Annotated in this window: 94 protein-coding genes and 1 pseudogene (2 of these 95 running past the window's edge); 57 read left to right on the top strand and 38 right to left on the bottom strand. The window is 70.1% G+C overall.

The features are described 5' to 3' along the window. From WME79_RS36630 to WME79_RS36615, 4 genes are all read right to left on the bottom strand, one after another. Positions 1 to 1631: the 5' portion of an RICIN domain-containing protein gene (locus WME79_RS36630; protein WP_437524662.1), read on the bottom strand. 151 nt of this gene lie to the left of the window's left edge; only the first 1631 of its 1782 coding nucleotides appear in the window; it begins with the start codon at positions 1629 to 1631; its stop codon lies beyond the left edge, outside the window. A gap of 665 nt (positions 1632 to 2296) precedes the next feature. Continuing rightward, positions 2297 to 3442, bottom strand: a complete 1146-nt coding sequence (locus WME79_RS36625; protein ID WP_437524660.1) for a metallophosphoesterase — start codon at positions 3440 to 3442, stop codon at positions 2297 to 2299. A gap of 231 nt (positions 3443 to 3673) precedes the next feature. Next, the gene (locus WME79_RS36620; protein ID WP_437524657.1) at positions 3674 to 4987 is read right to left on the bottom strand and encodes an FYVE zinc finger domain-containing protein; all 1314 of its coding nucleotides are present in this window, start codon (positions 4985 to 4987) and stop codon (positions 3674 to 3676) included. Positions 4988 to 5636: 649 nt separating this feature from the next. Next, complete coding sequence (locus WME79_RS36615; protein WP_437524655.1) at positions 5637 to 6464, bottom strand: hypothetical protein; 828 nt, start codon at positions 6462 to 6464, stop codon at positions 5637 to 5639. A gap of 639 nt (positions 6465 to 7103) precedes the next feature. Between WME79_RS36615 and WME79_RS36610 the strand changes: the two genes are divergently transcribed. The 5 genes from WME79_RS36610 (at position 7104) to WME79_RS36590 (ending at position 12511) form a co-directional block, all read left to right on the top strand. Next, positions 7104 to 8333 carry an efflux RND transporter periplasmic adaptor subunit gene (locus WME79_RS36610; protein WP_437524652.1) on the top strand — a complete coding sequence of 410 codons (1230 nt, stop codon included), beginning with the start codon at positions 7104 to 7106 and terminating at the stop codon, positions 8331 to 8333. Continuing rightward, a complete protein-coding gene (locus WME79_RS36605) occupies positions 8330 to 9028 on the top strand; it encodes an ABC transporter ATP-binding protein (protein ID WP_061620404.1) in 699 nt (232 codons plus the stop codon). Before WME79_RS36610 ends, WME79_RS36605 begins: the two co-directional genes overlap by 4 nt. Beyond that, the gene (locus WME79_RS36600) at positions 9025 to 10191 is read left to right on the top strand and encodes an ABC transporter permease (protein ID WP_437524648.1); all 1167 of its coding nucleotides are present in this window, start codon (positions 9025 to 9027) and stop codon (positions 10189 to 10191) included. The genes WME79_RS36605 and WME79_RS36600 overlap by 4 nt, the downstream gene beginning before the upstream one ends. A 50-nt stretch (positions 10192 to 10241) precedes the next feature. Then, positions 10242 to 11408, top strand: a complete 1167-nt coding sequence (locus WME79_RS36595; RefSeq protein ID WP_437524645.1) for an ABC transporter permease — start codon at positions 10242 to 10244, stop codon at positions 11406 to 11408. Positions 11409 to 11623: 215 nt separating this feature from the next. Beyond that, entirely contained in the window at positions 11624 to 12511 is an 888-nt protein-coding gene (locus WME79_RS36590; protein ID WP_437524642.1) for a putative glycoside hydrolase, read from the top strand. Between the two features lie 21 nt (positions 12512 to 12532). Here WME79_RS36590 and WME79_RS36585 read toward each other — a convergent pair whose 3' ends face one another. The 3 genes from WME79_RS36585 to WME79_RS36575 form a co-directional block, all read right to left on the bottom strand. Next, the gene (locus tag WME79_RS36585) at positions 12533 to 14341 is read right to left on the bottom strand and encodes an FAD-dependent monooxygenase (RefSeq protein WP_437524639.1); all 1809 of its coding nucleotides are present in this window, start codon (positions 14339 to 14341) and stop codon (positions 12533 to 12535) included. Further along, on the bottom strand, positions 14338 to 14790 hold the full coding sequence (locus tag WME79_RS36580; RefSeq protein ID WP_437524638.1) for a hypothetical protein: 453 nt from the start codon (positions 14788 to 14790) through the stop codon (positions 14338 to 14340). Before WME79_RS36580 ends, WME79_RS36585 begins: the two co-directional genes overlap by 4 nt. A 172-nt stretch (positions 14791 to 14962) precedes the next feature. Beyond that, on the bottom strand, positions 14963 to 16339 hold the full coding sequence (locus tag WME79_RS36575; RefSeq protein ID WP_437524635.1) for an endo-1,4-beta-xylanase: 1377 nt from the start codon (positions 16337 to 16339) through the stop codon (positions 14963 to 14965). Positions 16340 to 16817: 478 nt separating this feature from the next. On the opposite strand from WME79_RS36575, the gene WME79_RS36570 reads away from it, so the two are divergent. Next, complete coding sequence (locus tag WME79_RS36570) at positions 16818 to 17483, top strand: hypothetical protein (protein ID WP_437524633.1); 666 nt, start codon at positions 16818 to 16820, stop codon at positions 17481 to 17483. Positions 17484 to 17488: 5 nt separating this feature from the next. On the opposite strand, the gene WME79_RS36565 is transcribed toward WME79_RS36570, so the two are convergent. Together WME79_RS36565 and WME79_RS36560 are read right to left on the bottom strand one after the other, a co-directional pair. Continuing rightward, positions 17489 to 18757, bottom strand: a complete 1269-nt coding sequence (locus WME79_RS36565; protein ID WP_437524630.1) for a winged helix DNA-binding domain-containing protein — start codon at positions 18755 to 18757, stop codon at positions 17489 to 17491. Positions 18758 to 18899: 142 nt separating this feature from the next. Beyond that, positions 18900 to 20537 (bottom strand): hypothetical protein, encoded by a 1638-nt coding sequence (locus WME79_RS36560; RefSeq protein WP_437524627.1) that lies wholly within the window; start codon positions 20535 to 20537, stop codon positions 18900 to 18902. A gap of 293 nt (positions 20538 to 20830) precedes the next feature. On the opposite strand from WME79_RS36560, the gene WME79_RS36555 reads away from it, so the two are divergent. After that, a complete protein-coding gene (locus tag WME79_RS36555; protein WP_437524624.1) occupies positions 20831 to 21778 on the top strand; it encodes a glycosyltransferase family 2 protein in 948 nt (315 codons plus the stop codon). Between the two features lie 181 nt (positions 21779 to 21959). Here WME79_RS36555 and WME79_RS36550 read toward each other — a convergent pair whose 3' ends face one another. Then, the gene (locus tag WME79_RS36550; protein WP_437524621.1) at positions 21960 to 22898 is read right to left on the bottom strand and encodes a UDP-glucuronic acid decarboxylase family protein; all 939 of its coding nucleotides are present in this window, start codon (positions 22896 to 22898) and stop codon (positions 21960 to 21962) included. Positions 22899 to 23028: 130 nt separating this feature from the next. Between WME79_RS36550 and WME79_RS36545 the strand changes: the two genes are divergently transcribed. Then, the gene (locus WME79_RS36545; protein ID WP_437524618.1) at positions 23029 to 23322 is read left to right on the top strand and encodes a hypothetical protein; all 294 of its coding nucleotides are present in this window, start codon (positions 23029 to 23031) and stop codon (positions 23320 to 23322) included. 75 nt (positions 23323 to 23397) lie between these two features. Continuing rightward, positions 23398 to 24285, top strand: coding sequence for a sugar transferase (locus WME79_RS36540; protein ID WP_437524615.1), 888 nt, complete (start codon positions 23398 to 23400; stop codon positions 24283 to 24285). Positions 24286 to 24337: 52 nt separating this feature from the next. Here the strand turns inward: WME79_RS36540 and WME79_RS36535 are convergent, their stop codons facing one another. Beyond that, entirely contained in the window at positions 24338 to 25603 is a 1266-nt protein-coding gene (locus WME79_RS36535) for an oligosaccharide flippase family protein (protein ID WP_437524612.1), read from the bottom strand. Between the two features lie 152 nt (positions 25604 to 25755). Here WME79_RS36535 and WME79_RS36530 point away from each other — a divergent pair, with 152 nt between their 5' ends. The 6 genes from WME79_RS36530 to WME79_RS36505 are packed head-to-tail and all read left to right on the top strand — an operon-like array spanning position 25756 to position 31439. After that, positions 25756 to 27171, top strand: a complete 1416-nt coding sequence (locus WME79_RS36530; RefSeq protein WP_437524609.1) for a radical SAM protein — start codon at positions 25756 to 25758, stop codon at positions 27169 to 27171. Next, positions 27168 to 27947, top strand: a complete 780-nt coding sequence (locus tag WME79_RS36525; protein ID WP_437524607.1) for a WecB/TagA/CpsF family glycosyltransferase — start codon at positions 27168 to 27170, stop codon at positions 27945 to 27947. The genes WME79_RS36530 and WME79_RS36525 overlap by 4 nt, the downstream gene beginning before the upstream one ends. Continuing rightward, the gene (locus tag WME79_RS36520) at positions 27944 to 29110 is read left to right on the top strand and encodes a DegT/DnrJ/EryC1/StrS family aminotransferase (RefSeq protein ID WP_437524604.1); all 1167 of its coding nucleotides are present in this window, start codon (positions 27944 to 27946) and stop codon (positions 29108 to 29110) included. The genes WME79_RS36525 and WME79_RS36520 overlap by 4 nt, the downstream gene beginning before the upstream one ends. Positions 29111 to 29134: 24 nt before the next feature. Further along, on the top strand, positions 29135 to 29761 hold the full coding sequence (locus tag WME79_RS36515) for a YdcF family protein (RefSeq protein ID WP_437524601.1): 627 nt from the start codon (positions 29135 to 29137) through the stop codon (positions 29759 to 29761). Between the two features lie 2 nt (positions 29762 to 29763). After that, positions 29764 to 30174 (top strand): hypothetical protein, encoded by a 411-nt coding sequence (locus WME79_RS36510; protein ID WP_437524598.1) that lies wholly within the window; start codon positions 29764 to 29766, stop codon positions 30172 to 30174. After that, complete coding sequence (locus WME79_RS36505) at positions 30171 to 31439, top strand: MFS transporter (RefSeq protein WP_437524595.1); 1269 nt, start codon at positions 30171 to 30173, stop codon at positions 31437 to 31439. Before WME79_RS36510 ends, WME79_RS36505 begins: the two co-directional genes overlap by 4 nt. Before the next feature lie 15 nt (positions 31440 to 31454). On the opposite strand, the gene WME79_RS36500 is transcribed toward WME79_RS36505, so the two are convergent. Further along, a complete protein-coding gene (locus WME79_RS36500; protein WP_437524592.1) occupies positions 31455 to 32336 on the bottom strand; it encodes an NAD-dependent epimerase/dehydratase family protein in 882 nt (293 codons plus the stop codon). A 92-nt stretch (positions 32337 to 32428) separates the two neighbouring features. Between WME79_RS36500 and WME79_RS36495 the strand changes: the two genes are divergently transcribed. From WME79_RS36495 to WME79_RS36485, 3 genes are all read left to right on the top strand, one after another. Then, positions 32429 to 33364 (top strand): AraC family transcriptional regulator, encoded by a 936-nt coding sequence (locus tag WME79_RS36495; protein ID WP_437524590.1) that lies wholly within the window; start codon positions 32429 to 32431, stop codon positions 33362 to 33364. Between the two features lie 212 nt (positions 33365 to 33576). Beyond that, positions 33577 to 34260, top strand: coding sequence for a hypothetical protein (locus WME79_RS36490; RefSeq protein ID WP_437524587.1), 684 nt, complete (start codon positions 33577 to 33579; stop codon positions 34258 to 34260). Then, on the top strand, positions 34257 to 34991 hold the full coding sequence (locus WME79_RS36485) for a ferritin-like domain-containing protein (protein WP_437524584.1): 735 nt from the start codon (positions 34257 to 34259) through the stop codon (positions 34989 to 34991). Before WME79_RS36490 ends, WME79_RS36485 begins: the two co-directional genes overlap by 4 nt. A 54-nt stretch (positions 34992 to 35045) precedes the next feature. Here WME79_RS36485 and WME79_RS36480 read toward each other — a convergent pair whose 3' ends face one another. Then, a complete protein-coding gene (locus tag WME79_RS36480; protein WP_437524581.1) occupies positions 35046 to 35642 on the bottom strand; it encodes a hypothetical protein in 597 nt (198 codons plus the stop codon). Positions 35643 to 35857: 215 nt separating this feature from the next. On the opposite strand from WME79_RS36480, the gene WME79_RS36475 reads away from it, so the two are divergent. The 4 genes from WME79_RS36475 to WME79_RS36460 are packed head-to-tail and all read left to right on the top strand — an operon-like array spanning position 35858 to position 39822. Beyond that, complete coding sequence (locus WME79_RS36475; RefSeq protein WP_437524579.1) at positions 35858 to 36511, top strand: peptidoglycan-binding protein; 654 nt, start codon at positions 35858 to 35860, stop codon at positions 36509 to 36511. A 13-nt stretch (positions 36512 to 36524) separates the two neighbouring features. Continuing rightward, a complete protein-coding gene (locus WME79_RS36470; protein ID WP_437524577.1) occupies positions 36525 to 38576 on the top strand; it encodes a hypothetical protein in 2052 nt (683 codons plus the stop codon). After that, complete coding sequence (locus tag WME79_RS36465) at positions 38567 to 39391, top strand: hypothetical protein (protein ID WP_437524574.1); 825 nt, start codon at positions 38567 to 38569, stop codon at positions 39389 to 39391. Before WME79_RS36470 ends, WME79_RS36465 begins: the two co-directional genes overlap by 10 nt. 8 nt (positions 39392 to 39399) lie before the next feature. After that, on the top strand, positions 39400 to 39822 hold the full coding sequence (locus WME79_RS36460; RefSeq protein WP_437524571.1) for a hypothetical protein: 423 nt from the start codon (positions 39400 to 39402) through the stop codon (positions 39820 to 39822). Positions 39823 to 39884: 62 nt separating this feature from the next. Here the strand turns inward: WME79_RS36460 and WME79_RS36455 are convergent, their stop codons facing one another. Then, positions 39885 to 40547, bottom strand: a complete 663-nt coding sequence (locus WME79_RS36455) for a TetR/AcrR family transcriptional regulator (RefSeq protein WP_437524568.1) — start codon at positions 40545 to 40547, stop codon at positions 39885 to 39887. Between the two features lie 100 nt (positions 40548 to 40647). Between WME79_RS36455 and WME79_RS36450 the strand changes: the two genes are divergently transcribed. The 4 genes from WME79_RS36450 to WME79_RS36435 all read left to right on the top strand — a co-directional run bounded on the left by WME79_RS36450 (position 40648) and on the right by WME79_RS36435 (position 47033). Continuing rightward, positions 40648 to 42000 (top strand): alpha/beta hydrolase family protein, encoded by a 1353-nt coding sequence (locus tag WME79_RS36450; RefSeq protein WP_437524565.1) that lies wholly within the window; start codon positions 40648 to 40650, stop codon positions 41998 to 42000. Next, complete coding sequence (locus WME79_RS36445; protein WP_437524562.1) at positions 41997 to 43043, top strand: DUF6268 family outer membrane beta-barrel protein; 1047 nt, start codon at positions 41997 to 41999, stop codon at positions 43041 to 43043. Before WME79_RS36450 ends, WME79_RS36445 begins: the two co-directional genes overlap by 4 nt. A 108-nt stretch (positions 43044 to 43151) precedes the next feature. Continuing rightward, positions 43152 to 45980, top strand: coding sequence for a serine/threonine-protein kinase (locus WME79_RS36440; protein ID WP_437524559.1), 2829 nt, complete (start codon positions 43152 to 43154; stop codon positions 45978 to 45980). A gap of 258 nt (positions 45981 to 46238) precedes the next feature. Continuing rightward, positions 46239 to 47033, top strand: a complete 795-nt coding sequence (locus WME79_RS36435) for a phytanoyl-CoA dioxygenase (protein WP_437524556.1) — start codon at positions 46239 to 46241, stop codon at positions 47031 to 47033. A gap of 45 nt (positions 47034 to 47078) precedes the next feature. Here WME79_RS36435 and WME79_RS36430 read toward each other — a convergent pair whose 3' ends face one another. Further along, positions 47079 to 48719 carry a DUF4832 domain-containing protein gene (locus WME79_RS36430; RefSeq protein WP_437524553.1) on the bottom strand — a complete coding sequence of 547 codons (1641 nt, stop codon included), beginning with the start codon at positions 48717 to 48719 and terminating at the stop codon, positions 47079 to 47081. A 263-nt stretch (positions 48720 to 48982) separates the two neighbouring features. Continuing rightward, positions 48983 to 50644, bottom strand: a complete 1662-nt coding sequence (locus WME79_RS36425; protein WP_437524550.1) for a sigma 54-interacting transcriptional regulator — start codon at positions 50642 to 50644, stop codon at positions 48983 to 48985. A gap of 334 nt (positions 50645 to 50978) precedes the next feature. Here WME79_RS36425 and WME79_RS36420 point away from each other — a divergent pair, with 334 nt between their 5' ends. Next, on the top strand, positions 50979 to 52274 hold the full coding sequence (locus WME79_RS36420; protein WP_437524547.1) for a serine hydrolase domain-containing protein: 1296 nt from the start codon (positions 50979 to 50981) through the stop codon (positions 52272 to 52274). A 28-nt stretch (positions 52275 to 52302) separates the two neighbouring features. Here WME79_RS36420 and WME79_RS36415 read toward each other — a convergent pair whose 3' ends face one another. Together WME79_RS36415 and WME79_RS36410 are read right to left on the bottom strand one after the other, a co-directional pair. Continuing rightward, positions 52303 to 53295: a hypothetical protein gene (locus tag WME79_RS36415; RefSeq protein WP_437524544.1), complete on the bottom strand. Its 993-nt coding sequence runs from the start codon at positions 53293 to 53295 to the stop codon at positions 52303 to 52305. Positions 53296 to 53406: 111 nt separating this feature from the next. Then, the gene (locus WME79_RS36410; RefSeq protein WP_437524542.1) at positions 53407 to 54141 is read right to left on the bottom strand and encodes an iron-containing redox enzyme family protein; all 735 of its coding nucleotides are present in this window, start codon (positions 54139 to 54141) and stop codon (positions 53407 to 53409) included. A 186-nt stretch (positions 54142 to 54327) separates the two neighbouring features. On the opposite strand from WME79_RS36410, the gene WME79_RS36405 reads away from it, so the two are divergent. The 3 genes from WME79_RS36405 (at position 54328) to WME79_RS36395 (ending at position 57045) form a co-directional block, all read left to right on the top strand. Then, entirely contained in the window at positions 54328 to 55071 is a 744-nt protein-coding gene (locus tag WME79_RS36405) for a DUF1287 domain-containing protein (protein ID WP_437524539.1), read from the top strand. 382 nt (positions 55072 to 55453) lie between these two features. Next, positions 55454 to 56041, top strand: coding sequence for a dihydrofolate reductase family protein (locus WME79_RS36400; protein ID WP_437524536.1), 588 nt, complete (start codon positions 55454 to 55456; stop codon positions 56039 to 56041). After that, the gene (locus WME79_RS36395) at positions 56038 to 57045 is read left to right on the top strand and encodes an RNA polymerase sigma factor (protein ID WP_437524533.1); all 1008 of its coding nucleotides are present in this window, start codon (positions 56038 to 56040) and stop codon (positions 57043 to 57045) included. Before WME79_RS36400 ends, WME79_RS36395 begins: the two co-directional genes overlap by 4 nt. A 66-nt stretch (positions 57046 to 57111) precedes the next feature. Here the strand turns inward: WME79_RS36395 and WME79_RS36390 are convergent, their stop codons facing one another. Continuing rightward, on the bottom strand, positions 57112 to 57819 hold the full coding sequence (locus tag WME79_RS36390; RefSeq protein ID WP_437524530.1) for an aspartate/glutamate racemase family protein: 708 nt from the start codon (positions 57817 to 57819) through the stop codon (positions 57112 to 57114). 265 nt (positions 57820 to 58084) lie between these two features. On the opposite strand from WME79_RS36390, the gene WME79_RS36385 reads away from it, so the two are divergent. From WME79_RS36385 to WME79_RS36355, 7 genes are all read left to right on the top strand, one after another. Beyond that, the gene (locus WME79_RS36385) at positions 58085 to 59359 is read left to right on the top strand and encodes a hypothetical protein (RefSeq protein WP_437524528.1); all 1275 of its coding nucleotides are present in this window, start codon (positions 58085 to 58087) and stop codon (positions 59357 to 59359) included. Positions 59360 to 59493: 134 nt separating this feature from the next. Continuing rightward, the gene (locus tag WME79_RS36380; protein ID WP_437524525.1) at positions 59494 to 60036 is read left to right on the top strand and encodes a hypothetical protein; all 543 of its coding nucleotides are present in this window, start codon (positions 59494 to 59496) and stop codon (positions 60034 to 60036) included. A gap of 49 nt (positions 60037 to 60085) precedes the next feature. Next, a complete protein-coding gene (locus WME79_RS36375) occupies positions 60086 to 61096 on the top strand; it encodes a cupin-like domain-containing protein (protein WP_437524522.1) in 1011 nt (336 codons plus the stop codon). A 21-nt stretch (positions 61097 to 61117) separates the two neighbouring features. Then, on the top strand, positions 61118 to 62104 hold the full coding sequence (locus tag WME79_RS36370) for a patatin-like phospholipase family protein (RefSeq protein ID WP_437524519.1): 987 nt from the start codon (positions 61118 to 61120) through the stop codon (positions 62102 to 62104). Between the two features lie 187 nt (positions 62105 to 62291). Continuing rightward, complete coding sequence (locus WME79_RS36365; RefSeq protein WP_437524516.1) at positions 62292 to 64391, top strand: ATP-binding protein; 2100 nt, start codon at positions 62292 to 62294, stop codon at positions 64389 to 64391. Between the two features lie 747 nt (positions 64392 to 65138). Then, entirely contained in the window at positions 65139 to 65672 is a 534-nt protein-coding gene (locus WME79_RS36360) for a hypothetical protein (protein ID WP_437524513.1), read from the top strand. 1068 nt (positions 65673 to 66740) lie between these two features. After that, the gene (locus WME79_RS36355; protein ID WP_437524511.1) at positions 66741 to 67226 is read left to right on the top strand and encodes a hypothetical protein; all 486 of its coding nucleotides are present in this window, start codon (positions 66741 to 66743) and stop codon (positions 67224 to 67226) included. A 148-nt stretch (positions 67227 to 67374) separates the two neighbouring features. Here WME79_RS36355 and WME79_RS36350 read toward each other — a convergent pair whose 3' ends face one another. The 5 genes from WME79_RS36350 to WME79_RS36330 form a co-directional block, all read right to left on the bottom strand. After that, complete coding sequence (locus tag WME79_RS36350) at positions 67375 to 68913, bottom strand: hypothetical protein (protein ID WP_437524508.1); 1539 nt, start codon at positions 68911 to 68913, stop codon at positions 67375 to 67377. Between the two features lie 40 nt (positions 68914 to 68953). Next, positions 68954 to 70378: a hypothetical protein gene (locus WME79_RS36345; protein ID WP_437524505.1), complete on the bottom strand. Its 1425-nt coding sequence runs from the start codon at positions 70376 to 70378 to the stop codon at positions 68954 to 68956. Between the two features lie 204 nt (positions 70379 to 70582). Beyond that, a complete protein-coding gene (locus WME79_RS36340) occupies positions 70583 to 71575 on the bottom strand; it encodes a PEGA domain-containing protein (RefSeq protein ID WP_437524502.1) in 993 nt (330 codons plus the stop codon). Positions 71576 to 72151: 576 nt separating this feature from the next. Continuing rightward, a complete protein-coding gene (locus WME79_RS36335; protein WP_437524500.1) occupies positions 72152 to 73372 on the bottom strand; it encodes a cytochrome P450 in 1221 nt (406 codons plus the stop codon). 211 nt (positions 73373 to 73583) lie between these two features. Continuing rightward, positions 73584 to 74549, bottom strand: a complete 966-nt coding sequence (locus tag WME79_RS36330) for an NADP-dependent oxidoreductase (protein WP_437524498.1) — start codon at positions 74547 to 74549, stop codon at positions 73584 to 73586. Positions 74550 to 74584: 35 nt separating this feature from the next. Between WME79_RS36330 and WME79_RS36325 the strand changes: the two are divergent. After that, positions 74585 to 74686: pseudogene (locus tag WME79_RS36325) on the top strand (pirin family protein); the annotation flags it as partial. A 92-nt stretch (positions 74687 to 74778) separates the two neighbouring features. Here the strand turns inward: WME79_RS36325 and WME79_RS36320 are convergent. The 3 genes from WME79_RS36320 to WME79_RS36310 form a co-directional block, all read right to left on the bottom strand. Continuing rightward, complete coding sequence (locus WME79_RS36320) at positions 74779 to 74970, bottom strand: hypothetical protein (protein ID WP_437524496.1); 192 nt, start codon at positions 74968 to 74970, stop codon at positions 74779 to 74781. Positions 74971 to 75104: 134 nt separating this feature from the next. Beyond that, on the bottom strand, positions 75105 to 75689 hold the full coding sequence (locus WME79_RS36315) for an IS630 family transposase (RefSeq protein ID WP_437521138.1): 585 nt from the start codon (positions 75687 to 75689) through the stop codon (positions 75105 to 75107). After that, positions 75686 to 76072 carry a helix-turn-helix domain-containing protein gene (locus WME79_RS36310; protein WP_437521135.1) on the bottom strand — a complete coding sequence of 129 codons (387 nt, stop codon included), beginning with the start codon at positions 76070 to 76072 and terminating at the stop codon, positions 75686 to 75688. The genes WME79_RS36315 and WME79_RS36310 overlap by 4 nt, the downstream gene beginning before the upstream one ends. 605 nt (positions 76073 to 76677) lie before the next feature. Between WME79_RS36310 and WME79_RS36305 the strand changes: the two genes are divergently transcribed. From WME79_RS36305 to WME79_RS36280, 6 genes are all read left to right on the top strand, one after another. Continuing rightward, positions 76678 to 76986, top strand: coding sequence for a DUF6968 family protein (locus tag WME79_RS36305; RefSeq protein WP_437524494.1), 309 nt, complete (start codon positions 76678 to 76680; stop codon positions 76984 to 76986). A 431-nt stretch (positions 76987 to 77417) separates the two neighbouring features. After that, positions 77418 to 78326 carry a pirin family protein gene (locus WME79_RS36300; RefSeq protein WP_437524491.1) on the top strand — a complete coding sequence of 303 codons (909 nt, stop codon included), beginning with the start codon at positions 77418 to 77420 and terminating at the stop codon, positions 78324 to 78326. 96 nt (positions 78327 to 78422) lie between these two features. Next, positions 78423 to 78818, top strand: a complete 396-nt coding sequence (locus WME79_RS36295) for a GFA family protein (protein ID WP_437524488.1) — start codon at positions 78423 to 78425, stop codon at positions 78816 to 78818. Positions 78819 to 78922: 104 nt separating this feature from the next. Beyond that, entirely contained in the window at positions 78923 to 79297 is a 375-nt protein-coding gene (locus WME79_RS36290; protein WP_437524485.1) for a BlaI/MecI/CopY family transcriptional regulator, read from the top strand. Next, a complete protein-coding gene (locus WME79_RS36285) occupies positions 79294 to 80724 on the top strand; it encodes a M56 family metallopeptidase (RefSeq protein ID WP_437524482.1) in 1431 nt (476 codons plus the stop codon). The genes WME79_RS36290 and WME79_RS36285 overlap by 4 nt, the downstream gene beginning before the upstream one ends. Before the next feature lie 194 nt (positions 80725 to 80918). Next, complete coding sequence (locus WME79_RS36280) at positions 80919 to 81974, top strand: hypothetical protein (RefSeq protein WP_437524479.1); 1056 nt, start codon at positions 80919 to 80921, stop codon at positions 81972 to 81974. Positions 81975 to 82040: 66 nt separating this feature from the next. On the opposite strand, the gene WME79_RS36275 is transcribed toward WME79_RS36280, so the two are convergent. The 3 genes from WME79_RS36275 to WME79_RS36265 form a co-directional block, all read right to left on the bottom strand. Next, positions 82041 to 82571 carry a hypothetical protein gene (locus WME79_RS36275; protein WP_437524477.1) on the bottom strand — a complete coding sequence of 177 codons (531 nt, stop codon included), beginning with the start codon at positions 82569 to 82571 and terminating at the stop codon, positions 82041 to 82043. Positions 82572 to 82994: 423 nt separating this feature from the next. Beyond that, on the bottom strand, positions 82995 to 83678 hold the full coding sequence (locus tag WME79_RS36270; RefSeq protein ID WP_437524474.1) for a hypothetical protein: 684 nt from the start codon (positions 83676 to 83678) through the stop codon (positions 82995 to 82997). Positions 83679 to 83786: 108 nt separating this feature from the next. Further along, positions 83787 to 84383, bottom strand: coding sequence for a hypothetical protein (locus tag WME79_RS36265; RefSeq protein ID WP_437524471.1), 597 nt, complete (start codon positions 84381 to 84383; stop codon positions 83787 to 83789). Positions 84384 to 84964: 581 nt separating this feature from the next. Between WME79_RS36265 and WME79_RS36260 the strand changes: the two genes are divergently transcribed. From WME79_RS36260 to WME79_RS36240, 5 genes are all read left to right on the top strand, one after another. Beyond that, complete coding sequence (locus WME79_RS36260; RefSeq protein WP_437524469.1) at positions 84965 to 85660, top strand: hypothetical protein; 696 nt, start codon at positions 84965 to 84967, stop codon at positions 85658 to 85660. A gap of 19 nt (positions 85661 to 85679) precedes the next feature. Further along, on the top strand, positions 85680 to 86189 hold the full coding sequence (locus WME79_RS36255; protein ID WP_437524467.1) for an RNA polymerase sigma factor: 510 nt from the start codon (positions 85680 to 85682) through the stop codon (positions 86187 to 86189). Continuing rightward, on the top strand, positions 86186 to 86953 hold the full coding sequence (locus WME79_RS36250) for a DUF4384 domain-containing protein (RefSeq protein WP_437524464.1): 768 nt from the start codon (positions 86186 to 86188) through the stop codon (positions 86951 to 86953). The genes WME79_RS36255 and WME79_RS36250 overlap by 4 nt, the downstream gene beginning before the upstream one ends. Continuing rightward, complete coding sequence (locus WME79_RS36245; RefSeq protein WP_437524461.1) at positions 86950 to 88539, top strand: caspase family protein; 1590 nt, start codon at positions 86950 to 86952, stop codon at positions 88537 to 88539. Before WME79_RS36250 ends, WME79_RS36245 begins: the two co-directional genes overlap by 4 nt. Positions 88540 to 88982: 443 nt before the next feature. After that, entirely contained in the window at positions 88983 to 90563 is a 1581-nt protein-coding gene (locus tag WME79_RS36240) for a leucine-rich repeat domain-containing protein (RefSeq protein ID WP_437524458.1), read from the top strand. Positions 90564 to 90721: 158 nt separating this feature from the next. On the opposite strand, the gene WME79_RS36235 is transcribed toward WME79_RS36240, so the two are convergent. Together WME79_RS36235 and WME79_RS36230 are read right to left on the bottom strand one after the other, a co-directional pair. Next, positions 90722 to 91828 carry a methyltransferase gene (locus tag WME79_RS36235; protein WP_437524455.1) on the bottom strand — a complete coding sequence of 369 codons (1107 nt, stop codon included), beginning with the start codon at positions 91826 to 91828 and terminating at the stop codon, positions 90722 to 90724. 235 nt (positions 91829 to 92063) lie between these two features. Next, positions 92064 to 93215, bottom strand: coding sequence for an SBBP repeat-containing protein (locus WME79_RS36230; RefSeq protein WP_437524452.1), 1152 nt, complete (start codon positions 93213 to 93215; stop codon positions 92064 to 92066). 1294 nt (positions 93216 to 94509) lie between these two features. Here WME79_RS36230 and WME79_RS36225 point away from each other — a divergent pair. The 4 genes from WME79_RS36225 (at position 94510) to WME79_RS36210 (ending at position 98978) form a co-directional block, all read left to right on the top strand. Continuing rightward, a complete protein-coding gene (locus tag WME79_RS36225; RefSeq protein WP_437524449.1) occupies positions 94510 to 95043 on the top strand; it encodes a CPCC family cysteine-rich protein in 534 nt (177 codons plus the stop codon). A 457-nt stretch (positions 95044 to 95500) separates the two neighbouring features. Continuing rightward, a complete protein-coding gene (locus WME79_RS36220) occupies positions 95501 to 97204 on the top strand; it encodes a leucine-rich repeat domain-containing protein (RefSeq protein ID WP_437524447.1) in 1704 nt (567 codons plus the stop codon). 147 nt (positions 97205 to 97351) lie between these two features. Next, complete coding sequence (locus WME79_RS36215) at positions 97352 to 98092, top strand: YbhB/YbcL family Raf kinase inhibitor-like protein (RefSeq protein WP_437524445.1); 741 nt, start codon at positions 97352 to 97354, stop codon at positions 98090 to 98092. A gap of 208 nt (positions 98093 to 98300) precedes the next feature. After that, entirely contained in the window at positions 98301 to 98978 is a 678-nt protein-coding gene (locus WME79_RS36210) for a DNA alkylation repair protein (RefSeq protein WP_437524442.1), read from the top strand. A 734-nt stretch (positions 98979 to 99712) separates the two neighbouring features. Here the strand turns inward: WME79_RS36210 and WME79_RS36205 are convergent. Continuing rightward, complete coding sequence (locus tag WME79_RS36205) at positions 99713 to 99988, bottom strand: hypothetical protein (RefSeq protein ID WP_437524439.1); 276 nt, start codon at positions 99986 to 99988, stop codon at positions 99713 to 99715. A 24-nt stretch (positions 99989 to 100012) separates the two neighbouring features. After that, positions 100013 to 100249, bottom strand: a complete 237-nt coding sequence (locus WME79_RS36200; RefSeq protein WP_437524437.1) for a hypothetical protein — start codon at positions 100247 to 100249, stop codon at positions 100013 to 100015. 555 nt (positions 100250 to 100804) lie between these two features. On the opposite strand from WME79_RS36200, the gene WME79_RS36195 reads away from it, so the two are divergent. Continuing rightward, entirely contained in the window at positions 100805 to 101737 is a 933-nt protein-coding gene (locus WME79_RS36195; protein ID WP_437524434.1) for a HEAT repeat domain-containing protein, read from the top strand. Here the strand turns inward: WME79_RS36195 and WME79_RS36190 are convergent. Both WME79_RS36190 and WME79_RS36185 read right to left on the bottom strand, forming a co-directional pair. Further along, positions 101700 to 102680, bottom strand: a complete 981-nt coding sequence (locus WME79_RS36190; protein WP_437524431.1) for a cellulose binding domain-containing protein — start codon at positions 102678 to 102680, stop codon at positions 101700 to 101702. The genes WME79_RS36195 and WME79_RS36190 overlap by 38 nt on opposite strands. 602 nt (positions 102681 to 103282) lie before the next feature. Then, positions 103283 to 104011, bottom strand: coding sequence for an enoyl-CoA hydratase/isomerase family protein (locus WME79_RS36185; RefSeq protein ID WP_437524428.1), 729 nt, complete (start codon positions 104009 to 104011; stop codon positions 103283 to 103285). Between the two features lie 347 nt (positions 104012 to 104358). On the opposite strand from WME79_RS36185, the gene WME79_RS36180 reads away from it, so the two are divergent. Both WME79_RS36180 and WME79_RS36175 read left to right on the top strand, forming a co-directional pair. After that, entirely contained in the window at positions 104359 to 106404 is a 2046-nt protein-coding gene (locus WME79_RS36180; protein ID WP_437524425.1) for a leucine-rich repeat domain-containing protein, read from the top strand. 150 nt (positions 106405 to 106554) lie between these two features. After that, on the top strand, positions 106555 to 107646 hold the full coding sequence (locus tag WME79_RS36175; RefSeq protein ID WP_437524423.1) for a hypothetical protein: 1092 nt from the start codon (positions 106555 to 106557) through the stop codon (positions 107644 to 107646). Between the two features lie 69 nt (positions 107647 to 107715). On the opposite strand, the gene WME79_RS36170 is transcribed toward WME79_RS36175, so the two are convergent. Both WME79_RS36170 and WME79_RS36165 read right to left on the bottom strand, forming a co-directional pair. After that, positions 107716 to 108087, bottom strand: coding sequence for a hypothetical protein (locus WME79_RS36170; protein WP_437524420.1), 372 nt, complete (start codon positions 108085 to 108087; stop codon positions 107716 to 107718). A 123-nt stretch (positions 108088 to 108210) separates the two neighbouring features. Then, positions 108211 to 108339: a hypothetical protein gene (locus tag WME79_RS36165; protein ID WP_437524418.1), complete on the bottom strand. Its 129-nt coding sequence runs from the start codon at positions 108337 to 108339 to the stop codon at positions 108211 to 108213. Positions 108340 to 109055: 716 nt separating this feature from the next. Between WME79_RS36165 and WME79_RS36160 the strand changes: the two genes are divergently transcribed. Further along, positions 109056 to 115343, top strand: the 5' portion of a protein-coding gene (locus WME79_RS36160; RefSeq protein ID WP_437524415.1) for a hypothetical protein. It continues 5847 nt past the right edge of the window; only the first 6288 of its 12135 coding nucleotides appear in the window; the start codon lies at positions 109056 to 109058; the stop codon falls past the right edge of the window.

Raw genomic sequence — 115343 nt, 5'->3', positions numbered from 1 at the left:
TCCCACTTCTGGCTGCTCTTGCTGCTGTTGCAGTCCGCCTGCGTGATGTTCGCCCCGTTGTTCCGGCTGGACCCCTGCACGTCGGCGCACTTTCCGCTGTTCACGTTCTTCACGGTCGCCGTGGTGCCGCTGATGATCTCGACTTGCCACTGCTGGTCGCTCGCCCCGGTGCACGGCCGCTGGACGACGGTGGCGCCGTTGTCCAGGCTTGCCGCGTTGACGCTCATGCACTTGCCGGAATGGAGGGCCGCCAGGCTCTGGCCGGCAGTGCCGCCGGTGCCGCCCCCGGTGCCGCCGCCCGTGCCGCCGCCGGTGCCGCCCCCGGGGTCGGTCGTGCCGCTGCCCAGGCCGGAGATCTGGAGCTGCGCGCCCGTGGCCGACACGGAGACGAGCTTCAGCGTCGCGTTCGTCCCGAAGAGCTGATGAGAAGCGCCGACGGCGAGCGGCGCGTCCCTGAAGTTCCCGCCAGGGATCATGTCGAGCAGGTGCGCCCGGCCGCTCTCTCGCGACTGCGTGAAGAACGCATGGATGAGCAGGCCCTTCGTGGAGAGGTTGCGCGAGTCGACGACGTTCGTCGCCGCCGGCTGGCGGAACTCGATCTGGTACATGATGTCGTTCGGGCCCTTGACGCGGAGGAGCTGGGTCCCGGCGCTCGCTTCGGTCATCGGGGCCAGTGTATACGTTCCGTCGGCGGTGACCGTCTGGGCCTGCGACGACGGGATCCACCCGAGGTTCACCTTGTAGTTGGCGTTGAAGTGCTGCTTCCCGCCGTTGCCCATCGGGTCGAACGGATCACCGTACTCGTCGAAGGTGCAGTCGTTGCTCATCGTCACCGTCGCCCCGGCGTCGCGGCACGTCCGCGAGGAGGCGTGCCACAGGCCGAAGTTGTGGCCGAGCTCGTGCACGACGACCTCGGGCCAGAGGCCGGCGATCCAGGTGGCGTTGCCGGGCTGCGCGCCCATGCCGGCGTACCCGCAATCCATCTTCCCCATGATCATGTAGTGCTGGTACGCGTTCAGATCGAAGCCGGCGTTCTTCGCCGCGGTCTTGGCCTCGTTCTGCCATCGGTTGTAGTCGTCGCACTTGCCGAAGGTGATGTTGAACGGGCCGGCGAGGTCGTACTCGAGCTGCATCTTGCCAAACGACGAGCCCGCCAGGTGGGTCGCCGCTCCGGCCATGGTGTTGCGCACGTCCTGCTCCGTGCCCAGCGTCTGGCCGCCGTCGAACTGCACGCGCAGCACCAGGACGCGCTTGGTCCCGGTCGTGACGAGCGCGCTCGTCAGCTCGCCGATCCCCTCGGCAGGTCGCATCGTGGCGACCATGATCGCGCCGTCGTCGGTCTCGGTGCCGAACACGTCCACCGGGGAGCCGCTCGCCGTGCGCCAGTCGATCGACGGCTCGGCGCCCGACGCCGTATCCGTCATCGAGTCGAGGTTCAGGCGCACGAACACCCCATCTTCTCGCTCGAGCATGTACCGCGCCTCGCCATTGGCGACGGCGACGGTCAGCGTCCCCGAGGCGGTCGGGGTCGGCCCCGCTTCGTCACCGGCGTCGAGGCTCAGACAGCCGGGCGCGAACGCGCACGCTGCGGTGAGGGCAGCCGCGGTGAGGTGTGACTTGAAGCGCTTCATTGGATCTTCCTTTCCTGGCTCGGTCCGATGCGCCCATCTCCCCCGATGTCGGAGAGCGCCGCACCATCCCCCTCAGGAGCCCGGGCGCGGCGCGACGGAGCGCTGTCAAGGAGAGGCCGCAAGCGCCGCCAGCCTCTCCGCTGCTGATGTAACTTGACGGCCAATCCGCTCGCGGACCCGCGCGACGATCGCTCGCGATCGCCGCGCCGTGCTGCCGTCCACGCACCCTCGCGAGTGCCTGTCCCTTCAAAGCAAATCCGCGGCCACAGTCGTGCTACCGGCTTGACACGGGCAGCGTGCCTCTCTGGGTGAAACAATCACGTGAGGACGGCCCGTGATCCAATCCGATATGATGTTTGCGCGACTGGCATGGATCGCGAGAGATCCTGAATGGACATGAAAACACCACCCCAGTGAGACCACGTGAGTTGGTGGATGAGCTCTTGTGCTCGGCGGATCGAACGAACTCGGCCGGAATTCTGCGCGATTTGCTGCGAGGGTGGCAATCCGTGGTCGCGGGTGAGCGCGTGAGTCCCCTGGTGAGGGTGCAGGCGGCGATGTGGGTAGATTGGCGCCCTCGCGGCGCACGGTCGCGTAGACCCCGGCGACCGCCGGGAACACGACGCCGGGGGCGACGGTCGCGCTCGCGACCGCGGCGTCGGGCTTCACGCGGGGACGAGCAGCTCGGCGAGCGGGAGCAAAGCGTAATCGGCGGCCGCGATAAACCGCATCTCCCCGTCGATCAGGTAGAGGTCGGCCGCTCCGGGTCGATCGTCCAGGATCCCGACGTCGTAACTGACGACGTCTCCGTCGACGCGCAGCGTGCGGATTCCTCCGATCTCCTTCTGGTGCGCCGCCGCCGTGAGCCAGTCGTGACCGAGCTCCGCCTTGCACTTCCTGTGACCGGTGTGACCGGCGACCTGTCGCAGGCCGCGCGGGAGCGAACGCGGCTCGAAGCGCCGTGGCCGCGCCGGATCGAGCTCCCATGCCGGATCGCCACCCACGCGATCGACGTGCGCAGGCCGATGATAGAGGAGGCCGCCACCTTCGTTGCCTGCAGCGCCTGCGATGTGGAGAGGCTCGAGCGAAAGCGGCGTGCGTGCGCCGCTCTGCCATTCCGCGCGCCGCGCGTCGACCGCGGCGCGCAACTGTCGCTCGAGGGCCGCCGCCAGTCGATGCGGGTCGCGCTCGTCCGGCATGCCCAGTATCGCGAGCTCGCGCGTGGTCACGCCCGCGTGGGACAGCAACACCGCGCGGCCGTCGGGCAGCACGCCCGAGAGCGCGAGATGAAAGCGGCCGCAGAGCAGCAGATCGATGACGAGCTCGCGCTGGGACTCGCTGAACGACGCATAATCGCGCGCCGCGAGCCCCGGGGTCGCTACATCGGGAAACTGCGCTGCGAACTCGTCGCGTTCGCGCCGCGCGGCGGCCTCGGCGCCTTCACGCCGTCTGGTCTCCTTGATCGAGCGCCCGAGCTCGCGCGCCGCAGCGAACCGCACGTCGTCGAGGCCGGCGAGCTCCATGACCCGCGCCGCGTCATGATTGCCGAACAGGAGCCGCACCTGCGCAGGATCGTGGCTGGCCAGCCAGCGCAGCGTGCTGAGCCCCTCCGCGCCCGCGCCCACCGGATCATCGAGGTCATAGTCGAAGTGATCGCCGATCGACACGAGCACGACGTCGTCGGCCAGCCGGCCGTCCGCGCCGAGCAACGCGTGCGACGCGAGCACGGCCATCACCTTGGCCATCGGCGCCTGCGGGTCGCCCATCACGAAAATGCGCTGGGGCGTCACCATTTGCTGAGGCGCGGCCATGTCACGTATTTTAGCATGTCCTCAACGTTGGGCAAACGCTTGTCGATTATCATGCTACCCGGCCGCCTCCCGCCCTTGGTCTTGAGCATCCGGCGCTCAGCCGCCTCGGCCATGGCCTGAGTGAGGAGCCGCTCGTGCAGTGCCCTGCGCTCGGGCGTCGAGCGCGACGAGGCAGGGGATGAGCACTCCAAGCCTGGATGGGATCGAACGAGGGAGCGCGCCATCCTGCCCTCACTTGCACGAATCGCAGACGCGCAGCGCCCCCTCCTCCACCGTGCTGCTTCCAAAGAAGCCCGGCTTCGGGACGGGGCTTTGAAGGATCTTCCGTGCCGTGGAGCAGTCATCGCAAACGACCTTGCCGCATATGCGGCAATGGTGGCGGCGCAGCGTGAACGAGAAATTACGGCGGCACAGAGGGCACCGCGACACGAGGTCATCCTCTTGCCAGGTGGGGATCTGCTGAACCTCGAGCGACGTTGGAGGGAGCACCGGCTTCGACGTCGGGGGCAGGAGAGTGAACGACGGCGTGGTCGTCTTCGGGGGCGAGAGCGGCAGCGGCGTCGAGGTCGTGAGCAGCGGCGTCGTCCTCGAGGTCGTGAGCAGTGGCGTCGAGGTCGTGAGCAGCGGCGTCGAGGTCGTGAGCAGCGGCGTCGAGGTCGTGAGCAGCGGCGTCGAGGTCGTGAGCAGCGGCATCTCCGGCTGGAGCGAGAACGGCTGCGTCGTCGAGGTCGTGATCAAGCTCGTGAGCGGCGCCGTTGTGAACGTCGTGTGGAGTTCCGTCTTGGCGAGCAGGAAGTTACCATGGGTCGTCTCCTCCGGTTTGTCCGCGATCGATGTAACCTGCGGTATTAATAGCTTGGAATATTGATGACGCTTGGCGTCATAGCGACAAATGTTGCTCACCGGAACAAATCCGGGCTTCTTCTTATACCAGTATTCATAGCTCTCGAGCTCGCATTGAATGAATATGCCCCCAGGTTTGAGCGCCATGTGTTGATCGCGCCGGATCTGGCCGAACGAGAGCATGATGTGTATATCGAGGGTGTTCCTGACCTCACTGAGGAGGACCGTTTCCTCGTGATCCTGGCAGATCTCGATCCCGCAGGAGAGCCCACCCCATTTGAAGTGGCCCGTGGTTGTCCCCGGGTTGAACGCGAACTGCGGGGAGTCCTCGGTGTCCGCCTTGCGCTTCTTGTCGTAGCGAAATACGGGTTCCTTGCTCGCGACGAGCGCGGTCACCGACAGCTTCTTCTTGCCGCGATCGACCCACTGCATGGAGCCGGCCACTACAAGGTGTTTTGGCGGCAGCTGTTTCGATAGGGATTCCATCTCGCTTGTATAGAACCCCAAGTCCTTCGTCGTGTACGGCTCGTCATCGTTGTGAAACAGGTAGTCCGGTGCGACGAAGATGAGCTCGTCTTTGACGCCGACGAACCGCTTCTGTGCGACGTCCAACGCGGCAACGAACACCTCCCACTTCTGGCCCAGGGAGAGCTTCTGAAGGACTTCGTGCACCGGGTTCCAGACGATGATCACAAGGGGCATGGCATGCTCTCGCGGGGAAGGTGGGGGGCGTCGCGTCGGGGCGCCCTCCGGCGCTCACGAAGCGCTTGACCAGGCGGGCCGCGGCCAGGACCCGCGCGGCCTTGCCGGCCTCGAGCCGAGAGGGAGCGCGTGATCCACCAACAAGGGGTCGGACGGGGACATGGCGCCTTCGCCTTACCGCGTGAGAATCCCGGCGTCGATTCCGACCAGCCGGAGGGCAAGACCGTCACCTTCTTCGTCAAGCGGAAGCGCGCCGGGACGCAGCCGAGCCGACGCTCGACATGTACATGCCGGCTCAGCGCGGCACGGGCCACTCGAAGTCGATTGGCCAACCAAATCCAAGGGCAAGGAATGCGGGAAGTCAAGAAACCGCATGAAGGGGCGCGAGGTCCCAGTGACGAGAACTTCTCTTGCCCGCCCCTTGCGCCCCTCGCGGTTTCTCTTCCCTTCTGTTGCTTTCCTCGGGGCTGCCTCATCGTCGGCGCTCTACAGCGGTGTCCGCCCCCCTCTGGTACACGCGACGCAGAGCGGCGGTCTCCCGCACAGGAGACGGGCCCAGATCGGCGTTTTCGGCGCGCAAGCGCACTCCAGTGCGCTGAGCACCGAAAACGTCGAGGTGGGCCCGTATCCGAAGCGGGTGACCGTCGCTCTAGGTTGCTCTGGAGCGATCTACGCGGAGTTCGATCCAGGGAGAGGTCTGCTCGGCCAGGGTGCGGTAGGTGAGCGCCGCGGCGCCGACGAAGAAGAGCGCGAGCGCGGCCGGGCCGATGTCGATGCTCCCGGCCGACTCGACGGTGCCGAGCATGCTCGCGTGGAACGCGCGGAACAGGCCGAGGTGAAGCGCCGCGAGCGCCCCGCCGAGCGCGAGCGCCCAGGAGCGGTGGAACCGCGCGCGCTGGGCGTGGTGGGCGATCACCGTCTCCGAAGCGACACAGAGGCTGCCGTGCGCGGGCGCCCGGAGCACCCAGGCCCGCGCGGCGTCGCGGTACCCCGAGCCGGCGGCGCTCGCGTCGATCTCGCGGCGCACGGAGCCCGCGATGTAGATCGTGTCGCCGGGGCGGACCTCGGACACGTAGGCGGGCGCGCCGCCACGTCTCGTCGGGACGAAGGTGGTATCGAGGCTCAGCCTGCCGCTCGCCGGCTCGACCCGCACCGTGGCGCCCGAGGGGAGCCGGAGCGAGAACGCGCGCGCCCGCGTCTGCCACGCGCTCGGCGCGGCGCCGGCCTGGCCGCCGCACGGGATCTCGACCGCGATCACCGCGTCGCCCGGCGCGGTGTCCTCCGCGCTCACCTCGCCGCGCAGGAGCGCAAACCCCTCGCGTATCGCGCCGTGGGATGCCGAAGGGCTCCGCGCATACGCGGCGATCTGCGAGCGCCGCCGGTGGTGGTGGCAGCGCCCGATCGCGATGGCGACCGCGACGCCCAGCATCACCCCGGCGACCCCGTAGACGATGAAAAGGCTCGCGACAAAACCCATCGTGACAGCGTAGACGTGCGGCGTCGGGGCGTCGAGACGGGGTGTTGGTCTCGGGAGCCCGGGAGCGCAAGGCGCGCTTCTCGCACCATAGCCGCACCGCGGCCCCGCGCCCCGCGTCGGCGCAGACAGCGGCGCACAGCGCCGCAGATACCAATCCCACCTCGTGTGTGGCGCGCAGCGCACCTCACGCCTGCTCCGCCGCGTGGATCGCGGTGATTGGCACTTCGGCCGTTTCGCGGCGCCCTCGCACGTGAAGTTGGTTCGACAAACGCTCGTAGTTTCAATTACTTGCAGTGGTTTCCCTCCTCACGTTCCGCTCCTGCTCCATCGCTGGAGCGACGCCCTGGTGCGCCAGCCAACGGCCGTGAGGCCCGCCGAGCGCTTCGCGTGAAGGCCCGAGCGCCGCTGCGCGCGAGGGAGCGCGCATCCACAGGTGAGGCGCGGCGGGCACAGCCGTGCGGCGCATTGCGGTCCGGACGGGCGGATTATCACGGCGGGAGGCGATTTCGATATGAGGCAAGCGCCGCTCCAGGGCCGAGCGCGAGGCCGCGTCCTGCGTGTCGGGCGCGGGTGGCGCCGCGCGTCAGAAATGGGCGATAGAAGTTCAACGCGGTGCCGGAAGCGTGTTAAGGAGACACCGTGTCCGACCAGCTCAGCTCGGATCTCGCCTCGCTGCGGATCCAGCGGGACGTCGATCCCGATCGGCGGAGCCCGCTCCGCACCGTCCTCGTCGCCGCGGTCGTGCTCGCGGCGGTCGCCGGCGCCGCCGCGTTCGCCCTGCCCAGGGCGCAGAGCGCGATCTTCAAGACCGAGGTCACGACCACGGAGGTCGCGCTGGTCTCGCCGGCGCAGGCGTCGATCTCCGTGACGTCGACCGGGTATGTGGTCCCGCAGGTCGTGTCCAAGGTCGGGGCCAAGATCCCTGGCCGCATCGCGCGGGTGCACGTCAAGGAAGGCGACGTGGTGAAGCAGGGCGACCTGCTCGTGGAGCTCGACGACGCCGACCAGAAGAGCCTCGTGGCCGCGGCCCAGGCCAAGGTCGCGGCGGCGCGGGCGCGCGCCGCGGCTTCCCGGGCGAGCATCGTCGAGGTGGAGCAGCAGGTCGCGCGGGAGCGGCTGCTGGTCGAGCGCCAGGTGACCGGCCGCGCGTCGATGGAGGACCTGACCGCGCGCATGCACTCGCTCACCCAGTCGGCCGCGGCGGCCGACGCCGAGGTCAAGGCCGCGGCGGCCGACGTCGAGAGCCTCCGCGTCACGCTGGCCGACCGGAAGATCGTCGCGCCGATCGGCGGCACGATCATGTCGAGGCCGCCGGAGGTCGGGGAGGTCGTCGGCCTCGAGCTGCCGCACCTCGTCGAGATCGCCGACTTCGCGTCGCTCGTCGTCGAGACCGATGTCCCGGAGACGCGCCTCTACCTCGTCGAGCCCGGCAAGCCGTGCGAGGTGGTCCTCGACGCGTATCCGTCGAAGCGACACCGCTGCACGACGCTCGAGATCGGCAAGCGGGTGAACCGCGCCAAGGCGAGCATCCCGGTGAAGGTGAAGTTCGTCGGAGACCCGAAGGAGGCGCTGCCGGAGATGAGCGCGCGGGTCAGCTTCCTCGCCGAGGCGCTGTCCGAGGAGGCGATGAAGGAGCCGCCGAAGCGGGTCGTCCCGGAGGCCGCGGTGGTCGAGCGGGGCGGCGCCAAGGTGGTGTTCGTGGTCAACGAGGGCCAGGCGAGGATGGTGCCCATCAAGGTGGGCGGCCCCGCGCCCGGTGGGCTGGAACTGCTCGACGGCCCGGCGCCGGGGGCGCGCCTCGTGGCGAGGCCGGCGGCCGACCTCGCGGACGGTCAGAAGATCAAAGAGAAGGAAAAGGGGAGCGAATGACCGAGGGGTATCGCGACGGGAAGCCGAAGCCCATTGTCGAGCTGCAGGGGGTCGGCAAGAGCTATTTCCGCGACAAGGAGCCGATCGTGGTGCTCGACAACATCACGCTCGACGTCCCGGAGGGGTCGTACGAGGCGCTGATGGGGCCCTCGGGCTCGGGCAAGTCGACGCTGCTGAACCTGATCGCCGGGCTCGATCGCCCGACGCGCGGCTCGGCGCGCGTGGCGGGGCAGGACCTCACGAGGATGAGCGACGGCGAGCTGGCGCGCTTCCGGTCCAGGACGATGGGCTTCATCTTCCAGGCCTACAACCTGATGCCGGTGCTCACCGCGGTCGAGAACGTCGAGCTGCCGCTGCTGCTCACGAACCTGTCGTCGTCCGAGCGGCGGAAGCGCGCGCAGACGGCCCTGCGCGTCGTCGGGCTCGAGGAGCGGATGGGCCACTATCCCCGGCAGCTCTCCGGCGGCCAGGAGCAGCGGGTCGCGATCGCGCGGGCGATCGTGAACGACCCGACGATCATCGTGGCGGACGAGCCGACCGGCGATCTCGATCGCAAGAGCGCCGACGAGATCCTGGCCCTCCTTGAGAAGCTCAACAAGGAGTTCAAGAAGACCATCCTGATGGTCACGCACGATCCGCAGGCCGCCGAGCGCGCGACGGTGACGCGCCGGCTCGACAAGGGGAACCTGTCATGAACCTCGTCTCCGTCGCCGCCAGGAACGTCCTTCGCAACAAGTTCAGGACGCTGCTGACCGTGATCGGCGCGGTGGTGGCGGTGCTCGCGTTCGTGCTCCTCCGGACGGTGCTCTCGGCGTGGAACGTCGCCGCCGACCACGCCGCGAAGGACCGGATCGCGACGCGGCACAAGATCTCGTTCATCCTCCCCTTGCCGAAGCGCTACATGGACACGGTCCGCGAGGTCCCCGGCGTGACGGAGGGGTCCTTCATGAGCTGGTTCGGCGCCAAGGACCCACGCGACGCCAACAATTTCTTCGCCTCGATGGCCGTCGAGTCGAAGACCTTCTTCAAGGTCTACGATGAGATGGTCGTCTCGCCCGAGGGCATGGAGCGGTGGCTGGGCGACAGGAAGGGCGCCATCGTGGGCGACGTCCTCGCGACCCGGCTCAAGGTGAAGCCGGGCGACACGGTGACGCTGGAGGGGACGATCTACCCCGGAACGTGGCAGTTCAACGTCTCGGGGATCTACACGGCGACGCGCAAGTCGATCGACAGGTCGCAGTTCATCTTTCACTACGACTACCTGAACGAGTCGCTCCCCGAGCGGCAGCGCGACCAGATCGGCTGGATGACCGCCCGGATCGACGATCCGTCGCGGAGCGCGGACATCAGCGCGGCGATCGACAAGATCTTCGACGAGAAGGACGTCCAGACGGCGACGATGAGCGAGCGGGCGATGAACCTGTCGTTCATGGCGATGATGTCGGCCGTGCTGACGGCGCTCAACGTCGTGTCCATCATCATCCTTCTCATCATGATGATGATCCTCGGCAACACGATCGCCATGGGCGTCCGGGAGCGGACGCGGGAGTACGGCGTGCTGCGCGCGCTCGGGTTCGAGCCGAAGCACGTGAGGATCTTCATCATCGGGGAGGCGGCGACCATCGGGCTGCTGGCCGGGTTCCTCGGGCTCGTGGTCTCGTATCCGATCGTCGAGCTCGGGCTGGGCCGGTGGCTGGAGGAGGACATGGGCGCCTGGTTCCCTTATTTCCGGATCGAGCCTTCGACGATGGTCATGGCGGTGTTGCTCTCGATGGGGCTGTCGCTCGTCGCGTCGCTCATCCCGGCGTACAACGCCTCGAAACTCTCGGTCACCGACGCGCTCCGGCGCGTGGCGTGAGCGACCCACGCAGCCTGTCTTCGACACCCTGAAAGCGGGAGAGAGCGCTCATGATCCCCGTCGCCTACAACGTTCGAAATCTGGTGGTGCGCAAGACGACGACCCTCGCGACGGCGTCCGGCCTCGGCCTCGTGGTGTTCGTGTTCGCGTCGGTGCTGATGCTCGCGAACAGCGTGGAGCGCACCCTGGGGCGCACCGCGCGGGACGACGTCGCCATCGTGATGCGGAAGGGCTCCGACGCCGAGATGGTGAGCAGCATCGAGGAGCAGCAGATCGGCGTGATCCTCGCGAGCGCCGAGGTCGCGAAGCGGCAGGACGGCAAGCCGGACGGGGTGGGGGAGGTGATCGCGGTCATCCTCCTCGAGAAGCTCGGCACGGACGGCATCTCCAACGTGCAGGTGCGCGGCGTGCCCGACGACGTGCTCGCGTTCCGCTCGCAGGTGAAGATCATCGAGGGCCGGCCGGCGCAGCCGGGCACGGACGAGGTGATCGTGGGCAAGGCGATCAAGGGCCGCTTCAAGGGCCTGTCGCTCGGCGAGTCGTTCGAGCTGCGAAAGAACCGGCCGGTGAAGGTCGTGGGGGTGTTCGAGGACGGCGGCTCCTCGTCGGAGTCCGAGATCTGGGCCGACCTGCACACGACGCGCTCGGCGTTCGGCCGCGAGGGGGGCGTCTCTGCGGTGCGGGCGCGGCTCGCCTCGGCCAGCAAGTTCGACGCGTTCGAGGCGTCGATCGAGCAGAACCGCACCCTCGGGCTCGAGGTGATGCGCGAGAGCGTCTATTACGAGAAGCAGTCCGAGGGGACGAGCATGTTCATCAAGGTGATGGGCGTGCTCATCGCGGTGTTCTTCTCGATCGGCGCGATGATCGGCGCGATGATCACGATGCACTCGTCGATCGCCAACCGGCAGCGCGAGATAGGCACGCTGCGGGCGCTCGGCTTCTCGCGGTTCAGCATCCTCGTGTCGTTCCTGATCGAGTCGGTCCTCCTCGCGCTGGCGGGCGGGGCGCTCGGCGTGCTCGCCGCGCTCGGGATGAGGTTCGTGCGCTTCTCGACCGTCAATTTCGCGAGCTGGTCGGAGGTCGTGTTCACGTTCGAGCCGACGCCCGGGATCCTGCTGACGTCGGTGGCGATCGCGGCGGTGATGGGCCTTCTCGGCGGGTTTTTCCCGGCGCTCCGCGCTGCGCGGATCAGCCCGATCCAGGCGATGCGCGGGTGACCCGGGGCGCAGGGGGCGGCGCCTGAGGCATCCCCCGCAAATTCTTCGGAAAGTTCACAGGGAGGCGGGGAGACGGGGAGGTAAGTCTTCAAATACTCCCTGTCTCCCCGCCTCCCTGTTCAATTTCCCCGCTGAAAAGGGCTGCGAAAGGTGTTCCGGCGCGCCCGGTGCTCCCTTGGCCGGGGACGTGCTCTCCCCTCGGCGGGGGGAACAGCATGCCCACGATCACCAAGGCGATTTACGTGAACTTCGCGGCGGGGAGGAGCGTGGACCGGCTGAATCGGCTCTCCTCCCTGGTCCAGCGGACAGAGCTGAACTCCATGGTGATCGATATCCGATCGGAGGAGGGCGCGCTCCTCTTCGAGCGGGACGAGGTGACCAGGGCCCAGCTGGGCGCCCTCCGCGACGCCGGCATCTACCTCATCGCCCGGCTCGTCGCGTTCAAGGGCGGCCCGCGGGGCTGGTACGACCCAGGCTCGCAGCCGCGATGGCGGGAGATCGCGGAGATCTCGCTCCGGGCGTACGACGTCGGCTTCGACGAGGTGAACTACGACTACGTGCGCTATGGCGCGGCCCGCGAGCCGCGGTCTCGGACGCCGATCGAGGAGAGGGCGCCGACGATCCGCGCTTTCTTCGAGTTCCTCCGCGCGGAGGTCGGCAATGCGGCGTCTCGCGCGATCTCCGCGGATGTCTTCGGGTTCACGCTGCTCGGGCCGCAGGACGGGATAGGCCAGCGGCTGGAGGACGCCGTGGAGCTCTTCGACTACGTGATGCCGATGCCGTACCCATCGCACTGGGGCCCTGGCAGCTTCGGGTTCGCGAACCCCGCGCATCACCCCTACGAGATCCTGTACGCGTCGCTCTCGGCCGGCTGGCGCAGGGTGGCAGCGCTGCCCGGGCGCATCGGGCTGCTGCGCAGCTGGATCCAGGCGTTCGATCTGGACAGCTCGCGCCCCATGCAGCGGTACGAGTACACGCCGTGGCACATCCAGGAGCAGATCCGCGCCATCGACGACGCCGGCTGCGCGGGCTACGCGGCGTGGAACCCCCGGAGCCACTACGACGAGAGCGCGTTCGTCGGCGCGCCGCGGGACACGGCTTGAGCCGCCGCCCGGCCGAACAGGCTACGCCCCGTAGACCTGCTCCACGATCGACGCGATCAGCTCCACGGAGAGCGTCACGCCGCGCTGCTGGCGCCACGCGACATGCCCGTCCGGCCGGATCAGGAGCGCGCCGTCCTGCTCGATCTGCGAGAGCGCGTGCACGGCGGCCTGGTGACAGGCAGGGATGTCGGCCGAGCCGAGCCTGAACAGCCGGACGCCGTGGCGCGCCTCGACATCCTCCAGCGCTTCGAGGTCCGCGGGCAGCGCCTCGACGGCCGCGCCGAGCAGCAGGATCGAAGCGCCATAGTCGATCATGGAGCGGCTGCCGCGCTGTCTCCTGTTCCCGTCCAGCCAGAAATGGGGGAACCGCGCGCCCGGCCGCGTCGATGGGACGTACGAGGACACCCGGTCATCGACCTCCGGCGGCCTCGTGCCGTCGCCGAGGAGCGCGCCCTCTTCATACGTGTAGCCGAGGTCGAGCCCTATCCGATCGAAATGGGACCTCTGCTGCGCGATGGCCGCGAGGACACGCTCTCGCACCGAGGGATCGCGATGGTACCGAGAGAGGATGCTCTCGCCGTAGTGCTGGACCTGCCGCTCGGTCCAGGCGCGGAGCGGGGCCGGCAGCGCGCGCATCGTGGAGCTCGCCAGCTTCTCGCTGACCCACTGAGCTTCCTCGACCTCGATCCCGAAGGCCTCCGCGACCTCGCTCATCCTCTCGAAGTTGAGCCGGCTCTCGTCGCAGTTCGTCTCGATGACCGGGCGGCGCTCGGCCTCGTAGCTGTCGAGCAGGCCGGGCGCGGCCCGCCGCTCGATCACCATGGCGAGCTTCCAGGCCAGGTTGTGCGCGTCGCCGATGCCGGAGTTCATGCCGAGCCCGCCCGTGGGCGGGAAGCGATGGGCGGCGTCGCCGACCAGGAAGACGCGCCCGCTGCGGAAGCGCTCCGCCACCTGCGCCGTCATGCGCCAGTGGCTCATCGACGTGATCTGGAGTTCGACGTCGTCCCGCCCGAGCGCCGCCTTGATCTTCTTCTGCATCACCTCGGGCGTGTACTCCTCGATCTTCTCGTGCGGCGTCGCCACCGGGAGGTGAAAGACCCAGCGCTTCTCGACGTGGTGGGCGATGAACACGCTGCCCGGCGCCTTGGGGGAGAAGATGAAGTAGAGCTTGCCCCGGGTGCGGACCACGTGGCGCAGATCCGCCTGAAAGTAGGCGTTGACGACGTCGAGCAGCTTGTCCGGGCCCTTCATCTCGATCCCGAGGGCCTTGCGGCTCCGGCTCCCGGCGCCGTCGGAGCAGATGACGTACTGGCTCCGGACCGCGAAGGTCTCGCCTGTCGTCCTGTTCGTGATCCGGCTCGTGACGCCCTCCGCGTCCTGCTCGAAGGACTCCCACTGGTGGTGATGGAGCGCCTGGATCCGCGGCGAGGCCGAGACACGCTCGCGGAGGAGCTTCTCCAGCTCGACCTGCGAGATGTTGAGGTAGGGCATGGGCGCCTCGAGGTGCTCTCGGTACTTGCGCCCGACGCCGTTGGCTCGCAGATCGATGCAGCCGAACTCCTCGCCGATCGTGCCGCAGAACAGGATCTTGGCGGCGTCGTCCTCCGGCGACGCCTCCGCGGACAGCTCGCCATAACCGAGCCCCAGCTCGTGGAGGATCTCGATCGAGCGCGCCGAGAGCTCGTGGGCCTTGGGGTGACTCTCCAGGCCCGGCCGGCGCTCGATGAGAATACACTCGATGCCGCGCCTGGCGAGGCACAGCGCGCTCACCATCCCCGAGGGGCCAGCGCCGATGATGAGGACAGGAGCAGAGACGGTGCGATGGCTCATGTGGCAGCCCCTTTCTTGTGGCACAGGGAGACGCCAGCGAAGAGCAGCGCTGCGGACGTGCCCAGGTGCAGCATGTTCGGCGGGAGGAAGCCGAGGAGGACGCGACCATCGGCGTCGAACTCGGCGCCGGCGGCGCTCTTGAAGACGGTGGCCAGGATGAATCCGCCCATGTGGAGGGCACCCAGGAAGGCCCCCGCCCGGACACGCTCCACAGTGCGCGGCGTGGCCGTCCAGAAGAGGTAGATGGAAGCGAGCGCGCCGAGGGCCCCGGCGCTGATCTGCCAGAGCAGGTGGAACCTCGCGTGTCCGGGCCAGTCAGGGTTCTGGAGGTGATGCGGATCGAGGATATCGATCAGCCCGGTCAACAGGCCATAAGCGACGGCCGACAGGATGCAGAGGGCCTTGCCCACGGCCCACGTCGTGGAGGATGGCGCGCGTTCGGAGCTCATGGCAGAGGGATAAAGCACGGGAATCACGTGCACAATGACCATGAGTGGCCATGCGGTGGCCGGAAATGGCCACACCCGTGGGAGGCGGGAGGCTCAGGTCATCGCCCGCTGTGCGGGCTCGGCGTAGCCAGCGCGAGCCGGGCCAGGCCGGCTCGTCTGGCCTTCATGACCCTCAGAAGCCCACCACGGCGTCGTAGGCGGGCTTGGGGTTGTGGTTGCCGTCGAAGAGCAGGGGGAAGTCCTTGCGCCCCGAGCTGAACTCGGACAGCCAGGTGTTGTCGTCCGCGATGCCCCAGAAGGTGACGCCCGTGATCACGGACTTGTACTTCCGGAACAGCTCGAAGAACTCGCGGTAGCGCGCGGCCTGCTTGGCCTTCAGCGCGTCCGTGAAGGTCGCGGCCGTATAGAACGTGCTCTGGTTGTACGTCACGCCGGGGATGTAGAGCGAGATGTCGAGCTCCGTGACCTGCACATCCAGGCCGAGCGATGAATAAAGCTTGATCGCCTCCTCCATGTTGGCGACGTTCTGGTAATACGCCTGGTTCGTGGTCACCGTGGAGGGCTCGATGTTGAGGTGGGCTTGCAGCCCGACGCCGTGGACCGGCACTCCCTGGTCGAGCAGGCCCTTGAGCATTTTGTAGATGCCCTGCTGCTTGGCGGGGATGTAGTTGTAGAAGTCGTTGTAGAACAGCTTGGCGTCTGGATCGGCTTCATGCGCGGCCTTGAAGGCCTCCGCGATGTAGCTCTCGCCGAGGATCTCGTACCAGCGGCTCTTCTGGCCATCGGCCAGGTTGCCCGTGCGGTACGAGCCATCCTCCATCATGGCCTCGTTCACGACGTCCCACGCGTAGACCTTGCCCCGGAAGTGACGCACCACGTTGCTGATGTGGTTCTTCATGCGTGTCAGCAAGGTCTGCTTCGACACGGTGCCGCCAGAGCCGTTCGAGAACAGCCATGCCGGGTTCTGGCTGTGCCAGACGAGGGCGTGCCCGCGGACCTTCATCTTGTTCGTGACCGCGAAGTTCACGATGCGATCCGCCGCGTCGTAGCTGAAGCTGTTCTCGTTCCTCTGCAGCGACTCGAACTTCATCTCGTTCTCGGCGGTGACGCTGTTGAAGTGTGTCTTCAGCAGCGCGCCGTGTGTCATGTACGACTGCGAATCCACCGCTGCCCCGATCGGGAAGAGGCTCGCGTACTTCTCCGCGAGGTTCTTGGGGGGGCCTTCATCAGGCGTGCCGCCCGTGCCCGTGTCCGCGCCGCCTGTCCCCGCGCCGCCCGTGCCTGCGGAGGTAGCGCTGTCCGTGCCGCCGCCTCCACCCTCGTTCGTCTCACCCCCACCGGCCGACGTGCTGCCGCTGCCTCCGGCGTTGCTGCCGCCCGCGCCACCCCCGGCGCTCGCCGATGTTCCGCCCGTTTGAGCCGTGCTCGCGCTGCTGCTGGTGGTGGTGGTGTCGCCCGTGGTCGCGTCATCGTCCGGAGCCGACGTGGACGAGGTGCAGGACCAGAGCAGGCAGCTGAGCAACCCAATCGAAATCAAATTCTTGCGCATCGGTGCGATCCCTCGGACACGCACCATACCCGATAAGTGCCGGCGATAGCGAGTCAGGCGTTCCAGCACAAGTGGTTAGGTAAGACTACTTACAAAGTGTCTCGATGCAGGCGTTCTTTCGTCCTTCTGCACGCGGGTGGACCCGGACGGGATCCAGCTTTCTTGTGAATGTGCGGCCGCGCTGGCGGCGCGGGCGGCGAGGACCGCGATGGAGTCGCGCCGGCATGCGCGCCCGCGGGGAGCCCTCTCTGGAGCAAGCGCGTCGGCGGCGCTCACGCGCAGGTCGCCGCCGACGTCGCCATCGATCCGGACGGCGGCATGAGCGTGACCGGTCACTTCGCGGCGACTCATCGGCTATCGACAGGCCTCCTCCACTCTACAGCTGCAGGGCGCGCTCCGCCCTCGGAAGGCCTCCGCCTCCTCGGCCACTTGCGTGGAGCGCCGGGGCCTGTTACTCGTCGGCGACATGGCGTACTGGATGTTCGTGGTCACCAAGAGCGCCGTCTGCGCCACGCGCCACTCCATCGAGGTACCGCTCTACTCCGACTTCGAGGCAGACTACGATATCGTCAGCGGCGTCGAGGCGGACTGGCAGGAAATCGAGCTCCGCTTCGCGCCGGATGACGCCGATCCCAGCGACCCCCCCGCGAAGCCCTTCGCGACCATGTACCGCGAGTCGGATCCTGCGGCAGTCGCCGAAGAGATCGCGAGCATGATCGACCTTCTCGAGGGCGTCGAACCCCGGTCAGGCGCGGAATGGGTCGCCGAGCACCTGCGGGACGTTCGCGCCATTTACAGCTTCACTCCTCACTACACCCATGACGAAGCGAGGGATGACGAAGCGATGGAAGCCCTGCGGGCGGTGATGACGTGCATTCAGCGCGAGACCACCGGGCTCATCTATGCGGACGGCGAAGGCTGGTCGAACCAGGACGGTTATCAGATCACGTGGGAGTTCAGCGAGAGCAGGGCTCACGAAGGAGACTGGTGGGTCGCGGTGCTCGGGGACGACGGCGAGTGGCAGACCTTCTGCATCGAGCTCTCCGATCCCGACGATCAGCGCACCTTTCGAGAGGGGCGAGCGCCAGAGGAGGATGAGGAGCCCGACTCCGAGGACGATGGCGGCCCTGATTCCGAAGGCTGAAGCGATCAACGTCCTCTGGCCTTCGCCCGCGCGGCCGGCGCCTTCACGGCCCCGCTGGCCTTCGCCCGCGCGGCCGGCGCCTTCACGGCCCCGCTGGCCTTCGCCCGCGCGGCCGGCGCCTTCACGGCCCCGCTGGCCTTCGCCCGCGCGGCCGGCGCCTTCGCGGCTCCTGACTTCCCGAAGCGCACCTCGAACGTGCCGGCGTCCTCCTCCATGAATCGAAGGAGCGCCTCCCCTTCCTCGGCGAGCTGCTCGCGTGCCGCCTTGCCAAGCACCTCGAACGGCTCGAGCACGAGCGCGGCCGTGGCCTTCTTCCGTTCGATCGTCCATGTGCCGGCCACGAAGCCATCCACGAGGAACGTCGGCAGGATGCGCAGGTTGGCGGACATGACGATCCGCGGGCGGTGCTCGTCCGCGATGACCCGCGTGCGGTCGTCGTGCGCGAGCAGGAGGTTGTCGTAATCGGGTAAAAACCGGGCCGGCGCGGCGGTGTCCGCGGGCGGCCGCGGCGCGTCGGGCAGGTCGAAGAGCTCCCGGCCTCGCTCGTCGCGGAACACGCAGAGCTGCTCTCGCAAGGCGTGGAGCACCTCCTTGACGCGGGTCAGGCCGGACCACGTTTGCACATCGGTCGCTGTCGCCGGGCCGAACGACGCGAGGTAACGGAGCACGAGCGCCTGCGGGGCGCCGCCGTCGCGGAGCGGCTTGCCGAGCCAGGACGCCGCCGGGGCGAAGTCCGCCGTTCCCGGGTATCCCCACGGGGTCTCGCCGGGCACCTGGACGATCGGCAGGTGCATCCGAACCGCGAGGGCCATGGCCCGCACGTCGCCGTCGGCGTAGCGCTCGGCCAGGTGATCGCGCAGCTCGTCCATGGTCCGCGGCTCCGCGTCGAAGTACGCGCGCGCCTCGGCGACCAGCCGAGCGACGTCGAGGGCGTCCGCGCGCTCGCGGAGGACCGACCGCATCCCGGCGTGGAGCACCGGCGCGATGACCGGGTGCAGATCCAGGTAGTCCCTTGCGCTCACGAGGTGCAGCGTGCCGCGCAGGAACGGCGCCCGGACGACCTCGCGGCGCACGACGAGCTGGACGAGCTGCTCGCGCCGGAACGCCGCGAGCCGCGACCAGAGCCCGATGAAAGGTGGCCGCGCCAGCTGGGCCTGGAGGGCGATCAGCCGCTCGATCCCGTGGACGGCCGAGGCCTGCTCCCGCGAGAGCAACATCTGTCGCGCGAGCGTGGCCCGGTTGAGGTCTCTTCGTGTCAGCGTCGGGGCGGTCATGCAGCCCGCGAGCTTACGCGAAACGGGGCTCATCCTCTATGGGCCGCCTGCTGCTCCTGGCCAGGGCAGCAGGCGGCGAGCCTCACGTGTGGATTCAAGGGGCGAGGACGAACGAGAACAGAGCCTCCTCGTCGCAATCGGGTCAGAACCGATAAAGCACGTTGTCCTTGTCGCCAGAGACATAGATCGTCCCTGACGGGCCCACGGCGACGCTGCTCAACGCATAGGTCGGCACCGTCCCCGTGACCGCCTCGAGCCCCACCTTGAGGTGCTTTTTCACGACCCAGGTGTCCCCCGTCGCCGGGTCCACGCGCAGCAGGCGGCGCTTCCCGACCTCCACGACGAGCAGGGTGCCGTCCAGATCGACCGCCATCCCCTCCGGCTGATCCAGGCCGTCGGCCACCACGATAGGCGGAGAGAGCGTCACGCCCCCCGCCGCCACATGGAGGATCTGGCCCGTGGCCCAGTCGGCGGCCCAGAGGTCGCCTCCCGACACCGCGAGGCCCGAGGGCACGGTCATCGGCGCGAGCGTCACGGGGCCGCCAGCCGTCTGGCGGACGATGCGCGCCGCGCCCGGCCCCGCGCCGAGCTCGGCCACCACGAGAGCTCCCTGGAACCGGACCGCGTTGAGCGGTGAGACGAAGTTATTGTACGTCTCGAGGACCGTCGCCGTCGCCGGGTCGTACGTTTGAACCACGCTGCTGAACCACGCGGTCAAGATCAAGTTCGAGCCGTCCGCCGACACCGTGGCAGGCGCGTGAAACTCCGACTGGCCGAGGAACGACCGCTCGACGCCCAGCGGAGCGCCCGTGTCCCCATCGAACTTCCGCAGCGACGACAGATCGGCCACATAGACCGACTCGGCACATCCTTCGGTCGTCACGGCCACGCCGCCGGGCATGATCATGCCGCCCGGCATGATCGTGTGCACATGGCCGTTCGGCCTGATCCGGACGATGAAGCCGTCGCTGGCGCTCGACACGTAGAGATTGCCCTGCGGGTCGAAGGCGAGGTTGTCGAGCCCCGGCGTGAGCTCCGCGATGACCTCCTTCTCGCCCGTCTCGATGTCGATCCGCACCACCTCGCCGTTCTGATCGACCACGTGGAGCCGGCCGAACGCGTCGAACTTGGCCGCCGCGGGGATGAAGAAGCCGTCCGCGACCGTCTGGAGGTCGCACTCCACCTCCGGATCGACCGCGCCGGTGCAGGAGTCCACATCGATGCTGATCACCCTGCCTTGCGTCCAGATCGGCCCGTACAACCTGCCGTCAGGCCCCCAGTCCATGCCGTTCAGGAAGCCGAGGTTGCTCGCGATGTGGCGCGGCGGAGCCGACAGCTCCGGATCGACCTCGTAGAGCCCATCACCGAAGAAGTCGAGCGCCACGAAGAGCCGCCCCGTATCGGAGAACGTGATGGGGTTGACCCCCGGCGCGACGAACTGCTGGGTGATCTCGCCCGACGGCGCGTGCCGCACGACATTGCCAGGGATGAGCGAGGTCCAGTAGAGCGAGCCATCCGGGCCAAACGTGAGGTCGTCCGGGCCATCGATGCCGTCCGACGCGTCGAGCCGATCCACGATGGTGCCGCTCTTGCGGTTCACGATGGCGATCTCATTGCCAAGGAAGCTCGCGACGTACAGCCGACCATCCGGCCCCACATTCATCCCATTGGTGCCGTGCATCGGCGACCCCTCGGCGAGGATCGGCCGCTTCGCATGCGCCGGCGGCGAGGCTCCCAGAAGCACCGTTCCAGCCAGCACGAACGCAAAAAGCCTGTGCATAAGCTCTCCTTTCAGCGCCGCGCCTGGACCGCACACCCAAGGATCACGATGACGTCAGGCGTGAAACCAGCGCGACGGCGCGAACCTCCGCGGACTTTTGAGTGACGCGGGATTGTTTTTATGCAAACATAGTCAAGGGCCTTATCCAAGCATAAAATTCGTGCAGTGGATGCGGGCGCGTCGGCGTCGTTCGCGTCGTCGGCATCGTCAGCATCGTCAGTTCCTGGGTGGCCATCCCGCGCGGCGCGCGCCGCGTGACACCCGAGCCGGCGTGGTGGTATGCGTCGGAGTCGATGGCTGCCAGCATCTGCCTGCCGGCGTACAACGAAGTCCGCACCATCGAGGCGACCCTCACCGAGCTGTCGCGGCTCGGCCCCGAGGTGGACGAGATCCTCGTCTGTCTCAACGGGTGCACGGACGGCACCGAGCGCGTCGTCGAGGCGTTCCGGGGGCGGGAGCCGCGGCTCGCCGTCATCGAGAGCGAGCTCGGAAAGAACAACGCATGGAACGCCCTGGTGGCCCGGGCGCGCAACCGTCGCCTCGTGTTCACGGACGCGGACGTGCGCCCGGACGGGGACTCCATCTCGGCCCTGCTGCGCGCCCTGGAGCGCTCTCCGCGCGCCGCCGTCGCCGCGGCCTTCGAGCAGCCGCGCGGGGCGCCGCCCCCGCCGCTCGGCACCGTCCTCGGCCTGCTGACGACCAGCCTCGGTCAGGACTACATCTCCGGTCGCCTCTATGCCATCGATCGCGATCGGCTGGGCGCGGTGATGGCCGATCGTGGGCTCCTGCCTGCCGGGACGCTCCCTCGGCTGCCCGTCGACCTCGTGACCGAGGACTCGTGGCTCACGGCGCTCGTCGCCGGCGAGGCGCTGGTCGTGGTCCCCGAGGCGCCCATCCACTTCGAGGTGGACAGCATGGCCGACGTGGTCCGCGCGCTGGCGCGCAACGCCGCCGCGAGAGAGCAGCTGCGCTCGAGCTACCCGGAGCTCTACCGGCGCGACGGCGCCCGCCTGCTCTCGGCGCAGACGGCGGCGAAGATCCTCCTGGACCGGCTGAGATCGGCGCCGGGGCCTGGCGCTGTCACGCGCGGGCTCGGGGGAATGGCCCTCAGGGCCGCGATCCACCGCGTGCTCGGAGAGCGGATCCGGGCGCAGCGCGACCGCATCCTGGCAGACGTCAGCGCCGGCCGCGGCGGGCGCGTCATGGCCACCTCCGGCCGCCTCCCGTCGAAGGGCGGCTGAGCGCCCGTCCCGACAGGGCGCTTCCACTCATCGCCGGCTGACAATCCCCTCAATTGGGGCCGGAAATTGAACAGGGAGGCGGGGAGACGGGGAGATTGATGGGAATTTACTCCCCGTCTCCCCGCCTCCCTGTGAACTTTCCCCCGGAAAATTCGAGGGGATGCGCCAAAGTCGCCGGACGTCAGACGCGCGGGCGGAACCAGTCGATCGTGCGATCGAGGCCCGAGTCGAGATCCACCACAGGACGCCAGCCAAGCAGCTCGGTGGCCCGGGAGATGTCGGGCCTGCGCCGCTGGGGATCGTCGATGAGGGCATCGCTCATCGTCAGCTTCGCGCGCCCGCCGGTCTTGCGGATGATGAGCTCGGCGAGGTCCTGCATCCTCGTCTCGGCCGGATTCCCGAGGTTGACCGGCCCGGTCAGGTCCTTGGCGTTCATCACGCGAACCAGCCCCTCGATGAGGTCGCTGACGAAGCAGAACGAGCGCGTGCGGTGGCCTCCGCCGTACAGCTCCAGCGCCTCGCCGCGCAGCGCCTTCACGACGAAGTTGGCGATGACCCGGCCGTCGTTCCGGTCCATGTTCGGGCCATAGGTATTGAAAATGCGCACGATGACGGTATCGACGTTGCGGGTCTGGCGGTACTCCCAGAAGTACGTCTCCGCGACCCGCTTGCTCTCGTCGTAGCAGGCCCTCGGCCCGATGGGGTTGACGTTCCCCCAGTAGTCCTCGTGCTGAGGGTGGACGAGCGCGTCGCCATAGATCTCGGAGGTGGAGGCCTGCAGGACCCGGGCCCCCAGCTCCTGCGCCAGGCGGAGGACGTTGATCGCGCCGAACACGTTCGTGTTGAGCGTGTGCACCGGATCAGCCCGGTACTTCACGGGCGACGCCGCGCAGGCCATGTTGTAGATCTGGTCGACCTCGAAGCGGAGCGGCTCGCTCACGTCGCAGCGGTGCAGCTCGAACCGCGGGTTCTTCAGCAGCGGCCCGAGGTTCTCGTCACGCCCCGTCACCATGCTGTCGACGCAGATCACGGTGTGCCCGTCGGCCAGAAGCCGCGCGCAGAGGTGCGATCCGAGGAAACCAGCCCCACCCGTGACCAGGATTCGCTTGCTCGCACTCATCGGAAAAATACCTCCTTGACGCGCTGTTCAGTAAAGCTCTGGGCCGTGGCGCCGTGATTGGTCGAAAACCCCTTACCATAGGAAATAGTAATTACAAAGACCGATGACATCTGGGGGCGAGTTCCTTATCATGCACGGCGTGCACCGCTCACCTCGCTACCTGGGCTCGCTCGTTCGCGCAAAGCCCGCCCGCGAAGCGCGTCCCATCTGGGTGGGCGAGCCGATGCTGCACAAATCCATTGACCGCATTGTCGAGCGGGCGGTGAGCCGAGGGATCTCGGTGGAAAGGGTCCCCAGCGGATTCCGCGTCAAGGAGCGCGTCGAAGAGCTCGCCAAACGGAGCTCGATCGTCGTGAGCGTCGACGGTCCGGAGCCGATTGACGATCTGAACCGCGGTCAGGGGACCTTCGCCGTGGCCATGTGAGAGAGGGCTGAGGCGAGACGGCAGGGCGGGGGAACCGCCGCGACGCCGGACCGGAGACCACCAGGAGGTTTTTTTTTGACCTGTGCAACGACGTCCTTCGCTCAAGGTGCAACCGCGCCGCCTCCTCCGCTGGATCCCGGCGCTCCCGTCGTCGTCGAGGGCCTCGACGCGGTGGGGGAGGTGCTGCGGCGGGCGCGCGGGCGGGCGCAGGCCGTCGCGATCGCCTCGCGGGACCTCGAGTGGCTCGCGGCGCGCCTCGACCTGTCCGAGCGGACGGCGGAGGGGCTCCCGGTGGTCCGGTTCGGCTCCGGCGAGCGGGGCGGCCTCGACGCCGCGGCCACCCGGGCCGTCGAGAAGCTCGTGGCCCTGTCGGTGCTGCTCGGGGGCGCGCCGCTGTGGCTGACGATCGCGCTGCTGATCCACCTCGAGTCCCCGGGCGGGCCGTTCCACGTCGCCCCGCGCGCAGGGCTGCGCGGGAAGCCGTTCCGGTTCTTCAAGTACCGGACGATGCGGGCGCAGCGCCGGGACGGCGAGGACAGGGGCGACGCCGCGCGGCTCTCGGTCATCCGCGGCGAGATCCCCGGCTTCGTGCGCGACGATGGGGTCGTCATCCCCAAGGACCCCAGGGATCCGCGCATCACGCGGCTGGGCGGCGTCCTGCGCTGGCTGTGCCTCGACGAGATCCCCCAGCTCCTCCACGTCCTCACCGGCGACATGGCCCTGGTGGGGCCGAGGCCCTATCCGATGGCGGAGTTCGACGCGCTCAAGCCGTGGCACCGCCTCCGGACCGAGGGCCGGCCCGGGATCACCGGCCTGTGGCAGGTCGTGGCGCGCAACCAGGTGACCTTCGACCAGAGCGTCATCCTCGACATCTACTACCTGACCAACGCCAGCTTCTGGGGCGACCTGAAGATCATGGCGATCACGCCGCTGCGCATGCTCTTCGGCGTGGGGAGCTACTGACGTCGTGCGCCGGGTGATCGACGACGCCGAGAAAGGCCGGCTCCTCGGCCGCTCAGGAGGCCCCGAGGTGGTCCCTGGCGCGGAAGAGGACGATCACCTCGCCGGCCACCAGGCCGAGCGTGACCACGAGCTTCACCGCGGCCGCGCCGGCGGCGCCGTGCGCGGGCACAGCCCACAGGTCCCCGGCCGTGATGAGGAGCACGGTGGCCGTCCAGAGGGCCGCGTACGGGCGCTGCTGGCCCGCGGCGAACAGCATCGGGCCGATGGCGCACTCCGGCAGCATCCACACGAGCGCCGTGGTCAGGAGCTGCAGCGGCAGCACGGCGCTCGCGTAGTCGGGGCCGAACACGAGCCGGACGAGCGGCCCGCCCATCCACCACACCACGGCGCTCATGAGCGCGCCCGCGGCCATGAGCCCGACGAAGGTGAGCGTGGCGAGGCGCCTGCGGGCGCTCGCGGAGCGGCTGGCGACGAAGGCGGGGAAGACCGCCGCGCGCACGACGCCCGGCAGCATCATGGCGCCGCCGATCATGCGCTGGACCGCGCTCATGTCGCCGACCGCGTGGGGGGTGCTCATCCAGCCCAGCATCAGGAGATCGAGCTGGAAGTAGAGGGGGCTGGCGAGCATCACCACAGCGAGCGGCCCCGCCTCACGGAGGAAGCCCTGCGGCAGCGTCGCGCCCTCGCTGGACCACTGCCGGCGCTCGAGGAGCTGGGCGGCGAGGGCCAGCGCCAGCGCGAGGGCGACCAGGTGGCCCGCGACGAGGCTCCACGCCAGGCCGAGCGCGCCGAGCCCCGAGAGCAGCGCGCCCGTCCCCAGCCCGAAGGACGTGATGGCCATGGTGACCGCCACCAGCATCTCGCGCTCCATCCGCTGGTGCCCGCGGAACACCTGGTTGAGCATCTCGACGAACGAGGCCATCAGCCACGCGGCCGCCAGCAGCCACACGAGCGTCCGGCGTGGCGAGGCCGCGCCCGCGAGGAGGCCGACCACGAGGCCGGCGGCGCTGGCGGCCAGCGTCACGGCGAGCTTGAGGCGCACGAGCGGGCCGATGGGAGCGCCAGGATCGCGGGCCACCTCCCGCGCGATGAACAGGTGCAGGCCGAGGTCGGCGAGCTCGCCGAGCAGGAAGCCCACGGCGAAGGCGTAGCTGTAGTCGCCGAAGCCCGCCGGCCCGAGGAGCCGCGCCGCGACGACGGCGAGGAGCATGCGGACGCCGCGCGAGACGAGATCGCTCGCGGTCTTCAGCGCCATGCTGCCCGAGACGCTTCGCCTCGCCGGAGGCGGGGCGTCCTCGCGGAGCGCGGACGACGTCATGGATGGAGGAGATCCCTCACCGGAGGTCGCCGCGCGCGCATGCCGCTCCCCTATCGCCCCGATCGCGGTGCGGTTCAACTTCCCGTCAGCGGTCACGTGGAGCGGCGTGGCGCCGCGCCGCGCGTGAAGGATCCAATCCAGGAGAGGACCACGTGAAGACCAGCACGGATGGCAACGTTTCGTTGGTGCAGCTCAGGCGAAAGGAGTCGCTGGTCTCGGCCGACATCGAGCCGCCGGAGATCCTGCTCGAGCGAGCCCTCGCCCTGGCGGTGCCGGCCGCGCGCCCGGCCGCCGCGCCGCGCCCCCACGGCCAGACCCGCGAGCTCACGCGCCGCGGCGTGCTGTGGCTCGGGCAGACGTGCAACCTCCGCTGCCACTTCTGCTACTTCCTCGATCGGATCGAGGACAAGGAGCACCCCGAGCACCCGTTCATGTCGCTGGAGAAGGCGCAGGAGATCTGCCGGACCCTCGTCGAGTTCTACGGGAACAACGCGATCGACATCCAGGGCGGCGAGCCGACCATCTGGCGCGACATCCATGCGCTGATCCGGTACTGCGCCGAGATCGGCCTCGCGCCGACGCTCATCACGAACGCGCTGGTGCTCGACAAGCGCGACAAGGCGCAGCAGTTCAAGGACTCCGGCGTCGCCGACTTCCTTGTCAGCGTCCAGGGGCTCGGGAAGGCGCACGACGTGGCCGTGGGCGTGAGCGGCGCGCACGTGCGCCAGATGCGCGCGCTGAACCACCTCATCGCGCTCGACGTGCCGTTCCGCGTGAACTGCGTGATGTCCAAGCTCGCGGTGCCGCAGCTCCCGGCGATCGCGAAGCTCTCGGTGGAGCTGGGGGCGCGCGCCGTCAACTTCCTCGCCTTCAACCCCTTCGCGGACCAGCGCAAGGAGGGCGCCCGCACCGCGGAGAACGTGCCTCGTTATGGCGACCTGCGGGGCCCGCTCGACGAGGCCCTCGACGTGCTCGCGCAAGCCGGCGTGGAGGCGAACGTCCGGTACCTGCCCCACTGCATCGTCCCCGAGCGCCACTGGCCGTCGGTGTACAACTACCAGCAGCTCTCGTACGACCCGCACGAGTGGGATTTCGCCAGCTGGACCTGGACCAACAAGGGCCCGCAGCGGATGCGGGCCGGCGCGGTGTCGCCGCCCGTTCCGCTCGGCGCGCGGCCGCGCCTCGGCCGGCTCCGGCAGCCGCTCCTCCGCCTGGCGGACGCGATCGACCTCCGGGGCCGGATGCTCCGCGCCGACACGAACCCGCGGCTCGGACCTGTGATGAGGAAGCTGGAAGGGCTGTCCTACCGGCTCCTCCGCCGCCGCGGGGATCGCGACGCCGCCTACCGCCACGACGCGCTGAACCGCGTCGAGCACAACGGCTACCAGAAGGGCGCGGGGTGCCAGCGCTGCGCGCTCCGCGACATCTGCGACGGGTTCCACGGCGACTATGTCGCGATGTTCGGCACCGACGAGGCGCGGCCCGTCGTCGATCGCGCCCCGGTCAGCGATCCTCGCGCGTTCATCAGCGCGCAGGACAAGGTGGCGCCGGCCAGGGGCGAGGCATGACCGTCGCTCCGCCCTCGATCGCGCCCCGGGTCGACGTCCTCGGCGTCCCCGTCACGCGGCTCTCCTTCGAGCAGCTGCTGCGCCGCCTCGACGAGGCCTTGCAGGCGGAGCGCGCCAGGCCCGACTACTACACCTACGTCAACGCGTACTGCGCCACGCTGGCGGCGCGCGAGTCGCCCTACCGCGCCTCGGTTTCCCAGGCCGACGTCGTCTACGCCGACGGCATCGGGGTGGTCTGGGCGGCGCGCCTGCTGGGCGGGCCGTGCCCGGAGCGGATCAACGTGGGCCCCATCGAGCTGGGCCGGATCGTGGACCTCTGCGCCGAGCGCGGGGCCTCGGTCTTCCTGCTCGGCGGCGCGCCCGGGATCGCCGACGAGGTCGCGCGCCGCCTGGCCGCGGAGCGCCCGGGGCTCCGGATCGCCGGCGTTCACCACGGGTACTTCGCCCCCGAGGAGGAGGCGGCGGTGGTCCAGGAGATCAACGGCTCGGGCGCCGCCCTGCTCATCGTCGGCCTCGGCCCGCCCAAGCAGGAGCTCTGGGTGAGCCAGCACCTCGCGGCGCTCCAGGTGCGCGCCACCTGGTGTATGGGGGGGCTGCTGGATCAGGTGGCGGGCGCCGTCGCCTACCCGCCCGAGTGGGTGCGCCGGAACCACGTCCAGTGGCTCTACCGCCTGGCGGTCGAGCCGCGGCGGCTCTGGCGGCGGTACCTGCTCGGCATCCCGGAGTTCATCGGCCGCGTCGTCCACCAGCGCCTTCGTCCGGAGAGACAAGCATGAGCGACCAGCGACCCTTCATCCCCATGGTCTCGCCGCAGGTGGACGAGCCGGACGCGATCGCGGCGCAGATCGCGGACGTCCTGCGCTCGGGGCGGCTCAGCAACGGCGGCCCGCTCGCGGAGGGCTTCGAGCGGGCGATCGCGGCGTTCCTCGGCGTCGAAGAGGCCGTGGCCGTCTCGAACGGCGCCGTCGCGATCAGCCTCGCCATCGAGGCCGCGGCGGTGCGGCGGGGCAGGGCGATCCTCCCGGCCTTCACCTTCATCGCGACGCTCAACGCCGCGGTGCACGCGGGCTTCGAGCCGGTCTTCTGCGACATCGACCCGGAGACCTGGACGCTGGATCCGGGGCACCTGCGCCGCCTGCTCGCGGAGCACGGCGCGACGCTGGTCCTCCCGGTCAACGTGTTCGGCGTCCCGCCCGATCTCGCCGCCATCGCGCGCGAGGCCCGCGGCGCGGGCGCGGCCGTGATCTACGACAACGCTCACGGCATGGGCACCGAGACGGCGAGCCGGGAGGCCGAGGCGCTCCTCACCGCGACGACCTACTCGCTGCACGCCACCAAGGTCCTCGTGGCCGCAGAGGGCGGCGTTGTCGTCTCCCCGGACCGGGAGGTCAGCGCGGCGATGCGCCGGCTGCGCAACCACGGGCTCGCGCAGCCGCTCTCGGCGTCGGTCCCGGGGATGAACGCCAAGCTGGACGAGCTGCGCGCCGCCCTGGCGCTCTCGTCGCTCCGGCGGCTCCCGGAGGCGCTGGCCCGCAGGCGGACGTACCTCGAGCGGCTGCGCGCGGCCCTGTCCCGGCACCCGCAGGTGTACCGCACCCAGCGCATCCCGCCGGGCGTGAGCCCCAACGGGCAGAACCTCGGGGTCGGGTTGATCGACGCCCCGATCGACGACGTCATCGCGGCCTTCGCGCGGCGCGGCGTCGAGGCGCGCCGGTACTTCTACCCGCCCCTGCACGCGCTGGACTGCTTCCCCGCGGGCGCCACCCTCCCGAACACGGACCGCCTCTGCGCGGGCCAGGTCTGCCTGCCCCTGCACGGCCGGATGAGCGAGGAGACGCTCGAGCGCGTCGAGGCCGCCATCCACGGCGTCGCGGAGGAGCTGGAGGCGCGGCGGCTGCTCGCGCGCTCCTCGAGGCCCGCCCTCCTGGGCGCCACGTAGGGGCCGCTCCAGGGATCCGACGCCATGCGCATGGAAGCAGCGTGGGACCGCCTGAGCACCGCGGCCGGCGTGATCGGGCTCATGGCCTTCGCCGTCGCTGCGTTCACCCCGGTCGCCGCGCCGCTCGATCGCTGGATGGCGTCGGCGCCCGACGCCGGGCAGGCCGACGCCGTGGTCGCTCTCGGCGCGGACGTCGATCCGGACGGGCGGCTCCCCGAGGATTCCCTCCGGCGCGCTGTCGAGGCCGTCGCGCTGTACCGTGAGGGGCGAGCGCCGCTCGTGCTGATGCTCGGCAGCCGCAACGGGCCGGCCAGCGAGGCCGAGTCGCGCGCTCGCCTCGCGCAGGGCCTCGGCGTCCCCGCGTCGGCCCTGCTCACGGAGCCGCGAGGGCTGACGACCGCGGTGGAAGCCCAGCGCAGCGCGGAGCTCCTGCTGCCCAGGGGCGCACGGAGGATCCTGCTCGTCACCGGAGCGCACCGCATCGCTCGCGCGCGCCGGCTCTTCGAGCGCGCGGGCTTCGAGGTCCTCGCCGCGCCCGTCCCGGAGGGGTCGCCGGCGTCGAACACCCCGGGGGACCGCCTCTCGGCGATAGGCCGGCTGCTCCAGGAGCTCGCGGCGCGCGCGCTGTCGCGGCTCCGCGGGGAGGTGTAGCCGTGCCGGACGCGCTCTACATCCTGGGCGTCGTCGCCGCCACGTCCTGCGTGATCTATGCGGCGGGGCGCCGCCGGGGGATGCGCGCCGGGCTCCTCCCGGCCGCGCTCCGGCGCGCGATCCGCTGCGTGGGCGTGTGCCTCCTGTTCTGGGGCGGCAACGTCGCCGTCGGGGCGGCGGTGGCCCTGCTGGTGCGCGGCCTCGGGCTGGGTTTCATCTGGCTCTACGTCAACACCGACGTCTCCGTCCTCGTCCTCTCCGCGCTCCAGGCGCTGGCCTTCGAGTCGTGGCGCATCGAGCACGAGCGGGAGCGCGCGGCCAGCGCCTCGCGCGCCGACGATCCTCCCGCAGACCCGGCCGCGCCGGGGCCGGCACACGAGCCCCTGCATCGGGTAAAAGGGGTGAAGCGATGAGCATTGCAGCCGTGGACGAGCGCCCGGTCTCGAGCCGGCGGAGCGACCGGGCGCTGCGCCAGACGGCCGGCTACTACGGGCTCTTCATCTGTCTGGGCCTCATCACGGCGATCACCGGGCCGACCCTGCCGGACCTGGCGCGGCAGACGGGCTCCAGCGTCGGGGACATGGGCTCGCTGTTCCTCGGCGGGGGGGTTGGTTACACGCTCGGTACGCTCTGGGGAGGCAAGCTGTTCGATCGCGTGCACGGGCACAACCTGCTCGGGGGAGCGCACCTGATCGCTGCAGCGTGCCTCGCTGTCATCCCGGCCGTCCCGTGGTTATGGCTCCTTGTGGTCCTGGCGTTCTGCCGGGGTCTCGCGGAGGGGCTCATCAACACGGGCGCGAACGCGCTGCTCCTCTGGACGCACGGGGAGAAGGTCAGCCCCTACATGAACGGGCTGCACTTCTGCTTCGGGCTGGGCGCGTTCGTGTCGCCGCTGCTGGTCGCGCGCATCCCGGGCGCCTGGGGTGGTTACCACGCGGCGTACTGGGCCGTGGCCGCCTTCTCGGCGCTCGTCGCCCTGGGCGTGCTCTCGATGCGACACTGCCCCGAGCCCCAGGAAAAGGCCGGGAAGGACGCCGCAGCGAAGGGCGCGGATCGCGCGCTGCCCCTCCTGCCGGTGCTCGTCGCGGTGCTGTACCTGTTCGCCTACGTCGGCGGGGAGATCTCGTTCGGGAGCTGGATCTACACCTATGCCCTCACGCTGGGCGTCGTCTCGGCGACCGGGGCCGCGTACCTCACCTCGGGGTTCTGGCTCTCGTTCACGATCGGGAGGCTGCTCTCGATCCCGGTGGCGATCCGCTTCACGCCACGCCAGGTCATCCCTGTGGGGCTGGGCGGCTGTCTCGTGCTGTCCGCGATGATGCTGCTCCTGCCGCCCTCGAGCGCGCTCTTGTGGGGTGTCGCGCTCGGGCTCGGGCTCTTCATGGCGCCGCTCTGGCCCAGCGGCTTCACGCTCGTGGGGCAGATCGTGCCGATGACGGCGTTCGTGACCGGGCTCGTGCTGGTCGGCGACAGCCTCGGCGGCATGGTCCTTCCGGCCCTTACCGGCAAACTGATCGAGGGGGCGGGCCTGGAGCGGCTGGCGTACTCGCTGCCGATGCTCGTGTTTGGCAGCCTCGTTGTTTGCGCCTTTTCTTATCTCCTTCTGCTCACCCTCGACAGCAGGCGAGGAGGGGAGGCGCCGCCGGCGAGCGCCGCGCGCGACGGCGCTTCGCCGTGAAGCCTTCGGCGCGGCTCATGGCGCGCGATATCCCTGCGCCGGGTCGCGCAGGGCGCCGCCGATGCCTCCGAGCGCCTCTCCGATCTCCGGCGTCCAGCCCAGCCTGCGCAGCCTTGTCGCGTCGAGGGCGGCGTCCATGGCCAGGAAGCCGGCGAGGGGGCCGTGCGCTGGCAGCGCTTCCGCGAGGCTCCACGAGCCCACGGGGACCCCGGCGGCGTCGCCTATCGCCGCGAAGAGCGCCGCCATGGGCTCGGGCGACGCCTCGGCGGCATGGAATACGCCCCTTGCGTCCGACTCCAGCAGCATCGCGTAAGCCGCCGCCAGATCCCGCACGTGCACGGTGGACCAGCGGTTCTCGCCATCGCCGATAGTACGCGCCACCCCCGCGGCGCGCGCGCCCTGCACCAGGCCCGCCACCGGGCCTCCGCCGTCGCCATAGACGATGGGCGGCCGCACGACCAGGCCGCGGACGCCCTTCGCGCCGAGCACGCGCGACTCAGCCGCCACGAGCCACTCGAGCGCTCCGCCGGGGTTGACGCTCTCCTCCTCCGGCACGGGCACCCGCGAGGAGCGCGCGCGCGGCGCCCCGGTCGTCGTGATGAAGACGCCGCCGCTCATGGCCGAGAGCATCGCCGTGACCGCCGCCTCGTCGGTGGCCGGGCGATCCTCTCCTGTCGTCGCCGCGGTGTGCACAACCCCGTCGCCGGCCGCCGCCGCGCGCGCGAGCACGTCGACCTGCGATAAACTGCCCCAGATCGGCTCTGCGCCAGCGGCCCGCACCTTCGCTGCCGACGCGTCGCTGCGCGCGAGCCCGCGCACCCGGTGGCCGCGCACGACCAGGGCGCGGGCGACCGCAGATCCGATGAAGCCGCTCGCGCCGGTGATGAAAACGTCCATGGTAGCCTCCTCGTGAATCGGTGGCTGAACCATGGCGACGGACCGGGGGGTCCTCCATGTGATAGGGTCCAGCGCTCTTTTGTGATCGTCCAATGCCCGATGTCCTGACAGCGCTGCTCCGCCACGTGCGCATCGAGACCAGCCTCTTCGGCCGCGTCGAGCTGGGCGCGCCGTGGGGGGCCCGTATCGGCCCCCGAGAGATCGTCCTGCTCCACCACCTCCTCGAAGGCGAGATGTGGCTGGAGCTCGGCGACCGAGAGATCCGCGTCGGCCAGGGCGATCTGCTGCTCTTGCCCCACGGCGTCCCGCACTGCCTGAGGTACCGGCCGGGGGCAGCCGTCGTCGATGAGGAGCGCTGGCTCTCGCCTCCTCGGCCGGGCGTGCAGACGGTGCGGCGCCGGCTGGGCGGCGACGGCGCGAGGACGGTGGTGCTCTGCGCTGCCATGCATGTCGCGGGCGCCGGGCGGTCGCTGCTGCTCCGCGCGCTGCCCTCCGTGGTGCTCCTCGAGGGCGGGGCCGGTGAGCCGGTGCCCGGTCTCGGCCGGCTCCTGGACGGCATCCGCGACGAGGTGCGCGGCCGGCGGCCGGGCGCGCCGGTCATGGCCGCGCGCTTCGCGGAGCTGCTCCTCCTGCAGGCCATCCGCGCGGAGCTCGAGCGCCCCGCGCCTCCTGGCTCCTTTCGCGCGGCGCTCGCGGACGAGCGCGTCGCTCGCGCCCTGGACGCGCTCTACCAGGCCCCGGCCCGCGCGTGGACCGTGGCCTCGCTCGCGAGGGAGGCCGGCATGAGCCGGTCGGGCTTCGCCCTCGCCTTCCGCGAGCACGTGGGGGAGGGCCCGCTCCGTCACCTGACGCGCTGGCGCATGGAGCTCGCGAAGGAGACGCTGCGAGAGCGGCCCGGGCTCGCGCTCGCCGAGGTGGCGTCGTCCGTGGGCTACCAGGACGAGGCGGCCTTCAACGTCGCGTTTCGGCGGGAGGTCGGGGTTCCTCCGGGGGCGTACCGTTCCACGGACCGCGAGACGCACTCCTGAGCTGATCCCGCAGCGCCATTGTTCTGAATTTCAGTTCAATGGTGTGCGGAAAATGCAGATTCTCTTCGCTGTGCTGCGCGCCTACACTGGTGCACATGGGTCGAGTGTTCGGCCCGCGCCGCGCCCTGCGGCAAACAGCCTATTTTACTGGAGGAGAACTTATGCGTGAGGAGACGAGACGGGCAGCATTGCGTGCAGCAGCAAGGGTCGCGATGGGAGCGCTGGCCTATGGCGCTCTGGCGGGCTGCAGCGGACGTTACGTCTCTGGCGGGCAGTCGTCACCGCTGGATCCCGACGAGGAGATCCCGGCGGAGGTCGGCGGCGGCGCGACGGCCGGCGGTGCGACGACCGGCGGTGCGACGACCGGAGTCGGGGCGACGACCGGAGTCGGGGCGACGACCGGCGGCGGTGGGGAAGCTTCGACGGGGAGTGGGGTCGTCCCGACGCCCGATGAGGGCGGCGCAGGCGGCGCGGGTGGCGCGGGCGGCGCAGGCGGCGCGGGTGGCGCGGGCGGCGCGCCGCCCATGCCGACCGGGCTCGCGTGCGCCGAGCAGGTGAATCTCGGTGACACGGAGGCTCCCCCTCGCGCGGAGCTCGACTGCTGTCTCGACTACACGGCGCAGCGCGTGCCCGCTCGCGGGGCGGTGTTCTCCGAGGAGCAGCGGGCGGCCCTCGCTGGAGACGCCTCGTTCGTGAACTGCTGCACGGCCCTGATCGTGGGCGTGGGCGCCGACGCGATCTCCTACAGAGACGCCGAGCCCGTCCGGCACGTCTGCTGTTTCGGCAACGTGGTCGCTCCCGAGGCGGAGCTCTATAACGAGAAGTTCTGCACGCCCTGGGGCCCCCCGGTCCCGCCGGCGCTCGACGCCTATGATGCCCCGTCGGAGGTCGCATGAACGCCGCGACGCTCGATCTCCGCGGCGAGGCGCGCGCGCGTGCCTTCGACGTGAGCGGGTATCCCGCGGCGCTGTTCCCGTCGGCGATCCGCACCTGGCATGCGCGGATGGTGAACGAGCACGGGTCGTCGGCCGTGTTCGAGGCGCTCGCAAGCCAGCTCGCCGAGGCGAGCTTCCCGCCGGAGCTCGTCGAGGCGTGCCGGGGCTTCGCCGACGAGGAGCGCCGTCACGGTATCCTCTGCGGCGCTGTGGTCGAGGCCCTCGGCGGGACGGCGACCGCGAGCGTCCCGGAACGCCCGGAGTTCCCCCTGCACCGCGACGCGCCCCCCCGCGCGGCCGCGCTCCGCAACGTGATCCACATCTGCTGCATGAGCGAGACGGTGGCCGTGGCCCTCATCGGCGCGGAGCGGCTGGAGATGCCGCCCGGGCCGCTGCTCGATCTGCTGACGCGCATCTATGCCGACGAGGTCGGGCACGCCCGCTTCGGCTGGCGCCTCCTCGAGCAGGTCGCGCCGGAGCTCTCCTCGGCAGAGCGGCAAGCGGTCGAGCGCTACCTGCCCGTCGCGTTCCGGCACCTCGTGGAGCACGAGCACGCGCACTTGCCGGCCCACGACGCCCCGCCGGACGGGGAGCAGCTCGGGCTGTGCAGCGGCCTGAAAGCCCGGGTGTTGCTCGATGAGACCATCGAGGAGGTCATCCGCCCCGGGCTTCGCCGCTTCTTCGATTGCTGAGCGCAGCCGCAAGAGCATCCGGGGCCAGACCAACGCCCGGAGGGCAACGTGCGCCTAGGCGGGCCGCCAGTCGTCCGCGTGGAGCTGGGGGAACGATATCTTACATGTCCCGGCATCGATGCCAACGATCACGGCCTGGCCGTTTTGATCGAGCAATCCCTCGCGAACGGAGCGGTCCGGCAGCTCGATACGGTATCTCTTGAACGGGACAGGTTGCGGCGGGTCCCCGTCGTCCATGAGCTGAATCCCGACCCATGTCTTGTCCTCCCTGGGCGCAGGAGCTGGCGCGTCGCGCTCGATCAGCTCGGGCGGCGCGAAGGGCGCGCCGGAAGCGACGTACGGCATCCGGTAGGCGTGGAGGCGGCCGTCGAGGAGCGCCTCCCGCAGCCGCGCTCCGAGCGCCCTCGGATCGAGCGCAGGCCCCGCCGACACCGGAAAGCCGAGCGCCTCGCCGATCTCGGCGAGGAGCACCCTGCCCTGGACGCCGTCGGCGAGCCACGCCTCCAGCCGCCACGTCGCTTCCAGCGCAGGAAGGGCCTTGGCCCCGTCTGGCAACGGCGCATCATACCGCCGGGCGATCCACACCTTGTCAGGGAAGCAGCCGAAACCCCAGCGGTCGCGCATCGCGTTCTCGATTCGCCCCTGGCCCATGGCATCACGCCGCGCGGGGGAGAGTCAAGCGCGGGCCAGGAGCGGGTCAGGGCATCGATGCGGGGGCCTGGCCGTCGCGCCCCCCGGTCGCCCCCGCTCCTCACGGCCGTGCGCGCCGGCCCGTTCGCGGCGCTTGAGGGCGCCGCTCGGGCGAGTTACGTTGCTCGACGCATCGCCTGCTCGCGGATGCTCGCTCCGGGATCATGGGATGATCGATGCCCCACCAGCATGTTGTCCGACAGGGAGAGTGCCTCTCGAGCATCGCCCCGAAGTACGGCTTCTCCGACTGGCGCGTCATCTACAACCATCCTGACAACGCCGAGTTCAAGAAGAAGCGCCCCAACCCGAACCTCATCTATCCGGGCGACGTCCTCATCATCCCGGACGCGGCGCCAAAGGAGGTCGAGGTCCCGACGGGCGGGAAGCACGTCTTCACGGTCAAGGTCCCGAAGACGATGCTCCGCCTCCTCCTCGAGGTCGAGGAGCCGTTCGCGTACGAGCTGACGTACCGCGACGTCGTCGTCGCCGGCACGACGGACGGCAAGAGCCCCATCGAGCACCCCATCCCTGCCGACCTGGAGGACGCCGAGCTCGCGGCCTGGCCGGACACGCCGGGCAACGAGACGGCGCGCGCAGGCGGGGTCACCTGGGCGCTGAAGCTCGGGCACCTCGATCCCATCGAGGTCCCGAGCGGCGTCCAGGGGCGCCTCAAGAACCTCGGCTATTTCTCCCGCGAGGTGGACGGCAAGGACGGGCCCGAGCTGGCCAATGCCGTGGCGTGGTACCAGTCGGCGTCGGGGCTGACGCCGACCGGGGTCCTCGACGACGCGACGCGGGCGAAGCTCCTGAAACGCCACGACGGCGCGTGACGAGGAGGAACGAATGGCACAGACGGCCGCGGTCACGATCACCCTCCAGAGGGTCCTCGGCGTCGACGGGTTGCTCGCCGGCGCGAAGAAGCCGTATGCGCTGGGCTTCATCGCCGGGCGGCGCTTCGGGCGCAGCAAGCCGATCCCGGCTGGCGCCAGGGAGGTCGATCTGACGGCGGAGGCGATCCCGTGGAAGCTCGAGGTCGCCGCGAACGGGGCGATCCCGGTCGCCGTCGAGATCTGGGACGATCAGGGCGACGCCGGCTCGAAGCGCCTCGGCGCCGTGACGGGCAGCCTGAGCAGCCCCTACCCGACCCGGGTCCACGAGCTCGGCGGAGGTCCGCTCCTGCGCTGCGATGTGCTCACGCGCGAGGTGCCCGCCGCGCCGGGCGCGGCGCTCGTGCCCCGCGTCGCCGAAGGGGAGAAGACGCGCGCGACGCTGCGCGTACCGAACACCGTGCTCGTCTCCATCACGGAGATCCTGGGGCTTCACGCGCCCATCTCGCCGGGGGCGCCGGGGGTGAAGCGCGCCGAGGCGAGGCCCGGGTACACGAGCCAGGACCACCTCGGCCGGGTGTACCTCAACAGCGACCTCGCCGGGAGCTGGGCCAAGGACAAGCAGCTCATCCAGCTCACCGCCAAGGTGACGATCCAGCGGGGGAAGCTCCCCGCGGGCGCGAAGATCCGGTGGACGGTCGTCGAGCCGGACGACCCGACCAACGACGATCCCGGCTTTCACGCCGCGTGGGGGGCGTACGTCGACAAGAAGGACTATGACGCCGCGGGGGATCACAAGGGCTCGCGCGCAGCCGACAACGAGGGCAAGCCAGCGAAGAGCCCGCCCTGGGAGGCGGTCGCCGGCTTCGCGCTCGCGTCCGCGGCCGCGACCGAGGCGAAGACGACGATCGTCGGCGACGAGAGCAAGGTCGTCTTCCACTGCCCGGACACGGCCGGGGACAACGTCATCCTCCGGGCAGACATCGACGCTGCAACGGACGTGGAGGGGTTCGGCGCCGAGACCGGCATCATGACGATGTGGCACCGGATCCGGGTCGAGTCCGTCCGCATGAAGAGCGCGTTCGCCCTGCCCATGGACGAGGTGCCCGTGCCGTTCGAGCCGTGCTGCGTCCAGCTCGATTGCGAGCCGGAGAGGGAGGTGCCGGACCAGCCGCACATGGCGCCCAAGGACGACGACCTCGAGACCGAGTGCGTGGCCTACGTGAACAAGGTGTTCTCGAACAGGTCGAACCCCGGCTGGTTCTGCGTCATCTCCGCGATGGAGCCGCATCCGCTGCCGATCAAGAAGGGCGAGAAGGTCTTCGAGGGGGACGTCGAGCTGAAGAGCGGCGGCGCGGGCGCCAACCTCTTCGAGTTCTTCGAGGTTCCAGGGACGTTCCCCGACGTGGATTTCGCCGAGCTGACCTCCGGCTCGGAGACGGTCGGCTTCAACCTGTTCAGCGTACAGACCGAGACGACGGCGGCCGGCCCGATCACGCGCTGCTGGATCGTGGAGCACGACGCTCAGCCGGACTTCACGGCGGGCGACGGGTCGATCGCGCATGCGTACAAGGTGCGGTTCAACTACTCGCCCAGGTTCCGGAAGAAGGGCGGCGCCGTGACCCCCGGGGGCTACGGGATGGCCGCGAACGTGAAGGTCAAGCTGTTCAACCCGGGCGCCTTCTACACCGCCGGTATCAGCCCCACCGTGACGGCCAAGGGCAAGGAGTACTTCGCCGGCCGGACCATCATGTTCACGCACCACAGCGGCTACCGCGACGCGGGCACCGGCCTGCCAAAGCCGACGTACCGCGGCCGCATCGTCGGGACCATCGTCCATGAGCTCGTCCACGCGTTCGGTATGCCGCACAAGTGCGGGTACTTCGACTTCCGCGCGCCGCGGGACAAGACGTGCTGCATGAACTACAGGCCCAACTGGATGCTGGACGACAAGCGCAACCTCATCCGGGGGACGTCCGGGAAGACCGGCAGCGACGTCTGCGGCAGGCACCTCAAGGAGGTGAGGCGGGTCCACCTCGAGGACAACAAGGGGCTCGCGTGGAAGTGAGCGCTCCGGACATCACACCTCCGGGCCCGGCCCTCGTGGGCATCGATGTCGAGCCGCAGTATGTGCTCGGCTTTCCGATGTTCGTGGGCATCACGATCGGCAGCGTGCCGCCGGGCGCGTCGCTCATGCGGCTGCCGCTGCCGTCGCCCGCGGCGCTGCGGGGCGCGATAGGCATCAGGCTGTGGCGGCCGGGCGAGGCGGAGCCGTTCTTCGAGGAGGCGCCCACGGCCGTGGTGGACGCCGATCTCTCGGCGCCGAGCTTCCGCCTGCGGGCCGGCGAGGTCCGCCGGCTCCTCGTGGAGATCGCCGAGCTCCTGCCGGACGATCTGGCGGCGGGGGAGGTCGACGGCGTGCTGCTCTACGGAGCCCCGCCGCACGTCGCCGCGAGCGGCCGCGGACGGCTGCGCTTCCGGGAGCCCACGGGCGCGGAGCGCGCGTCGCTCGACGAGCTCCGGCCCGAGGTCGAGGCGGCCGGCTCGTTCGGGCGGTGGCTCCGCCGGCCGCCGTCCGATCCGACCCGGCTCGCGCCCCCCGCCGATCCGGGCGATCCGCTGCGGTATCCGAGGCTCATGAAGTACCTGATCCACGGCCCGGAGGAGCTCGACGCCGTCGACCCGGCGCGGCTCCGCGTGCTCGGCGGCGTGTTCGCGCCCGAGGCGTGCGGGCTCGCCGCCGAGCTTCAGGCCGCGCGAGATCCCGGGGCGTTCGCCGGGTACGCGCAGCAGGTGAAGGCGGCATATCCGGGGCTCGCGGCGTGGATGGACGCGATCGCGGCCGGGCAGAGCGAGATCGCGTGGGCACGGAGCCATCGGTGATGAACAGGATGAGCTCACGAGCGTGCGTCGTTGCCGTGGCCGTGGGGCTCGCGGCGTTCTCGAGCTCCGGTTGCGGTCGCTCCCAGGCGCCGTTGCCCGACCGCGCGGCGCCGGATGTGTCCAGCGCCGCGGAGGCGCCCGGGGTCGCAGCGACGGCGCCCGGGACCGTCACGGAGGCGCCCGAGGTGGCGACCGCGCCCGGGACCGCCGCGCCGCCGGGCACTGCACCCGCTCCCGCGCAGTCCGCGAGCGCTGCGCCGCCCGCGCCGCCCGCGAGCGCTGCGCCGTCCATGAGCGCCGCGGGGCTCAGGAAGCCCTCGCCGGGCGCGCGCGGCCCGCTGCCCAATGCGAAGCCGAAGCTCAAGTGTGGCAGGACGTACTGCAACGCGGCGGGGGAGTGCTTTGCGCCGTCGCCGCCCCAGTGCGAGTGAAGGAGCAAGGGCGCGGGAGAGACTAGCCGCCGCTCTGGCGGGAGCGCGCGATCCCCCGCGGATCACCCGCGCTTCGACCGCTTGCCCTGGGGCGACGGCCCCGCCGGCTCCGGGACCGCGACGGGCGCCAGCGTCTGCCGCGCCAGCTCTCTCGCGTAGGCGAGGCGGTCGGCCGGCGAGCCGAGCGCGCTCAGCCCCTCGTAAAGCCCCGCGAAGAACGTCGGGAAGAAGACCGCCGAGAGCGCCGCCACCACCCGGCGCGACGCCGCCCGCTCGTCGAGCCCGGGGACCGCCGCCTGGACGAGATCGCGCAGGCGCTCCATCACCGGCGCGAAGAGCTTCGGGAAAGGACCGCTGTAGTCGTCCGCGTGAAACGCGTCGTGCAGGAGGGCCCTGCCCACGTTCGGGTACCGCATCCCGCCCTCGAGGTAGTAGCCGAGCAGCCCGCTCAGCGCCTCCAGGGGATCACCCGGCATCCGGGCGAGGAAATCCTCGCTGTCCGACAGCATGTTCCGGATCGACCCCTCGAGCGCCGCCGCGACGAGCGCCTCCTTCGACCGGAAATAGTAGTTCACCGCGGCGATGTTGACGCCGGCCGCCGCCGCGAGCTTCCGCACCGTCAGCTGCCCGATGCCGTGCTTCTCGATCTGATCGATCGCCGCGACCACGAGCCGCTGCCGTGGATCGAGATCGTCCGCAGGGGCGAGGGGGTCACGGTCGTTCATACGATTGTTTGAAACATACCTTGACGATGCGCTTCGCGGGCGTCAATTGTTAAAACAAATGTTTCAATCATATGTTTCGTTGAGCGCCGGAGGTGCACCGATGGTCGATCGGCGGAGGTTCCTCACCCACACGGCGGTCGCGGGGGGCGCGGCGGCGCTCGGGTTCGCGTCGGGCCGCCGCGGGCTCGATCAGGAGGTCGCGTCCGCGCGGTTCCACGGCGACGACACGCTCGGGCAGGGCCAGGCGGCGCCCGTCTGGCACCGGTTCAAGTTCATCGGCCAGCCCGTGATGGACGCGCAGATCGTGTTCTGGCTCGGCCTCGCGTCGATGGGGCTGACCGACGTCGGCGAGGTGCTCGACACCGCGACCCGCATCCGCCCGGGCGACGAGCGGTCGTGGTTCGACCAGTGGCTGGCCACCGCGAAGCGGGTGCAGGGCTACGGCGAGGAGGCGGAGGCCCGCGGCCACGCGCGGAGCGCCGCGTCGCACTTCCTGCGCGCGGGCGCGTACCACCGCGCCGGGCTGATGCGCTACGCGGATCGCTCCGACCCGCGCCTGGTCGAGGCGACGATCGCGGGGCTCGATCTGCACGGGCGGGCGCTCCGCATGCGGGGCTACGACTCCCGGCAAGTCGATATCCCGTACGAGAACGGCGTGCTCTACGGCCGCGTCCATTACGCGCCCGGGGTGGCGCGCGCGCCCGCGATCGTGCTGCAGCAGGGCCTCCACGCGTGGCCCGAGGACACCATGTGGGTCATCGACGGCGCGCTCCAGCGGGGCTACCACGTCCTCTCGTTCCACGGCCCGGGCCAGGGCGCCTCGCTGCGCCTCCACGGGCACCCCTTCCGGCCCGACTGGGAGGTCCCCGTGGGCCGCGTGCTCGACTTTGCCGAGCGCGACGATCGGCTCGACGCCGGCAAGTTCGTCCTGATGGGGCTCTCGTTCGGCGGCTACCTCGCGCCGCGGGCGGCCTCGCGCGAGCGCCGCCTGCGCGCCCTCGTCGCCAACCCGGGCGTCGTCAGCTGGCGCGACGCGATGCTGCGCCACTTCGCGTCGATGCCCGGCCTGCTCGAGCTGCACAGCCGCGGCCCCGCGGCCTTCGACCGCGCCATCGACGCCGCCTCGGTTGTGCTGCCCGACGCGCGCTGGTACTTCGACGACGTGACATGGAAGCACGGCGTCTCGACGCCGCACGAGGTGATCGACGAGCTCCGCAAGTACGACAACGCCGATGGCGTCGCGAACATCCGCTGCGAGACGCTGATCATGGAGGGCAGCGCCGAGGACGCGTCTCCAGGCGAGTCGGAGCGCCTCTACGGCGCGCTCACCTGCCCGAAGCACATGATGGTGTTCGACGCGGGCACGGCGTCGCAGGTCCACTGCCAGGGCGGCAACCAGCTCCTCGCCCAGGCGCGGCTCTTCGACTGGCTCGACGAGCGGGTGGCGCGATGAGGCCGGCCGATCGCGCCGCCGCGCGCTCCACCGACGAACGTCGAAGCGGGGGCCCCTCCCGCCGGAGCGCGCGCACCCCGCGGCTCCTCGCCCTGGCGCCGCTGCTCGCTGTCGTCGCGGTCCTCGCGCCGGGCGCGGCGTGGGCCCAGTTTCCCGATCTCGTGGACCTGAGCGCGCAGTACATGCCGGGCGCCGCGCTCGAGGATCCGCGCCCCGTGCGGGTGCAGGTCTCGTCGTACGAGGTCAACGCCAACGTGCCGATCCCCCTCGGGGAGAGGACGTTCTTGATCCCGGGGGCGACCTACCACGTCGAGGCGGTCTCGTACGCCGGCGCCTCGCCCGGCTTCGACGAGCTCCGGGCCTTCCACGCCGTCGACGTCCCGGTGCTGTTCGTCCAGCTGCTCCCCAACGACTGGTCGCTCTCGCTGCGCGTGGCGCCGGGGCTCGCGGGCGACTTCGAGGCGTTCGACGGCGGGCTCGTCCGCGTCAGCGCGCTCGGGCTCGTGACCCACACGCTCTCGGAGAAGCTCGTCCTCGGCGGCGGCGCGCTCGCGTCGTACAGCTTCGGCTCGTTCCTCCCGCTGCCAGCGGCGTACGTCGACTGGACGCCGAGCCCCCTTTTCCGCGTCGAGGCCTTCCTGCCGGGCTTCGCGGCCGTGAAGCTCCTCTTCTCGGATCGCGTCGAGGTCGGCCTGCGCGCTGACCTGGCGGGGAACGCCTACGCCGTGCGCGACCCCCGTGTCACCGGGGCGTGGCCGTGCGCTGCCCAGCCGGCCGACGACCCGGCGACCGAGCAGGGCGGGCGGGCTGCGCGGCCCGAGCAGTGCATCGATCACATCGCCTACTCGGTCGCGACCGCGGGGGTGACCCTCGGCGTGCGCGCCTTCTCGTCGGTGTGGGTGACCGCCCAGGCGGGACACAGCCTGTTCCGTCGCTACGAGCCGATGAACGACGAGGACGATGGTATCCCCGGAGGCGGGCAGAGCATCCCGAACGTGCTCTTCTTCCGCGCCGGCGTGACGTGGCGCATCCCGAAGAGCTGAAGCCCGACTCACTGCCTGGCGCACCGCGCGAGCGTATAGCCGCACACCGACCGACGGCCGCCCGCCGGACCGTTGAAGACGGCTCGACGCCGGTGCATCCTCCGCCTTATGCGCCCGGGAGAGGTCATCGACAGCCGCTTCCAGCTCGAGCGCGTCGCGGCCTCCGGTGGGATGGGGACGGTCTACCGCGCCGTCGACCGGGCCACGGGGGTGCAGGTCGCGCTCAAGCTCCTCGGCCAGCCCGACCGGAGCGCCGCGCACCGCTTCGAGCACGAGGCGCGGATCCTCGCCGAGCTCGATCACCCGCGGATCGTCCGGCACGTGGCCCACGGCATCACCCCCGACGGGGTGCCCTACCTCGCCATGGAATGGCTCGAGGGGGAGAGCCTCGCGCAGCGCCTCGCCCGGCAGAAGCTCGATCTCGAGGAGAGCCTCGCCCTGCTCCGCGCGGCCGCCGAGGCGCTCGGGGCGGCGCACGCGCGGGGCATCGTCCACCGCGACGTCAAGCCGAGCAACCTGCTGCTCGTCGGCGGTGAGGTCGCCGGCCTCAAGGTGCTCGATTTCGGCATCGCCCGGATGAAGCGCACCATCGGCGCGCTCACGCAGACCGGCTCGGTGATGGGGACCCCGGGCTACATGGCCCCGGAGCAGGCCACCGGCGAGCGCGACCGCCTCGACGCGCGGGCCGACATCTTCTCGCTCGGCGCCGTGCTCTTCGAGTGCCTCACGGGCAGGCCCGCGTTCCAGGGCCAGCACGTGATGGCCCTCCTCGCGAAGCTCCTCATGGAAGACCCCCCGCGCGTCCGGAACCTCCGGCCCGAGGTGCCGCAGGAGCTCGACGAGTTCGTCGCCCGCATGCTCGCGAAGGACCCGGAGCAGCGGCCGCGCGACGGCTCGGCCGTCCTCGACGCGCTCGACGCCCTCGAGCGAGACCCGACGAGCGGCCTGGCCGCGCCCCCCGTCCTGTACGAGGCGATCACGGCGTGCGAGCTCCGGCTGCTCTCGCTGGTGGCCGCGAGGGAGCCGCGCTTCTCGGCCTGCGACAGCGCGGCCAGCACGCTCGTCGCCGCGGCGCCGAGCGACCTCACGAGGAAGCTCTACACGAGCGCGCAGCCGTTCGGGGCGCGCGTGGACGCGCTCGCCGACGGGACGATCGTGCTCTCGATCGCCGGCGTGGGCGACGCCGCCCTGCAGGCCGCGCGCGCGGCGCGGTGCGCCCTGAAGCTCGGCGAGCTCGTGCCGGAGGCCTCCGTCGTGCTCACGACCGGCCGCGCCGAGCACACCGGCAGCCTCCCGGTCGGCCCGGTCATGGACCGCGCGGCCGCGCTCCTCGCCCTCGCGGAGCGCGACGCGCGCCCGGAGCGGACGCCCGCGCCCGTGTGGATCGACGACGTGACGCGGGCGCTGCTCGACGCGCGGTTCGAGATCGAGCCGGCGCGGCCCGGCTCGTTCTTCCTGCTGCAGGAGCGCGAGGTCGGCCGGTCGGCGCGGACGCTCCTCGGGAAGCCGAGCCCCTACGTCGGCCGCGACAGGGAGCTCCGGAACCTGCGCGAGCTCCTCGAAGACAGCTTCAGCGGGCCCGAGCCCCGCGCCATCCTGATCACCGGGCCGCCCGGGATCGGCAAATCCCGCCTGCGGTACGAGCTCATCGAGATCCTGCGGGAGCGGCACCCCGAGCTCACCGTCGCGGTCGGCCGCGGCGACTCGCTGAGCGCGGGCTCGCCGTTCTCGCTCCTCGGCTCCGCGCTCCGGGGCGCGGCCGGGATCACCGGCGGCGAGCCCGCCCCGGCGCAGCGGGAGCGGCTCCTCTCGCTGGTCGCCCGCGCCCAGGCGCTGACGCCGGGCGAGAGGACGAGGATCGCCGCGTTCCTCGGCGAGATCGTCGGCACGCCGTTCCCCGGCGAGGCCGATCCGAGCTTCCTCGCGGCGCGGCAGAGCCCGGCCCTGATGGCCGACCAGATCCCGCTCGCCTACCTCGACTTCATGGAGGCGGCGTGCGCGGCGGGGCCCTACCTGCTCGTGCTCGAGGACATCCAGTGGGGCGACGCGGCGTCGCTCAAGCTGATCGGGCGGGCCCTCCGGGAGCTCCGCGACCGGCCCTTCGCGGTGCTCTACCTGGCGCGGGTCGAGGTGCGGAAGGTCTTCCCCGTCCTCTGGGAGGGCAGCGAGGTCCACGAGATCACGCTCGGCGCGCTGCCGCGCCGCGCGGCCGAGGAGCTCGTGCGGCAGATGCTCGGCGACGGGCTCCCGCCCTCCGAGGTCGCGCGGCTCGTCGAGCGCGCGAGCGGCAACGCCTTCTACCTGGAGGAGCTCATCCGGGCGGTCGCGGAGGGGCGCGCGGACAGGCTGCCGGAGACGATCCTGGGCATGGTCGAGGCGCGGCTCGAGGCCATCCCCGCGGAGGCGCGGCGGCTGCTGCGGGCGGCGAGCGTCTTCGGCGAGGCGTTCTGGAAGACCGGGGCGCTCGCCCTGCTCGGCGACGCCGGCGGGTCGACGCTCGCGGTCGACTGGCTGCCCTGGATGCTCCAGCGCGAGCTGCTCGAGCGCCGCGAGCAGAGCCGCTTCTCGGACGAGGAGGAGTACGCGTTCCGGCACGCGCTCATCCGCGACGGCTGCTACGCGATGCTCCCGGACCACGATCGCGCGCTCGGGCACCGGCTCGCCGCCGAGTGGCTCCTGCAGGCGGGAGAGCACGACGCCAAGGTGCTCGCCGAGCACTTCGAGCGGGGCGGCGAGCCGCGGCTCGCGGTGGAGTTCTACCTGCACGCGGCGGAGCAGGCGCTCGCCGGGAGCGACCCGGCCGCCGCGCGTGCGCTCGCGGACCGGGGGCTCGCCCTCGGCGCGGAGCGGGACGTCGAGGCGGTGCTCCGCGGGATCCGGGAAGGGGCGTCCCGCGCGCTGGGCGCCGGGGGCGACCCGCTCTCGTCGCGCTCGTGAGCGCTCAGGGAGGCCGCTTCCGAGGCCGCGGGATGCCGTCGGGCTCGTCGTGGCGAGCCGCTGTGGTGCCGAACCACTGGGAGCTGGGTCTCGGCGAGGCGACGGACCTTGCATTGAAGGAGCGCGAGCCCTCCGCTACTATCCCGTCGATGAAGTTTTCTGTGTTCCTGCTCGGCTGAGCGCCGCATCCCGGCGCTCATTCGTCGTCCGCGTCGTGCGCGGTCGTGTGCCTTGAGCTGGAACAACAGGAGATTTCAGATGCCTCATCATGATGTCGCGCTGTCCGCAGCGCAGATCGAACAGTTCGTCCACGATGGCTTCGTTCGGATCGACGAAGCTTTCCCGCGTGAGCTCGCCGACGCATGTCGTCGCGTCTTGTGGCTCGCCACCGGGTGTGCGGAGGATGCGCCCTCCGCCTGGACACGCCCCGTCGTGCGTATCGGCGAGATCCCGAACCCACTCTTCCGTGAGGCGGCCAACACACCGAGGCTGCACGCGGCCTACGACGCGCTCGTGGGGCCTGGACGCTGGATGCCTCGCGGCAGCCTCGGCACGTTCCCGATCCGCTTCCCCTCGCCAGACGATCCGGGCGACTGCGGCTGGCACATCGATGTGAGCTACGGAACGGAGGGCGAGCCGGACTTCCTCAAGTGGCGGGCCAACGTGGCGTCGAAGGGGCGCGCGCTCCTCATGCTCTTTCTCTTCTCCGACGTCGGTGACCAGGATGCACCGACGCGTCTTCGCGTGGGTTCGCACTTCGACATCGCGCGAAGGCTCGAACCTCACGGAGCGGAGGGGCTGACCCTCGGCGAGCTCGCCAGCACCGACTTCGCCGAGTCGTCGCACCGCCCCGAGGCCGTCGCGACTGGACCGGCTGGCACGGTGTACCTGTGTCACCCGTTCCTCGTTCACGCGGCGCAGCCCCTCCTGCGTGGCGACCGGCCTCGATTCCTCGCGCAACCTTCCTTGCTGCCGAGGGAACCGCTCGACCCGTGGCGCGACGACGCCTCTCCGGTCGAGCGTGCGATTCGGATGGTGCTCGCTCGCTCCTGAGGGCCTGTCCCCGACCCACGGCGCGCTCAGCTTTGCCTCCCGCCGTCACTCCACCAGGATCGTGCCCAGGTTGTACCAACCGTCCGGCTCGCGGCCCTCGATCGCGAGCCGGATGGCCGGTGCCTTGGTGCGCGGGTCGAGCAGCGCGAGGCGCAGCGCGTGGGGACCGGGCTGGAGGCCCGCTGGCACGCGCAGCTCGCCCTCCCAGGTGGTGTCCCCGGGCAGCAGCGTCCGCGCGTCGAGCGGCACCTCCGCCACGCCCGCCCCTCCCTCGGCGCGGAGCTCGAGCGCGATCTTGAAGGGGCGATAGACCGGAGCCACGCCCGCGTTCTGCCACCACAGCTTGAGCTTCATCGGCCCGCTCGCCTTCACCTTCTTCGGGTGCTCCAGCCGGCGCAGGATCAGCCGGTAGCCCAGCCGGCGGGCGAACTCATCGAACTTTCGCTCCCATTGCGGTGGGATCGCCGACGATTTCAGGTTGATCGTCGAGGCGTGCCAGGCCAGAGCCCGGTCGAGGATATAATCGACGTCCCAGCCCGCGGCGAGCCAGTCGCCCACCACGCCGCAGGTCTCCAGCGACACCGGCCCGCGGCGCCAGGCCTCGCGCACCGCCGGGCGCGCGACGAGCTCCGGATAGGAGTCCAGCATGTGGGACCAGTTGACGTTCGGCTCGGAGGAGCGCATGTCTCCCCAGCAATCGAGGCGCCAGCCGGCCCCCTTGCCCACGGCGTAATCGATGACGCCGGGCTGGTCATTGACGAGCAGCGGGGTCCTCTTGAACGCCTTGAAATAGATGTCGATGAGCTTCCGCTCGGTCGCCGCGGGGGGAGCGTAATCGCTCCAGCCCTCACCCCAGTAGCCGATGGAGGCGATGTCGACGCTGTCCAGATCGGGGTGACCGTCATAGCGTTTGCCGGCCGCGGCCACGAGGGTGCCCCAGTGCTTCAGGTAGAGCGGGTCGGTGTAATCAGGTTCCCAGATCTTGCCGGTCTTCTCGTCCGTCTCCTTGTTCGCGCGCCGCGCGCCCGAGGTCCGGTACCACTCCGGCAGCGGGTGATCGCGGTCGTAGGGCATGAGGCGGATGGCCAGGGTCTGGCCGTGGCGGCGCGCCTCCTCCAGCGCGAGATCGAGGATCTCCCAGCGGATCTTGCCGCGCTCCGGCTCCAGCGTCACCCAGTGCCAGCGCAAGTAGGCCACCGAGCTGTCGGGGAATTGGGGCTTCACCGCGAGGTCGGGGAGCTTCGCGGTGGGGCCGGCCTCCGACCAGTTCGGGCCGGTGAGGCCGGGGTTCAACGCCTGGCCATTGAAGCGCTGGAACGTCTGGATACCCATGCCCGGGTTGACGAGGACGTCTTGCAGGACGCGCGGGCGCACCGTGATTGTGGGCGCATCGGACACCGGCGGCTTGCCGAGCGTCCATTTCGGTCGAACCAGCGTGGCGGCCGGCTCAGGCGCGATGGAAGCGGCCGGCTCAGGCGTGGTGGAAGCGGCCGGCGCGGGCGCGGTGGAAGCGGCCGGTGCGGGCGTGGTGGAGGTGGCCGGCGTGGGCGCGGAAGCGGACGCGGGTGGGGGTGCGCAGCCGGGGGTCACGGCCTGGAGGGCGAGGGCGCCGGCGAGCGTGGCGAGGAGCGAGCGGTGGCCGCGCCAGGGGCGCGCCTGGGCGGGAGCGGGAATCGGGTGTCGCACGCTCTGTATTCTACTACACGGGCGCAGCCCAGCTTCCGGGAGTCGTACATGCGGGGCTGGGACACCGATCACGTTGATCTGGCGTGAAATCAACCGCTACGGACGCCCCAATTCGTGTCCTCTTCTTGGCGTCCGTGGCGCGCTTGGCGGTTCGAAATTCTGCTCGTGTCAGGTGGGTTCAACCCGTCTGTCGCTCCAGCTGCTTGATTCGTCCCCGGGAGTCGTCCGGCACCCACCTCGGCTCGCGGCCAGCGTCCCGCCGCTCAGGGAGGCCGCTTCCGCGGCCGCGGGATGCCGTACTCGTCGATGCGGTTGATCAGCGTGCGCAGCGAGACGCCGAGGAGCTTGGCGGCGCGCGTCTGGTTTCCCGCGGACCGCTCGAGGGCCTCGACGACGCGCTGTCGGTCGGCGGCCTTCATCTCGAGCCGGAGCCTCGCCAGGGCGTCGCCGCTCGGCGGCGGTGCGTCGGCCGGCGGCAGCCCGGTGCCGCTGGGCGGAGGCGGCGGCAGCGCGGCGCGGCCCGACGGGGGGGCGTCGCCGCTCGACAGGGGCGCGGCGCGGCCCGACGGGGGTGCGTCGCCGCTCGACAGGGGCGTGGCGCGGCTCGACGGGGGCGCGGCGCCGCTGGGCGGCAGCGCGGCGCCGCTGGGCGGAAGCACGCCGCTGCTGAGCGGCAGCGCGGCGCCGCTGGGCGGCGGCGGGGGGATGGTGCCGCTGGGCCGCGACGCGGCGCCGCTCGACGGGGGAGCCGCGCCGTTCATCAGGTGCGGCGGCAGATCGGCGGGCAGGACCAACTCCCCCGCGCACAGGACCGCCGCGCGCTCGATCACGTTGCGCAGCTCGCGCACGTTCCCCGGCCAGCTGTACGCCTCGAGGGCGGCGAGCGCCTCCGGCGAGATGCGCGGCGTGCCGCGCTGGTCGAGCTGCCGGCACGCCTCCTCGAGGAACCTCCCGGCGAGCGGGCCGATCTCGGCGATCCGCTCGCGCAGCGGCGGGACGACCAGGGAGATGCCGTTCAGCCGGAAGTAGAGGTCCTGGCGGAAGGCGCCGCGCGCGATCTCCGCCTCGAGATCGCGGTTGGTCGCCGCCACGAAGCGGAGGTCGAGCCGGCGGGGGGTGCGGCCCCCGATGCGGAGCACCTTCCGGTCCTCGAGGACGCGGAGCAGCTTCGCCTGGAAGGCGAGGGGCAGCTCCCCGATCTCGTCGAGGAACAGCGTGCCGCCGTGGGCCGCCTCGAGGAGGCCCGGGCGCGCGTGGCTGGCGCCCGTGAAGGCGCTCTTCTCGTGGCCGAAGAGCTCGCCCTCGAGGAGCGACGGCGGCAGCGCGGCGCAGTTCAGCTCGAGGTAGGGCCCGCTCGACCGCGGTGAGCGCGCGTGGAGGGTCCGGGCGAGCACCTCCTTGCCCACCCCCGTCTCGCCCAGGATGAGCACGCTGATGGGGCTCCGCGCGGCGCGGGCGGCCTGCTCGTAGAGCGCCAGCATCGCCGGGGCCAGCAGCACGATGTCAGCGGGCGGCTTTCCGCGGTCGGGCTCCTCGGCCGCCCCGCCGGGCGCGCGGCCGACGACGACGGTGGTCGCGCCGAGGTTGAAGCGCTCGCCGACGCCGACCTCCGCGCTCTCTCGCGAGAGGCGCCGCAGGCGGTGCGTGCGCGCCGTCAGCGCGCGGGCCTGCTGCTCGCCGACGAAGGTGCCGTTGGCGCTCCCGAGGTCCTCGATCCGGAGCGGCGGGCCGACGTGGAGGAGCGCGTGCCGGCGCGACACCGAACGATCGTCGATCCGCACGTCGCACCCCTCGTCGCGGCCGAGGACGACGCGGCCGTGGGGCGGCAGCGGAGCGAAGGTGATCGTATTGCCGGCCACGATCGCGAGCCGGAGCGTCGTCGTGCAGGAGCCCCGCACATCGCTGCCGGGAAAGCCTTCGTCCACGAGCACATCCTACGCGGCGCCGCGCGCCGCCGTACGTTGGTTTGGCGTTGGTTTGCACGAATCATGCAAAACCGTGCAGCGCGCCGGGGCCGCGCGGGCCATCGCGCGGCCGATCGTGCAGGCGGGTGCACGATCGGCGCACCGGCCCGCCGGCGCTCTCGCGCAGCGGCGCCGCGAATCGCTGGGTCCGCTGCCCGGCACGCCTCCTGCTGTCCATGAATTCGGGCGCTCGCGAGCGTCGATGGCGACCTCAGCGACGGCGCGCGAAGGCGCGCCCGAGCGGGCTCTGCAGCGGCACGACCCGCCCCCTACAGATCACGGATCAGGAGCGAGCATGTGCACCGAGCATGGATTTTTTAATCGCAGGCGCCTTCTCCAGGGGCTGGGTCGTACGGCGGCGGCGGCCGCGCTCGCGCCGGCGGTCCTGTCGGCCAAGGTGGCTGAGGCTTACGCACAGACGACGTACGAGCATCTCGTCCCTGGGCGGCCCGAGGGTGTCGGCCTGTGCTCGGAGCGCATCGAGGACGTCTTTGCGCGCGTCCAGCGCCGGGTGACCGACGGCCTGTTCCCGGGCGCGGTCGCCCTGGTAGCGCGGCGGGGGAGGATCGTCGGGCACCGGGCGTTCGGCTCCCGGGTCCGCGGCGCGGACGAGCCGATGACGCTCGACACGCTGTTCGACCTGCTCTCCATCACCAAGGTCCTCGCGACGGCGACGTCGGCGATGATCCTCGCGCAGGACGGCGTGCTGCGGATGAACGATCGGGTGGCCGACTTCATCCCGGAATTCGCGGCCAACGGCAAGGCGGCCATCACGGTGCGCGACATGCTCCGGTACACGGCTGGCTTGCCGCTGGACAGCCAGTTCCTGGACGATCCGGACGCCGAGCGCGTCTGGCAGCGCATGGCGGAGGCGCCGCTCGAGTACGTCCCTGGCACGCAGGTGCTCTACAGCGATCTCACCTACCGCCTCCTGGGGCGGGTGATCGAGGTCGCCTCGGGCATGGATCTCGACGCCTTCGCGAAGGCGCGCATCTGGGGCCCGCTCGGCATGAGCGACACGACCTTCAACCCGTCGGGGGCGCTCATCTCGCGGACCGCGGCGACGGGCTACTCCGAGCTCCGGGGGAGGATGTGCCGCGGCGAGGTGCAGGACGAGCAGGATCACGCGCTCGGCGGGATCGCCGGCTGTGACGGCGTCTTCTCGACGGCGCGGGACATCGCGGTGTTCTGCCAGATGATCCTGAACGGCGGCAGGTACGGCGGCGTCCGCGTCCTGAGCCGCCAGGTCGCCGCCGCGATGGTGAGCAACCAGACGCCCGAGGTGAGGGCGTCGGAGACCGACGTGTCGCCGATAACGAATCTCCTGATGACGCCCAAGGGGTATGGCTGGGAGCTCGCGACCCACCGCTTCTCCAACGGCGGGTCGCGCCTCTCGAGCGGCTCTTACGGCAAGGCGGGCGGCACCGGGTGTTTCCTGTGGATCGATCGCCGCCGCGAGCTGATCGGGGTCATCTTGACGAACCACGGCTTGCCGACGCCGTTCGATGAGATCGGCTGGAACCGGATGCTCGACGCGGTCGGGAACGGGGAGTTCTTCGACGGGATCGTCAACGCCGTCATCGACGACTGAGCCCGGCGTTGGTTGGTCCAGGGCGGCGTTACTTGCCGCAGCCGATGCGCTCCGAGTTGAGCGCGAGGTCGTCGTACCACATCGTCTTGGCCCCGCCGTGGTACTTCTCGAACCCGAACTTGAAGAGCTTGTAGTCGTACGGGCCCCAGTCCGTGACGCCCATCGCGTTGACCTCGGTGCCGTCCACGAACACGCTCACCGAGCGGCCCGGCCCGTCGTAGTGGAACTCGAGGCAGTACCAGGTGTTCGCGACGAGCTTCACGCCGCCGCTGCACATGTACGTTCCGCCGTTCGAGAGCTTCTCTTTGTCGTCGCTCTTGCGGTTCAGCTCGAGCTGACACTGGTGCTCGCCGATGCGGATCTGCTCCCCGTTGTTGGGATCCCCGTTGCCTTCCACGGCCGCGACATACGTGTTGTGGCCCATCTGGATGTCGGTAGCGCTCTTGAGGTAGATCCTGCCCCAGAAGTTGCTCGGCACGGCCACGCCGAGCATCTGGCTGAAGTCCGTGCCCGAGACCTTGACGGAGCGCGTGCCGCTGTGACCGGTGCTGTCCAGCGTCACGAAATTGCTCATTCTATCGCGCAGGTAGTCCGGGAAGAACTGGAGCTCGGAAGGCAGCGAGCCGCCCTCGAAGTCGGAGCAGAAGATGCTGCATCCGCCGGGGTCCGTGCCGCCGGTCGACGTGCTGGTCGTGGTGGTCGTGGTGGTCGTGGTGGTCGTGCTGTCGCTGCCCCCGGTGCCCGTGGTGGCGTCGCCTGTGCTGCTGCTCGTGGCGCTGCCGCTGGTGGCGCCGCCTGAGCCGCTGCTCGTGGCGCTGCCGCTCGTGGCGCCGCCGCCGCTCGTGGCGCCGCCGCTGGTCGCGCCGGGGCCGGAGGAGGTGCTGCCGGGGCCCGGGCCCGCAGCGTCGTCGCCCGACCCGCCGGCGCCGCCGGCCCCGGAGCTGGATTCGCCGCCGCACGCGGCCGCGGACGCAAGCGTGAACATGCCAAAGAAGGCAAAGGAACGAGCCGAGAAGGACATACTGGGAGATCTCCTCAACAACGGGCGCAGAACGGCCCAAGCGATGCGCGCGATTCTATCAGTGAACGCCGCGCGTGTCAGGCAGAACCGGAGGAGTGCGCCGAGGCCAGCTCAGGCCTGCCGGAGCGCCATCGCGCGCGCGACTCCATCCCGGTACGCCAGCCAGGCCGCGTGCGCTGCGGCCACCGCCGACGCGACCGCGTCCGCCATCGGGCCCTCGTCCGGCACGTGCCCCAGCACCATCTCCCACGCGTCCCGCCGGTGCCCCCCTTCGACCGCCCGGTGCGCCCTCGCCAGGCGCATGCGCTCGGGCGGACACCCGTAGTGCCGCACCATCGGGTGCGCGCGCAGCGCCTCCTCGATCGGCGGCGCCTCGCGCTGCCCGAGGAGCTCTGCGCGCTCGTGCACGCTGCCCTCCACGAAGATCGTCAGCACCGCCGCGCCCACGACCCAGGGCGGCGCCGCGCTCACATGGTCGAGCAGCGCCCGGTAGGCGTGGGCCTCGGGCTCGAGCGGGATCGACTCGTCCTCGATGGCCGCGCGCGGGATGCCCAGGCCGTCGATCATCTCCAGGAAGAGCGCCGGGTGCGACACGCCCAGCGAGAGCTTGCCCGTCTGCTCTTCGAAGAGGTTCTCGGCGAGGGCGCTGCGCACCGCGGCGGGCGGCGACTGGCCGAGCACGCGCGCGAGCAGCACCGGGAAGTCGCGCACGTAGACCCGGTATTCGTGCCGGAAGTGGGCGGCGAGCTGGTCTCGCGTGAGGCCGGGGCCGGTGAGGTGCGCCCAGGCCCAGTGGTTCTTGCGGTCCATGATCGCGAGCAGGCGTTCCTGAAGACGACGCGTCATGCGGCAGCTCCTCGGCAAGGGGGGAGCCTTGGTTGTACTGCACCGACGGCGTCTGCCCAGCGCCGTCGTCGCAGGTTGCGTGGAGGGCGGCGTGCCGCCAGGGCAGGGCGGGGGAGGAGCTGGAGAGCCTGGGGCGATCGTGCGCCGTCCTTGTCACAGATCGCCCGCGCCGGCCGATGACGCGCCATGAGCTCACGATTCCTGGCGTCCGTCGCCGCGGTCACCCTCCTGGCCTGTGGCTCGCAAGGGCCCGCTCCGCGCGAGAGCCGTCACGCGTCGGCCGCTGTGCCTGCGCGCGCAGAGGCGCCTGCGCCTGCTGCTCCGGCGTCTCCTGCCGAGCCCGCCATCGCGCCCGCGTCCGCCGATCCGATCGTCGCCCGCGCCCGCCTCGAGGTCGCCCGGGGCGTCACCTACGATCCCGCGTGGGTCGCGATCGGCTACCCCAACGGCGATCCGGCCCCCGATCGCGGCGTCTGCACCGATGTCGTCGTGCGCGCCGTCCGCGCCGCGGGCGTCGATCTCCAGGAGAAGATTCACGAAGATATCCTCGCGCGCCGGTCGGTCTACACGACAGTCGAGCGTCCCGATCGCAACATCGATCATCGCCGCGTCGGCCCGATGCTTACCTACCTGCGCGCCCACGCGACGTCGCTCCCCAGGACGTTCGACGAGGCCGCGATGAGCACCTGGGAGCCTGGCGATATCGTGGTCTGGGCCCTCAAGCCGTGCCCTTCGTGCACGCCGGATCACGTGGGCATCGTCAGCGATCGCAAGGGGCCGCGCGGCATCCCGCTCGTCCTGCACAACATCGGGCCGGCGCCGAGCGAGGAGGATGCCCTCGACGCGTGGACCGTGCTTGGTCACTTCAGGATCCGCGGGGCGGGGAGGTGGGGAGAGATCGAGCAGGCTCGTGCTGGCTCCCTCCCGTGAGCGGTGCGGCTCGCCCAACCTGGGTCGGGTCGCCCAACGTCCTGCCGGTGTGCCGCCGCGCGAAGCGTGGCCGGCAACAGCGGCTTGTTGGGCGGGAGACAGAGCAAGAGAGTACACAGGGAGACGGGGAGACGGGGAGGAGAGAGAGATAGACAGACCAAGGTGGAGAGGCGAGAGGTGGGGACCATCCGTCGAGCCTGCTCGCAGCCCCGCATCGATGCCGCCCGAAGCCGTCGGCGCCGAGCCTGATGGTTCGAACGACTGATCCCTATCTCTCACCTCCCCGCCTCCCCGTCTCCCTGTGAATCTCTCCTTCTTCCTCTCCTCTCAACAATTTTTTCGCCCCCCGTATCCTTCCGGCCGCGCCGTTCGTCGGTGGGCCATGACGACGACAACCCCGACCGAACGACGCCTCTACGTCTCCATGATCACCTCCCTCGACGGCTACATCGAGGGCCCGGGCCGCGAGCTCGACTGGTTCCAGGACGGCAACCCGCAGTTCGAGCGGTACTGCGACGAGATGATCGACTCCGTCGGCCTGGCCGTGTACGGGCGCACCTCCTACGAGCTCATGCTCCAGTACTGGCCCGACGCCGAGGCGCACCCGCGCTCGCCGCAGGACCTCGCGTTCGCCCGCAAGATGAACGCCCTGCCCAAGGTGGTGCTGTCCCGGACCCTGACGCACGCCGCCTGGGCCAACACCCGCGTGGCGCGTGACCCCGAGGAGATCGCCGCGCTCAAGCGGCAGCCCGGGAAGCCGATCGTCGCCTGGGCCGGCGCCGCCCTGGTCTCGACGCTGATCGAGCACCGCCTGGTCGACGAATTCCGCCTGATCGTGCACCCCGTGGTGCTCGGGGGCGGCACGCCGCTGTTCGCGCGCCGCTCCCTTCGCCTCTCGCTACGGCAGATCCGGACCCAGAACCTGGGCGGCGGGCTGTCAGTCCTGTGCTACGAGCCGATCTGGACATGAATGACGAGCCGCGCGTTCTCGGCGAGCTGAGCAATGATGTGAAGGCGTCATGGCAGCGGTTCCTCGATGTGTTCGAGCCGCTCCGGCCCGAGCTGTACCGCTATTGCCGCTACCTGACCCGGAGCCCGTGGGACGCCGAGGACCTGGTGCAGGACACCATGGCCCGCGGCTTCGTCACGCTCGGCACCCTGTTCCACGAGCTGCCCAACCCGCGCGCCTGGCTGTTCCGGGTGGCGTCGAACCTCTGGATCGACCGCGCCCGGCGGCAGCGGCTCGAGCGCGACGCGATCGGCGAGCCCGCGGCAGCGGCTCCGGCGCCAGGGCACGCGCCCGACGAGCGGGCGTCGCGCGAGGCCGCCGGCACCCTGGTCGCGCACCTGTCGCCCCAGGAGCGCGCGGCGGTCGTGCTCAAGGACGTGTTCGAGCTCTCGCTCGAGGAGGTCGCCGCGTCGCTCTCGACCTCGGTCGGCGCGGTCAAGGCGGCGCTGCACCGCGGCCGCGGCAAGCTCGTGGCGCCCGAGGCCGACGAGCCCCGGGCGCCCGCGCCGGGCGTGCTCGACGCCTTCTGCGCCGCCTTCAACGCCCGCGACCTGCAGGCCCTGACGTCGCTGCTCCTCGACAGCTCGATCACCGAGATCGTCGGCGTGGTGACCGAGTACGGGCCCGAGCCCCCGGCCGATCCGCGCACCGGGTCGTTCGTCGGCAGCCTCTCGCCGATCACGACCACCGACGCCGGCGGGGTCGATGCCCGTCACCTGGTGGGTTACCTCGGCGGCCCGCCCCGCTGCGAGGTGCGCGAGCATCGCGGCGAGACTTTGCTGCTCTTCTGGTTCGATCACGACACCGGACCTGCGGTGCGCACCGTCTGGACCGTCGAGACCGACGGCGAGCACATCGCCCGCATTCGCAACTATTTCTTCACCCCCGATGTGATCGCCGAGATCTGCCGCGAGCTCGCCGTGCCCTTCCGCACCAACGGCTACCGCTACTGGATCCACGGTTAGCGACCTCGCCGTAACTACGCGTCAACGCGCGCCCAGACCGCGGCGAGGCCCGCCCACGGAGCGCGCTCATGCCGGCGCGGCCGCGCCGTGCACGGCTCGGCGCAGCGCTGCCCGCGCGAGCAATCGTGTGGAGTCGAGCGTCGGCAGCGGAGAGTTCGCGTCGCTCATGATCAGCGGGATCTCGGTGCAGCCGAGCACGATGGCGTCACATCCATCGTCCCTCATCCGGCTCATGACCCGCTGAAAGCAAGCAGCTGCCTCGGGCTTGAACACGCCGTACACCAGCTCCTCCAGGATGATGCGGCTTATCTCCTCGCGTTCGTCGGCGCCGGGGCGAATCCACTCGATCCCGCGCGCCGCGAGCTTCTCTGGGTAGATCTCGCTCTCGACGAGCCAGCGAGTCCCGGTCAGGCCGACGCGCCGGAACCCGCGCTCGACCGCGTGCTCGGCGACGACCTCGGCGATATGCAGCCAGGGCAGCGGCGACAGCGGCTCGACATGGCGTAGCGCCTGGTGAACGGTGTTGTCGGGGCAGATCAGGAAGTCGGCGCCGATCTTCGCGAGCTTGTTCGCGGAGGAGAGCATCAGCTCCCCCACGCCCTCCCAGTCGTCGCGGTCGATGTGCTTCATGTACTCGGCGAGCGAGGGGGTATGCATCGAGACCTCGGGGTGAGCATGCGCGCCGAGGTGCTGCGCGCCCTCCACGCAGAGGGTCCGATAGCAGAGCGCCGCGCCTTCCGCGGAGCAGCCAACGATGCCGATGTGCTGGGCCATGACGGTCGCGTCCGATGAAATGGGGTGGAGAGCGCCGCTGCGCGGCTCTCGGTGACGGCTGAGTCGCCGTCAGGCTGCCACGGCCGGCGCCGCGCGGTCGAGCGTGCTCCGAGCGCGCCGCCCTGTCCGGCGCCGCCGGACCCCTCGCGGCCGGAGCGAGCGCCGTCGCTGCGAGCGGCAACGAGCGCAAGGGGAGCACGGCCCATGAGGCCAAGGGAAGAGCCGAGAAGTACGCGCTGGAGATCTCCCCGGCAAAGAGCGCAGAATGGTCCAGGCGATGCGGGCGACATCTGGCTTCAGGCTCACCAGCCGCCGCGTCGCGAGGCGCCACGAGGGCCTCGGCCGCATCTTCGGAGGCCTCGCGCTGCTCGCGATCGCGGGGCCCTTCCTGATCGGCGTGATCGCCTCGGTCCTCGCAGATGCGCTCGACGCTCCGAGCCTTGGCAAGTTCGAGGTCATCGCTCTCTTCCTGACCCTGCTCGGCGTGCTCGCCGCCTTGGGCCTCTCCTTCTTGAGCCTCCTGTTCGCCACCACCGCCGTCGGCTGGAAGGGGCCGGCGCATGTGGCTGCCGACGCGGCCGGGCTCCGCTTCACCTCCGGCGCCGTGAAGCGATCGATCCCGCGCACTGACATCCTCTCTGGCCTGGTCCTGTCGGATCCGCACGTCCGCGTGGAGCTATCCCTGCCCCGCGGACAGGTGCTCGAGGTGCACGTCGCGCGCGAGGAGGAGGGCGCGCGCCTGCTCGCAGCCCTCGGGATCGGCCCTACGGAGCGGTGTGTCGCGATCTCGCTCGGCAGCGTCCACCGCGAGCTCGCGGCCGGCTGCGTCGGCCTGCCGGTCTTCATGGTCCTCTGGCTCATCGGGGTGACGGAGCTCTCCAGGCCGCTGACCATCCCCGGCAGCTCCTGGCAGCTCGTGGCGTGGTTTGCCCTCACCCTGCTGTCGACGTGGCTGCTCCGCCGCGCCGCGCGCCGCACCCAGGTCGTGGTGGGCACCGACGGCGTGCGCGTCGAGCGGCCCTTCTCGACCGTCTGGATCGCCTACGCCGAGCTCGACGCGGTCCGGAGGCTCGGCGATAGGCTCCTCCTCCTCTATCGCCGGGGCGGCTCTCACCGGGGCGGCGGCTCGGTCGTGCTCCGGACAAGAGACACCCTGACCGAGGCGCTCGCGCAGCGCATCCGCGATGCGCACGAGGGCGCCGCCGGCGGCGCTGCGTCGCGCGGCGCCGAGGCGCTGGAGCGGCGCGGCCGTGATCTCGCGGTCTGGCACGAGGACCTCCGCAAGCTGCTCGCCGGCGGCGACTACCGTGCCGCCGGCCTGACCCCCGAGGACGCGCTCCACGCCCTCGACGACGCGAACGCCCCGCGGGACCGCCGGGTGGGCGCCGCCCTGTTCCTGCGCGTCGCCGGCTACCCCGAGGCGCAGGAGCACATCCGCGTCGCCGCTGGGGCCACGGCCGACGACGCGCTGCGCGCGGCACTCGAGCACGCCGCGGAGGAGGAAGTCGACGACGCGGCGCTCGCGCGGGCCCTGCGGTGAGCCGCGCGCCGCTGAGCCACTCTGGGCCATGCGCGACGGGTGGGTCGGGCGGCTCTGTAGAGGCGAGGGCTCAAGGATATCCGGCGGTGGCGAGATGGCACATGCCCTGCACGCTGCCGTCAACGGAGGTGTTCATGTCACGTAGCTTTCTTTCGGACGATGCAGCTTTGTTATCGCCGCAGCCCACGCCGCCGCCTCGGACGGCGGCCCTGGTGCAGCGGGTGTCTCGAGCGGCCGCAGCGGCTGCTGCCGTCTTCGTGGTCGCCTGTGGTCCTCCGGGCGTCGATGAGGGACACGACCCGGGCGATCAAGGCGAGATCATCCCGCCGATGCCGCCGCCACCTCCGGACGAGGAGATCATCCCGCCGATGCCGCCGCCGGACCGGGAGGATGGAGAGATCGTCCCGCCGATGCCGCCGCCTCCGCCGGACGGGGAAGATGGGGAGATCATCCCGCCGATGCCGCCGCCTCCGCCGGACGGGGAAGATGGGGAGATCATCCCGCCGATGCCGCCGCCTCCGCCGGATTGCGAGGGTGGCGAGATCATCCCGCCGATGCCGCCGCCGCCGGACGGGGAGGATGGGGAGATCATCCCGCCGATGCCGCCGCCTCCGCCGGATGGGGAAGATGGGGAGATCATCCCGCCGATGCCGCCGCCTCCTCCCCCGTGCAAGTGAAGGGTTCGATCGTCGCACCGTTGCGCTCCCCAACATCGTGAGGTTGAAGATGGGCGAACAGGAACGCGAGCTGGAAGTTGCGCCTGAGTGGTGGCGTTGGGCCACGGAGAACCTGCTGCGCGGCGTGCCCGAGGGCGTGATCTCCGAGCAGCTCCAGGCGGCTGGCGTCAGCACAGCACAGGCCGGAGAGCTGCTCTCGGCCATCGTTCGTTCGCCCATCTTCGTCGCCGCTCGGCCGTTCGCCAGGTCGGCGCGGCGGCACGAGATGCTGGCGCGGCTCCAGCAGAGATTGGCGTCGACCGCCTGCGATCCGACGGGAATTCCGCGGCGCTCCGGCGTGTCTGGCGCGGAGCTCCGCGACGTCTATGTCGCCGGCAACATCCCGGTCATTCTGACCGACGTTGTGACCCGCTGGCCCGCCTTCGGCCGGTGGACGCCGGCCTACCTCTCCGAGCGCTTCGGCGATGTCGTGGTCGACGTCACGACAGGACGCCAGAGCGATCCCGACTACGACATGCACGCGGCGCGGCACACGGAGAGCACGCCGCTGCGCGATTTCGTCGCGCGCATCGTCGGCGCCGCGAGCGAGGAGACGAACGACTTCTACATGGTCGCCAACAACCGCGTCCTCGAGCGGACGAGGCTCGGCGCGCTGCTGGATGACGTGGTGCTCCCGGACGGGTACTGCGCTGTGCAGCGGCTGCTGGGCGCCTCGGCGCTCTGGCTCGGCCCTGCCGGGACCGTCACGCCGCTGCACTACGACACGTCCAACATCCTGTTCGGGCAGGTGTACGGCAGGAAGCGTTACCGCATGATCGCGCCGTTCGAGACGTCGCTGTTCGACAGCGCACGCGCGATGTACGCCGATCGGGACCCGGAGCAAGGCTCGATGGCCCCGGTGCTCGTGAAGGACGTCGTGCTCGAGCCGGGCGAGGCGCTCTTCATCCCGGTGGGCTGGTGGCACCACGTCCGCGCGCTCGACGCCAGCATCAGCCTGGGGATCAACAGCTTTCCGTTCCACAACGACTTCGACTGGTACCGGCCGAGCAACATCGGTTAACGAATCGCGGGAGGCGGCGTCTTGACCATCAGGAACCTCGTGTTTCAGGGCGGTGGCGTGAAAGGGATGGCGTACGTGGGGGCCATCGCCGAGCTCGAGAAGCGCGACGCGCTGGCCGCCGTGACCAGCGTCGCGGGCACCTCGGCCGGCGCGATCACCGCGGCGCTGCTCGCCGTGGGCGCCGGCGCGGAGCAGGTGGGGCGCATCCTGCGCTCGACCGACTTCACCTCGTTCATGGACGGCGGCGGCTGGGTCGTCGGCGGTTCGGTCCGGCTCTTCAACGGCTATGGCGTCCACCCGGGCAAGGCGTTCGAGACCTGGCTGCGCGCCCAGATCGCTGAGCTCACCGGGGTCCTCACGGGGCGCGCCCAGCCCGACGTCACCTTCGGCGACCTCCAGGCCCTCGCCGCGCAGCACCCGGGCAGGGCGCGCGCGCTCTATGTCGTGACGACCAACCTCACCAAGCAGGTGGCCGAGGTCTTCTCCGCCGAGGCGCACGCGGACGTCCCCGTCTACCAGGCCGTGCGCATGTCGATGAGCATCCCTCTCTTCTTCGAGGCATACCCCTTCCGGGGCGATCTCTACGTGGACGGCGGCGTGTCGTGGAATTACCCCATCGACCTCTTCGACGGCACGCACCGCCGGCCGATCCTGGGCCTGCTCGGCAAGGCCGTCGGCATCAACCCCGGCACGCTCGGCTTCAGCCTGGGGACGAAGGCGCAGATCGACTCCGCAAAGGACGGCTGGCGCCCTCTGCCAGCTCGCATCGATGGCCTGGAGGGCTATGTAAAGGCCCTTACCTCGTTCATCCTCGATACCTCGACCCTCCTGCACCTCGACAGCGCGGCCACCCAGAGGACCGTCTTCATCGACAACGCGAACATCCCCACCACCGATTTCGAGATCACCCCCGCCCAGATGGACGCGCTGATCGAGAACGGCGCCGAGGCCACCCGGCGCTGGTTCGAGGCGCACCCGCTGGCCAGCTGGGCGGCGGCCACCCGCTGAAACCCCGCGCGCGGGGCCGGTTGTCGACGAGGATGTCTGCTCGGCCGGGCGCTGGAAATTCTGCGAAATGCGGACGCTCGGACTCGGCGAGCGTCGCCGTGGCGCCGTGCCTGCCGCGCAGTACACTGCACGGTGAAGGCAAAGGGGTTGGCCCGAGGAAGACCTCGGTGCCGCCCGATGGGTACACGTGCCGCCCAACCCGAAATTCGCTCTTGCGGCCGAGACGCCCGGGCAAGCGCGAGCCGGGCACGCGCACCTGCGGATCCTGGCAAAAGCCGCGAGTCGGCTCGTCCTCTGCGACGAGCCTTCGGCTCTCCTCGGAGCCCTCTTCGAGGAGCTGGCAAACGACCTCGGCGTCGAGCTCTACTTCAATTACATGATCGGCGACGAGCCGAATACCCTCGTCCTCGAGTCGGCCGCGGGCATCTCGCCCGAGGACGAGCAGCGATATCGGACGATCAGGTTCGGCCAGTTCATGTGCGGGACCGTGGCGGCGACCCGGATGCCCCTCATCGCCCTCGATCTCCAGCGCTCGACCCTGGAATGCGGGTCGGAGCTGAAAAAGGCGGGCGTGCAGGCCTATGCGGGATATCCGCTCATCTCGCACGACCGGCTGCTCGGGACCCTGGCCTTCGCCACCAGCAAACGCTCGCACATGAACGCCGACGAGCTCTCGCTCATGCAGACGCTGAGCGTGCAGGTGGCAGCCGTCCTCGAGCGCAATCGCCTCTGCCGGAGCTTGCGCGCGAGCGAGCAGGCCGCGCAGCGCCACCTCGCGCTCCTGCAGAACGTGTATTCGACGGCCCCCGTCGGCCTCTGCTTCCTCGACCGGGATCTCCGGTACGTGAGCGTCAACGAGACGCTCGCGCGCATCACGGGTCGGCCCATCTCCGAGCACCTCGGCCGCGCGCTCGGCGAGTTCATCCCCGAGGCCACGCCTTTCAAGGACCTCTGCAAGCGTGTCCTCGAGACGGGGCAGGAGGTGACGAATTGCGAGCTCCGGCATGCGCGGCCCGAGGGGGACCGCCACTGGCTGGTCAGCGTCCACCCCGTGCGCGACGAGGCGGGCACGATGCTCGGCATCAACGTCGTGGTGCAGGAGGTGACCGAACGAAAGCGGGCCGAGCAGGCGCTGCTCGAGAGCGAGCAGGCCCTCCGGGCGGCCGATCGCCGCAAGGACGAGTTCCTGGTGATGCTCGCCCATGAATTGCGCAATCCGCTCGCGCCCATTCGCACGGCCATTCATGTCCTCGACATCACCGGCGGCCACGCGCCCGAGGCCGTCCGGACGCGCGAGATGATCGAGCGCCAGGTGGCGCACATGGCCCGGATGATCGACGATCTGCTCGACGTGTCGCGTATCGCCCGGGGTAAGATCGAGCTGCGAAAAGAGCCCTGTGATCTCGCGCGGATCGTCCGTCAGGTCACGGACGATTATGCGCCGACCTTCCGGGGCAATGGCATCGAGCTTCTGGTCTCCCTCCCGGACGAGCCGGTCTGGGTCTCCGGGGATCACACGCGCCTCGCGCAGGTCATCGGCAACCTCCTGCACAATGCGCTCAAATTCACGGACGCGGGGGGCCGGGTGGTCGCCCATCTGGAGGCGGATCCGGCGACAAACACCGCGGTGATCGTGGTGGAGGATTCGGGGATCGGCATGGATCCATCGATGATCCCGCGCGTCTTCGAGACCTTCAGCCAGGCCGACAGCAGCCTCGATCGGCGGCGCGGCGGCCTCGGCCTCGGGCTCTCGCTCGTGCACAGCCTGATCGCGATGCACGGCGGATCCGTCGAGGCCCACAGCGAGGGCCCGGGGCTCGGATCGACCTTCCGCGTCCGATTGCCGCTCTCCTCCACGCCAGCTCGTTCCATTTCACGACCGGAGCCCGCCCGGCCTGCGACCGCGCCGCGGGAGGAGTCGCTCCGGGTGCTCGTGGTCGAGGACAACCGCGACACGGCGGACATCCTCAAGCAGTTGCTGGCCCTCCTCGGGTATCAGGCCGAGGTCGCGTACACGGGCCCCGCGGGGCTCGCCATGGGGCGCACGCTCGCGCCCGACGTGGTGCTCTGCGACCTCGGATTGCCGGGGATGGATGGGTATGCCCTCGCGCGGGCGCTGCGCGCCGATCCCGCCACGGCCCGGGCCTACCTCATCGCTCAGACCGGGTACGGCCACGCGGACGATCGCCGCCGCTCCCGGGAGGCGGGGTTCGATCTGCACATGACGAAGCCAATTGATCCCATGGAGCTCGAGCGGGTCCTGTCCTCCGTCGGCACCCGCGCTTAAGTCAAAACGTCCCGTGCCGGTGTTGGTGGTCGCGGGTCTTCAAGGACGCGGCTTCGGATCGCTGCACCTGGGGCACGCGCTCGGGGCTGCGGTCGTTCACCATCCAGCAGCTCAACGAGGAGCAACTCGGCGCGGCCGTCGTTGAGTACATGGCGCCGGAGCCCATCGGCGTGGTCCCTCGCCGCGGCGCAGGCGTCGGTCGGGGGGCCGCGCCACGCCTAGCCGACGTCGAGATCCCCGGCACGAACTCGGAGGGCCGCGGTCGTCCACTTGAGCACGCTCAGGGCCGTCGCAGATGTAGAGGTGAACGTCGGCCAGCTCGGTGCAGTGGTTCTCCACCTGGCCGAGTGCAGGAGCGACGCTGGCAAAGGGCGAGCGTGGCGACGTCGCCCATCTGGCCGAGTACAGGAGAGGCACCAGCGACGAGGCGCGCGGGCGCGAGCTCGGCTCCTCTCCGCCGCTGCGGTCGTAGAGGTCGAAGCGCATGTCGGGCAGCACGGTGCGGCCGCCATAGTCAAGCGGAATAGTCGCGGCGCTGCGAATTTGCGCGAGGGCCGTTCGCCAACCACTTGGTTGACGAACACTCCAGCCGCGTAGCCGCCTTGCGCACCGGCGCACGCCCGGGACGGGTCGACCCCCATCCACTGCGATTGCACCGCAGCGTTTCTCGTTGACGCCCGCGCCACACGCCCAGGAAAATCGTTCGTGCCCCACAGCGCGCGTCGCGAGCTGGCCAGGGCTTCCGCCATGTCCATGCGCGCACACGGCAACGTCGGCCTGCTCTGCGCATGCGCGCTCGTCCTTGTTCCGGCGTCGGCGCAGGCACTCGAGTTCACCGGTGGCGTGAGCGTGGGTGGGATCCAGGTCGGGACCGAACCCAAGCTGGCCGTGAGCCCCTTCGCCGGCTGGCTCTGGCGAAAAGAGCGGGACTTCCGGATCGAAGTCCACAACATGCTCAGCATCATTCCGGGCGCACGTGTAGGGGTTTACGATCGAACGGCGGTTACCGTCGGATACGTCACGAAGACGGGCAACGTCAGCCTTGGTCCAGCCCTGTCGCTCTACTCGATGCCGGTATGCGGTGCCGTGCTCTGTAACCGCGTGATGGGGCTTGCTCCAGGCGGGCGCGCACAGTCCGACTGGTATTTCGCTGGACGTCTGGGGGTATCCACGAGCCTCAACGTGGACTGGGCCGGCGGGAGCAGCCGTGTTCTTCCTGGAAGCGTGGTCGTGATGGTGACCGCTGGGCCTATCTGGAGATTCGGGGGAGAGTCGAAATGAACAAGGTGTTGGCCGTTGGATTTCTCGGTCTTGCGGGGTGCAACTTCGATGTCGGGGATTGCTACCTCCAGAGTGAGGGCGAAAGCGGCGCCGGCGGGATCATCATCACCGCGACAGGGGCGGGCGGCTACGGGTTCGGCCAGACAGGGGCCGGCGGCATCGGGCCCGTACCGCTGGAGACGCAGGACATGGATCCGCCTTCTCCTCCAGTCTGTAACATCGCGAGCCAGACACCGTGTGAGGAGAAATGCGAGACGGACTCCGAGTCTGACAATATTCAGTGTGGAAAGATCGACGACGAGGCGCAGCGGACAGCGTGTCGGGATAGTGCGTACGCTAGATATAAGAGCTGTCGAGAAAGTTGCGAGCAGACAAGCAATCGCAGCTGCGATGAGAAATATCAGGATTGCGTCAACCGTGGTCCGTGGTCTTGCGCAAGGCCAGGGTCTGGAAGCGACGGCACGAAGTGTCGGACATGCTTTAGACGGTGCGAGTCTGGGGATCCTCCATCGGCAGAGTGCAAAAAGTGTTTATTTTGAGGTTTAGATGACTGTTCACGTCGCTACAAATGGGGACATTCGGGGAGCGGTCCGGCGCGAGCTTCGCCTTCCTGTGCGTTGCATGAGCGACAGCATGCTGGAGGGGCCGTGCGCGTCCGATCCCGAAGTCCATTGTGAGCAGCGGTGCGTTTATTGGCGCATTCGAGGGCGGGAAAGGACACGATTCCGTTCGCGGTTTCATGAGGTTATCGATGCGTTGAAATCGCAGCGGAAAATCGTCGTGTGGACGTCCGGGTTGTGGAGCGATAGGCTGATGCTGTGGGCGCTCTGCGCGTGGAGGCTCCGCTATCGGCCCGAGCACCCGGATCTCGACATCGTCGTCCTGGGAGATGCGCCGGAGGATGGATTTAGCCGTGGATTCGTCCACGTGAAGCCGGCTGACGTGCGCCGCGGTTTGGACGACGCGCGCGCTCTATCTCGGACGCGCGTCCAGCACATGGCGCGCTCTTGGCGAAAGGTATCCGGTCGGTCTCCGGTCCTATCCACCGAGGGTGGGCGCAAGGATTTCATGGATCTGGGCACCCATCAAGCGGCATTTTTCCCTCGGGTGGACGGCAGCAAGCTCACCCTATCTCGAATTGACGAGCTCTTGTTCTCGTGTCTCGGGAAAGATTGGTCGACGCCCGTGGACGTATTAATGCACCGTTCACCTGCTGGCGCAGAGCTGCTGAAGACTTGGATGATACGCATCAGCGATTTCTATTTTGCCATGCGGCTGCGCCAGTGGGCCGAGCACCGTGGGGCTGAGGCCGCGCTGGAGAGCGTGCCCTACAGGACGGAGAGAGCGCCTATGCTGGAGGCTCGCTATAGGTTGACGGCTGTCGGTGATGAAATTAAGCGACACGGTCTTGCTGAGATCGCTCAAGGAGCGCCGTTGACCGTGTGGGGTGTCACAGCGTATGATCCGCTGGCTCCTTGGGTCGTGGTGGACGGCGGCACAGCTCACCAGCGCATCCAGCGACTTGGAGCTCGCGCTACGCACGACGAGGAATGACGCCAGCGGCCATACGCGCGTCCGTCTGGCCGAGTTCCGCGGCTGCCTCGGTCGCCAGCGGTGGACGTTACGGCGGTCACGCTATGGCGGATCGCCCGAGGCGTATGCCGCTCCACCGTTTACAGGGTTCGCCTGATGTGTCGTGATCCTATTCAGGGAAACGCTGCGTCTCGACCTGGATTCCGTCCTCCCCCGTGATCTCGTCGCCGGACCAATCCCAGCTCACGCCGCCCTTCCCCGGCGGTCCGAGAGTGTAGGTGACCCCCTCGAGCGTGAGCTGGTCCTCGTCGAGGTAGGCGATGCCGATCGAGTCGCCGCCGCGCCCGGGGCCTCCGTAGCCGCCATCGCCCCCTCGGCCGCCGTTGCCACCCTGACAGGACCACGTGCCGTCCCCCACGGCGCCGCCCGATGCGCCTCGACCGCCTTTGCCCCCTTGCTCGGGTGGCCCGCCGTCGCCACCCGGTCCCGCGGCGAGTGTCTCGATCACGGTATCGCGTACCGTCAGTTTGGCGTGGAGCGCGACGATCCCGATCGTCGGGTGGCCGTTCTCGCCCCCTCGGCCGCCTCGCCCACCGCAGCCGCCAGCGCCTCCGGAGCCGCCGCCGGCGCCTCCCTTCGAGGCCACTCCGCACGCGGTGAGGCCGCCTCGACGGCCACCGCCCCCGCCGCCGCCTTGGCCCGGCATGCCTCTGGTACCCTCGCCTGCCCGATCGGCCTCCCATCCCGTCTCGCGGATGCGCCCGATGCCCTCGCCGGGGGCACCTACCGTACCGGGCGCGCCGTAGATCCCGTAGAACCCCGAGTCGCAGTTGAAACCTGGGATATCCCCGTCGCCTCCATGTCCGTCGTTCGTGTCGGACATCACGTTCGGTTGCCCGTCGTCCCCGTCGCCAGCGCCGTCGGGAAGCCCGTCCCCTCCTTTCCCGCCGATGCTCGGGATTCCGCCGTCGCACGGATTCACCGCCGCTGCGCCGCCGGGAACGGTGGCTCCCGAGCACGCATCGCCGCCATACACGCCGTCAGCCCCGTCTGCCGCGCGGTTCAGCCCGGGCCATTCCTCGCCATCGTGGCCTGAGTAGCCGTAGTATGTGCGGATCTCGCTCCGGATGAGCTCCACGGCCGTGTTGGAGCGAACAAGCATCGTGATCGGGCCCCACGCCCTCAAAGCTATGTCGACGATCGTCGATACCCCGTCCGCGGCGCCCGTGTCGCCATCGCTCGCCGGCACAACGGTCAGGACGATGTCTGACTTGTCCGAGAGCTGAATCAGAGAGTGCGTGTCGGCCTGGCGCTTCCAGCTCACGCAGCCGAACCCACCGATGAGATCCACGCCGGAAGGCAGAGTCAGCGGCCCGAAGAACCCGTCGGCGCACGCGAAGACGCGCCCTCGACCGGCACGCGCGAGTTCCACGCCGCGCTGCAGCGTGCGCACCGGCTTATCTTTCGTGCCGGGGTTCGCGTCGTCGCCGCTGCCCCAGACGCCGCCCACGAACACGCCGCATCCATCTTCCCACACATCGGCGGCGAGGCGCTCGAGACAGACCGACTCCGCCGGCGGCTCACCATCGCACGGCGAGGTGCCGTCGCACGCCGCTCCGCCAGGCTCGTTGGGGCCCGGTGCGGTGCCGCAGCCGGCCACGATGAGCAGGAGCGCAGGGGACAGATAGGTCGCTCTTGTGGGTCGCATCGTTCTTCCTCGATGTCGTGTCGTCGCGAAGGGGGGACAATCAGCGCGGCGGTGCGGGATTGGGCACGTCGAATTGACGGTAAGGCATCGAATCGCCGGCCTGGCCCTGCCCCACCTCGTCATCAGGTGCTGCATTACCTGCGAGACCGCCATCGCCAGCTGTTCCGAGCTGTACAGGGACGTCCGGCCCGATGCCTACGTAGGCGCTGTGAGCGGCGACGCCATACGAGGAGCCTCCGAGGCCGCCACCAGCGTCGCCCCCGCGACCGCCGGCGCCTCCGTTGCCCCCCTTGCACGCCTCCCACATCTCGGTTCCATAACCGACGCCGCCGTGGCCACCGTACTGCCCAACGCCGCCCGGTTGGGCTGTGCCGCCGACCCCGCCTTTGCCGCCGTTGCCCGTCATCACCCGAGTGGCCTCGAGCGTCACCGCGCTCCCCTGCAGCGCGACAACGCCGATGCTCGACCCGCCATAGTCGCCGCCTTTACCCCCAAGGCCACCGCAGCCGCCGCTGCCACCTGAGCCGCCAGCTGCACCGGCCTGCGGGCGGCCAGCTGGGCACGTCCCCATCGCTCCTCGCGATTTGCTGCCGCCGCCTCCTCCACCTCCTTGACCGACGCCGCCCTTCTTCCCGTCCTCCCCGCGGATGCCCATCCAACCGTCTTCGGTGAGGTAGCCTGCGCCAACCGCGCCGTCAGCGCGCTCGGCGTCGAGCCCCTCCTTGCCGGCCTCGCCATCTTTGCAAAGCGAGTTCCCCGCGCCGCTGCCTGCGCTGCCCTTGCCCTCCGGATTCTCCGTCGGCTCCGGTTTTCCCGGCGTCCCGTCGCCCCCCGACTCGAGCCCACCGTCGCCCCCGTAGCCTCCAGTGGACTCGACGCCGTCGTCGCACGCGGTCACGACCGGAAGGGCCCCCTCCGCGGCGTCTGCCGTGCACGCAGACGCCCCATCGTTCCCCTCCGTGCCGCCCGTGGCCCGGAAGGTCGGCGCGTCCTTCCCCGGCTCCCCGTCCTTGCCGTTGCCCGCGACGATCACGCTTTCCCGCACGATCGCCCTGGCCCCCGTGCTCAAAATCACTGCGATCGACGACTTGCCATCGGGCGCCGAGGCGTCGGCCGCCTTGATACTCACGCCGAAGACTGTTGACGTCTTGCCCTCTTTTTCGGCCGCGATCACCCTCAGCGGGATCCCCCCCGGCGGAGCGATGATCGTCGGGTGCTCCGGCCCGCCGAATGACCCCTCGTACGACCAATCCCCGCCGTCACACAGGCGCCCGCCCCAGAGGTCGACCCCCGAAGGCAGCGTGATCTCCTCCGCGAACTCCCCTCCGCACCCGTACACGCGCCGGGTCGCCGCCTCGCCATGACCTCGCCCGTGCGTGGCGAGCCCGATTGCGTGCTGGAGCGTCTTGACCGGCGCTCCCTTCGTGCCGGGGCTCGTGTCGTCGCCCTGCGCGCTGACGAACACCCCGCATTCATCAAGGGCCGGCGCCGTGGCTGGATCGCCGTCACAGAGAGATTTCGGTGGTGTGAGGCAGAGGCGTTCGTCGTAGCAGCTATCGTCGTAAGCGCACCCGGAGAGGCCGCCCGCGCCGACCGTGGAGAGAATGCCTACGGTGAGAAGCAGCCGCATTCGTCGCGGTTCGAGAAGAGGCATGTCCTTAGGTCCTGGTCACCACGCGCCGTACGCAACGAGACCGGCGTGTGCCGGCGTGACTGTCGGCACCAGCGCGAGTCGAGCTCTGCTCGGTTCAGCCTGTAGAAAAGAGAAGTCCGTGAAGAACGAAGCCAGGGTCGCAGCGCCCACGACACCGCTCGTCACCACCATCGCCGTGCCGAGCCCGGCGAAGAGATCTCGCTCTCGTCGGAGACCCTTCAGCTCGGAGCACGCGGAGGGCCTCGGCGCTTCCCGACACACCCCTTGAGAAACGCCGGCGGCGTCAAGCTTCGCGTTCCGCTCGTCCAGATCTCCGTCGGCAGTCATCGCGCGAACCATGAAGACCGCACCGAGCGAGCCTGTCGCCACGGTCAACCCGACACCGGTGATGCGCAGGGTGCCTGGCCACGATGTCCACGGGCTGGGCGGCCGGTCCCGCACAGCGGGCGAAGAGCTCAGGGCCTGCGGCGCTTCCTTCGGTGCTACAGGCGCGGTCTCCTTGGCGCTGCTCGCCGCCGCGAGGGGCAGTTGCATCGTGATCTCGTGCTCCGCGCCCGCCACGCCGAGGAAACCCTGAAACGCGTCCGCGCGGCCCGGTGCTCGCGCCCGCACCATGTGTTTGCCCGGCTCGAAGAAGAGCGTGTAGATCCGCGCGGTACGCCCGATGCGCTCGCCGTCGATGAGCACCTCGGCGTCGGGCGGATCGACCCCGAGCACGAGCGTCGCGATGTGCTTCCCTGCCTCGCGCTGTCCTGCCTCGAATCGCCGCCGGAGCGCGTCCGGAAGCGCTTCGCGCTGTTCCAGGCTCCTGGAAAGGTGCTCGGCCGCGTCGCGATACCTGTGCAGCGCGACCTCGCAAAGGCCGAGCTCGCCGGCGAGCTCCGCGCGCTCTCTTTCGGTGCTGGTCGTCGGGTCTGCGGCGTCGAAAGCCGCCTTGTAGGCAGCGTGCGCCTCGACCCACAGCCCGGCATTGCGCGCCCTCTGACCACGGCGAACATGGTCCTTCACCGAGGAACTGCCGCTCGGTTTCGCCTTCGCTTGAATGTCGTCCGCGCTGGCTGAGCGCGTGAAAGCTGTCGCGACCCCGAGCGCAAGAAAGATCGAGAGCGAATGCGCGATGCAACGCATCCAGCCACGCTAGTGATGCCGTCCGCTTGGCGTCAACCGACAGAAATCGCCAGATTGGGTCCGTTTTTGTGGGAATTTTTGGTCGATCAGCGGAATGCGTTCAGCCGCCCGTAGATCCAACCGGATGTGGTTAATAGTCCTACGTTGGGCGATGTTGTCCGACCAAAGTTGCTCGTCGGCTCATTTTTGTGAAGCGTTTCGACCGGCTCAAGTGTGCTGCTTACCGTGGACAATCCAGCGACCGTCTCCCCCGGCTTCGACCTCTTTGAACCGGATCGATCATGCGCAGCGCTACGCCGTGGTGGACGCCGCTCTGGGACGCACCGCGGAAGAGATCGCGGCCGAGCTTGGTCAGAACCCCAGCCGCGAACCGGTGCCCATTGAGCGCGGATATCGCCGAGCAGCGCGGTAGCTCGGTCCCGCGGTGATCGTGGAGATGGGCCGAGCCCGCCCGCTTCAGGCTGCTGGGAAGCGAACGCGCAGCGAGCTCGGCCCGCGGTCCTGCAGGTTCGAGCCGGCGTAGCTCAACGTCGGTTCGGCGAGCTCCCAGCGCGGCAGCGAGAGCAGGGCGCGCACCGACTCCTCCACTTCCATCCGGATGAGCGGGGCCCCGGGACAGTAATGCGCGCCGCTCCCGAAGGTCAGGTGCCGGCTCTGCTGCCGGGTGATATCGAAGCGGTCCGGCTCGGAGAACAGCCCGGGATCGCGGTTCGCCGCGGCGACCATCGCGAAGACGAACTGCCCCTCGGAGACCCTGGTGCCCCGGATCTCCGTGTTCCTGGCGCACATGCGGCTGAGGGAGAGCACGGATGGCTCGAAGCGCAGGCTCTCCTCGACTGCGCCGCGGACGAGGCCTGGCGCCTCCCGGAGCGTCGCGAGCTCGGCGGGGTGGTTGAGGAGCGCGAGCACGGTGTTCGCGATCTGGTTCACGGAGGTCACGAATCCCGCGGCGACCATCTGGAAGCATTGCATGGCCGCCTCGCCCGCAAGCTCGGTGTCTCCGCCTTCTGCCTCGATGAACCTGCTCGCGACGTCTTCGCCCGGCGCCTTCCGGCGCTCCTCGACGAGCCGCATCATATAGTCGACCATGTCACAGCAGCTCTGCTTCACCGCCCGCTTCTGCTCCTCCGAGGTGACCCCGCCGCCAGCGAGCTTCAGGAGGTCCGTCGACCATCTCATGAACTGCGGCCGATCGGCCTCAGGTATCACGAACATCTCGGCGAGCGTGTTGAGCGCGACCGCCTCGGAGAACGCCGAGACGACATCCATCTCGCCGTCGCGCCGCGCCTTCTCGGCGGCGCGCTGCACGAGCCCCACGACCCGCGGGCGCATCCACTCGACGGCCGACGGCGAGAACCCTTTCATGATGAGCTGTCGAAGCTTCGTGTGGCGCGGCGGGTCCTGAAAGAAGGCGAGCCGCGACAAGGAGTCGAACGTTTTTCTCGAGAGCTCGTCCTCGCCGAGCATGCCGAGGCTGCCGAGGATCGCCGTTGCCCGCCGCGCGGTGAAGCTCGGGTCCTTCACGAGCCCCTCGATATCGGCAGGAGCGGTGATGATGAAGCACTGGAGCGGCTCGAAGAAGTAGACCGACGCCTCGGTGCGGAGCCGATCGAGCGTCGGGAATGGATCGGCGAAGAAGCGTTCGCTCGTGAGGTCGAAGCCAGAGGTGACGGCCATGGTCCTTCTTTCCTTGTGGCGCTCGCGGCGCGGCGGAGATCCACGGCCAGGCTAGGGTATCGCCACGCCGCCGTGAAGCGCCCTGCCCGCGCGTCGATCGCCGCGCGACGGCGGCCGAGCTGGGCGCGCGAGGCTCTGCGCGGCGCGCCCTGGCAGGCGCTGGTCCGGGGCGACGCTGCCGCCCTCGCCAGCGTGGGCGCTGAACGGGACCTCAGCGAGAAGGCGCCATTGCCAGGACGATCTTGCCACGCGGGCGGGGGCGGGTGCCATCGAGCATCTCATGCGCGCCGCGGACCTCGGCGAGCGGCAGCACAGCGCCGATGTCGACCGAGAGCTCGCCCGCGTCGAGCAGGGCGGCGATGCGGTCGAGGTGCGCCGTCGTGACGTCGACGAGAAAGAAGCTTGCCCGCACGCCGCGGCGGGCGGCCTCCTCCTGATCAGGGGGCGACACCGCCGAGACCAGTGCGCCACGTGGCTTGAGTACGGCGAAGGACCGCGCCTGGGTGTCGCCACCGACGAGGTCGATGACGGCATCGACGTCCTTGGCGGCATCCTCGAAGCGCTCGCTCCGGTAGTCCACGACCACGTCCGCACCGAGATTGCGGACAAAGTCGCGATCCTTGGCCGAGGCCGTCGCGATCACACAGGCGCGGGACCGGCGCGCGAGCTGCACCGCGTACGCGCCGACGCCGCCGGCCGCACCGTGCACCAGCACGGTCTGTCCGGCTTCGAGCTGGGCCTGATCGAACAGCGCCTGCCACGCCGTGACGGCGATGACCGGCACGGAGGCGGCCTGCACGTCGTCGAACCGGAGCGGCTTGCGCGTCACCATGCGCGCCTGCGCCACGGCATAGTCCGCGTGTGCGCCGGTGAAGCGCCTGTTGGTGACGCCAAAGACCGCTGCGCCCGGCGCGAGGCCAGTCACCTCGGGGCCGACCGCGGCGACGGTACCAGCGAGGTCCGAGCCGAGCGTCAGCGGCAACGGCTGGGGCAGCACGCTCTTGCCGGCACGTATCCAGGCGTCCCACGGCCCGACCCCGGCCGCCGCGACGCGGACCAGCACTTCGCCCGGGCCGGGCAGCGGGACCGGCACCTTTTCGATGGTGATGACGTCGGGGCTGCCGAACCGGTGGACTCGGGCGGCGTCGGTCGAGCTGGGAGGCATCGTCGTGAACATGGTGTGGACCTTGTGAGCGTCGAGAGGGCACGGCGCAGCCGATCCGGCCGGGCGACGTCAATTGCATGGTCGCCGGGCGCGGCATCGTCCACTCCGAGCGCGGCGACCTGGCGCACGAGACGCACCTCCACGGCGTCCAGTGCTGGCTCGCGCTGCCGATGGAGCGCGAGGAGGACGCACCCCGCTTCGAGCACCACCCGGCGGCGACGATCCCCGTCGACAGCGACCGTCACATCCTGGCGTCCACCTCGACGCCCGCGGCCGCTCCGGGGCGACCGAGCCGCGCCGCCATGTACCGCCCGCTGGCGACGGACCCGGCGCACGCCTCGACGCCAGCGACGGACCCGAACTCGCCGACGCACCTCTCGACGCCTCGGCCGCGGTGCTGCTCCGGTTCGGCCTGCAGTTCCCTCCCGGACATCGGACGTCGTTGCCCACGCAGAGGAGTAGAAAGAGGAAGGGCAGTCGACGTGGAAAGAGGCTGGTGGGAGCCGCGGTGAGAACCAAGAGGACGGTTCCCGACGTGACCTGTTCATGTTCTAAAACCTTTGGTTTCTAGAGCGGGGAGCAGGTCCGAGGGATACAGTACCCGCAGTGGTTGAACCAGCCGCGAGCGTCCACCGGAGTGATCGCGCCGATCGCATGTCCCATCGACTTGTAGACGGCTGAGGGCGATCGAGGCGCATCCGCTCGGATCGACTCTTTGATCTTGGAACCACAATTCTCGACCGGAGAAAAGTCCGGGGAGTAGGGCGGCAGGTACATCAGCTTCGCGCCAGCACCTTCGATCGCTTCGCGAACGCCCCGCGTGCGGTGCGACCCGAGGTTGTCTGCGATGACGACTTGGCCTGGCCTCAGCGCCGGGACGAGCTGTCCCTCGACGTACGCGCGGAAGGCTACGCCGTCCGTCGTGCCTTCGAACGCGAAGGGAGCGACGGCACCATCGAGGGCCAGCCCGATCGTGAGCGTGATCGTGGGGTCGGTGTTGATCGGCACCGCACCGTGGGCACGGACTCCCCGTGGCGCCCATGCGTACCTCCGTGTCATACCCAGATTGGTCCCAAATTCGTCAATAAAAACCAGCTCTTGTGGATCGAGTCGAGCGAGCTTCTTCGCGAAGGCCTTGCGAGCCGCTGTCACACCTTCCGTGTCGCGCTCGGCTGCGTGGAGCGCTTTTTTTTCCGGGTGATGTTCAGCCGCCGCAACGCCCGGCCGACGGTATGGCGGCTGGCTACGATGTGATCACGGCGCGCGAGCTGGTCAGCCAAATCGTCCAGGGTCGCGTCGGAGGACGTCGCCACGAGCGACCTCAGGTCATCCAGGGCTTGCCCGTCGATCCTCGGTCGCGGCCCGTTGGCGCGAGGACGCGGCGCAACGCTGCCGGTCGTCCGGTAGAGCGTGAGATAGGACTGCACGGTTTTCGGTGCGACTTCGAACTGCTCGGCCAGGTCGCGTACCGATCCTGCCCCATTCTCGTACGCCTTGACGATGCGCTCTCGAAGGTCGAGTCCGCAGGGTCGCATCCTTGCTGCCCTCCCGCCATGGGGATGCAAGCAGCGTGCACCTCGGACCTGCTCCCCGCTCTAGTTCGGAAGACATGCGGCACGCCTCAGGGAAGCACACATGAGCCCGGCACACCGATCGCAATAGGCGCGGCATGCGAACAATCACCATCGCCATCACAATAGCTCTCATTTGCTGTTCCATCCCTTCGTGCACGGTCGACCAGACGCCTGACTCGGAAGCCGTGTTGGACGATGAAACCCTGGAGGCTGGCGACTCGCTCGCAGCGCGGGGAAGGTGCGAAGACGCGGTAGACGAGGGGGCTGATATCTGGAGGCTCATGTGTGGATCAGCGATGGAAATATTCTTGACGCGGTATGACACACAAATCTGCCTTGCGGAGAGCAGCGAAGGGCGAGCCGTGGGCTACGCGAAGTGCCGTTCCAGTTGCCCGACTGCATGCCTCGCGCTTTCGACGCGATGGGAGCTCTACTGTGAAGAGCGCGCGCCCCTGCTCCTGAAGAGCATCTGCGAACAGGCACGACAAAACGGGCAGAGGAGGTGCCTGAGCTCCTGTTGAGCTAGGGCGCTTGACATCGCCGAAGAGGGCGCTAGCTGGTGGGGCATGCCGGACGTGATTGCGCAACGTACCCTCGAGCTGACATTTCCAAATGGGACGAACGAAAGCATCCGAGTGCGACTGTGGTCACCCGAGTACAGGCCTCACGCTATGTGCTGGGAAGCTGACGTGGAAGTCGCTGGAGCGGGGGACGCTCATAAGACCCACGGAGTCGGCATCGATGCTTTCCAGGCGCTGCACAGCGCGCTCCATTTGATCCCGTCGATGCTCGTCAAATACGAAGGTGTGGGCCGGCTCTCGTGGCTCGATGCGAAGTGGCTCGGGTTCCCAGAGATCAAACTCACTGAGCCGTGACGCCGGCGCGTTGACGCGCGGTCGGCCCAAGGGCGAGCCGCTGGCCACAATAAATGTAGTTTCAGCTGCCCTACTGCATGCTTCGCGCTATCGTCTTCCTCGACACGATCCGCACGCCGGGCTTTCCCCTGCTGATCACGAAACTCGGCAAGCTTCGCCTCGTCCAGCGTGAGGCGTTCGTTGCGTACCTGCGGGCGCTGGCCAGTGAGCCGGCCTCGCGTCGCACCACGGAGGAGGATGAGCGCACAGGTTGCCGCCGTGCTGGCTTCTGCCGGACTCGAATCTGTCGCATCTCCGCGCACCGGCCGGGCGAGCGCTCCTCTGGGCGACGAGCCGCTACACATCCGGAGCTCCTCCTGGGCTAGGGTAGCGATCCCTGGACCGAGGCGACGCCCCGCGCACCCCCGCCCAGCGCTGCGAAGGAGCCCCTGATGAGCCGTTACGCCGACCATGAACCCGCCTGCGTGGACTCGCCCGCCGACGCCATCGAGCTCGTCATCGACGCGCGCTCCCGCGATCTGGGCGGCTTCTCCGTGCGGCGCGTGCTGCCGTCGGTCCGCCGCCGGCTCGTCGGCCCGTTCGTGTTCTTCGACCACATGGGCCCTGCGCGCTTCGCCGTGGGACAGGGCATCTCGGTGCGCCCGCACCCGCACATCGGGCTCGCGACGCTGACGTACCTGTTCGAGGGGGAGATCCTCCACCGCGACAGCCTCGGCACGACGCAGCCGATCCGGCCGGGCGACGTCAACTGGATGGTCGCCGGGCGCGGCATCGTCCACTCCGAGCGCGGCGACCTGGCGCACGAGACGCACCTCCACGGCGTCCAGTGCTGGCTCGCGCTGCCGATGGAGCACGAGGAGGACGCGCCCCGCTTCGAGCACCACCCGGCGGCGACGATCCCCGTCGTCACCCGGGACGGCGCCACGCTGCGCGTGATCGCGGGGGAGGCCTACGGCGCACGCTCTCCGGTCGGCGTCCTGTCGCCGACGCTCTATGTCCACGCGGAGCTCGACCCAGATGCGACGCTCCCGCTGCCCGAGGAGCACGCGGCGCGCGCGGCCTACGTGATCGACGGAGCGGTCGGCTGCGAGGGCCAGCGCTTCGGCGAGGGGACGATGCTCGTGTTCCGCGCGGGAGCGCAGCCGGCGCTCCGCGCGCTCTCGCAGAGCCGCGTGATGCTCCTCGGCGGCGCCCCGCTCGACGGCGACCGTCACATTCTGTGGAACTTCGTCTCGAGCTCGCCGGAGCGCATCGAGCGCGCGAAGCAGGACTGGAAGGCGGGGCTCTTCCCCAAGGTGCCGGGCGACGACATCGAGTTCATCCCGTTCCCCGACGGCTGAGGGAGCGCGAGGGCCAGAGCGGCGCTCTCCAGCGCCGCGTTCGAGGGAGCCGGAGCGGCGCTCTCCAGCGCCGCGTTCGAGGGAGATAGACGGGCCATGTTGAACGGAGCTTGTTACTGCGGTGCCGTGCGCTTCGAGGTCGACGACGCGTTCGGCTACGCCTTCTACTGCCATTGCTCGAGGTGCCGGAGGCGCACCGGCGCCGCCTGCGCCGCCATCGGCGGGATCGAGATCGACAGGCTCCGCGTCACCGCGGGGCGGGAGCACCTGCTCCGGGTCGGCGAGTCCGAGGATGGGTACCGCTGCGTCTGCAAGCAATGCTTCTCGCCCGTGTACGACGTCGTCCGCGAGCAGCGGTTCGCGCACGTGCAGCTCGGCACGCTCGACGGCGCGCCGGCGAAGGGGCCCGATCACCACATCTACGTCGGCTCCAAGGCGCCCTGGCATCAGATCACGGACGCCTTCCCCCAGTTCGAGGAGCTGCCGACGTAGCGCGCGGCCCGACCCGGGCCCGGGATCCCGGCGGCGTTCCCCCGGAACTCGCGCGACTACATTTGTAGTTGACGAACGGTCGCCCATGAACGACACTTGTCGTCGTGGGAACCGAAGCGCTGACCGATCTGCAGCTCGCGGTGATGAAGGCCCTCTGGGCCGTCGGAGAAGGCACCGTCGGGGACGTCGTCTCGGCGATGGCGGAGGACGGGCGGGAGCTCGCCCCCACCACGGTGGCGACCTTGCTGCAGCGGCTCAGCCAGCAGGGGTGGGTGGAGCGCAAGCGGTCTGGCAGGCAGTTCGTGTACCGCGCGTCGGTCGACCAGAAGGAGGCGGCCAGGGGCGTGCTCCACCGCGTGCTGCGCTCGTTCTTCGGCGGCAGGGCGTCGGCCCTCACCGCGCAGCTCCTGGAGTCGGAGCAGCTCAGCCCTGAAGAGCTCGAGGAGATGCAGCGGCTGATCAAGGAGAAAGGAGCGTGATCCTGGCGCTCCACCTGCTCGCAGGGCCGGGCACCTGGTCCGGCATGGCGGCCCTCTGGCTGGCGCTCCTGCTCACCTCTTCGGTCCACGCCGCGGTGTGGACCGGGGCGGCGGCGCTCCTGGCTCACCGGAGATCCCTGTCGTCCTCCACGCGGCACCTGCTCTGGAAGATGGCGCTGTTCGGTCCGCTCGCGACACTGCTGCTCGCGGCGGCGATGTCATGGGGTTTCGAGCGCGCGGCAGGGGACACGGCATCTCCTGGAGAGATCGCTGTCCTGTCGCTCGAGGACGCTCCCGCGCCGGCGGTCCTCGATGCCGCGCCGGAGATCGGCGGTTCAACCGGGGAGAGGGCCGACGCCGGATCGCCGGCGCGGCACGCGGGGGGAAGCCCGGGGTGGAACCTGCTCGCCGCGTGCACAGCCGGAGCGGCCGCGCTGGGGCTGCTGCGGTTCGCCACGTCGGCGCTGTTGCTGTGGCGTGGCCTCCGTGGGCGTACGGAGGTGCACGACGCGCGGCTGCTCCAGCGGCTTGAGCGGCTGCGCGCCCGGATCGGGCTGCGCCCTGTCGTGCTGACGGAGAGCGCCGGCATCGGCAGCCCGCTCGTGATCGGAGCCTCCGAGATCTGCGTCCCGCTGGCCAGGCTCGCCGCCCTCACCGACGCAGAGGTCGACGCCGTGTTCGCGCACGAGCTGGCGCACCTCGAGCGCCGCGACGGGCTGTGGTTTCCGGCCGCTGGCCTCGTGCAGTCGGTCCTGTGGGCGCACCCTCTCGTCCACTGGGCGTCATCCCGCTTCCGCCAGACAGCGGAGCTCGCTTGCGATGATCGCGCCGTCGAGCTCACGGGCGATCCCCTCGGCCTGGCGCGCGCGCTGGTCCAGGTCGCATCGGGCGCATCGCTCGCCCCGCGGCGCGCGCTGGTCCCGGCCATGGCGCGCTCGGCGGGCGCGCTCCTCCCGCGCGTAAGGCGCCTTCTGGATGCGGGGAGCCTGGCGCGATCCACGCCGAGCCCTCGGGGCCGGTGGCGGGCCATCGCCGGCCTCGCCGCGGCCGGCGTGGCGGCTGCGGGCCTGAGCGTCCAGGTGGCGCGCGCGCGGCCGCCGCTGCTCGCGGCAGGCGCCGGCGACGCGCTCGCGCGGGATCGTGGCGCTGCCCTCGAGGCGACGGCATCCCCGCCCGACGCAGCCGCGGCGAGCGAGCAGATGGTCGAGCTCGCGCGCCGTGAGCAGGAGATCGAGGCGCGGCTCGAGGAAGCGCTGCTCCTCCCCGACGCGCAGCGCGAGGACACCCAGGCTGCCGTGCTGGTGCTCGAGCTGCGCCAGGAGCTGAGGCACGCGCGCGCCGCGAAGGCCTGGATCGAAGAGCGATTCGTCGACGAATGGACAACGTGGGAGAGGCGCCCGCGGGCGTCCGGCAGCGCGCCTCGATAGCGCGCTCCGCACACCGCACGGGCCTGTCCAGAACAGGCCGAGGACTCCCCTCAGTTTGCTGCCATTTCAGCGGGGAAATTGAACAGGGAGGCGGGGAGACAGGGAGTATTTGAAGATTTCCCTCCCCGTCTCCCCGCCTCCCTGTGAATTTTCCGAAGAAACTGAGGGGATACCTCAGCAGAACAGGAGCTGACATGTCGATCATGAACAGGACGCCGAGCGCGCGGCGTGCGGCGCGTGCGGTGTTGACCGTCCGGGCTCTGTGCGCGGTTGCGACGATCGGGCTGGCGGCCGCCGGCTGCGCTCGCGCGGAGGTGGTCACCCTGGAGCGCACGGGACAGCCCATCACCGTCCACAGGCCAGCGCTGTATCCGGAGACGATCGAATTCGACAGCAGCAGAGGCAAGTTCCTTGTGAGTTCGTTCAGGGAGGGCGCGATCTACGCGGTGGACGGCGATGGCGGCGTCTCCCGTGTCGTCGACGACCCACGCCTCTGCTCGGTGCTCGGCATCGCCGTGGACGTCGAGCGGGGGCGGCTCTGGGCGGTGAGCTCCGATCTCGGCGCGAGCGTCAAGCCGTCTGCCGCAGGGCCGAAGAACCTGGCCGCCGTGGGCGTCTACGATCTCTCCACGGGCAAGGCCATCCACTACGTGGATCTCGCGCCGCTGTCCCCCGGCCCTCACCTCGCGAATGGTATCGCCCTGGACTCGGCCGGCAATGCCTACGTCACCGACAGCTTCTCGCCGACGATCTACAAGGTCGATCCGCAGGGAAACGCGGCCGTCTTCCTGCGGGACGAGCAATTTGCCGGCGATGGGATCAACCTCAACGGGGTGGTCGTCCACCCCGATGGCTATTTGCTGGTCGTCAAGAAGAGCGATGGCAGCTTGTTCAAGGTGCCCCTTGCGAACCCGTCGCGGTTCTCCAGGGTCGACGTCGCCGAGCGGTTCGTGGGCGGAGATGGGCTGACCCTGGTGGGGAAAAGAGATCTCGTGGTCGTCGCGAACCAGGTGGCTGGCGTCGCGTCGAACGCCGCGTTCTCGCTGTCGAGCGAGGATGGCTGGAGCACCGCGAGGTTGCGCGCGGTCCAGCGGCTCGGCGACGTCTATCCGACGACCGGCGTGCTCCGGGACGGAAAGCTCTATGTCATCTATAGCAAGCTGAACGAGCTCATCCAGTCGTCTCCGGAGCAGCGAGAGCGGCTGCAGATGGAGGCAACGATCCAGCAGATCGGGAGCGCAGCGCTGTAGCCGCGGCGCGCCTCGCGGCCGGCCCGAGGCGGGCGGGGGTCCTGCGGGGCGCGCCTTGCGGTGGCGTCAGGGCTCGTCTTCGCCCTGGCCTTGGCCGTCGTCGGTGTCGCCGAGATCGGGGCATTTCTGCGCGATGACGTCACACGCCGCGACGGGGGCCTCGAGCGCGCTCGTCGCGGAATCGCAGCTGAGCGCTCGGACCTTTTCGGCATTCGCCAGCATGCACGCCTCGTACTCGGCCACCGTCGCGGTGCAGCCGACGCGCGCCTCGGCCGGCGGCAGACAGCTCGCCGTGGCCGTGTCGTCCGCTCGCGCCGGCGGCTGCTGGCCCTCGGCCAGGCACTTGTCCCTCACGACGGTGCACACTTGCCCGACCGTGGACCACAGGAGTCCGACGAACTCGCAGGAATCCTGCTTGGTGAGCACGAGGTTCGGCGTGAGCGACTGGCACGTGGCGTCGGCGTCCGCGGTCGTCAGGTCCTTGAGCTGCTTGCTGCTCAGTGCGGCGGGGATCGGAGCGGCCGCCACGTCCTTGCCACCCCAGAGGACGAGCGACAGGAAGGCCGAGAGTGCTCCGAGTGGAATCAGTCGATTCATTCGTTCTCTCCCTTGTACGAGCGGCCGGCTCCGGCCGCGGACGGGCTCGGAGCAACCGACGTACCGGGGGCCGCGTTGTGCACGACGGGGCCGCGCGGGTCTCCATCGCTGCGCGCGGCGCGACGATCGAGGACCAAGCGCTCATGCGTCTTCCAGGCTTCCCTCCTTCGCGACCGCGCGCTCTGGCGAGATCCCATCCAATCCATCCTGGCCGCCCGTCCTTCGGTGTGTGTGTGCGCGCGCTCACCGGCGCGGGCAGGATGGGTACAGGGCCGCTCGCCCTGCCATGGCGGCGACGGGCTCACAGGGGACGGCGCTCTGGTGCTCGGACGAAGCGGATCGGACGACGTGAATACGAGCCATAGGGCGCAAGGACGCCAGGGGGAGAAAATCCTGGCTCTCCTGGCGGCCTTGGCGTGGCCGTCAGAAGAGGTCCCGCTCTCCGCCCGGATACACGAAGGAGCTGCGGGGCGAGTACCACGAGGCGCTCTTCACCACCTGGACCGGGCTCCCGGGCCGCAGCGCGTACACCGGGTGATCCTTCGCGAGGAACTCGACGGCGAGGAGCTCGTACGGGTCGGCCATGTCGGCGATATAGGGGTAGTTGCCGGCGACGAGCCGTCCGTCGACCTTCGTCACGTACGTGAGGTGGCCGCGCGCGACCACGCCGATCTTGTTGCCGACGAGCGCCCTGGTCCGGATGATGGGCACGCCGTCGACCGAGGTGGTCGCCACGAGCTCTCTGCCGTGCAGCTCGAGCGTCGTCGCCCCGGGCGACGCCGGCACGCCGCGCTCGCGCACGTACCGGCGCACCGTCTCGGAGGAGTTGAAGTAGTGCGTGAAGAACCGGGCCGGGCCCGCGCCGTCGGGCGTCGTGTGATCCGCGAGATCCAGCCCCAGGTAGGTGAGCGAATATGCGCCGAAGCCGGAGGTCTGCTCCGGTTTGTCGACCACGTACTGGTTCATGTAGATGGCCTTGTTCTCCGCCGGCCTGATCCCCTCCGGCAGGAGCGCCGCGGCGGCGGCCGGATCCGCTGGGACCCAGCTCGAATAGAGCATACGGCTGTCGATGACCATCTGCGGCGCGGCGAGCTTCGACTCCGACATGGTGCTTTCCTTCTCCCCCCAGGGAAACGAGCAGTATCACAACTCGGCGCCCGGTGACGCACGAGGCGCCGGGCCGAACCCGCGGCGAGCGCCGGAGCGCCCGGGCCGCTACTGGACGAGCGAGCAGACGTAGAACCGCTTGTTGTCGCAGTAGTCGCCGCTGCACTCCACCGCCGTGATGAACCGGTTCGAGCCGAAGTGTACGTACCACTCCTCCTCCGACAGCCAGCCCGACCAGGAGCAGCTCGTGAGGCGCCCAACCGCAGGTTTGGTGCACTCCAGCGAGATCTCGTCGCAGTAGCTGTCCGCGCAATCGATGCCCGTCACGATGCCCTTGTTCCCGCGGCCGCCGAAGCAGTAGCGCACGTTGTCGCCGAGCTCGAACGCCTCGCAGCTGCCGCCGCTCGGGCCGTCCGAGCACACCACCTCGCCGAGATCGCTGTCCCCCTCCTCGGAGAAGTAGCTCGTCCAGTACCTGGTGGAGATGTCCAGATGGCTCCAGGAGGGCAATCCGTTGCAGTGCAGCGCGACCTCGTCGCAATAATCCCCCCAGCAGGCGAAGCCGGTGGCGGCCTCGCGGCCGAAACAGTAAGCGGGGGCGTCTTCTTCCGAAACGTAGCCGGTCCAGCCAGCCTGAGCGGGAGAGGCCGCGGCGATCGACGCGAGCGCAACACAGCCTCCGAACAGCACGGCGATTTTGTTCATGACAGCAAGGCTCCTTTCTCTGTCGTGTCGGCAGGGCGCCGTCGGGCGGGCATCGGCCGGAGGATTCCGGCCCGGCGTGCGTGGGTCGAGAACCCCCCGCGGCCTCGCCGTCTGCGTTCGAGCGCCTGCTGGCGACGTGGAATAGCAACCGATGCGCCAAGCGCCGCGAGCGCGCTGGACGCCGGCGTTCACGGGGGTGCAGGAGGAGATGCGTGCGGCGCGCGGCCAGCGGCTTGAGCCAGCTTTGCGCAACTCGAGCGTCATCGGCCCGAGCTGGTTCGCTCGGATGGCGATGGGGTAAATGTGCATCGAGACTGTAAAATGAACAGTCGACGTCGACCCGTGCCCAAACCGGCACCCCTGCGGTCTACCTAGGTCGAAGGGGCCAGCGAAGGCGGGTCCCCCTCTGGGGCGCCGCGCTGCACCGAACGGCAGGCGCCCCGCCGTGCATCCAGGAGAGCTCCGTCGGCGGCGCGACCGCGCCACGGCGGTGATGGCGCGCGCTGCGCGCGGCGTCCTCTCGCGGATGGCTGGTTTGCTCGTTCACCCTAACTCATTGTCTTTTTTCAAGGAGAGATGTCATGAAGCATCGTTCGATTGTCTCTTTTGCGCTCCCGCTCCTGCTCGCCGCGTGCGGCGACCCCCAGGTGGGCTCCGAGTATCCGGGCGATGCCCTCCTGACGGTCGAGGGCACGATCGTCAATGAGCAAGGCGTCGCGCCGACGGGGCCGGTCGACGCCGTGCTGGTCTGGAACACCCAGGGTGATGTCGAAAACTTCCCCGTCCAGACGCCGGTGACCGGAAGCTTTCCTGCGAGCTTCACGCTGTCGATCCATGCGCCCCCGCCGGAGAGCGCGCTCAACGATTTCAGCGAGTTCGGCGTCGTGGACACCCGGGTCGGCATCGCCACCATCGAAGCGGCGCTCGACGAGGCCTCGGCCGGGGAGGGCACCTCGCTCGGCGTCGATGAGGACCATGTGATCGTGTACGTGGAGAGCGAGATGGCGGAAGGCAGCTTCTGGTCGAACCTCTTCGGAGGACCGCTCTCCCCCGGATTCCATGTCATGGATGTGTTCAGCCGCGAAGGCGACGTGGACGCCGAGCTGCAAGCGGCCTTCGACGCCTGCGACGCCGCGGCGACGACGGAGGCGGAGCACAACGCCTGCGCCGGCTTTGACGTGAAGATCAAGATCCGTCCCTCCGCCGGCGGGTCGAGCACGTCGCTCACCGTCCGGATCGCGCCCTCCGAGGATTTGACGTACCCCGACTGGCACTGATCGTGGTACACGCTCGGACGTGGAGGATCGCGAGGCGCTGGTGTCGCTGATCGAGGCGGCTTACCGGCAGCATGGGCACATCGTGCTGCGCCGGGCGCGGCGGCTCCTCGGGAACGAGCAGGAGGCGCGGGAGATCCTCCAGGATGTCTTCGCCTCCCTGCTCGGCGAGCCCGGGCAGCTCGACGGCAAGGGCCCGATGGTGGGCTGGCTCTACGGCGCCACCACGCACGCGTGCCTGAACCGCATCCGCGATCACAAGAACCGGCTGCGGCTCCTCGACACCCACGTTGCACCCCTGCAGCAGGAGAGCGTGGCGGCGTCCGCCGAGCACGCCCTCCTCACGCGGGAGCTCCTCGCGCAGCTCCCGGGCGACCTCGCGCAGGTCGCCGTCCACTATTACTCCGATGAGATGACCCACGAGGAGATCGCGCGCGTGATGGGCTGTTCCCGTCGGCACGTCGGCAATCTGCTGGAGCGGCTGAAGGCCACGCTCTCCGACCGGATGAGAGAAGGGAGTTCGAGTCCATGACGCCAGCGCGACCCGAAGGGTGCCTCTCGGAGCTGAAGCTCGACGAGCTCATGGCGGGCCAGCTCGACGCGGCCGCGGCGCAGGAGGCGAGCGCGCACGTGGCTGGCTGTTCGCGGTGCTCGGCGCGGCGCTCCGAGATGGAGGCGGCGCGCGCCTCGTTCGCGGCGTCGGCGCCGCCCCTGCGGCTCGCCCGCGGCGCCCCGGCGGCCCGCGCCGCGGCGAAGGTCCGCCCGCCGCGCCGATGGCTGGCGCCCGCGGCGGCGAGCGCGCTCGCCGCGGCGGCAGCGGCGCTCTTCTTCTTCCGCTTCCACGCCGGGCCCGAGGGACGAGGCGCGGAGATCCCCGGAGAGCGCATCAAGGGAGCGGAGCGCATCGGCTTCTACGTCAAGCGCGGCGGGAGCGTCCTGCCCGGCGGGGCAGGCGAGAGGCTCCATCCCGGCGACGCGATCCAGTTCACGTACTCCAGCGTGGAGGCGCGATATCTCGTGATCTTGAGCGTCGACGGGGCCTCCCAGGCGAGCGTCTATTACCCGAGCGGTCCTGTCGCGGCGCGGATCGAGCCTGGCCGGGAGGTCCTCCTCCCCCAGAGCACGGTGCTCGACGACACGCTCGGCACCGAGCGGATCTTCGGGCTGTTCTGCTCGGAGGCGATCGCGGTCGAGCCGCTCCGGGCCGCGCTCGCGGCTCACCCCGACGCGCCGCCCGCCCCGCCGGGCTGCGACGTCGACGCGCTCACGGCGGAGAAGGCCGCGGCGTCGCCGTGATCCGCCGTCGCAGCGCGGCGCTCGCCGCCGCGGCGTGCGGCCTGGCCGCCGCCGCCTCTGCGGCCCCGGCGGAGGCGCGTATCGAGCGCTTCGCGGTGCTCATCGGCAACAACGCCGGCGAGAAGGGCGAGGTCGAGCTCCGGTACGCGGAGGACGACGCGTCGAAGATGTACGACGTGCTCAAGGACCTCGGCGGCTTCCCCCCGGCGAACCTGGTGCTCTTGCGGAGCGAGGGCGCGGAGACGGTCCGGCGCACGCTCATCACGATGAACGACCGTGTCCGCGCGGCCATCTCGAGCCCGGACACCGATGTCCTCTACCTCGTCTATTACTCCGGTCACGCCGATGCGAACGCGCTTCACCTCGGGCCGACGCCGCTCTCGCTGACGGAGTTCGAGCAGCTCGTCCGCGGCTCGGCGGCCTCGGCGCGGCTCTTGATCGTCGACTCGTGCCGCTCCGGGGCGCTGACGCGGGTCAAGGGCGGCACGAGCGCGCCCCCCTTCGTCATCAAGCTCGATCAGCGGCTCGCCGGGCAAGGGATGGTGACGCTCACGTCGAGCTCCGGAAACGAGGACGCGCAGGAGTCCGATGAGCTCAAAGGGTCGTTCTTCACCCACGCGCTCGTCTCGGGGCTGCTCGGGACGGCCGACGCGGATCGAGATGGCGCCGTCTCGCTCGAGGAGGCGTACCGCCATGCGTACGAGAGCACCTTGCGCGCCACGAGCCGCACGTGGGCCGGGGCGCAACACCCCACGTTCCGTTACGACCTCCGCGGCCAGGGCAAGCTCGTCCTGACGGAGCTGCCGGTCCATGCGTCGCTCCGGGGCATGCTCCGCTTTCCTGCCGGCAGGGCCTACCTCGTGATGCGAGACTCCAGCGAGGGCGCGGTGGTGGCCGAGGTGGGGGCGAGCGACGCGACGCGGACCGTCAGCCTGCGCCCTGGCCGTTACTTCGTGCGGGGGCGAGGCCCCGACTTTCTCCTGGAGGGGAGCGTCGATGCCGGGGCCGGGCAAACGATGGATGTCGGCGACGAGCGATTGAGTCGCGTCATGTTCGCTCGGCTCGTGCGCAAGGGCGGCGGCGTCCGCGAGGTCGCGCACGAGCCCGTGGCGGGTTATCAGCTCAGGACGCCCCTTGTCCCGGGGGATTCGCTCTGCCACGGCGGCTTCGTCGGATACGGGATCGAGCTCCAGCACCTCGGCGTCGCGCCTCGGCTCAGCGCGTGCCGCAGCGCCTTCCAGAACGAGCACCTCACGGCGAGCAATGATGAGCTGGGCCTGGACGTGCGCCTGTCCCGCTCCTGGGATCTGCCCGTGATCAGCCTCGGCGTCGGGGTGGACGTCGGCCTCGCCGTCATGAGGCAGCGGTTCGAGACCGCCGGGCGCGCGCCCGACCGCTTTGGCCTGGCAGGGGCGTTTGGCGTCGATACAGGGGTGAACATCGATCTGGCGGAGCGCTTCTACCTCGGCGTCGAGGCGGCGGCGCAGACGTACGTCTTCAAGCAGCAACGCGCGGGAAGCGACGAGGGCGAGGTCGGCGCCGCGGTGGCCATGCGGCTCCGCGTGGGCGTGGGCATGAGCCTTTGACGCGGGCTGCGCTCCTGCAAAATTTCCGTGTCGCAATCGCGCACTCCCGGCGTTGACCCGGGGGTCTTGACGCAGAATCGGAGTGAGCTCAACGTCGTGGCATGCGGAAGCCGTGGCGGATGGGCGTGCTTGCGCTGATCGCGCTTGCGCCGGCTTGTGATGGCCGGATTGTGCGTGACATCGAAGAACCGCCGGCGGGCGGAGGCGAGGTCGGATCGACGGCAGGAGCTGGCGGTGCCGGCGCTACGTCATCCAGCTCGGGTGACCCGGCGGTCGGCGCGAGCGCCAGTTCAAGCGGTCACTCCTCGGGAGGTGGGCCGAGCGAGCCGGACGCAGGCGCAGGCGGAGACGGAGGCGCAGGCGGGGACGCAGGCGCGGGTGGGGACGGGGGAGCGGGGGGCGCTGCGCAGGGGTGCGAGCCGGGCCGTTCACGCGGCGGCGTCTTGAATGCCAATCGCCAGGAGGATCTCGAGCAGCTGCGTGGCGTTTCCGTGCTCAATGGCAGGCTCACCATCGGCGGGGACGTCTCCGATCTGTCCCCGCTCGCGTGCCTGACGACCATCACGGGCCGCCTCGAGATCAACGACACCACGCAGCTGTCTACCCTGGATGGTCTCGACGCCCTTTCCGCCATCGGGGCGCGGCTGGAGGTGATGCGGAACGCGTCGCTGCTCAGCCTCAGCGGACTTTCGAGCCTGCGACAGGTCAAGGACACCATCGAGATCCGTGAAAACCCGCTCCTCGAGAGTGTCGCCGGTGTCGGGGTGAACGTACGTGAGCTGCGCCTGATCGACAACGATTCGCTCGAGTCCTTGTCAGGCCTCGAAACCATGGAGGAGGGGGGGCTCTGGATCGAGGGCAATGACCGGCTCGCGACGCTGGACGGGCTGGGGAACCTCCGCCGAGGGAGCCTCACCGTTGTCGACAGCGACGCGCTGACCAGCCTCGAGGGCCTCGGAGCCGTCGAGGAGCTCGATGAGCTCGCCATCTCCGAGAGCGACGGGCTCGCCAGCTTGAAAGGGTTCGAGCGGCTCACGAGCGTCCAGCACCTCTTTTTGTGGGAGAACCAGCAGCTGAGCTCGCTGCGCGGCCTCGACGGCCTCGTTCAAGCGGGGTTCCTCGAGATCGGGTTGAACGAGCGTCTCGTGGACCTGACCGGGCTCGCGGCGCTCGAGACCGTCAACGCTCTCGAGGTCAGCCTCAATCCATCGATGGTCAGCCTCGAGGGCATGTTATCGCTCCGCGGTATCCAGCATCTCTCTGTTAGTGGGAATCCCGAGCTGGTGAGCGCCGGCGCTCTCGCGCATGTTCGCTCGGGCGCGGACCTCATGCCGGCGCTCTACTTCTCGGGCAACCCCAAGCTCACGCGCATCGATCTCGGCGGTGTGACGCACCTGCAGATGTTTTCCGTCGACGGCTGTGACTCCCTGTCGGATCTGTCCGATCTCGCCGGCGTCACCCAGCTGACGACTCTCAGCGTGGGCCAGAACGCCGGACTCGTGAGCCTCACGGGAGTCGAGCAGCTCTCGGAGCTCTATCAACTGTGGATCAGCGCCAATCCTCGGCTCACGGATCTCCGACCCCTGAGCGGCCTCCGCAACGTCCAAGAGGGGATCGGAATCGCCGGTAATCCTGCGCTCACCACCCTCGACGGGCTCGGTTCGTTCAGCGAGGGCGACGGGGTGACGGACTTCGTGACGATCGAGGGCAACGAGGCGCTCGTGGACATCGACGCTCTGCGTGGCCTGGTCCGCGTGAACCAGCTCACCATCCAGGACAATGACGCGTTGCCTGCGCTGACCGGGCTCGAGGACCTGGCCGAGATCACCTTCCTCTTCGTCGAGGGGAACCGGTCGCTCGCGACGCTTCGCGGCCTGGGAGCTCGAACGATCGCTGCTTGGATGCGGGTCGCGTACAACGACAGCTTGCCGAGCTGCGAAGTCGAGGCGTTCATGGATCGCCTCTACTGGCCGCCCGAGAGCACGATCGAGGAGAACAACGGTACGGGGACCTGCTCGCCCTGAGCCCGCTGGGAGCCCACCGCCGCTGTTGACGCTCGACACCGGCGCGCACCCATGTCTGTGTCAGGATGTGCCGGCCATTCTGGCGCTGCCGAGGCCGGCTCTGGCGTGGCCCAAAGGGGGCGCCCTCGAACGAAGGTTTCCAGGTGTCTTGACGTCGGCTACTCGACCGCCACGGCCTCGATCACGTTGGTGGTGGGGTAGGGGAACAGTCGCGCTGATTCGAACCCAGTAGCGCGCAACAGAGCATGCAGCTCGACGACGGAGCGCTCTCGACCGTTCGAGCAGACCGTCATCATGTGCACGTCGACGAACGCAGCCACGTTGTCATTGTCGTGACGGGGGGCGAGTATCTCCACCAGCAGGAGTCGCTGCCCGGGCTTCATCGCACGTCGTACCGTGGTCAGGATGGTCTTGCAGCGCGCGTCGTCCCAGTCGTGCAGCACGTTCTTGAGCACGTAGGCGTCGGCGCCCTCGGGGACGGATTCGAAGAAACTGCCAGGGCAAAGCTCGACCCGATCGGACACGCCGCGCTGCGCCAGCAGCTCGCGGGCGGACTCGAGCACACCCTCACCGTCTACCAGCACGCCGCGCAGGTGGGGATGGCGCACCAACAACTCGGACATCAGGGTGCCGCGCCCGCCTCCGACATCGCACACGGTTCGGATCTCGTGGAAGGGGTAGAGCGTCGCGATCACCGGCGCGTCCGCCACGGTGATGCCCATCATCGCCTGCGCGAACATCTCGCGCTCGTCCGGGTGCCCGTCGAACCACTGCCAGACATCCATGCCGAACACCCGCTCGAAGGCGTTGTGGCCCGTGCGCACGGTGCGCTCGAGGTCGTTCCACGCCGCGATGTTGGACTGCGAACCGAAGTAGGTGACCCACTCGCGCATCCGATCGAGCTGCCCTCCCTTCAGGGCGCGCGAGAGGCGGTTGTTCGCGAAGCGACCGTCCGGCAGGCGCCGAAAGATCCCGACGGACACGAGCGCGCGCAGCACCCGCAGCACCGAGTCGACGTGCAGGCCCGTCCGTTGAGCGAGCTGTTCGGCGCTCTGGGGGCTGGATTCGAGGAGATCAACGATGCCCAGGCGCGCCACCACCGAGAGCATCGAGGTGTAGACCAGGCCGAGGGAGCGATCCATCATCGCCATGTGCGCCGGCGTCACGAGGTCAGCGAGCCGCAGCAGCGTGCGCCTGAGTCCCAGCCCGAAGCGCAGCAGGAACGCGGGCGGCGCGTTGGGCAAGGGCTTCGGCCCCAGGTCCACGGGGCTCGGGGACGGGGGCGGAAGGGGGCTATGTGGAACGGAGGGGATAGCAGACGCGGGCTGGAGGTCGTGCATGGGCCGACTGTAAGGCAATCCACGGGGGCCAGGCATCATAGAAAGCACGCCTCCGCGTCGCCCGTCACGGACGCCGACTTCGCGCTGCTCAAGCAGACGGTCCTGCTCGGCGACGACGACACCACCATTTCCGGCGCCGTCGGCCCGTCCGGCAGATGGCTCAGGGTCCTTCGGCGGGCACATGCAGGACGAAGGCGTCCGACGTGGTAAAGAACACGCCGGTGTACCCGGCGACGTACAGATTGCCGCCGGCGTCTGCGGCCGCGGCGAGCGCCGTGTCGCTGCGCGGCGTCCCGATCTCCTTGGTCCATTGCGCTGCGCCGCTCGCGTTGAGCTTGCGCACGTAGATGTCCTCTTCGCCGCTGCTCGTGGATCCCACGAGGTAGACGTTGTTCTTGCCGTCGATGGCCAGGGCAAAGCCGTAGTCGTAGGACGCATTGCCGGCCTGGTGAGTCCATGACGTCGCGCCGCCTGCGTCGAACTTGCGCACGAAGGCTTCTGGGGATCCCTCGCTCGGGCCGCCGACCTCGCCGGCGGTGCTCCCCGCAACGTAGAGGTTCCCGCTGCCGTCCACGCGCGCGGCGAAGACGAAGTCGTTCTCCGCGGAGCCGAACTGCCGAGTCCAAACCGTCGCGCCGCTCGAATCGAGCTTGCGCACGAACGCGTCCCGCTGTCCTCGGTCCGAGTCCGGGACGACGCCGCCGGAGGTGTACCCGCCGACGTAGGCGTCGCCGCTGCCGTCGACCGCGACGGCCATGGCTTCGTCCTCATCTGGCCCACCAAACAGCTGAGTCCACGCCGGCGCGCCGTTCGTGTCGATCTTGGTCACGAACGCCTCACCCGTGTTCTGGCCGTTTCCGTAGCTGGTTCCGGCAACATAAGCATTGCCTTGGCCATCGACAGCCAGGGCGTTCGCCGACTCCGAACGCCACGTGGCAAGCTGGCGTGTCCACAGCGTCGCGCCGCTCGCGTCGAGCTTCCGCACGAACGCGTCGCCAAAGCCTCCGCTGGCACCTTCGAGCCCGCCCCACGTGGTTCCAGCCACGTAGACGTTGCCGCTGCCGTCGACCGCCACGCCCTTGGCCTGGTCGTCGCTCGATGTCCCAAACCGCTGAGTCCACACAACGGATCCATGCGCATCGAGCTTGCGGACGAAGGCGTCCGATTCACCGCCGTCCGGTCCTGCGAGCGCGCCGTAGGCGTTTCCCGCGACGTAAACGTTGCCGCTGCCGTCGACCGCTATGGCAAAGGCCCCGTACGAGCCCTCCGAACCGAATTTGTAATAAGGGTCGGCGCATACGGCATCGGCCATTGCGGTTCCGGCGGCCGCCACACCGCCCTGTGGCCACGCACTCGAAGCCGGCGCGCATACCGTCCACGGCGAACACTTGTCCATGTCGGAGGACTGGCTGAAGCTGCCAGACGGGCACCTCGTGCACTCTCGATCCGCAGCCGCGCTACCTGCTCGCGAGACGTACGTGCCGGCTGCACACGTGGCCCACGGGGAGCAGCACGTGGCAGGCTCACCGTCGTGATCCCAGGTGCCGTTGTCGCAACGCACCTGGGGGGTAAGCCCGCCGGCGCAGTAATCGCCGGCGTTGCAGGCCTCACATTCCGCCGGTGTGGTTCCGCTCGCGGCTGCGACTTGCACGGTGCCGGGCGCGCAAGCGCCCGAGAAGAGGCAGGCTCCTGCCGGAAGGCACTGATTTCCCGGCGCGGGTTGACTCGCGCTCGGGCAGGCGCTGCACCGCTGATCGGTCGTCGTGGATCCGGCCTTGGTCACATACGTATTGGGCGCGCAATCCGTGAAGGGCGTACACGCGCGCACGTCTTGCATCGTCGAAAAGGTGCCATCGCCGCAGATCACGCACTGGCGGTCGCTGGTGTCGGTGCCTTCCTTCGCGATGTACTGACCCGGGGGGCATCGCGACCACGCCTTGCAGGTATTGCTCGGGTCGCCGTCATGATCGAAGGAGCCATCAGGACAGATCTTGGGTCTGTCGTCCGGCGCGCCACCTGCTCCTGCGTCGCCGGGTGAGTCTTCGATCCCGCCCGTTCCGCCTTCGCCCGTTGCTCCGCCCGACGCCCCTCCGCCTTCGTCCGTCGCTCCGCCCGACGTCCCTCCGCTCCCGCCCGAGTTGCCCGCGGCGCCGGTCGTGTTCCCTGCGTCGTTCCCGAGGCCGCCGCTCCCGCCCGTTCCCCCGCTCGATGTTCCGCCGCCTGTCGCTCCGGTGCTTCCCGAGTGACTTGTGCTTCCGGAAGAAGACTGGGGGTCTTCGTCGTGGACCGTGCCTCCGCAGCCGAAAAGCACGATTCCGCCGATGAGGAAGCGGCTGACCTGGCGGTGCGCCGGCCGCTGGCGATTGTGGTTTGAATGCATACTGACCCCCGATGCCCCCCGCGCAGCGCGGGTGCTGAAGTATCTTACCCCATTTGCTGAGACAGTCGGCTAGTTCCGCGAGCCAGCTCGCGCGCTTTCAGTGTGGTTGACAGGTTGTGGTACTGCTGCTCGCGGGGATCTGCCGGCGTGCCGGGCGTCAGCCTGGCCGCAAGCCGAAGCAGGACGCAAAGGACCGGCGCATCGTCACGTTGCGACGGATGTGTGCTTGGTCGACGCACGGCGCGTCGTCCTCGAGCCGATGGACGTTCTGCTCATCGTGGTTCTTGCACGCGAAGTCGCGCCCTTGGCCATGCTCTACCCCGCCCTTCACGCGGGGCCCACGTACCCCGTCGAAGCGATGTGCTACGGTCCAGCGATGAGCACGCCCACCGCGTCGCATCCCTGTCCCTGCTGTGGATACCTGGTGTTCAACACACCACCAGGCTCACACGAAATTTGTGACTTTTGTTTCTGGCAGGATGACCGGCTCCAGCTCGAGTTCGCGACCACGCTGTCAGGCGGTGCCAATCCATCCTCATTGCTAGCTGCGCAGCGCAACAACGAGAAGCACGGTGCTTCTGAGCCTATCCTCGTGTGGGCCATCAAAGAGCCCGCGCCCGATCAGCCTCGCGATCCGCAATGGCGTCCCATCGATCTCGAGCGAGACATTTTTGAATCATGGGACGATCCGAACCGCGCATGCGCGCCAATCGATGCTGACCTCTACTACTGGCGACCCACTTACTGGCGCGGTCGCTAGCGCGTTCAGCAAAGCGTTCCGGCCGTATCACCGAAACCGCAACCATCGAAGTGCTCATCGGCTGTCGCGGTGATGAAGCCAGCGCGCGGAGCCCGCCTGCGCGAACCGGCCAGAGAGTGTAGACTCGACGAGACGGGCACGACGCGCTCCGCGTCACCTGCAAAATTTCCGTGTCGCAATCGCGCACTCCGAGCATTGACCCGGGCCCCTTGACGCAGAATCGCAGTGAGTTCAACGTCGCGGTATGCGGAAGTCGCGGTGGATGGGCGTGCTTGCGGCAATTGCGCTCGCGTCGGCTTGTGATGGCCGGATTGTGCGCGACGTCGAAGAACCGCCGGCGGGCGGAGGCGAGATCGGATCGACGGCAGGAACTGGCGGTGTCGGCGGTACGTCATCCAGCTCGGGCGACCCCGCGATCGGCGCGGGCGCCAATTCAGGAGGTCAATCCACGGAAGGCATGCCGAACGAGACGGACGCAGGCGCAGGCGGGGATGGAGGCGCAGGCGGGGACGCAGGCGCCGGTGGAGACGGGGGCGCGGGGGGCGCCGAGCAGGGGTGCGATCCGGGCCGTGTACACGGCGGCACCTTGAGTGCCGATCGCCAGGAGGATCTCGAGGTGCTGCGCGGCGTTTCCGTGCTCAATGGCAGGCTCAACATCGGCGGGGATGTTTCCGATCTGTCTCCGCTCGCGTGTCTGACGGCCATCACTGGCCGCCTCGCGATCAGCGACACCACGCGGTTGTCTACCCTGGACGGTCTCGACGCCCTCTCCGCCATCGGGGCGCCGCTGGAGGTGACGCGGAACGCGTCGCTGCTCAGCCTCAGCGGACTTTCAAACCTGCGACAGGTCACGGGAACCATCGAGATCCGTGAAAACCCGCTCCTCGAGAGTGTCGCCGGCGTCGGGGTGAACGGACATGAGCTGCAGGTGCTCGACAACGATTCACTCGAGTCCTTGTCAGGCCTCGAGACCATGGAGGAGGGGATGCTCTGGATCGAGGGCAATGACCGGCTCGCGACGCTGGACGGGCTGGGGAGCCTCCGCCGAGCGGTGCTCTACCTCGTCGACAACGACGCGCTGACCAGCCTCGAGGGTCTCGGCGCCGTCGAGGAACTCGAGGAGCTCTCCATCTCCAACAGCGACAGGCTCGCCAGCTTGAAAGGTATCGAGCGGCTCACGAGCGTCCAGAGCCTCTCGCTGTGGGAGAACCGGCAGCTGAGCTCGCTGGACGGCCTCGGCGGCCTCGTTCAAGCGGGATTCATCGAGATCGCGTCGAACGAGCGTCTCGTCGATCTGACCGGGCTCGCGGCGCTCGAGACCGTCCAGGCTCTCATCGTCAGCGGCAATCCATCGATGGTCAGCCTCGACGGCATGGTATCGCTCCGCAGCATCGATCGGCTCTCTGTCGAGTCGAATCCCGAGCTGGTGAGCGCCGGTGCTCTCGCGCATGTCCGCTCGGACCCGGACCTCGCGCCGGGGCTTTACTTCGCGTCCAACCCCAAGCTCACCAGCGTCGATCTCGGCGGTGTAACGCGCCTGCAGCTGTTCTCCGTCGCTGATTGTGGCTCCCTGGCGGACCTGTCCGACCTCGCCAGCGTCACGGAGCTCACGGTCCTCGACGTGGGCCAGAACGCCGGACTCGTGAGCCTCGCGGGAATCGAGCAGCTCTCGGAGCTCTGGCGACTGTCGATCAGTCACAATCCGCGGCTCACCGATCTCCGACCCCTGAGCGGTCTCCGCAACGTTCGAGGCGAGATCGAGATCGTCGGTAACCCTGCGCTCACCACCCTCGAGGGGCTCGGTTCGTTCAGCGCGGGCGACGGCATGACCGAGCTCGTGAGGCTCGCGGGCAACGAGGCGCTCGTGAACCTCGACGGTCTGCGTGGCCTGGTCCACGTGAACGAGCTCGCCATTCAGGACAATGACGCGTTGCTCGCGCTGACCGGGCTCGAGGACCTGGCCAGCATCGCTGGCCTCATCGTCGAGGGGAACCGGTCGCTCGCGACGCTTCGCGGGCTGGGAGCTCGAATGATCGGTTGGATGGAAGTCAGAGACAACGAGAGCCTACCGAGCTGCGAAGTCGAGGCGTTCATCGAGCGCCTCGACGGGCTGCGCGTCAGCGTGCAGGAGAACAACGGCACCGGGACCTGCTCGCCCTGAGCTCGCCGGGAGCGTACCGCCACCTTTCTCAGTCCGGCATGGCCAGTCACCGTGAAACGAAAGGGGGCACGAGCGCCGCGGGACCTGTCACGGCTCCGAAGAATTGGCTATGGACATTGCCGACTGCACCGCGTTAGGAGTCTCCGCATGCTGCGACGAATGAACGAGTTTGCTGGTTTGGTCATCGGGCTTGGCCTGCTTGGCGCTGGCTGCGGCTCGGGTGACGACGACGACGCGAACGGAAACACCACCGCCGCGTTCACGCTCTCGAGCCCTGCCTTCGAGGACGGGGAAACCCTCCCCCTCGAGTACACCTGCGACGGGAAGGACTTTCCTTTCAGCGGGATGCCGCCCGTGGACCACACCTCGCCCGAGTTGAGCTGGACGGCCGGCCCCGCAGGCACGCAGAGCTACGCCATCGTTTTCAAGGACGTCACGCTGGTCACCGGAAACCCACCGGACGAGCGTGGCTACCACTGGGCGATCTGGAACATTCCGGCCAGCGTGCGCTCGCTGCCGAAGCAGCTTGCATCCGGGAACCCCATCACGGGGGTGGCCGGCGCCAAGCAGTACAGCGACCCGCTCTTCAACGACGGCTACATCGGTCCGTGCCCCTCCTGGGGCGTCGCTCCGGGCTCGCCGCTGCTTGACACGGATCCCCCGCCGGCGGTGAAGACCGACAGCTACACGTTCACGGTGTTCGCGCTGCCCACGGCCACCTTCACCGAGCCGGCCATGCGTCCGGCCCCGCCAGCCAGCGACCCGCCGATCAGCTGGGTCAAGGACATCGACAACGCCCTCATCGATCAGGCGATCGGGACGGCCGTGCTCGACACGACCTCCAACGCTCAGCCGGCGGCGTTCGCCGTGCCGCCCGCGGCGCCCTGAGCCGCCCCACGCGTCGCGGTGGGGCGTGGCGCCTTTCACGCCCCACCGCGAGCACCCCAAAGAACTACGAGACGCGCTCCAGTCGTCCGCGCGGGAGCATGACGGCCCTCCTGAAATAACGATGCTAGTTCAACAACCAATCCGCGTCGCCACCCGTGGCGACGCCGCGCCGCTGGACGGCGCCCGCGGATACGGCTAGCTCCAGACCATGAACCTCACCAACGTCATGCGGGAGCTCGCTGCGCTGAGCAATGAGAAGATGCGCGAGGTCAACGCCCGCGCGGGAGACGCCCACGGCGTGAACCTCACCCAGCTCCGCGCGCTCGCGAAGCAGCTGAAGACGGACCACGCCCTGGCCGGCGAGCTGTGGCGCACCGGGGACCCCGACGCCCGCCTCCTGGCGACGCTGGTGTTCAAGCCAAAGGCCTTTTCGGCGGACGAGCTGGACGCGATGGTCCGGGAGATCGGCTATCCCAAGCTCCTCGACTGGTTCATCGTCAATGTGGTCAAGGCGTCGCGCCACGTCGAGGAGCTGCGTGTCCGCTGGAAGGACTCCGCGAGCGAGCTCGTCGGGCGCGCTGGCTGGAGCCTGACGACGGACCGCGTCGTGAAGAGCCCAGCCGGCCTCGATCTCTCCGCGCTGCTCGACCAGATCGAGGCGGAGATGAAGACGGCGCCGGGCCCGAAGCAGTGGTCGATGAACCACTGCCTCGCCGAGATCGGCATCCACAACCCCGGGTTGCGCGCCCGCGCAGTGGCCATCGGCGAGCGGCTCGAGGTGCACAAGGACTACCCGGCGTCGCCGGGCTGCACACCGCCGTTCGTGCCGCTCTGGATTGCGGAGATGGTGCAGCGGCAGAAGGCGGCGAAGACGCGGGGCAAGTGAGGGGATCGGCTCGAGCTGGCCGGTGAGTTGCGGCGAGCCGTAGAGCGGCGCCTGGAGCGGTTTGGCGCGATTTTTTTGTATCGCGCACCAGTCATACGAGTGTCGCTCCGGCCGGCCAGTGGCCGGCCAGCGTGACGCTCGGCCTGCCGTGAGCCGCAAGGCGATAGGACAGTAAAACAATCCAATTGCAACAGGAGCAGACTGCGCGGGGGGGAAGCATGAACGCGCACTCCCGTGCTGGATGATTCCATGATGGTCTGTCAGACCATCGCGCGCCGGCATCGGGTGCACGGAATTGGTGCGGACAGATCTTGCGCATTGCGATGCTGCACACTAGAATCCGACCAACGACATGCAGTCACGGGATAGGTGACTTGAAGCGCCGTCTGTGACGAGCTGATCGCGTGCTCATCGTGACTGGTGTGACGCTCGCGCCGGCGTTCGCGGCCGGGCTCGACGCCGGAAGGATCGGACGCGGCAGGCGAATGGACGGCCAGCTCGACGTCTGGGCACGACAGCCCGACATCTATACAAGAGAAATTCAATTTCTACATGTGATGGGCCGAGCGAGTGCGCGTGCTGCAGGGGCGCATGGCGCGATCCGACTTGTATCGATCAGCCGCGTTGCAGCGTGCCGTCGCGAGCGAGTCAACATCTCCCGATCGGCTCACCCTCCCTTCTCCCTCGAAGCGGACAAGCAGCATCCATCGATGCGGACGAGCCGCTGGAAGGCATCACACCCACAACAGCAGAAGGATGAAGAACATGCGAACACGATCATTGGCAACAGCGTTCCTCGCGTGCGTCGCCCTCGCCAATGCGAGCTGCGTGATGGACGCGCCGGACGGAGAGGAATTGGACAGCACCGAGGAGACCGGTGACGCGACGTTGGCCTCGACGGTGTCGGGCTGGACGGGGTGGTCGTCGGGGAGCTGCGGAGTCAGTGGATGCACCACCATCGTCTCGCCCACGTGCGCGAACGGGAGCTTCGCGACCGGCTGGGAGAGCAATTCATCTCGCTCCCAATTCCGGATCTACTGTACGCCCGGTCCATCGTCCACGACGAACCACGTCTGGACAACCGATTGCCCCAGCGACAAGGTCGCGACGGGGGTCCAGTGCGTCACGAGTAGTATCCAGGGATTCTGCTCGCCGGCGACGGTCCGGTGCAGCACGCCCGTGGGGACGGGTTGGGGTACCGGCTCGCCGTCCGGGAACAACGCAACCTCGACAGCGACGAATCGATACGACTGTCCCGACACAGATGTCACGGGGTATGGATACGCGGATCGCATCAACTACACGGGTGGTAAATGCGGCACGCTGTGGGGGCCGCTCCCCTGATGCGACCTCCGGCCGTTCCCGTCGAGCAGGTCCCGGCCGCGTTCACGGCTGACCGGCGCGCCCGCCGGTGAACGCTGCTGGGGCGCAGCGCAACCAGCCCTCGACCTCCGGCAACGACGGCGGGCCTATCCTGGCCGAGCCGGTCCGCCGCTCGACCCGCCTCTTTCCGCTCGATACCGGTGCACGTTCCCGCCGCTCGGTGAGCGCCTCGCCGGCTGATAGGATCGCGGGCGTCACCGTGAACGATCGCCGCGAGAGCTCCCTGACCATTCCCCACGACGAGATCCAGCGCGCCGAGGACCGGTCGTGGACCGATCGGCTCCTCGGCTGGCTGGTGCTGCCCGAGCTCCCCGAGGCTCCTCCGCGCCGCCGCGGATCCCGCGGTCGACGTCGCCGTCGCTGCGCTGGAGACGCTCCACTATTACCCGAGCCGGCGCTGCCTTGATGCGGTCGCCGCGCTCCGCGGGCACCCTGACGAGCGGGTGCGCGCCGCGGCAGCCGCCTGCGCTTTCGAGATCCGCGAGGGGAGGTTCCGGTGGGCGCTCGAGCGCGCCGAGCCGGCCGAGCGGCGGTTTCTCCTCGCGTGGATGGAGCCGGTCCGGCATCTCCTTGGCGTCCTGGGAGACGATGACGCGTCAGAGGCGGACGATCCCGCTGCGCGCGGCCCGATCTCCTCGCCCGGAGGCGATCGCGGGTCGGGGGCAGATCTCGAGATGGCCGAGCTCCTCGCGCTCTACGCCGATCTCGACGGCTGCTGGGCGGAGAGGAAGCATCGGTTCGCGGACCGCTTCCGAGCAGCGGGAGGTGCGGCGGATCGCGGCGCAGTGGCGGCGTTCCTGGCGGGGCATCCGGATCCCTGGATCCGCGAGCGATCCGCGTCGCTCCTCGCCGCGTGGGACGAGCAGGGGGCCCTGCTCGGGCTCACCCGCGATCCCGCCTTTTTCGTCAGGAAGAGCGCGATGTACTGGCTCGGCCAGCTCCCTGCGAACCAGGCGCTCGCGGGGCCCGCCTGGGAGCACCTCGGCGAGCTCGGGACGACTGGCACGCATGCCCTCGAGACCCTGAACACGTACGTGGCCTATGCGCTCAAGGAGGAAGCCATCCCCCGGCTGCTCACGCTGGCGCGCAGCGACGAGCGCGAGCCGGTCCGGTGCGGCGCCGTCGACGCGCTCGCGAAGCTCGGCGCGCACGCCGAGATCGAGGCGCTCCTCCCCTTGCTCGCCGAGCCGCCGGAGGTTACGTGGGCGGTTCACCTCGCGCTCCTCTCCGCGTGCGAGCGTCTCGGTCTCCACCCGGGACGGTGCGAAGCGCTCTGCGGGGTCGACAACATCGATGTTCAGCTCGCGCTCGCGCCCTGGCCGCGGACGCCGACGACGCTCAGTGGTCGGGCGCGCCTGCGCAGATCCAGTCGATGATCGTCTTCATGTCGGCCTCGGGCAGCGGCGCGCCCGGGGGCATCTGGATCTCGGCATCGCCGCACAGACCGGTGCCGTTCAGCTTGTTGATGAGATAGCTGCTGCTGGGCATGAACGGCCTCACGAGCACCTGGTCGCCGGAGCAGCGGCTGGCGTCCTGATTGACCAGCTCGCTGACCGCGGCGCTCGCGCGGAGGTCGAGCCCGCCGGCTGGCGTGCTGGCGTTGCCATGGCAAAACTGGTTCGAGCAGCTCCGCTCCAGGATAGGTTGCACATCGGCGAAGGTCGCCGTCGTCGTGCCGCAGGCGGGATCGAGCGGCGGCGCGCCGCCTGCGCCTGCGGTGGTGGTGGAACCTTCGCCGCCCGCGCCTGCGGTGGTGGTGGCGCCTTCGCCGCCCGCGCCCGCGGTGGTGGCGCCTTCGCCGCCCGCGCCCGTGGTGGTGGCGCCTTCGCCGCCCGCGCCTGCGGTGATGGCGCCGCCCTCGCCGCCTGCACCTGCGGTGGTGGCGCCGCCCTCGCCGCCCGCGCCGCCGGAACCAACGGTGCCTGTGGCGCTGCCGTCTCCCTCGCCACCTTCACCGCCGCTGCCGCCGGTCGCCGCGGCGCCGCCCTCGCCGCTGCTCGCCGAGGAGCTCGCGGATGTGCTTGAGCCATCGCCGCCGTCGACCGATACGAGCGCGGGCTTCTCGGTGCCGTCCGCGCAGAACCCCCACGACGTCGTGGCGCCCGGGCTCAGCGTGCCGTTGTAGCTCTCATTGACGGCGCGCAGCTGCCCATCGGACGGCGTGACACGCGCGGTCCACGCATGGCGCAACGTCGAGCCGTTGAGCGCCACAACCATGCCCCAGGCGGTGGTGGTCCGGTCGGTGCTCTTGTTCCTCACCGTTACAAGCGCGCAGTAGCCAGATTGCCACTGTGCCGGAACCGTTAGCTCTGCCTCCATCGTGCCATCCAGGCTGCTCAACCCCGAGACGAGGGAATCGCTGCGCTCGTCGTGCAGAGGCCCAGGGCTGCAGGCGAGCAAAAAGCATGCAAACGAAGCGAAGCAATGTCCAAGAAAGCGAGTTGTACGCATCAAATTTCTCCAAGCAAGATCAATTGAGCCGCAGGGTTCCGTCCAATATGAATAAGTGAATCAGGGCGTACCCACGAGCTCCGTTGATCGATTAGGTGAATTCGTCATTCCCGGCAAGCGTTACTTTGATCGCGGCTGTGTCCGCCGATCTGCGCCCATCGCATGCGACGATGACAATGTGGTCATCGGGGCGCTCGTCGCGTACAGGCGGTCTCATCGATTCATCACTCCCGCAGGCTGTGCAATGAAGGCGACCCCCTCGACGCGTGGATAGGCGATCGAACGAACATCGCCTCTCCAGGAGGGGGGCCCGATCGTCCGGAGGATCGTCGGTCGATCGTCGTGTGTGGCGTGGCGGCGCGACTGGAGGAGTGCGCTGGACTATGCGTGACGGCGAGGAGGCGGGGATCTCGGCGACTGGCGCGCTCAGGGGGGCGAGCGACGGCCCATGCGCGCCGAGCGCTGCGCGTTCATGCTGGCAGAAAGGCCTGCTTCGAGGAGAGGAGCGCGTCCATCAGGGCCTCCCGCTCCGCGGGCGGCTGCGCCGCGACCCGCTCCCACGCGTCCCTGCGGAGGCTCGCCTTGGCGAGGCGGAACGCCGCGGCGGGGCGGCCGCACGCCGTCGCGAGGAAGCGGCGCGCGTCCTCGAGCGGCTCGGCGGAGAGCGCGTCGCCGACGCCCATGTCGAAGAGGCTCGCGGGGGAATGGAGCTCTGCGCCGAAGACGAGCTTCCGGAGCGCGCGGGCGGGAGAGGCGGTCCGGGCGATCTCGAAGGCGACGCGCGGGAAGGCGATGCCCACGGCGAGCTCGGGGAGACCGACCTTGTAGTCGCCGGCGCCGAGGGCGAGGAAGTCAGCGCACATCGCGAGCAGGAGCCCGCCCGCGATCGCGTGGCCGTGAACGGCGGCGGCGAGCGGCTTCGGAAAGCGGAAAGCGGCGCCGAAGGCGGCGTCGAAGTCGTCGAGGAAGCCTGCGAGCCCCTCTCGATCGAGCGACGCGACCTCGCGGAGATCGAGACCCGCAGACAGGCAGTTGCCAGCGCCGCGAACGAGCACGCCGCGCGCGGCGTCGTCCTCCGCGAGCCGCTGGAAGACGTCGGCCAGCTGGCGGAGCACCGCCTGGTTCATGGCATTGACCTTCGGTCGGTTCAGCGTGACCTCGGCGATGCCGTCTCTGGTGAGCACCTCGACGAATTGCATGGCGAGAAGATCGCGCAGAGACGAGCGCGGCGCAAGCTCGCGCTCCCTGGCGCCCGGGCCGCGGCCCGTGGTGATCAGGCTGCGTGTGCGAGATCGCAAGCGATCGCTCCTGCAAACGCGGTGCTCTAACAACAGATGATCCATGCACCACAGGAACAGCGCTCGCTCCACAGCGACCCTGAGCGGACCTGTCAGAGGTCCCAGACACAACGAGACGGGCACGGCGCGCTCCGCGTCTCCTGCAAAATTTCCGTGCTGTAACCGCACAGTTCCAGCACCCGCTCGTTCTTGACGCGGGATCGCGGTGAGCCCAACCTCGCGGCATGCGGAACCCGTGGTGGGTGGGCGTGTTTGCGGCGATTGCGTTCGCTCCGGCTTGTGGGGGCAGGGCTGACCTCGACGTCGAAGGACCGCCGGCGGAGGAAGGCGAGGTCGGAGCGACGGCAGGGGCTGGCGGTGCCAGCGGCACGTCATCGGGCTCGGGCGACCCAGCGATCGGCGCGAGTGCCAGTTCAGGCGGTCAATCCTCGGGAGGTGGGCCGAGCGAGCCGGGCGTCGGGGGCGCGGGTGCCGGTGGTGCGGGAGGCGCGGGTGCCGGTGGCGCGGGTGCGGGGGGCGCGGGTGCCGGTGGCGCGGGGGGCGCCGAGCAGGGGTGCGACCCGACCCGCGTGGAAACCGGCACCTGGAATGTCAATCGCCAGGAGGATCTCGATAAGCTGCGCGGCGTCACCGTGCTCAATGGCAGGCTCAACATCGGCGGCGAGGTCTCCGACCTGTCCCCGCTCGCCTGTCTGACGACCATCACGGGCCGCCTCGTGGTCAGCGACACCACGCAGTTGTCGAGCCTCGACGGTCTCGACTCCCTTTCCCGCGTTGGAGCGCGGCTGGAGGTGGCGCGGAACGCGTCGCTGCTCCGCCTCGGCAAGCTTCCGAACCTGCAACAGGTCAAGGGGATCATCGAGATCCGTGAGAACCCGATCCTCGAGAGCGTCGCCGGCGTCGGGGTGAACGCACATGAGGTGCACGTCATCGACAACAATGAACTCGATTCCTTGTCAGGCTTCGAAAGGTTCGAGGAAGGGGTGCTGTTGATCCAGGGCAATGACCACCTCGTGTCGCTGGACGGGCTGCAGGGCCTCCGCCGGGGGACGCTCCGCCTGGTCGACAACGACGCGCTCTCGTTCTTGCCAGGCGTCGAAAATTTCGAGGAGGGGGAGCTCTGGATCGAGGGCAACGACGGGCTGACGATGCTGAGCGGGCTGGTGAGCCTGCGCCGCGGGCGAGTCAGCGTGATCGACAATGACGCGCTGACCAGCCTCTATGGCCTCAATGCCGTAGAGGATCTCGAGGAGCTCGCCATCTCCGGGAACGACGGGCTCCTCAAGCTGGACGGCATCGGGAACCTCTCGACCGTGCAGAACCTCGTGTTGGCGGAGAACCCGCAGCTGGGCTCGCTGTATGGCCTCGAGCGCCTCGTTCGTGCGGGATCCATCACCATCACGCGGAACGAGCGTCTCCAGCACCTGATCGGGCTCGGGGGGCTGGAAACCGTCGATGCTCTCAGCATCAGTGGCAATTCATCGATCAACACCCTCGATGGCCTGTTCTCGCTCCGTGGTGTCGTGTATGCCTTTATCGAATCAAACCCCGAGCTGGTGAGCGCCAACGCACTCGCCCACATTGGCTCGGACACGGGCGACGCGCCGTCGCTTTATCTCAACTCCAACCCCAAGCTCACCAGGATCGATCTCGGCGGCCTCACGCGCCTGCAAGAGCTGTTCATCACCGATTGTGGCTCCCTGGCGGACCTGTCCGACCTCGCCGGCGTGACCGAGCTGTCGGTGCTCTCCCTGGGCCAGAACGCCGGGCTCGTGAGCCTTACAGGCGTGGAGCAGATCTCGGATCTCTTTCTGCTGTCGATCGCGTACAATCCCCGGCTCACGGATCTGCGGCATCTGAGCGGCCTCCGCAACGTCCGAAACGGGATCGAGATCTTAGGTAACCCCGCGCTTATCAGCCTCGACGGGCTCGGTTCGTTCAGCGAGGGCGACGGCGTGACCGATGTCGTGACGCTCGAAGGCAACGGATCGCTCGTGGACATCGACGCGCTGCGTGGCCTGGTCCGCGTGAGCCAGCTCGTCATCCAGGACAATGACGCGCTGGTCGGGCTGACCGGACTCGAGGGCCTGGCTGATCTCGGTAGCCTCATCGTCGAGGAGAACCGCGCGCTCGCGACGCTGCGCGGCCTGGGCGCCCGGACGATCGGTTGGATGGAGGTCATGGGCAACGAGAGCTTGCCGAGCTGCGAGGTCGAGGCGTTCGTGGAGCGCCTCGACTGGCCGCCCGAGAGCGTGCGCGAGGAGAACAACGGTACCGGGACCTGCTCGCCCTGAGCCGGCGGGGAGCCGGCCGCCGCGCGCGAACGACACCGTGGCGGGCGCCACGCTCGGGCGCTCGAAGCGGCATTGCGGTGCGACGGCATTGGCGCCCAGCGATCCCGTTTTTCCGCCCTGCCAAGTCGGAATGGTTGTACGGTGACGCGCGTGAAAATGCGCCTCGCTGCCATTCTCCTCCCCTCCTGCGCCGCGGTTTCGCTCCTGGCGTGCGGTCCATCGGCTCCGCCCGCAGACGCCCCGCCCGCGCAGGCGCCCCCTGGTGCGAGCGGCGCGGCGCCTGCTCCGGTCGTGAGCCCGGCGCCCGCCGAACCCGCGTCGAGCGCGGCGACCGCGGCGCCCGCTCCGGCGAAGACGTGCAGCGAAGCGCAGGACATCGAGACCTGCGAGACCGAGTGCGCGGCGGGCAAGGTGGCCGCGTGCGAGACGTTGGGTGACCTCCACGCGAAGGCAGAGGACAAGGAGTTCCCGGGGTTCTCGCTCGGGTCTGCGCTGCGGGCGTTCGGCGAGGCGTGCAAGCTCGGCGCGAAGAGCGCGTGTGACAAGCGCGAAGCCCACCTGAAGGAGCTCCGCGCCGCGTGCCAGAGGAGCGCGAAGAGCTGTACCGCGCTCGGCCGGGCGCTCTCGAGACAGGACGGCCACGACAAGGAGGTCGACGAGAGCTTCGACCGCGCATGCAATGCGGGAGACGTCGCCGCTTGCGAGGATCGCGGCGAGCTGCACATGGACCTCGAGCCGGCGAAGATTCACGCGGCGATCGCCGAGAAGGCGCTGGATCGAGCGTGCGCGAGCGGCTCGGTGAGCGCGTGCTGCTCGCTCGTGAAGGTGTACACGGACACCGACCGCGAGAAGAAGGCGGATGCGGCGAAGGCGCGGGTCGAGGCCGCGAACGACAAGTCGCAGCAGGGCCGGCTCGCGTGCGACGTCTTCCGCCTGGGAGGCAAGCCCAAGGTGCGGGTGATCGCGAAGGCAAACGCGGAGAGCGCGAAGGCCTTGAGCAAGCAGGAGATCGCTTTGCTCGAGGAGGTGCTGTCGCGCCGGGTGCCGTATTGCTACGGCGAGCCGCCGAAGAGCCCCGCCGAGCTCGACATCGAGCTCAGCCCGGATAGCGCTGCCAAGCTGGCCGGCTACACGGGGGTCGACAGCGAGCAGTGCGTTAGCCGCATCGTCGAGAGGATCCACCTCACCGGCGCTGCACCGCGCCGCGCGCGCTTCGGGCTCAGCTTCGAAGCGGCCAAGTAACGCCGTCGCTGGCGAGGCGCCGGCGTTTGACCGAGGCCCTCGGGCTTGGCTCACGGAGGCGAGGCGCTGTCAGTCGTCGAAGCCGAGGTTCACTGGCCGCGGCGGGAGCGTCCTGGCCAGCGACAGCTCCGTGGTGGGCACCGTCGTCGGCACCGGCGAGAGATCGAGGTCGTCGATCCAGAGCGCTCCGGTCTCGGTGAGGAGCGTGCCGAACGAGATGGACTCGGCCGCTTTGTCCACGTCCAGGACGACGTGGTACTGCGTCCAGTCGGTCGTCCCCTTGATGGCGCGATGGCTCATGTTGTCGAAAGCGAGCGTGTGCTCGTGGCGACCGTCCACACGCATCCAGAGGCCGCCCCAGCCCTTGACGTTCTCGCTCTTCACCCAGCCCTGCAGCCGGACCCGCTTGCCGCGGAACTCAACGGCGCTGATGGTCTGCATCAAGGTGCCGAACCCATCGCCCGGGTCGCTCACCGACCTGAGGAACGCGGCTGCCTTTCCGCTGCGCTTGATCCTGCTGTCGACGCCGACGTTGTACGCCTTCGGCTTGCTCCCCCCGAGGCTCTAGCCGGCCGGGCTGTCGACCGCGTTCTCCGTCGTGGCCACGGGCTCATTCGCTCGCGCGTCCAGGGGCCCGACGCCGACCAGCGCGGCCGCGAGGAGGCTGCCGAGCATCGCTTTTTCGATGCGCATTGACGACTCCTTTCGTCTGCGCAGACCGCGTCTGCGCGCCCTGCGAGGTGCTCCCCGTCGACGAGCGGACGCTTCCCTGCGCGGATACCGAGCATGTCCTGGTGCCCACCGAAGGACCGGTCAAGTTGCCCAGCGCGCCGATCTCGAGTCGGTGAGCATCACGATTGGATTCATCGGTATCCTCGAAGCAGGCTCGGGTACTTCGAACGAGAGAGTCGGGCGGGCGCCGCCAACCCGACCAGCAATGCTGCGCGGCGGGCGCGATCGAGCAAACCCCGGCGCCATCGTCCCCCTTGCTCGGGCCGTCCCGGCGCTCGAGGTGGCAAGTTGGCGGCGCTGCGCCTACCCGAGCGCCGACCGGCAGACAACGCACCACCCCGGCGCGCCCGCTGGCCGCGCGTTCGAGGTCGCCTCGACAGAAGAAGGCTGGTCCGCGGCGCCCGCCGGCTGGGGCATGCGCGGTCGCCCTCACACGCCTCACCGCGTCTCATCACCTCTGCTCAGGCCATTCGCCCCGCCGTCGCTGCGCTTCCCGCGCGCCGCCGCCCCCGGCGGTCGAGCCCGCCCCGCCAGCGCCGGGCCCCGATCCCCGAGCCCATTTGGGAAACGCTCCTGTTACCTTGGGCAGCGCTCCGCAGCGCACTGCGGGCGCAGGTTCGACGGAAGCGCCGGCACGCCGGCCCCTTGCACCACCGCCAGCCGAGGTCCGGATCCACATGCAGCAGGACACGAAGAGCGCGCGCGTCTCGTTCCGTATCGACAACCTCGAAGCCGCGCTCGAGCAGGGGATCGACAACGAGGCGGCCGCGCTCGACGTCCTCGTGGCCGCGGCGGCCAAGGGGAGCCTGCACCCCGAGCTCTGGACGAAGCTCCACGAGACCGCCGCCCGCTACGACCGGTTCTCCGAGCTCGCGTTCGCCTACGAGCGCCTCGTCGGCGAGCGGCGGTTCGGGATGCTCCCTCAGGCCGCCCAGGCCGAGGTCCTCGTGCGCGCCGCCGAGTTCCTCGCCGACTCCTTCGGCGACCCCGGCGGCGCTCGCCCCTACCTCGAGCGGGCGCTCTCCGTGCTGCCCTCGCACCAGGAGGCCTTCTTCCGGCTCGAGCGCATCCTCCAGGAGGCGAACGAGCCGCCGAAGCTCGCGGACCTCTACGCGCTCGCCGCGGGCCACCGCGCGGACCGCGCCGAGCAGCTGTCGCTGCTCCACCGCGCGTTCGAGCTCGTCGACGTGAGCGGAAACGGCGCGAGTGACGAGGAGCGCGCGATCAAGCTGCTCCAGCAGATCCTCAAGGTCGACCCTGGCGACTCCTCGGCGCGCTGGGAGCTCGAGGCGCGCTATGCGCGCGCCGGGCGGCACCAGGAGATCGCGAGGATGCTCGAGCAGGCGCTCACCGCGGAGGCGCCGCCGCCCGACGCGCTGGAGATCCGCGCGCGGCTCATCGACCTCTACAGCGGCCCGCTCAAGGAGCTCGAGCGGGCGCTGCCGCACGTCGAGGAGGTGCTCGCGCAGAACCCGGACCACGAGGCCGCCCTCCGCGCCGGTGAGGCCCTGCTCGCGCGCAAGACCGTCCTCGTGCGCGCGGCCGCGGCGCTCGAGGCAGCCCACGCGCGCCGCGGGGACGCCCCGGAGGCGGCGCGGATGATGGCCCTCCAGATCGAGAACCTGCGCGGGCCGCGCCGCGTGGAGGTGCAGAAGCGGCTCGTCGAGCTGCAGTTCCAGCAGCTCGGCGACCTCGCGTCGGCGTTCTCGCTGTCGGAGCAGATCCTCGCGGTCGATCCGTCCGACGAGGCGGTGCGCGAGCGCTTCGTCGCGCTCGCGTCGGCGCTCGACCGCCAGGCCGACGCGGCGCGCGTGCTCGTGCGCGCGTCGGCCGGCGCCAAGGAGAAGCCGCTCAAGGCGCGCATCGCCGCCGAGCTCGGCGAGCTGTACGAGGGCCTCGGGGACGGCAGGAAGGCGCGCGCGTCGTTCCAGCAGGCGCTCGACGGCGAGCCCGACGACGCGGCCGTGCGGCGCGCGGCCCGCGGGCTCGCGAAGCTCTGCGAGCGCGAGCGCGACGCGCGCGGGCTCGCGGGCGCGCTCGAGCGGCTCGCCGAGGCCGAGCCGGAGGCCGAGGCGCGCGAGGCCGCGGCGGAGCGGCTCGCCCGCCTCTACGAGGAGGAGCTCGGCGACGCCGCGGGCGCGATCGCGGCCTACCGCAAGCTCGCGGAGTCGGGCTCCTCGCGCGAGCCGGGCGCGCTCGCCGCGCTCGAGCGGCTGTACGAGGCCACCTCGGCGCACGAGGGCCTCGCGTGGGTCCTCGAGCGGCGCGCCGAGGCGGAGCCGGACCGCCGCGCGGCGCGGGAGCTCGCCTTCCGCGCGGCCGAGCTGCGCACCCGGCTCGCGGATCTGCCCGCCGCCGTGGCCGCCTGGCGCCGCTACCTCGCGGCGTTCGGGGCGTCGCGCGAGGCGCACGCGCGGCTCATCCCGCTGCTCGAGCAGGAGCGGCGCTGGGCCGAGCTCGAGGCGCTCCTCGAGGCCGAGGCCGGGCTCGCGGCCGGGCAGGACCGCGCCTCGGTGCTCGCCCGGATCGGCGCGATCCGCATGGCGCGGCTCGACGACCCGACCGGCGCGATCGCCGCGTACCGCGGGGCGCTCGCGCTGGATCCGACCGACCGATCGAGCCGGCTCGCGGTCGAGAAGATGCTGGGCGCGCCCCCGGGCAACGGCGTCGCCGGCGCGGAATCGTCGCGGCAGAGCTCCCACCTCCTGCTGACCGACGATCAGCGGCTCGCGGCCTGCGCGGTGCTGGAGCCGATCGCGCGCGCGGAGAAGGCGGCGCCGCTTCTCGTGCGCGTGCTCGAGACGAAGGCGGAGCTCGGGCCCGTCGCGTGGGCCCCCGGCGCGTCCGCGCCGACGCCGGCCGACGTGTCGGGCAGGCTCGCGGCGCTCGAGGAGGCGGCCTCCGTGGCCGAGCGCGAGCTCAGGGACCCGAAGAAGGCGCTCGATCTCTCGGCGCGCGGGCTCTCGCTCGCGACCGCGTACGCACCGGAGCGGCTCGCGCGGTGGGTCGCCGAGGTCGAGCGGCTGACGGAGCACGGCAGCGAGTCCGCGCGCCGCGCGCCGGCGCTCGCGGGGGCGCTCGGGGATCGCGCGGTGGACAGCCCGGCGCTGTCGCACCTCGCGCGGCGCGCGGGCGAGGCGCTGCTCGCGAGCGGCGACGTGACGCAGGCGCTCGCCCTCTACCGGCGCGCGCTGGCGTTCGAGCCCTCGTCGCTCGAGCTCATCGCGCGCGTCGACGCGCTCTTGCGCGAGCAGGGCAGCCCCGAGGAGCGGCTCGCGCTCTACCGCGAGGCGCTCGCGCAGCCGTGCGCGCCCGCGCGGCGGCGCGAGCTCCTGCACGCGATCGGCACCATCCAGCGCCGCGACGTCGGCGACCTCGCCGGGGCGGCCGCGACGTACCGCGCGGCCATCGAGGACGACCCGGGCGACGACGCGGCGTACGAGGCGCTGCTCGAGACGTACGCGGCGGGCGGCGCGTGGGGCGCGCTCTACAGCGCGCTGGCCGAGCGGCTCCCGGGCGTGGCGCCCGACGCGCGCGTCGCCCACGAGCTGCGCATGGCCGACGCGGCGGCGAGGGGCGGTGAGGTCCCGAGCGCGGTCGCGCACTACCGCGCGATCCTCTCGAGCGGCGCGGCGCTCGACGGCGCTGCGCTCTCCGCGATGGAGGCGCTCGCGCTGTCCGCCGGCGATCCGGCGCTGCTCCGCGAGGTGCTCGAGCGGCGCGTCGCCGCCGCGGGCGATCCCCAGGACGAGGCGCTCTGGCTGGAGCGCCTCGGTGAGCTCGCGGCGTTCGGCATCCGCGCGGCGGACGCGCCCGACGCCCCGTCGGCGCAGGCCGCTCCGGGCGACCTCGACGCCGCGGTGACGGCCTGGCAGCGCGCCGCCGGGCTCGCCGAGGGGCCGCTCGCGGATCCGGAGCGGGCGCAGAAGCTCTACGAGCGCGTGCTCTCCGTCGCGCCGAAGCACCGCGGCGCCGCCGCCCGCCTCGCGGCGCTCTACCGCGGGCAGGGGGCCTGGGCCCGGCTCGCGGCCGTCTGCGAGGTCCTGCTCGAGACCGCGGCGTCCGACGACGAGGCGCTCGCCGCGCTCGCGGCGCTCGAGGACGCGGCGATCCGGGCGCGCGCGACGGCGCGCTTCGTCGACGCGGCGCTCGATCTCCGCGATCGCATGAGGGCCGAGGGGGAGGGGAGCGCGCCCGCCGGCAAGGCGGCGGCGCGGGTCCGGGCGATCGAGGCGGCGCTCGCGCGCGTGCTCGCCGCCGATCCCGAGCGGCAGGACGACGCCGCGTCCGTCTACCGGCGCCTGCTCTCGCCCCACGATGACGGCGACGCCGCGCTGGGCGCGCTCGACGCCGCAGCGCTGGAGGCGTTCCGCGCGTTCCTCGCGCAGAGCCCCGACACGCTCGCGCGCCGGGTGGACCGGCGCTGGCTCTTCACGCTCCTCGTGGAGCGCGGGCACGAGGCCGAGCGCCCGAGGGCGCTCTCCGCGTGGGCCGCCTGGGAAGAGGAGATCGGCAACCGCGCGGCGGCCGCGGCGCTCTACGCCCGGCTGCTCGAGGCAGATCCCGAGAACGACGACGCGCTCGCGGCGCGAGGGCGCCTCCTCGCCGAGGTGGGCGATCACGAGGGCGCGGCGGAGGTGCTCGCGGTGCGCCGCGACCGCAGCCAGGGCAGCGCGCGCGTCGCGCTCGACGTCGAGCTCGCGACGCTGCTCTTCGATCGGCTGGATCGGCCGGCGGACGCGCTCGACGCGGTCGCGCCCGCGATCGAGGCCGGGACGATCGAGCCCGCGGTGCTCGAGATCGTGCAGCGCGCGCTCGGGCGCCCCGAGACGCAGGCGCGCGCCGCGCTCCTCCTCGAGCGCGCCTGCGACGCGCTCGACGACCCCGAGGCGCGCGTCGCGCTGCTGGAGGCGCTCCTCGCGAGCTCGCCGGCGGACGCCGCGCCGGGCGCCCTGCTCGACGCGGGCAGCCTCGCGGCCGCGCAGCGCGCCGCCGTCCGCCGCGGCTGGTTCGAGCGCCTGCTCGATCACCACGACCACGACGCGCCGCGCGGCCTCGACGTCGCCCTGCGCGCGGTCTCCGAGCTGCCGGGCGAGCTCGCCCTCTGGGATCGGCTCGAGGAGCTCGGCCGCCGGGCGAAGCAGCCCGAGCGCGTCGCGGCCGCGCACGCCGCGGCGCTCGACGCGGGCGCGGCGCTGCCGTCCGACATCGTCGAGGAGATCGGCCGGCGGGCCGTCGAGCACCACGAGGAGTGGTTCGACGCGCCGGAGGCCGCCCTCGCGCTGCTCCGCCGGCTCGTCGAGCTCGTGCCTGGCTCGCTCTGGGGCTTCGAGCGGCTGAAGCTCGCCTACAACGCGGCAGAGCGCTGGGAGGACCTCTTCGCGCTCTACGACGGGATGCTCGAGCGCACCTCGGCGGCCGACGAGCGCGTCTTCCTCCTGGAGGACGCCGCGGCCGTCGCGCGCGACCTCGCCGGCGACGGCGAGCGCACGATGCGCTACCTCGAGCAGCTCCTCCCGCTCCAGGACGACGCGCGCACCCGCGCCGCGCTCGAGCGGCTCTACGAGCGGCACGGCAGGCATCGCCCGCTCATCGATCTCCTCTCGGCCGAGCTGCCGAGGCTCTCCGGCGACGCCGCGGATCGGCTCCGCGAGCGCGTCGCGCTCCTCTGGATCGAGGGGGTCGGCGAGGCCGCGTCGGCGCTCCCCGTGGTCGAGAAGCTCCTCGACGCGCCCCCGGAGCCGCGCGCTGTCCGCGCGGCGCCGCGCTCCGTCGACGCCTTCGCGCTGCTCGAGCGGATCCTCGGGGCGCTGCCGCCCGAGCAGGCGCCCGCCGGCGAGGCCGGCGCGCTCGATGCCCGCGCGGCGCGGCAGCGGTCGGCCGCGCTGCTCGCGAAGCACTACCGCGAGGAGGCGAAGCCCACGGACCTCGTGCGCGTGCTCGAGATCCAGCTCGAGGGCGCCGACGCCGGCGACCGCCCGGCGCTGCTGCGCGAGATCGTGCGGCTCCGCCGTGACGCCCTCGGCGACGAGCCGGGCGCGTTCGCGCGGCTCGCCGAGCTCGTCGAGCTCAGGCCGTCAGAGGCCGGCGATCGCGCGGAGCTCGCCGAGCTCGCCGAGCGCCTCGGCCGGCACGACCGCCTCGCCGAGGTCCTCGCCGCGGCCGAGCCGCGCGCCGGCGGCGCGCAGCAGGCGCTCTCGCTCGTGCGCGACGCCGCGCTCCTCCGCCGCGACCGGCTCGGCGACGCCGACGGGGCGATCGCGCTCTTCCGCCGGCTCTTCTCGCTCGCCGAGGCGAGCGGCGACGCCGAGGCCGCGCGGGACGCCGCCCGCGCGCTCGATCGGCTGTTCGCGGAGGCCGACCGCGTCGCCGAGCGGTGCGACGTGCTCGACACGCTCGCCGCGATCGAGACGGACCCGGCGGCGCGGCGCGAGGCCCTCGGCGAGCTCGCGCGGCTCGCCTCCTCGCGGCTCCGCGACGAGGCGCGGGCGATCGCGGCGTACTCGGCGCGCCTCGTCGACGACCGCCAGGATCTCGCGGCGCTCGACGGCCTCGCGGCGCTCCTCGAGGAGGGCGGGCGGTACCGCGAGCTCGCGGCCGTGCTGGAGCGCCGCGCGGCCGTGCGCGGCGGCGCGGGCGGCCGGCGCGATCTCGGGCGCGTCGCGCGGCTCTTCGAGCGCGAGCTCGGCGACGCCGACGAGGCGATCGCCACCTGGCGCCGCATCCGCGAGGAGCTCGCGCCCGACCCGGAGAGCGGGGACGCGCTGGCCGCGCTCTACACGCGCGCGGAGCGCTGGGGCGACCTCGTCGCGCTGCTCGAGGTCGAGGCGTCCGCGGCCGCCGCGCTCCCCGGCGGGGCGGGCGCGGCGCGCAGCGTGGAGCTCTTCCAGCGCCTCGGCGACACGCACCGCGATCGCACGCTCGCGTGGGAGCTCGCCGTGAAGGGCTACCGCCGCGCGCACGAG

It is taken from the genome of Sorangium sp. So ce726 (assembly GCF_051521405.1).
Classification (GTDB): Bacteria; Myxococcota_A; Polyangia; order Polyangiales; family Polyangiaceae; genus Sorangium.
This window is presented reverse-complemented; position numbering and strand designations above follow the sequence as displayed.

Bases quoted from the DNA above. Each gene is read 5' to 3' on its own strand.
- WME79_RS36625 (WP_437524660.1), bottom strand. From the start codon at position 3,442: ATGGCCGCGCCTCAGCAAATGGTGACGCCCCAGCGCATTTTCGTGATG.
- WME79_RS36620 (WP_437524657.1), bottom strand. From the start codon at position 4,987: ATGCCCCTTGTGATCATCGTCTGGAACCCGGTGCACGAAGTCCTTCAG.
- WME79_RS36615 (WP_437524655.1), bottom strand. From the start codon at position 6,464: ATGGGTTTTGTCGCGAGCCTTTTCATCGTCTACGGGGTCGCCGGGGTG.
- WME79_RS36605 (WP_061620404.1), top strand. From the start codon at position 8,330: ATGACCGAGGGGTATCGCGACGGGAAGCCGAAGCCCATTGTCGAGCTG.
- WME79_RS36600 (WP_437524648.1), top strand. From the start codon at position 9,025: ATGAACCTCGTCTCCGTCGCCGCCAGGAACGTCCTTCGCAACAAGTTC.
- WME79_RS36595 (WP_437524645.1), top strand. From the start codon at position 10,242: ATGATCCCCGTCGCCTACAACGTTCGAAATCTGGTGGTGCGCAAGACG.
- WME79_RS36590 (WP_437524642.1), top strand. From the start codon at position 11,624: ATGCCCACGATCACCAAGGCGATTTACGTGAACTTCGCGGCGGGGAGG.
- WME79_RS36585 (WP_437524639.1), bottom strand. From the start codon at position 14,341: ATGAGCCATCGCACCGTCTCTGCTCCTGTCCTCATCATCGGCGCTGGC.
- WME79_RS36580 (WP_437524638.1), bottom strand. From the start codon at position 14,790: ATGAGCTCCGAACGCGCGCCATCCTCCACGACGTGGGCCGTGGGCAAG.
- WME79_RS36575 (WP_437524635.1), bottom strand. From the start codon at position 16,339: ATGCGCAAGAATTTGATTTCGATTGGGTTGCTCAGCTGCCTGCTCTGG.
- WME79_RS36570 (WP_437524633.1), top strand. From the start codon at position 16,818: ATGTTCGTGGTCACCAAGAGCGCCGTCTGCGCCACGCGCCACTCCATC.
- WME79_RS36565 (WP_437524630.1), bottom strand. From the start codon at position 18,757: ATGACCGCCCCGACGCTGACACGAAGAGACCTCAACCGGGCCACGCTC.
- WME79_RS36560 (WP_437524627.1), bottom strand. From the start codon at position 20,537: ATGCACAGGCTTTTTGCGTTCGTGCTGGCTGGAACGGTGCTTCTGGGA.
- WME79_RS36555 (WP_437524624.1), top strand. From the start codon at position 20,831: ATGGCTGCCAGCATCTGCCTGCCGGCGTACAACGAAGTCCGCACCATC.
- WME79_RS36550 (WP_437524621.1), bottom strand. From the start codon at position 22,898: ATGAGTGCGAGCAAGCGAATCCTGGTCACGGGTGGGGCTGGTTTCCTC.
- WME79_RS36545 (WP_437524618.1), top strand. From the start codon at position 23,029: ATGCACGGCGTGCACCGCTCACCTCGCTACCTGGGCTCGCTCGTTCGC.
- WME79_RS36535 (WP_437524612.1), bottom strand. From the start codon at position 25,603: ATGACGTCGTCCGCGCTCCGCGAGGACGCCCCGCCTCCGGCGAGGCGA.
- WME79_RS36525 (WP_437524607.1), top strand. From the start codon at position 27,168: ATGACCGTCGCTCCGCCCTCGATCGCGCCCCGGGTCGACGTCCTCGGC.
- WME79_RS36520 (WP_437524604.1), top strand. From the start codon at position 27,944: ATGAGCGACCAGCGACCCTTCATCCCCATGGTCTCGCCGCAGGTGGAC.
- WME79_RS36515 (WP_437524601.1), top strand. From the start codon at position 29,135: ATGCGCATGGAAGCAGCGTGGGACCGCCTGAGCACCGCGGCCGGCGTG.
- WME79_RS36505 (WP_437524595.1), top strand. From the start codon at position 30,171: ATGAGCATTGCAGCCGTGGACGAGCGCCCGGTCTCGAGCCGGCGGAGC.
- WME79_RS36500 (WP_437524592.1), bottom strand. From the start codon at position 32,336: ATGGACGTTTTCATCACCGGCGCGAGCGGCTTCATCGGATCTGCGGTC.
- WME79_RS36495 (WP_437524590.1), top strand. From the start codon at position 32,429: ATGCCCGATGTCCTGACAGCGCTGCTCCGCCACGTGCGCATCGAGACC.
- WME79_RS36490 (WP_437524587.1), top strand. From the start codon at position 33,577: ATGGGAGCGCTGGCCTATGGCGCTCTGGCGGGCTGCAGCGGACGTTAC.
- WME79_RS36485 (WP_437524584.1), top strand. From the start codon at position 34,257: ATGAACGCCGCGACGCTCGATCTCCGCGGCGAGGCGCGCGCGCGTGCC.
- WME79_RS36480 (WP_437524581.1), bottom strand. From the start codon at position 35,642: ATGGGCCAGGGGCGAATCGAGAACGCGATGCGCGACCGCTGGGGTTTC.
- WME79_RS36475 (WP_437524579.1), top strand. From the start codon at position 35,858: ATGCCCCACCAGCATGTTGTCCGACAGGGAGAGTGCCTCTCGAGCATC.
- WME79_RS36470 (WP_437524577.1), top strand. From the start codon at position 36,525: ATGGCACAGACGGCCGCGGTCACGATCACCCTCCAGAGGGTCCTCGGC.
- WME79_RS36460 (WP_437524571.1), top strand. From the start codon at position 39,400: ATGAGCTCACGAGCGTGCGTCGTTGCCGTGGCCGTGGGGCTCGCGGCG.
- WME79_RS36455 (WP_437524568.1), bottom strand. From the start codon at position 40,547: ATGAACGACCGTGACCCCCTCGCCCCTGCGGACGATCTCGATCCACGG.
- WME79_RS36450 (WP_437524565.1), top strand. From the start codon at position 40,648: ATGGTCGATCGGCGGAGGTTCCTCACCCACACGGCGGTCGCGGGGGGC.
- WME79_RS36445 (WP_437524562.1), top strand. From the start codon at position 41,997: ATGAGGCCGGCCGATCGCGCCGCCGCGCGCTCCACCGACGAACGTCGA.
- WME79_RS36440 (WP_437524559.1), top strand. From the start codon at position 43,152: ATGCGCCCGGGAGAGGTCATCGACAGCCGCTTCCAGCTCGAGCGCGTC.
- WME79_RS36435 (WP_437524556.1), top strand. From the start codon at position 46,239: ATGCCTCATCATGATGTCGCGCTGTCCGCAGCGCAGATCGAACAGTTC.
- WME79_RS36420 (WP_437524547.1), top strand. From the start codon at position 50,979: ATGTGCACCGAGCATGGATTTTTTAATCGCAGGCGCCTTCTCCAGGGG.
- WME79_RS36415 (WP_437524544.1), bottom strand. From the start codon at position 53,295: ATGTCCTTCTCGGCTCGTTCCTTTGCCTTCTTTGGCATGTTCACGCTT.
- WME79_RS36410 (WP_437524542.1), bottom strand. From the start codon at position 54,141: ATGACGCGTCGTCTTCAGGAACGCCTGCTCGCGATCATGGACCGCAAG.
- WME79_RS36405 (WP_437524539.1), top strand. From the start codon at position 54,328: ATGAGCTCACGATTCCTGGCGTCCGTCGCCGCGGTCACCCTCCTGGCC.
- WME79_RS36400 (WP_437524536.1), top strand. From the start codon at position 55,454: ATGACGACGACAACCCCGACCGAACGACGCCTCTACGTCTCCATGATC.
- WME79_RS36395 (WP_437524533.1), top strand. From the start codon at position 56,038: ATGAATGACGAGCCGCGCGTTCTCGGCGAGCTGAGCAATGATGTGAAG.
- WME79_RS36390 (WP_437524530.1), bottom strand. From the start codon at position 57,819: ATGGCCCAGCACATCGGCATCGTTGGCTGCTCCGCGGAAGGCGCGGCG.
- WME79_RS36385 (WP_437524528.1), top strand. From the start codon at position 58,085: ATGGTCCAGGCGATGCGGGCGACATCTGGCTTCAGGCTCACCAGCCGC.
- WME79_RS36380 (WP_437524525.1), top strand. From the start codon at position 59,494: ATGTCACGTAGCTTTCTTTCGGACGATGCAGCTTTGTTATCGCCGCAG.
- WME79_RS36375 (WP_437524522.1), top strand. From the start codon at position 60,086: ATGGGCGAACAGGAACGCGAGCTGGAAGTTGCGCCTGAGTGGTGGCGT.
- WME79_RS36360 (WP_437524513.1), top strand. From the start codon at position 65,139: ATGTCCATGCGCGCACACGGCAACGTCGGCCTGCTCTGCGCATGCGCG.
- WME79_RS36355 (WP_437524511.1), top strand. From the start codon at position 66,741: ATGGATCTGGGCACCCATCAAGCGGCATTTTTCCCTCGGGTGGACGGC.
- WME79_RS36350 (WP_437524508.1), bottom strand. From the start codon at position 68,913: ATGCGACCCACAAGAGCGACCTATCTGTCCCCTGCGCTCCTGCTCATC.
- WME79_RS36335 (WP_437524500.1), bottom strand. From the start codon at position 73,372: ATGGCCGTCACCTCTGGCTTCGACCTCACGAGCGAACGCTTCTTCGCC.
- WME79_RS36330 (WP_437524498.1), bottom strand. From the start codon at position 74,549: ATGTTCACGACGATGCCTCCCAGCTCGACCGACGCCGCCCGAGTCCAC.
- WME79_RS36320 (WP_437524496.1), bottom strand. From the start codon at position 74,970: ATGTCCGGGAGGGAACTGCAGGCCGAACCGGAGCAGCACCGCGGCCGA.
- WME79_RS36310 (WP_437521135.1), bottom strand. From the start codon at position 76,072: ATGCGACCCTGCGGACTCGACCTTCGAGAGCGCATCGTCAAGGCGTAC.
- WME79_RS36305 (WP_437524494.1), top strand. From the start codon at position 76,678: ATGCCGGACGTGATTGCGCAACGTACCCTCGAGCTGACATTTCCAAAT.
- WME79_RS36300 (WP_437524491.1), top strand. From the start codon at position 77,418: ATGAGCCGTTACGCCGACCATGAACCCGCCTGCGTGGACTCGCCCGCC.
- WME79_RS36295 (WP_437524488.1), top strand. From the start codon at position 78,423: ATGTTGAACGGAGCTTGTTACTGCGGTGCCGTGCGCTTCGAGGTCGAC.
- WME79_RS36280 (WP_437524479.1), top strand. From the start codon at position 80,919: ATGTCGATCATGAACAGGACGCCGAGCGCGCGGCGTGCGGCGCGTGCG.
- WME79_RS36275 (WP_437524477.1), bottom strand. From the start codon at position 82,571: ATGAATCGACTGATTCCACTCGGAGCACTCTCGGCCTTCCTGTCGCTC.
- WME79_RS36270 (WP_437524474.1), bottom strand. From the start codon at position 83,678: ATGTCGGAGTCGAAGCTCGCCGCGCCGCAGATGGTCATCGACAGCCGT.
- WME79_RS36265 (WP_437524471.1), bottom strand. From the start codon at position 84,383: ATGAACAAAATCGCCGTGCTGTTCGGAGGCTGTGTTGCGCTCGCGTCG.
- WME79_RS36260 (WP_437524469.1), top strand. From the start codon at position 84,965: ATGAAGCATCGTTCGATTGTCTCTTTTGCGCTCCCGCTCCTGCTCGCC.
- WME79_RS36250 (WP_437524464.1), top strand. From the start codon at position 86,186: ATGACGCCAGCGCGACCCGAAGGGTGCCTCTCGGAGCTGAAGCTCGAC.
- WME79_RS36230 (WP_437524452.1), bottom strand. From the start codon at position 93,215: ATGGCCGATGCCGTATGCGCCGACCCTTATTACAAATTCGGTTCGGAG.
- WME79_RS36220 (WP_437524447.1), top strand. From the start codon at position 95,501: ATGCCGAACGAGACGGACGCAGGCGCAGGCGGGGATGGAGGCGCAGGC.
- WME79_RS36215 (WP_437524445.1), top strand. From the start codon at position 97,352: ATGCTGCGACGAATGAACGAGTTTGCTGGTTTGGTCATCGGGCTTGGC.
- WME79_RS36210 (WP_437524442.1), top strand. From the start codon at position 98,301: ATGAACCTCACCAACGTCATGCGGGAGCTCGCTGCGCTGAGCAATGAG.
- WME79_RS36190 (WP_437524431.1), bottom strand. From the start codon at position 102,680: ATGGAGGCAGAGCTAACGGTTCCGGCACAGTGGCAATCTGGCTACTGC.
- WME79_RS36185 (WP_437524428.1), bottom strand. From the start codon at position 104,011: ATGCAATTCGTCGAGGTGCTCACCAGAGACGGCATCGCCGAGGTCACG.
- WME79_RS36170 (WP_437524420.1), bottom strand. From the start codon at position 108,087: ATGCAGACCATCAGCGCCGTTGAGTTCCGCGGCAAGCGGGTCCGGCTG.
- WME79_RS36165 (WP_437524418.1), bottom strand. From the start codon at position 108,339: ATGCGCATCGAAAAAGCGATGCTCGGCAGCCTCCTCGCGGCCGCGCTG.